General features: G+C 71.5%; 102 protein-coding genes, 1 tRNA gene and 2 pseudogenes (2 of these 105 running past the window's edge). 58 read left to right on the top strand and 47 right to left on the bottom strand.

All coding sequences use genetic code 11. The annotated features are described in order from the left end of the window. Window positions 1-141: the 3' end of a lysine N(6)-hydroxylase/L-ornithine N(5)-oxygenase family protein gene (locus tag AC07DU_RS18285; RefSeq protein WP_360890459.1), read on the top strand. Its footprint begins 1,269 nt before the window's first position; only the last 141 of its 1,410 coding nucleotides appear in the window; its start codon lies off the left edge, out of view; it ends in the stop codon at window positions 139-141. 97 nt (window positions 142-238) lie between these two features. Here the strand turns inward: AC07DU_RS18285 and AC07DU_RS18280 are convergent, their stop codons facing one another. Continuing rightward, window positions 239-2,044: a bifunctional metallophosphatase/5'-nucleotidase gene (locus tag AC07DU_RS18280; protein WP_479112285.1), complete on the bottom strand. Its 1,806-nt coding sequence runs from the start codon at window positions 2,042-2,044 to the stop codon at window positions 239-241. A 141-nt stretch (window positions 2,045-2,185) separates the two neighbouring features. Here AC07DU_RS18280 and AC07DU_RS18275 point away from each other — a divergent pair, with 141 nt between their 5' ends. Both AC07DU_RS18275 and pyk read left to right on the top strand, forming a co-directional pair. Then, complete coding sequence (locus tag AC07DU_RS18275) at window positions 2,186-2,887, top strand: SIMPL domain-containing protein (protein WP_360890453.1); 702 nt, start codon at window positions 2,186-2,188, stop codon at window positions 2,885-2,887. Between the two features lie 146 nt (window positions 2,888-3,033). Beyond that, on the top strand, window positions 3,034-4,461 hold the full coding sequence (gene pyk / locus AC07DU_RS18270; protein WP_360890450.1) for a pyruvate kinase: 1,428 nt from the start codon (window positions 3,034-3,036) through the stop codon (window positions 4,459-4,461). A gap of 58 nt (window positions 4,462-4,519) precedes the next feature. Here pyk and AC07DU_RS18265 read toward each other — a convergent pair whose 3' ends face one another. The 3 genes and pseudogenes from AC07DU_RS18265 to AC07DU_RS18255 form a co-directional block, all read right to left on the bottom strand. Then, the gene (locus AC07DU_RS18265) at window positions 4,520-4,771 is read right to left on the bottom strand and encodes an EF-hand domain-containing protein (protein ID WP_479032817.1); all 252 of its coding nucleotides are present in this window, start codon (window positions 4,769-4,771) and stop codon (window positions 4,520-4,522) included. Between the two features lie 94 nt (window positions 4,772-4,865). Continuing rightward, window positions 4,866-5,655 (bottom strand): annotated as a pseudogene (locus tag AC07DU_RS18260) (helix-turn-helix domain-containing protein). Between the two features lie 86 nt (window positions 5,656-5,741). Beyond that, window positions 5,742-5,824, bottom strand: a tRNA-Leu gene (locus AC07DU_RS18255). A gap of 92 nt (window positions 5,825-5,916) precedes the next feature. Here AC07DU_RS18255 and AC07DU_RS18250 point away from each other — a divergent pair. Further along, the gene (locus AC07DU_RS18250; RefSeq protein WP_360890441.1) at window positions 5,917-6,570 is read left to right on the top strand and encodes an ANTAR domain-containing response regulator; all 654 of its coding nucleotides are present in this window, start codon (window positions 5,917-5,919) and stop codon (window positions 6,568-6,570) included. Window positions 6,571-6,652: 82 nt separating this feature from the next. On the opposite strand, the gene AC07DU_RS18245 is transcribed toward AC07DU_RS18250, so the two are convergent. From AC07DU_RS18245 to AC07DU_RS18220, 6 genes are all read right to left on the bottom strand, one after another. Then, window positions 6,653-7,369: an ABC transporter ATP-binding protein gene (locus tag AC07DU_RS18245; RefSeq protein ID WP_360890438.1), complete on the bottom strand. Its 717-nt coding sequence runs from the start codon at window positions 7,367-7,369 to the stop codon at window positions 6,653-6,655. Further along, window positions 7,366-8,262 (bottom strand): ABC transporter ATP-binding protein, encoded by an 897-nt coding sequence (locus AC07DU_RS18240; RefSeq protein ID WP_479112283.1) that lies wholly within the window; start codon window positions 8,260-8,262, stop codon window positions 7,366-7,368. Before AC07DU_RS18240 ends, AC07DU_RS18245 begins: the two co-directional genes overlap by 4 nt. Before the next feature lie 5 nt (window positions 8,263-8,267). Further along, complete coding sequence (locus tag AC07DU_RS18235) at window positions 8,268-9,989, bottom strand: branched-chain amino acid ABC transporter permease (protein WP_360890691.1); 1,722 nt, start codon at window positions 9,987-9,989, stop codon at window positions 8,268-8,270. 5 nt (window positions 9,990-9,994) lie between these two features. Continuing rightward, entirely contained in the window at window positions 9,995-10,927 is a 933-nt protein-coding gene (locus AC07DU_RS18230; protein ID WP_360890432.1) for a branched-chain amino acid ABC transporter permease, read from the bottom strand. A 107-nt stretch (window positions 10,928-11,034) separates the two neighbouring features. Next, window positions 11,035-12,267, bottom strand: coding sequence for a branched-chain amino acid ABC transporter substrate-binding protein (locus AC07DU_RS18225; protein ID WP_360890429.1), 1,233 nt, complete (start codon window positions 12,265-12,267; stop codon window positions 11,035-11,037). 542 nt (window positions 12,268-12,809) lie between these two features. After that, window positions 12,810-13,025 (bottom strand): hypothetical protein, encoded by a 216-nt coding sequence (locus AC07DU_RS18220; protein ID WP_479032824.1) that lies wholly within the window; start codon window positions 13,023-13,025, stop codon window positions 12,810-12,812. On the opposite strand from AC07DU_RS18220, the gene AC07DU_RS18215 reads away from it, so the two are divergent. Then, on the top strand, window positions 13,024-13,236 hold the full coding sequence (locus tag AC07DU_RS18215; protein ID WP_479112281.1) for a hypothetical protein: 213 nt from the start codon (window positions 13,024-13,026) through the stop codon (window positions 13,234-13,236). The two genes, AC07DU_RS18220 and AC07DU_RS18215, sit on opposite strands and share 2 nt — an antisense overlap. A gap of 169 nt (window positions 13,237-13,405) precedes the next feature. Here AC07DU_RS18215 and AC07DU_RS18210 read toward each other — a convergent pair whose 3' ends face one another. Further along, window positions 13,406-13,885 (bottom strand): hotdog fold thioesterase, encoded by a 480-nt coding sequence (locus AC07DU_RS18210; protein WP_360890424.1) that lies wholly within the window; start codon window positions 13,883-13,885, stop codon window positions 13,406-13,408. A gap of 65 nt (window positions 13,886-13,950) precedes the next feature. Then, entirely contained in the window at window positions 13,951-16,221 is a 2,271-nt protein-coding gene (locus AC07DU_RS18205) for an FdhF/YdeP family oxidoreductase (RefSeq protein WP_479112279.1), read from the bottom strand. A 130-nt stretch (window positions 16,222-16,351) separates the two neighbouring features. Here AC07DU_RS18205 and polA point away from each other — a divergent pair, with 130 nt between their 5' ends. Further along, window positions 16,352-19,072, top strand: coding sequence for a DNA polymerase I (polA, locus tag AC07DU_RS18200; protein ID WP_479112277.1), 2,721 nt, complete (start codon window positions 16,352-16,354; stop codon window positions 19,070-19,072). 33 nt (window positions 19,073-19,105) lie between these two features. On the opposite strand, the gene AC07DU_RS18195 is transcribed toward polA, so the two are convergent. After that, the gene (locus tag AC07DU_RS18195; RefSeq protein WP_479032835.1) at window positions 19,106-19,960 is read right to left on the bottom strand and encodes a DUF4184 family protein; all 855 of its coding nucleotides are present in this window, start codon (window positions 19,958-19,960) and stop codon (window positions 19,106-19,108) included. 184 nt (window positions 19,961-20,144) lie between these two features. On the opposite strand from AC07DU_RS18195, the gene AC07DU_RS18190 reads away from it, so the two are divergent. The 3 genes from AC07DU_RS18190 (at window position 20,145) to pgfA (ending at window position 22,614) form a co-directional block, all read left to right on the top strand. Beyond that, complete coding sequence (locus AC07DU_RS18190; RefSeq protein WP_479112275.1) at window positions 20,145-21,401, top strand: lytic transglycosylase domain-containing protein; 1,257 nt, start codon at window positions 20,145-20,147, stop codon at window positions 21,399-21,401. Window positions 21,402-21,478: 77 nt separating this feature from the next. Then, complete coding sequence (locus AC07DU_RS18185; RefSeq protein WP_360890409.1) at window positions 21,479-21,619, top strand: SPW_0924 family protein; 141 nt, start codon at window positions 21,479-21,481, stop codon at window positions 21,617-21,619. 14 nt (window positions 21,620-21,633) lie between these two features. Then, a complete protein-coding gene (gene pgfA / locus AC07DU_RS18180; RefSeq protein ID WP_479112273.1) occupies window positions 21,634-22,614 on the top strand; it encodes a cell envelope lipid trafficking protein PgfA in 981 nt (326 codons plus the stop codon). Here the strand turns inward: pgfA and AC07DU_RS18175 are convergent. Continuing rightward, entirely contained in the window at window positions 22,604-25,231 is a 2,628-nt protein-coding gene (locus AC07DU_RS18175; protein ID WP_479112271.1) for an ATP-dependent RNA helicase, read from the bottom strand. The two genes, pgfA and AC07DU_RS18175, sit on opposite strands and share 11 nt — an antisense overlap. Before the next feature lie 4 nt (window positions 25,232-25,235). Continuing rightward, window positions 25,236-26,084, bottom strand: coding sequence for a class I SAM-dependent methyltransferase (locus AC07DU_RS18170; RefSeq protein WP_360890400.1), 849 nt, complete (start codon window positions 26,082-26,084; stop codon window positions 25,236-25,238). Between the two features lie 353 nt (window positions 26,085-26,437). Between AC07DU_RS18170 and rpsA the strand changes: the two genes are divergently transcribed. The 4 genes from rpsA (at window position 26,438) to AC07DU_RS18150 (ending at window position 30,286) form a co-directional block, all read left to right on the top strand. Next, complete coding sequence (gene rpsA / locus AC07DU_RS18165; RefSeq protein WP_360890396.1) at window positions 26,438-27,946, top strand: 30S ribosomal protein S1; 1,509 nt, start codon at window positions 26,438-26,440, stop codon at window positions 27,944-27,946. A 195-nt stretch (window positions 27,947-28,141) separates the two neighbouring features. Further along, window positions 28,142-29,080 carry a PAC2 family protein gene (locus AC07DU_RS18160; protein WP_360890393.1) on the top strand — a complete coding sequence of 313 codons (939 nt, stop codon included), beginning with the start codon at window positions 28,142-28,144 and terminating at the stop codon, window positions 29,078-29,080. 120 nt (window positions 29,081-29,200) lie between these two features. After that, window positions 29,201-29,812: a dephospho-CoA kinase gene (gene coaE, locus AC07DU_RS18155; RefSeq protein WP_479112269.1), complete on the top strand. Its 612-nt coding sequence runs from the start codon at window positions 29,201-29,203 to the stop codon at window positions 29,810-29,812. Between the two features lie 66 nt (window positions 29,813-29,878). Continuing rightward, window positions 29,879-30,286, top strand: a complete 408-nt coding sequence (locus AC07DU_RS18150) for a tetratricopeptide repeat protein (protein ID WP_479032853.1) — start codon at window positions 29,879-29,881, stop codon at window positions 30,284-30,286. A gap of 37 nt (window positions 30,287-30,323) precedes the next feature. On the opposite strand, the gene AC07DU_RS18145 is transcribed toward AC07DU_RS18150, so the two are convergent. Beyond that, a complete protein-coding gene (locus AC07DU_RS18145; protein WP_360890384.1) occupies window positions 30,324-30,584 on the bottom strand; it encodes a DUF6343 family protein in 261 nt (86 codons plus the stop codon). A gap of 213 nt (window positions 30,585-30,797) precedes the next feature. Between AC07DU_RS18145 and AC07DU_RS18140 the strand changes: the two genes are divergently transcribed. Both AC07DU_RS18140 and AC07DU_RS18135 read left to right on the top strand, forming a co-directional pair. Beyond that, window positions 30,798-33,638 (top strand): DEAD/DEAH box helicase, encoded by a 2,841-nt coding sequence (locus AC07DU_RS18140; RefSeq protein WP_479112267.1) that lies wholly within the window; start codon window positions 30,798-30,800, stop codon window positions 33,636-33,638. After that, the gene (locus AC07DU_RS18135) at window positions 33,635-34,840 is read left to right on the top strand and encodes an SWIM zinc finger family protein (protein WP_479112265.1); all 1,206 of its coding nucleotides are present in this window, start codon (window positions 33,635-33,637) and stop codon (window positions 34,838-34,840) included. The genes AC07DU_RS18140 and AC07DU_RS18135 overlap by 4 nt, the downstream gene beginning before the upstream one ends. Here AC07DU_RS18135 and AC07DU_RS18130 read toward each other — a convergent pair. After that, window positions 34,821-35,369 (bottom strand): hypothetical protein, encoded by a 549-nt coding sequence (locus AC07DU_RS18130; protein ID WP_479112263.1) that lies wholly within the window; start codon window positions 35,367-35,369, stop codon window positions 34,821-34,823. The two genes, AC07DU_RS18135 and AC07DU_RS18130, sit on opposite strands and share 20 nt — an antisense overlap. A 195-nt stretch (window positions 35,370-35,564) precedes the next feature. On the opposite strand from AC07DU_RS18130, the gene AC07DU_RS18125 reads away from it, so the two are divergent. Beyond that, the gene (locus AC07DU_RS18125) at window positions 35,565-36,158 is read left to right on the top strand and encodes a chaplin (RefSeq protein ID WP_479112261.1); all 594 of its coding nucleotides are present in this window, start codon (window positions 35,565-35,567) and stop codon (window positions 36,156-36,158) included. On the opposite strand, the gene AC07DU_RS18120 is transcribed toward AC07DU_RS18125, so the two are convergent. After that, complete coding sequence (locus AC07DU_RS18120; protein ID WP_360890375.1) at window positions 36,151-36,819, bottom strand: DUF2293 domain-containing protein; 669 nt, start codon at window positions 36,817-36,819, stop codon at window positions 36,151-36,153. The genes AC07DU_RS18125 and AC07DU_RS18120 overlap by 8 nt on opposite strands. A gap of 138 nt (window positions 36,820-36,957) precedes the next feature. Here AC07DU_RS18120 and AC07DU_RS18115 point away from each other — a divergent pair, with 138 nt between their 5' ends. Continuing rightward, window positions 36,958-37,332 carry a cupin domain-containing protein gene (locus AC07DU_RS18115; protein WP_479112259.1) on the top strand — a complete coding sequence of 125 codons (375 nt, stop codon included), beginning with the start codon at window positions 36,958-36,960 and terminating at the stop codon, window positions 37,330-37,332. 17 nt (window positions 37,333-37,349) lie between these two features. On the opposite strand, the gene AC07DU_RS18110 is transcribed toward AC07DU_RS18115, so the two are convergent. Continuing rightward, a complete protein-coding gene (locus AC07DU_RS18110) occupies window positions 37,350-38,795 on the bottom strand; it encodes a WGR domain-containing protein (protein WP_360890369.1) in 1,446 nt (481 codons plus the stop codon). A 93-nt stretch (window positions 38,796-38,888) separates the two neighbouring features. On the opposite strand from AC07DU_RS18110, the gene AC07DU_RS18105 reads away from it, so the two are divergent. After that, a complete protein-coding gene (locus tag AC07DU_RS18105; protein ID WP_479112257.1) occupies window positions 38,889-39,545 on the top strand; it encodes a nucleoside/nucleotide kinase family protein in 657 nt (218 codons plus the stop codon). A gap of 4 nt (window positions 39,546-39,549) precedes the next feature. Here AC07DU_RS18105 and AC07DU_RS18100 read toward each other — a convergent pair whose 3' ends face one another. Together AC07DU_RS18100 and AC07DU_RS18095 are read right to left on the bottom strand one after the other, a co-directional pair. Then, entirely contained in the window at window positions 39,550-40,455 is a 906-nt protein-coding gene (locus AC07DU_RS18100; RefSeq protein ID WP_479112255.1) for a carbohydrate kinase family protein, read from the bottom strand. After that, complete coding sequence (locus AC07DU_RS18095; RefSeq protein WP_479112253.1) at window positions 40,452-41,396, bottom strand: pseudouridine-5'-phosphate glycosidase; 945 nt, start codon at window positions 41,394-41,396, stop codon at window positions 40,452-40,454. Before AC07DU_RS18095 ends, AC07DU_RS18100 begins: the two co-directional genes overlap by 4 nt. Window positions 41,397-41,583: 187 nt before the next feature. On the opposite strand from AC07DU_RS18095, the gene AC07DU_RS18090 reads away from it, so the two are divergent. After that, on the top strand, window positions 41,584-41,952 hold the full coding sequence (locus AC07DU_RS18090) for a cupin domain-containing protein (protein ID WP_360890357.1): 369 nt from the start codon (window positions 41,584-41,586) through the stop codon (window positions 41,950-41,952). Here AC07DU_RS18090 and AC07DU_RS18085 read toward each other — a convergent pair. The 3 genes from AC07DU_RS18085 to AC07DU_RS18075 form a co-directional block, all read right to left on the bottom strand. Then, window positions 41,942-43,186, bottom strand: a complete 1,245-nt coding sequence (locus tag AC07DU_RS18085) for an MFS transporter (protein ID WP_360890682.1) — start codon at window positions 43,184-43,186, stop codon at window positions 41,942-41,944. The genes AC07DU_RS18090 and AC07DU_RS18085 overlap by 11 nt on opposite strands. A 217-nt stretch (window positions 43,187-43,403) precedes the next feature. Continuing rightward, window positions 43,404-43,967, bottom strand: coding sequence for a methylated-DNA--[protein]-cysteine S-methyltransferase (locus AC07DU_RS18080; RefSeq protein ID WP_479032881.1), 564 nt, complete (start codon window positions 43,965-43,967; stop codon window positions 43,404-43,406). A gap of 71 nt (window positions 43,968-44,038) precedes the next feature. Continuing rightward, on the bottom strand, window positions 44,039-44,944 hold the full coding sequence (locus tag AC07DU_RS18075; protein WP_360890351.1) for a glycerophosphodiester phosphodiesterase: 906 nt from the start codon (window positions 44,942-44,944) through the stop codon (window positions 44,039-44,041). A 233-nt stretch (window positions 44,945-45,177) separates the two neighbouring features. On the opposite strand from AC07DU_RS18075, the gene uvrB reads away from it, so the two are divergent. The 4 genes from uvrB (at window position 45,178) to AC07DU_RS18055 (ending at window position 51,159) form a co-directional block, all read left to right on the top strand. Beyond that, window positions 45,178-47,331 (top strand): excinuclease ABC subunit UvrB, encoded by a 2,154-nt coding sequence (uvrB, locus tag AC07DU_RS18070; protein WP_479112251.1) that lies wholly within the window; start codon window positions 45,178-45,180, stop codon window positions 47,329-47,331. A gap of 87 nt (window positions 47,332-47,418) precedes the next feature. Beyond that, entirely contained in the window at window positions 47,419-47,997 is a 579-nt protein-coding gene (locus AC07DU_RS18065; protein WP_351298444.1) for a TerD family protein, read from the top strand. A 43-nt stretch (window positions 47,998-48,040) separates the two neighbouring features. Further along, window positions 48,041-49,933, top strand: a complete 1,893-nt coding sequence (locus tag AC07DU_RS18060; RefSeq protein ID WP_479112249.1) for a TerD family protein — start codon at window positions 48,041-48,043, stop codon at window positions 49,931-49,933. Between the two features lie 242 nt (window positions 49,934-50,175). Continuing rightward, window positions 50,176-51,159, top strand: coding sequence for a TerC family protein (locus AC07DU_RS18055; RefSeq protein WP_360890342.1), 984 nt, complete (start codon window positions 50,176-50,178; stop codon window positions 51,157-51,159). Window positions 51,160-51,214: 55 nt separating this feature from the next. Here the strand turns inward: AC07DU_RS18055 and AC07DU_RS18050 are convergent, their stop codons facing one another. The 3 genes from AC07DU_RS18050 to AC07DU_RS18040 all read right to left on the bottom strand — a co-directional run bounded on the left by AC07DU_RS18050 (window position 51,215) and on the right by AC07DU_RS18040 (window position 54,055). Continuing rightward, a complete protein-coding gene (locus tag AC07DU_RS18050) occupies window positions 51,215-52,525 on the bottom strand; it encodes an MFS transporter (RefSeq protein WP_479033121.1) in 1,311 nt (436 codons plus the stop codon). 174 nt (window positions 52,526-52,699) lie between these two features. Next, window positions 52,700-53,356, bottom strand: coding sequence for an MBL fold metallo-hydrolase (locus tag AC07DU_RS18045; protein WP_360890339.1), 657 nt, complete (start codon window positions 53,354-53,356; stop codon window positions 52,700-52,702). A gap of 9 nt (window positions 53,357-53,365) precedes the next feature. After that, window positions 53,366-54,055, bottom strand: coding sequence for a maleylpyruvate isomerase family mycothiol-dependent enzyme (locus AC07DU_RS18040; protein WP_479112247.1), 690 nt, complete (start codon window positions 54,053-54,055; stop codon window positions 53,366-53,368). A 185-nt stretch (window positions 54,056-54,240) separates the two neighbouring features. Between AC07DU_RS18040 and uvrA the strand changes: the two genes are divergently transcribed. Next, complete coding sequence (gene uvrA / locus AC07DU_RS18035) at window positions 54,241-57,222, top strand: excinuclease ABC subunit UvrA (protein WP_360890333.1); 2,982 nt, start codon at window positions 54,241-54,243, stop codon at window positions 57,220-57,222. Between the two features lie 130 nt (window positions 57,223-57,352). Here the strand turns inward: uvrA and AC07DU_RS18030 are convergent, their stop codons facing one another. Next, window positions 57,353-58,003 carry an NAD(P)-dependent oxidoreductase gene (locus AC07DU_RS18030; protein WP_479112245.1) on the bottom strand — a complete coding sequence of 217 codons (651 nt, stop codon included), beginning with the start codon at window positions 58,001-58,003 and terminating at the stop codon, window positions 57,353-57,355. 79 nt (window positions 58,004-58,082) lie between these two features. On the opposite strand from AC07DU_RS18030, the gene AC07DU_RS18025 reads away from it, so the two are divergent. Then, window positions 58,083-58,700, top strand: coding sequence for a TetR/AcrR family transcriptional regulator (locus AC07DU_RS18025; RefSeq protein ID WP_360890325.1), 618 nt, complete (start codon window positions 58,083-58,085; stop codon window positions 58,698-58,700). Window positions 58,701-58,704: 4 nt separating this feature from the next. Here the strand turns inward: AC07DU_RS18025 and AC07DU_RS18020 are convergent, their stop codons facing one another. Then, window positions 58,705-59,586, bottom strand: coding sequence for a carbohydrate kinase family protein (locus AC07DU_RS18020; RefSeq protein ID WP_360890322.1), 882 nt, complete (start codon window positions 59,584-59,586; stop codon window positions 58,705-58,707). A 79-nt stretch (window positions 59,587-59,665) separates the two neighbouring features. Here AC07DU_RS18020 and AC07DU_RS18015 point away from each other — a divergent pair, with 79 nt between their 5' ends. After that, the gene (locus AC07DU_RS18015) at window positions 59,666-60,097 is read left to right on the top strand and encodes a Rieske (2Fe-2S) protein (protein ID WP_479032900.1); all 432 of its coding nucleotides are present in this window, start codon (window positions 59,666-59,668) and stop codon (window positions 60,095-60,097) included. A gap of 48 nt (window positions 60,098-60,145) precedes the next feature. On the opposite strand, the gene AC07DU_RS18010 is transcribed toward AC07DU_RS18015, so the two are convergent. After that, window positions 60,146-61,087 carry a hypothetical protein gene (locus tag AC07DU_RS18010; protein ID WP_479032902.1) on the bottom strand — a complete coding sequence of 314 codons (942 nt, stop codon included), beginning with the start codon at window positions 61,085-61,087 and terminating at the stop codon, window positions 60,146-60,148. 229 nt (window positions 61,088-61,316) lie between these two features. Between AC07DU_RS18010 and AC07DU_RS18005 the strand changes: the two genes are divergently transcribed. The 13 genes from AC07DU_RS18005 (at window position 61,317) to pgi (ending at window position 77,123) form a co-directional block, all read left to right on the top strand. Further along, the gene (locus AC07DU_RS18005; RefSeq protein WP_360890313.1) at window positions 61,317-61,907 is read left to right on the top strand and encodes a papain-like cysteine protease family protein; all 591 of its coding nucleotides are present in this window, start codon (window positions 61,317-61,319) and stop codon (window positions 61,905-61,907) included. 5 nt (window positions 61,908-61,912) lie between these two features. Next, a complete protein-coding gene (locus tag AC07DU_RS18000; RefSeq protein ID WP_360890676.1) occupies window positions 61,913-62,719 on the top strand; it encodes a hypothetical protein in 807 nt (268 codons plus the stop codon). 209 nt (window positions 62,720-62,928) lie between these two features. Beyond that, window positions 62,929-65,001 (top strand): excinuclease ABC subunit UvrC, encoded by a 2,073-nt coding sequence (gene uvrC, locus AC07DU_RS17995; protein WP_479032908.1) that lies wholly within the window; start codon window positions 62,929-62,931, stop codon window positions 64,999-65,001. After that, window positions 64,998-65,945, top strand: a complete 948-nt coding sequence (gene rapZ, locus AC07DU_RS17990; protein WP_030707027.1) for an RNase adapter RapZ — start codon at window positions 64,998-65,000, stop codon at window positions 65,943-65,945. Before uvrC ends, rapZ begins: the two co-directional genes overlap by 4 nt. Continuing rightward, window positions 65,942-66,997 (top strand): gluconeogenesis factor YvcK family protein, encoded by a 1,056-nt coding sequence (locus tag AC07DU_RS17985; RefSeq protein WP_360890307.1) that lies wholly within the window; start codon window positions 65,942-65,944, stop codon window positions 66,995-66,997. The genes rapZ and AC07DU_RS17985 overlap by 4 nt, the downstream gene beginning before the upstream one ends. After that, entirely contained in the window at window positions 66,988-67,983 is a 996-nt protein-coding gene (gene whiA / locus AC07DU_RS17980) for a DNA-binding protein WhiA (protein ID WP_360890304.1), read from the top strand. Before AC07DU_RS17985 ends, whiA begins: the two co-directional genes overlap by 10 nt. Before the next feature lie 139 nt (window positions 67,984-68,122). Continuing rightward, complete coding sequence (locus AC07DU_RS17975; RefSeq protein WP_479112242.1) at window positions 68,123-71,080, top strand: M14 family metallopeptidase; 2,958 nt, start codon at window positions 68,123-68,125, stop codon at window positions 71,078-71,080. 210 nt (window positions 71,081-71,290) lie between these two features. Then, a complete protein-coding gene (gene gap, locus AC07DU_RS17970; protein WP_360890298.1) occupies window positions 71,291-72,295 on the top strand; it encodes a type I glyceraldehyde-3-phosphate dehydrogenase in 1,005 nt (334 codons plus the stop codon). 132 nt (window positions 72,296-72,427) lie between these two features. Beyond that, entirely contained in the window at window positions 72,428-73,642 is a 1,215-nt protein-coding gene (locus AC07DU_RS17965) for a phosphoglycerate kinase (protein ID WP_360890296.1), read from the top strand. A gap of 6 nt (window positions 73,643-73,648) precedes the next feature. Then, window positions 73,649-74,437, top strand: coding sequence for a triose-phosphate isomerase (tpiA, locus tag AC07DU_RS17960; protein ID WP_360890293.1), 789 nt, complete (start codon window positions 73,649-73,651; stop codon window positions 74,435-74,437). A 130-nt stretch (window positions 74,438-74,567) separates the two neighbouring features. After that, on the top strand, window positions 74,568-74,798 hold the full coding sequence (gene secG / locus AC07DU_RS17955) for a preprotein translocase subunit SecG (RefSeq protein WP_360890673.1): 231 nt from the start codon (window positions 74,568-74,570) through the stop codon (window positions 74,796-74,798). A gap of 182 nt (window positions 74,799-74,980) precedes the next feature. Further along, window positions 74,981-75,316: an RNA polymerase-binding protein RbpA gene (locus tag AC07DU_RS17950; RefSeq protein WP_010352468.1), complete on the top strand. Its 336-nt coding sequence runs from the start codon at window positions 74,981-74,983 to the stop codon at window positions 75,314-75,316. A 151-nt stretch (window positions 75,317-75,467) separates the two neighbouring features. After that, the gene (gene pgi / locus AC07DU_RS17945) at window positions 75,468-77,123 is read left to right on the top strand and encodes a glucose-6-phosphate isomerase (RefSeq protein ID WP_360890671.1); all 1,656 of its coding nucleotides are present in this window, start codon (window positions 75,468-75,470) and stop codon (window positions 77,121-77,123) included. A 65-nt stretch (window positions 77,124-77,188) separates the two neighbouring features. Here the strand turns inward: pgi and pgl are convergent, their stop codons facing one another. The 5 genes from pgl to tkt form a co-directional block, all read right to left on the bottom strand. Further along, a complete protein-coding gene (gene pgl / locus AC07DU_RS17940) occupies window positions 77,189-77,971 on the bottom strand; it encodes a 6-phosphogluconolactonase (protein WP_479032918.1) in 783 nt (260 codons plus the stop codon). Between the two features lie 110 nt (window positions 77,972-78,081). Then, on the bottom strand, window positions 78,082-79,140 hold the full coding sequence (opcA, locus tag AC07DU_RS17935) for a glucose-6-phosphate dehydrogenase assembly protein OpcA (RefSeq protein ID WP_479112240.1): 1,059 nt from the start codon (window positions 79,138-79,140) through the stop codon (window positions 78,082-78,084). Next, window positions 79,137-80,663 carry a glucose-6-phosphate dehydrogenase gene (gene zwf, locus AC07DU_RS17930; RefSeq protein WP_030766695.1) on the bottom strand — a complete coding sequence of 509 codons (1,527 nt, stop codon included), beginning with the start codon at window positions 80,661-80,663 and terminating at the stop codon, window positions 79,137-79,139. The genes opcA and zwf overlap by 4 nt, the downstream gene beginning before the upstream one ends. A 5-nt stretch (window positions 80,664-80,668) precedes the next feature. Continuing rightward, the gene (gene tal, locus AC07DU_RS17925; RefSeq protein WP_479112238.1) at window positions 80,669-81,787 is read right to left on the bottom strand and encodes a transaldolase; all 1,119 of its coding nucleotides are present in this window, start codon (window positions 81,785-81,787) and stop codon (window positions 80,669-80,671) included. A gap of 34 nt (window positions 81,788-81,821) precedes the next feature. Continuing rightward, a complete protein-coding gene (gene tkt, locus AC07DU_RS17920) occupies window positions 81,822-83,909 on the bottom strand; it encodes a transketolase (RefSeq protein ID WP_479112236.1) in 2,088 nt (695 codons plus the stop codon). 327 nt (window positions 83,910-84,236) lie between these two features. Here tkt and AC07DU_RS17915 point away from each other — a divergent pair, with 327 nt between their 5' ends. The 3 genes from AC07DU_RS17915 (at window position 84,237) to AC07DU_RS17905 (ending at window position 86,772) form a co-directional block, all read left to right on the top strand. Further along, window positions 84,237-85,184: a heme o synthase gene (locus tag AC07DU_RS17915; protein WP_360890668.1), complete on the top strand. Its 948-nt coding sequence runs from the start codon at window positions 84,237-84,239 to the stop codon at window positions 85,182-85,184. A 15-nt stretch (window positions 85,185-85,199) separates the two neighbouring features. After that, the gene (locus AC07DU_RS17910) at window positions 85,200-85,577 is read left to right on the top strand and encodes a hypothetical protein (RefSeq protein WP_479032930.1); all 378 of its coding nucleotides are present in this window, start codon (window positions 85,200-85,202) and stop codon (window positions 85,575-85,577) included. A gap of 106 nt (window positions 85,578-85,683) precedes the next feature. Next, on the top strand, window positions 85,684-86,772 hold the full coding sequence (locus AC07DU_RS17905; protein WP_479112234.1) for an amidohydrolase family protein: 1,089 nt from the start codon (window positions 85,684-85,686) through the stop codon (window positions 86,770-86,772). Between the two features lie 16 nt (window positions 86,773-86,788). On the opposite strand, the gene AC07DU_RS17900 is transcribed toward AC07DU_RS17905, so the two are convergent. From AC07DU_RS17900 to AC07DU_RS17885, 4 genes are all read right to left on the bottom strand, one after another. Continuing rightward, window positions 86,789-87,778 (bottom strand): COX15/CtaA family protein, encoded by a 990-nt coding sequence (locus tag AC07DU_RS17900; RefSeq protein WP_479112232.1) that lies wholly within the window; start codon window positions 87,776-87,778, stop codon window positions 86,789-86,791. Window positions 87,779-87,843: 65 nt separating this feature from the next. Then, the gene (locus tag AC07DU_RS17895; RefSeq protein WP_479112230.1) at window positions 87,844-88,962 is read right to left on the bottom strand and encodes a hypothetical protein; all 1,119 of its coding nucleotides are present in this window, start codon (window positions 88,960-88,962) and stop codon (window positions 87,844-87,846) included. Window positions 88,963-89,030: 68 nt separating this feature from the next. Beyond that, the gene (locus AC07DU_RS17890) at window positions 89,031-89,798 is read right to left on the bottom strand and encodes an ABC transporter permease (protein ID WP_392061694.1); all 768 of its coding nucleotides are present in this window, start codon (window positions 89,796-89,798) and stop codon (window positions 89,031-89,033) included. After that, window positions 89,795-90,721: an ABC transporter ATP-binding protein gene (locus AC07DU_RS17885; RefSeq protein WP_360890261.1), complete on the bottom strand. Its 927-nt coding sequence runs from the start codon at window positions 90,719-90,721 to the stop codon at window positions 89,795-89,797. Before AC07DU_RS17885 ends, AC07DU_RS17890 begins: the two co-directional genes overlap by 4 nt. A 423-nt stretch (window positions 90,722-91,144) precedes the next feature. Here AC07DU_RS17885 and AC07DU_RS17880 point away from each other — a divergent pair, with 423 nt between their 5' ends. From AC07DU_RS17880 to AC07DU_RS17835, 10 genes are all read left to right on the top strand, one after another. After that, on the top strand, window positions 91,145-91,906 hold the full coding sequence (locus AC07DU_RS17880; RefSeq protein ID WP_360890258.1) for a helix-turn-helix transcriptional regulator: 762 nt from the start codon (window positions 91,145-91,147) through the stop codon (window positions 91,904-91,906). After that, window positions 91,903-93,318 carry a Fe-S cluster assembly protein SufB gene (gene sufB, locus AC07DU_RS17875; RefSeq protein ID WP_360890255.1) on the top strand — a complete coding sequence of 472 codons (1,416 nt, stop codon included), beginning with the start codon at window positions 91,903-91,905 and terminating at the stop codon, window positions 93,316-93,318. Before AC07DU_RS17880 ends, sufB begins: the two co-directional genes overlap by 4 nt. A 69-nt stretch (window positions 93,319-93,387) precedes the next feature. After that, a complete protein-coding gene (gene sufD / locus AC07DU_RS17870) occupies window positions 93,388-94,566 on the top strand; it encodes a Fe-S cluster assembly protein SufD (protein ID WP_360890252.1) in 1,179 nt (392 codons plus the stop codon). After that, window positions 94,566-94,883, top strand: a complete 318-nt coding sequence (locus AC07DU_RS17865; RefSeq protein WP_030027083.1) for a bifunctional 3-phenylpropionate/cinnamic acid dioxygenase ferredoxin subunit — start codon at window positions 94,566-94,568, stop codon at window positions 94,881-94,883. The genes sufD and AC07DU_RS17865 overlap by 1 nt, the downstream gene beginning before the upstream one ends. Before the next feature lie 7 nt (window positions 94,884-94,890). Then, the gene (gene sufC, locus AC07DU_RS17860) at window positions 94,891-95,658 is read left to right on the top strand and encodes a Fe-S cluster assembly ATPase SufC (protein ID WP_007263436.1); all 768 of its coding nucleotides are present in this window, start codon (window positions 94,891-94,893) and stop codon (window positions 95,656-95,658) included. Beyond that, the gene (locus AC07DU_RS17855; RefSeq protein WP_360890248.1) at window positions 95,655-96,911 is read left to right on the top strand and encodes a cysteine desulfurase; all 1,257 of its coding nucleotides are present in this window, start codon (window positions 95,655-95,657) and stop codon (window positions 96,909-96,911) included. The genes sufC and AC07DU_RS17855 overlap by 4 nt, the downstream gene beginning before the upstream one ends. A 22-nt stretch (window positions 96,912-96,933) precedes the next feature. Beyond that, a complete protein-coding gene (sufU, locus tag AC07DU_RS17850; protein WP_360890245.1) occupies window positions 96,934-97,395 on the top strand; it encodes a Fe-S cluster assembly sulfur transfer protein SufU in 462 nt (153 codons plus the stop codon). Continuing rightward, on the top strand, window positions 97,392-97,736 hold the full coding sequence (locus tag AC07DU_RS17845) for a metal-sulfur cluster assembly factor (RefSeq protein ID WP_215020285.1): 345 nt from the start codon (window positions 97,392-97,394) through the stop codon (window positions 97,734-97,736). Before sufU ends, AC07DU_RS17845 begins: the two co-directional genes overlap by 4 nt. A gap of 89 nt (window positions 97,737-97,825) precedes the next feature. After that, a complete protein-coding gene (locus tag AC07DU_RS17840; protein ID WP_479112228.1) occupies window positions 97,826-98,146 on the top strand; it encodes a DMT family transporter in 321 nt (106 codons plus the stop codon). Then, a complete protein-coding gene (locus tag AC07DU_RS17835; protein WP_479112226.1) occupies window positions 98,146-98,697 on the top strand; it encodes a TetR/AcrR family transcriptional regulator in 552 nt (183 codons plus the stop codon). The genes AC07DU_RS17840 and AC07DU_RS17835 overlap by 1 nt, the downstream gene beginning before the upstream one ends. Before the next feature lie 45 nt (window positions 98,698-98,742). On the opposite strand, the gene AC07DU_RS17830 is transcribed toward AC07DU_RS17835, so the two are convergent. Further along, on the bottom strand, window positions 98,743-99,627 hold the full coding sequence (locus AC07DU_RS17830) for a winged helix-turn-helix transcriptional regulator (protein WP_479112224.1): 885 nt from the start codon (window positions 99,625-99,627) through the stop codon (window positions 98,743-98,745). 93 nt (window positions 99,628-99,720) lie between these two features. On the opposite strand from AC07DU_RS17830, the gene AC07DU_RS17825 reads away from it, so the two are divergent. Next, window positions 99,721-100,992 (top strand): MFS transporter, encoded by a 1,272-nt coding sequence (locus AC07DU_RS17825; protein WP_453374591.1) that lies wholly within the window; start codon window positions 99,721-99,723, stop codon window positions 100,990-100,992. Between the two features lie 9 nt (window positions 100,993-101,001). Then, the gene (gene dapD, locus AC07DU_RS17820; RefSeq protein WP_479032951.1) at window positions 101,002-101,982 is read left to right on the top strand and encodes a 2,3,4,5-tetrahydropyridine-2,6-dicarboxylate N-succinyltransferase; all 981 of its coding nucleotides are present in this window, start codon (window positions 101,002-101,004) and stop codon (window positions 101,980-101,982) included. Between the two features lie 82 nt (window positions 101,983-102,064). Here the strand turns inward: dapD and AC07DU_RS17815 are convergent, their stop codons facing one another. The 3 genes from AC07DU_RS17815 to AC07DU_RS17805 form a co-directional block, all read right to left on the bottom strand. Then, window positions 102,065-102,319, bottom strand: coding sequence for a hypothetical protein (locus tag AC07DU_RS17815; protein ID WP_360890229.1), 255 nt, complete (start codon window positions 102,317-102,319; stop codon window positions 102,065-102,067). Between the two features lie 159 nt (window positions 102,320-102,478). After that, window positions 102,479-102,943, bottom strand: coding sequence for a GNAT family N-acetyltransferase (locus AC07DU_RS17810; RefSeq protein WP_453374577.1), 465 nt, complete (start codon window positions 102,941-102,943; stop codon window positions 102,479-102,481). A 61-nt stretch (window positions 102,944-103,004) separates the two neighbouring features. Continuing rightward, window positions 103,005-104,846: an endonuclease/exonuclease/phosphatase family protein gene (locus AC07DU_RS17805; protein WP_479112221.1), complete on the bottom strand. Its 1,842-nt coding sequence runs from the start codon at window positions 104,844-104,846 to the stop codon at window positions 103,005-103,007. Between the two features lie 425 nt (window positions 104,847-105,271). On the opposite strand from AC07DU_RS17805, the gene AC07DU_RS17800 reads away from it, so the two are divergent. Both AC07DU_RS17800 and AC07DU_RS17795 read left to right on the top strand, forming a co-directional pair. Continuing rightward, window positions 105,272-106,789 carry a hypothetical protein gene (locus tag AC07DU_RS17800; protein ID WP_479112219.1) on the top strand — a complete coding sequence of 506 codons (1,518 nt, stop codon included), beginning with the start codon at window positions 105,272-105,274 and terminating at the stop codon, window positions 106,787-106,789. 276 nt (window positions 106,790-107,065) lie between these two features. Then, window positions 107,066-108,505, top strand: a pseudogene (locus AC07DU_RS17795) (alkaline phosphatase PhoX). A gap of 30 nt (window positions 108,506-108,535) precedes the next feature. Here AC07DU_RS17795 and AC07DU_RS17790 read toward each other — a convergent pair. The 4 genes from AC07DU_RS17790 to AC07DU_RS17775 form a co-directional block, all read right to left on the bottom strand. Beyond that, window positions 108,536-108,715: a hypothetical protein gene (locus tag AC07DU_RS17790; protein WP_392061724.1), complete on the bottom strand. Its 180-nt coding sequence runs from the start codon at window positions 108,713-108,715 to the stop codon at window positions 108,536-108,538. Between the two features lie 102 nt (window positions 108,716-108,817). Next, window positions 108,818-110,077 carry a TerD family protein gene (locus AC07DU_RS17785; RefSeq protein ID WP_479112401.1) on the bottom strand — a complete coding sequence of 420 codons (1,260 nt, stop codon included), beginning with the start codon at window positions 110,075-110,077 and terminating at the stop codon, window positions 108,818-108,820. A 62-nt stretch (window positions 110,078-110,139) separates the two neighbouring features. Next, a complete protein-coding gene (locus tag AC07DU_RS17780) occupies window positions 110,140-110,361 on the bottom strand; it encodes a hypothetical protein (RefSeq protein ID WP_479112217.1) in 222 nt (73 codons plus the stop codon). A 141-nt stretch (window positions 110,362-110,502) separates the two neighbouring features. Beyond that, window positions 110,503-112,026, bottom strand: coding sequence for an aldehyde dehydrogenase (NADP(+)) (locus AC07DU_RS17775; RefSeq protein ID WP_479112215.1), 1,524 nt, complete (start codon window positions 112,024-112,026; stop codon window positions 110,503-110,505). Window positions 112,027-112,152: 126 nt separating this feature from the next. Here AC07DU_RS17775 and AC07DU_RS17770 point away from each other — a divergent pair, with 126 nt between their 5' ends. After that, window positions 112,153-112,935 (top strand): IclR family transcriptional regulator, encoded by a 783-nt coding sequence (locus AC07DU_RS17770; protein ID WP_479112212.1) that lies wholly within the window; start codon window positions 112,153-112,155, stop codon window positions 112,933-112,935. Between the two features lie 122 nt (window positions 112,936-113,057). After that, on the top strand, window positions 113,058-113,355 hold the beginning of the coding sequence (locus AC07DU_RS17765; protein ID WP_479112210.1) for a hypothetical protein. It continues 764 nt past the right edge of the window; 298 of the gene's 1,062 nt are visible here — the first part of the coding sequence; its start codon is at window positions 113,058-113,060; the stop codon falls past the right edge of the window.

The raw sequence follows: 113,355 nt of genomic DNA, 5'->3' as shown, positions 1-113,355 counted from the left end.
GCCATCCTCAACACCCTCACGGGCAAGGACCCCTACCCCCAGCCGGCCCGCACCGCCTTCACCACCTTCGGCCTCGAACAGCGCGAGCACGCCCGCCCCCGGCCCGCGGGCGAACTCCGCCCCCTCGTCGACCACCCCTAAACGGAACGGCCGGAGCCCGGGGTGGTGGTGGCGGCGCCGACGACGCCCGCACACCCTCGCCCCCCGGGCCCGGCCGCACACCGTCGCGTCGAAGGGACTAGAACACCGCCACCCCGGCCCGCGTCAGCCGCCAGTCCACCGACGCGAACTGCGCCGGGTCCACCGTCCCCTTCGTCTTCACCCACTGGATGATCGTGTTCCGGATCTCGTCCGAGTTCGCCCACAGCTGCCTGGCCTGCGGCACGTGCGGGAAGTTCCCGCCACCCGAGGCCCGGTAGTTGTTCACCGCCAGCACGAACTGCCCGGCCGCGTCCACCGGCTTCCCCTGGAACGACAACCCCGTGATCCGCGAACCCACCGGCTGCGCGATGTCGATGTCGTACGTCAGCCCGTACACCGCGTCGTAGTTGTAGTCCGGGACGCCCTCGGCGTTCGTCAGCTTCGCCGGATCCACCACGTCACCCGGCGCCGTCCGCACGAAGTACCGCGCCGAGTACTCCAGGTAGTCCTTCAGCTGCGCCCCGGTCAGCAGACGCGCCTCCAGCGTGTTCTCGAACGGGTACAGACCGGCCGCATCCCGGATCGTCACCTGCCCCGCCGGAATCGCCGCCGTCCGCGAGAAGCACGAGGCCTGCGACAGCACCGGCAGCGCCGCCCACTCCGTGCCCGCCAGCGCCGCCTTCACCGTCTGCGCCTGCACGTGGTTGATCAGGTCGATGATCGCCACGTCCTTGACCGGCCCCTCGGCCGAGGACATCGCCTGCGTCGACGTACCGATCACCTGATTGACGTACGCCACGACCTTGCGGTGCTCGTCCTCCAGCAGCCCGACCACCTTCGGGTCCTCCGCCACCATGTTCGAGTTCAACACCTTCGCCGCGACCTTCACCACCGACCAGCGGCCCCTGCTCCACGTCAGCTCGAAGTCGAACAGCGTCAGCCGCTGCCCCCACTTCAGCGGCTCCGACAGCACGACGTCCTTGCCGGTCGCCTTGTTCTTCACCCGGTACTCGGGAATCTCCGTATGCGCGTGCCCCACCAGGATCGCGTCGATCCCCGGCACCTGCTCCGCCACCAGAGCCGCGGCGTTCTCGATGTACGGCAGCTGGTCCCCGTACGAGGACGTGCCGCTCGAACCGGAATGCGCGGACACGATCACCACATCGGCGCCCATCGACCGCAGCTTCGGCACGTACTTCGCCGCCTGCTCCTCAAGACCCGGGAAGGTCATCTTCCCCTGCACGTTCGCCTTGTCCCACAGCGCGATCCCCGGGTTCGTCAGCCCCAGCACCGCCACCTTCACATCCGGCCCGTGCGGAGTGCGCAACCGGTGCATGCTGTACGGCGCGAACGCCGGCCGCAACGTCTTCGCGTCCAGCGCGTTCGCCCCCAGCAACGGGAAGTCGCACTGCTCCTCGAACTTCCGCAGGACCGGAATGCCGTAATTGAACTCGTGGTTCCCCAACGCCGCCGCGTCGTACCCGATCGCGTTCATCGCCTGCGCCATCGGGTGCACCGGACCACTCTGCGCGGTGATCGGATCCACCTTCGCGTAGTAGTACGACAACTGCGTGCCCTGAATCGTGTCACCGGCATCGATCAGCAGCGTGTTGCACCGCCCCTTCTCCGCCCGCACCTGGTCCACCAGCGTCGAGATCTTCGCCAGACCGACGTCGTTGTGCGCCTTGTCGTCGAACTCCTTGTCCGTGAAGTAGTCCCAGTTGAAGACATTCCCGTGCAAGTCGGTCGTGCCCATCACCGTGAACGCGTACGTCCGCGGCGCCGGCCCCTGCCCCTTCGCGGCCTGCTGGGCCGCGGCCGGAGTGCCCACGGCCCCCGTCAACGCCACAGCCGCCCCCGTCGCAGCCGTGGTCCCCAAAAACGTCCTACGGTCGAACGCCATGCCATCTCCCCTTGTGAAACGCGTACGCAGAAGTGCAGACAACGCGCGTAGATTCTGACCCACCGGTAACAGGCGACAACACCCCGACCAGGTTTCGATCTGATGACCGCCCCGTGCGAGCGACAGTGCGACAGTGAAGCCATGACCCAGGACGCATCGCACCAGCCCTACGGAACCCCCGAAGTACCCCGCGTCGCAGTCCGCGGCGAAGCCCGCATCGAAGTCGACCCCGAGATCGCCCGCATCGGCATCACCGTCAGCGCCCGCGGCACCGACCGGCGCACCGCGCTCGACGACCTCACCCGGCGCAACAACACCGTCCTCGACCTCATCAAGAGCTACGGCGACCCCGTCGAAAAACTCGAAACCGGCTCCTTCTCCATCACCCCCGAACTCACCCGCCACGGCCGCGCCGAACGCGTCCGCGCCTACCACGGCCGCGTCCACATCACCGCCGAACTCAGCGACTTCACCACCCTCGGCGAACTCACCACCCGCCTCGCCGACCTCGAACTCACCCAGGTCGACGGCCCCTGGTGGGCCCTGCGCCCCACCTCACCCGCCCACGGCCAGGCCCGCCGCCAAGCCGTACTCGAAGCCGTCCAGCGCGCCCGCGAATACGCCGAAGCGCTCGGCGCCCGCCTCGCCGCCCTCGTCGAACTCGCCGACCTCGGCGCCGAGAACGCCAACCCCTTCCCCGCCGCACCCGGCGCCGGAATGCGCACCATGGCTTTCAGCGCCGCCGAAGACGCCGGGCCCCCGCCCCTCGACCTCGAACCCCAGCGCCAGACCGTCTACGCCCAGGTGAACGCCCGCTTCACCATGACCCCTCCGCAACTCTGAAGAACCCACAAAATGATGCCCCGGGGGTGCTCATCAGAGCACCCCCATGCACATTCAACAGTTGTCAACAACCTTTTGCTCAAAGGTTGTTGAGTGGACACCCGGAAGCGATTACCTACTCCTAAGTAGGGGAATACGCTCGCCTCATGCGCCGAGCGAAAATCGTATGTACCCTGGGCCCCGCCACCGACTCATACGACCAGATCAAAGCCCTGGTCGAAGCGGGAATGGACATCGCCCGCCTCAACCTCAGCCACGGCACACACGCCGAACACGAGGAGCGCTACCAGCGCGTACGCAAGGCCTCCGACGAGACCGGCCGCAGCGTCGGCATCCTCGCCGACCTTCAAGGCCCGAAGATCCGCCTCGGCCGCTTCCACGAAGGACCCGTACTCCTTGAACGCGGGGACGACTTCACCATCACCGTCGAAGACCACGAAGGCGACCGCCACACCTGCGGCACCACCTACGAAGGACTCGCCGCGGACGTCACCGCCGGCGAACGCATCCTCGTCGACGACGGCCGCGTCACCCTCGAAGTCACCGCGGTCGACGGCCCCCGCGTCCACACCCGCGTCATCGAAGGCGGCATGGTCTCCGACCACAAGGGCCTCAACCTCCCCGGCGTCGCCGTCTCCGTCCCCGCCCTCTCCGCCAAGGACATCGACGACCTGCGCTGGGCCCTGCGCCTGGGCGCCGACATCATCGCCCTCTCCTTCGTACGCAGCGGCCGCGACATCGAAGACGTCCACCGCATCATGGACGAGGAGGCCCGCCGCCTCCCCGTCATCGCCAAGATCGAAAAGCCTCAGGCCGTCGACAACATCGACGACATCGTCGCCGCCTTCGACGGCATCATGGTCGCCCGCGGCGACCTCGGCGTCGAAATGCCCCTGGAGCAAGTCCCCATCGTCCAGAAGCGAGCCGTCAAACTCGCCAAGCGCAACGCCAAGCCCGTCATCGTCGCCACCCAGATGCTCGACTCGATGATCGACAACTCCCGCCCCACCCGCGCCGAAGCCTCCGACGTCGCCAACGCCGTCATCGACGGCACCGACGCCGTCATGCTCTCCGGCGAGACCAGCGTCGGCAAATACGCCGTCGAAACCGTCCGCACCATGTCCCGCATCGTCGAAGCCGCCGAAGAGGACATCCTCGCCAAGGGCCTGCCGCCCCTCACCGAGCGCAACAAGCCCCGCACCCAAGGCGGAGCCGTCGCCCGCGCGGCCGCCGAAATGGGCGACTTCCTCGACGCCAAGTTCCTCGTCGCCTTCACCCAGAGCGGGGACACCGTCCGCCGGCTCTCCCGCTACCGCTCACCCATCCCCCTCCTCGCCTTCACCCCCGACCCCGCCACCCGCTCCCAGCTGAACCTCACCTGGGGCGTCGAAACCTTCCTCGGCCCCCACGTCGAGTCCACCGACGCCATGGTCGCCCAGGTCGAGGAAGAACTCCTGCGGATCGGCCGCTGCGTACCCGGCGACACCGTCGTCATCACCGCCGGCTCACCCCCCGGCGTCACCGGATCCACCAACCTCGTCCGCATCCACCACATCGGCGACGCCGTCCGCTGACACCCGCCACCACCGCGTCGGGCAACACGGCCCGACGCGGTCACCGGCGCCGCCCCGGCTACCAGCCGAACCGGCGGTCGACCACGGCCTCGAACTCCTCGAACGACAACACCGCGTCCCCGTTCGCATCAGCCGCATCGAACAACGCCGACGAAGCATCCGCGTCCCCCACGGCCCACACCGGCAGATCCCCGCGCGCGGCCAACGTCGGCCCCTTGGACCGCAGCGCCGAGATCACCTCCACACGGGTCAGCTCCCCGTCGTGGTTCAGATCCAGCGCGTCGAACAGCTTGCGAGCCTTCTCGCTCATACGGATTCCCCTCATACGTCTGGCCTCGACCTTGACCCCAACCTAACTCCACGCCATACGGTCCCCCAGGCCTCGGCGGCTCCGGCGGCCTCCCCTAGTACTTGGGCCCGATGTGGGCGTCCATGAGCGCGACGGATTCCTTACGGGCGACGGACACGTTGTACGGGGTCGCTGCCGCGCGCCAGGATCGTCCACCGGACGCCCACCTTGGTGAGCGTGTCGGTGCACAGCTTCCGGATGTCATCCGACTTGTTGGTGAAGAGGTACCGCGGGTAGTCGTAGCGCTTCTGCACTCCCGCGACGACACGCGTGGTCCAGTTGGTGATCCGGCATCCATCGGAGTGAATGAGCCCCCGGAGGAACGCCCACGGGTGCGTGTCCACGATCTCCTGCTGCCAGTCTTCGAGGACGATGGGCCGCTCGTGCTTTCGGCCCGCCCCGTGCTGCGGAAACAGGCACTCGAGATGCTTCGAGTAGACCTTGACGTTGTGGCAGCCCACTTTGCGGACCCGACAGACCTGGTTGAACGGGAAAACGCGACCCATCGCCTGTTCGGCGGAATCCATCAGCCCAGGCCAGTTGTCATCGCAGGTGATCATGAGGTTGGGGACGCGGTGAGCTGAGTAGTGACTTATGTGTCCGTCGCCCAGATAGAGCCCGAGTAGATATGCGTACGCCTCGGTGTCCAGAGCACTGCCGTCGCATCGCGGGCAGTCTGGATTGTGGGCTCCGGGACATTCGCCGCGCTTTGCCCGGTCCATGTGCTTCCAGTAGCCGACTGTGCCGAGCGGCACCTTCAGGTGCCGGGCGACCTCCGCGTTCCGCGTGCCGCCGCGCAGCATGGAGAGGGCCGCCTGTCGTGTTTCGAGGCTGTGGAACTGCATGACGCCACTGTCTGTGACGGCGCCTCGCGTTGTGTAGCAAAAAGCGGACATTCACGCGAAGGTGAACCTCCGCTTTTCGAACATCGTGCCGGGTGCGGGACTCGAACCCGCAAGCCCTCACGGGCAGATGTGTTTGAGACATCCGTGTATGCCATTCCACCAACCCGGCAGGGTTGCACGTCGGAGTGTACCGGGTGACCGCGCGGCGGCGCTGCTAGGTAGGCTCATGCAAGCAGCAGCGCCCCGCAAAGAGGAGCCCCCGTGACCGCCGAGCACGAGTCGACGCCCACGCCCGACGCCGACCAGTCGCACGTTCCGCCGCTGACGACCCGCGTCGTCATCGCCGAGGACGAGGCGCTCATCCGCCTGGACCTGAAAGAGATGCTCGAAGAGGAGGGCTACGCCGTCGTCGGCGAGGCCGGGGACGGGCAGACGGCCGTCGAGCTCGCCCGTGAGCACCGGCCCGACCTGGTCATCCTCGATGTGAAGATGCCCGTACTGGACGGGATCTCCGCGGCTGAGAAGATCGCGGAGGAGTCCATCGCCCCCGTGCTCATGCTCACCGCGTTCTCGCAGCGCGACCTCGTCGAGCGCGCCCGGGACGCCGGGGCCATGGCGTACCTCGTGAAGCCGTTCAGCAAGAGCGACGTGGTCCCGGCCATCGAGATGGCGGTGTCCCGCTTCGCGGAGCTGCGCGCGCTGGAGCAGGAGGTCGCGGACCTTTCGCAGCGGCTGGAGACCCGCAAGCTGGTGGACCGGGCGAAGAGCATCCTGCAGACGCAGTACGGGCTCTCGGAGCCGGCCGCGTTCCGGTGGATCCAGAAGTCGTCGATGGACCGCCGGATGTCCATGCAGCAGGTCGCCGAGGTGGTCATCGAGGACGCCGAGGCGAAGAAGAAGGACGGCGCCAAGTAGGACGGCGCCGGGTAGGACCGTGCGCATGCGTGAGGCCCGCCTCCCCCCGAAGGGAGGCGGGCCTCACGCGGTACCGGGAAGGTCAGTCCTCGCCGAGGTAGGCCTTGCGGACGTCCTCGTTGTGGAGGAGGTCCTGGCCGGTGCCGGAGAGCACGATCTTGCCGATCTCCATGACGTGCGCCTGGTCGGCCAGCGAGAGCGCGGCCTGGGCGTTCTGCTCGACGAGCAGGATGGTCATGCCGGTGGACTTGAGCTCGGCGATCGTGGACATGATCTTCTGCATCATCAGCGGGGAGAGGCCCATGGAGGGCTCGTCCAGCATGAGCAGCTTGGGCTGGCACATGAGTGCGCGGCCCATGGCGAGCATCTGCTGTTCGCCGCCGGAGAGGGTGCCGGCGGCCTGCTTGCGACGTTCGCCCAGGATGGGGAAGAGGTCGTAGGCGCGCTGGATGTCCTTCTCGATGCCGTCCTTGTCGGTGCGCAGGAACGCGCCGAGCTGGAGGTTTTCGGCGATCGTCAGCCGGGGGAAGATGTGGCGTCCCTCGGGGGAGTGGGCCAGCTTCATGGCGACGATCTTGTGTGCGGGCACGTTGGCCAGCGGCTGGCCGTCGAAGGTGATGCTGCCGCTCTTGGGCTTGAGGAGCCCGGAGAGGGTGCGCAGGGTGGTCGTCTTGCCGGCGCCGTTGGTGCCGACGAGGCAGACGATCTGGCCTTCGTTGACTTCGAAGGAGATTCCCTTGACGGCTTCGATCTTGCCGTAGGCGACCTTGAGGTCTTCGACCTTGAGGAGCGCGGTCACTTGGTCTCTCCTTCCGTGCTGGTGGTGCCGGTGGTGCCAGTGGTGCTGTCCGCGTCGGCGTGGGCTTCGGCGGCTTCGACTTCGGCGACTTCCTCGTCGCCGGGTGCGCCTTCGAAGGGGGTGCCGAGGTAGGCGGCGATGACGCGCTCGTCGCCCTGGACTTCCGCGGCGCTGCCTTCGACGAGCTTTTCGCCCTGGACGAGGCAGGCGACGCGGTCGCAGAGGTTGAAGATGAACCGCATGTCGTGCTCGATGACGAGGACGGCGATGCCCATGTCGCGGATGGCGAAGATGAGTTCTTCGGCGGCGCGGGTTTCCTGCGGGTTCATGCCGGCGGTGGGCTCGTCCAGGAGGATGAGGCCGGGGTCGCTGGCGAGGGCGCGGGCGATTTCGAGCTTGCGCTGTTCGCCGTAGGGGAGGTTCTTCGCGAGGTGGCCGGCCTTGTGCTGGAGGCCGATGAACTCGAGGAGTTCCATGGCGCGCGCTTCGCTGGCGGCTTCGGCCTTCTTGAAGCCGGGGCCGCGCAGGAGGGCGGACCAGAGGCCTTCCTTGGTGCGGGTGTGGCGTCCGACGAGGACGTTCTCCAGCACGGTCATGTTGTGGAAGAGCCGGATGTTCTGGAAGGTGCGGGCGACGCCGGCTGCGGTGACCTTGTGGGGCGTGGGCGGCAGGACGGTGCCCTTGTAGCTGACGGTGCCCTCGGTGGGGACGTACAGCCCGGTGAGGCAGTTGAAGAAGGTGGTCTTGCCGGCGCCGTTGGGGCCGATGAGGCCGACGATCTCGCCGGCGTTGACCTTGAGGTCGACGCCCTTGACGGCGGTGAGGCCGCCGAAGCGCATGGTGACGCCGCTGGCTTCGAGGACGGTCGTCGTGGTGGTGTCTGTGGTCGTCATGGTGGTTACGCCCCCGCCTTGGCGGTGGCCAGGTCCGTGGGGGCCTGGTCAGCGGTTTCGTCGTGGTACTCGAGCTGCGCGCGCTTGTTGGCGATGAGGCCTTCGGGGCGGAAGCGCATGAGCAGGATGAGGGCGATGCCGAAGGCGAGGAGCTGGTAGTCCTGGAGGAAGGCCAGCTTCGCCGGGATCAGGAAGAGGAGTGCGGCGCCGAGGATGGGGCCGCGGATGGTGCCCATGCCGCCGAGGATGACGGCGGCGAGGAGGAACGCGGAGTTCGGCGGGACGGGCCCGGCGAAGACGTAGTTCTCGGGGACGACCGTGCTGTTGACGTGTGCCTGGACGGTGCCGGCGAGGCCGGCGAGGGTGGCGCCGAGGGCGAAGGCGATGAGCTTGACCTTGAAGCCGTTGATGCCCATGGCTTCGGCGGCGGTCTCGTCCTCGCGGATGGCGACCCAGGCGCGGCCGATGCGGCTGTTGCCCGCCCGGGAGAAGACCAGGACGACCAGGGCCATGACGAGCAGCATCAGGAAGTAGTAGTTGGCGTAGGCGCCGAGGGTGATGCCGCCGACGTCGTGGGACTCCCCGAAGTTCCACCCGAAGATTTCGAGGTGGGGGATGTTGGGGATGCCGTTGGGGCCGTTGGTGATGTCCGGGCCGGAGTCGCCGTCGAGGTTGCCCATGGCGATGCGGAAGATCTCTCCGAAGCCGAGGGTGACGATGGCGAGGTAGTCGCCGCGCAGGCGGAGGGTGGGTGCGCCGATGACCACGCCGAAGATGAGGGAGGCGAGGGCGCCGACGATCATCGCTGCCCAGAAGGGGAGACGGATGTCGAAGGCGGAGGCGGTGCTTCCGGAGACCAGTGCGGCGGTGTAGGCGCCGACGCCGAGGAAGGCGACGTAGCCGAGGTCGAGCAGACCGGCGAGGCCGACGACGACGTTGAGGCCGAGGGCGACGGTCGCGAAGATCAGGATGTTCACCGCGATGAGCGTGTAGGTGTCGCCGCTCTGCTGGATGAACGGGAAGGCGATCGCGGCGGCCGCGGTGCCCATGAGGGTGACCTGGCGGTTGTTCGCGGTGATGGTGCTGAAGCGGTCCAGGAGGCCGGACTTGAGCAGGGCGAAGGCCGCGAAGCCGATGATCAGCAGGTAGGTGACGAAGAGCTGCGGTTCCTTGTCATCGGTGTCGATGCCGAAGGTGACCACGTAGAGGCCGAGGGCGAAGACGCCGGTGATGATGAGGATCTCGGCCCAGGAGGGCAGCCTCTTGGCGGGGGCCGCCTTGTGGCTGTCGTCGGGGAGCTTGTACGCGGCCAGGACCGGGATGAGCGAGCCGACCAGGGCCACGTAGGCGCCGGGCTCCAGGTGGACGACGCCGCCGAGGACCCAGGTGATGGAGATGACGGTGTACCAGGTGCCGGCGAGGGTGCCGAGCGCGAGGATCCACAGGGCCTTGCGGGAGCCGGTGGGGCTGAGCCAGCGGAAGCCCTTGAGGCCGAGCGCGGAGAGCGCGTAGGCGATGGTGAGGAGGGCTGCGATGAGGCTGAGGGACTGGATGGGGGCGGGGCTGCCGTAGTAGGTCAGGTCGCCGGGGAATTCGGCCGTCCAGGTCCACGCGAGGAAGACGCTGACGACGGTGAGGAGGCTGCCGCCGATGACCGTGTACAGGAGCGTGGTGGGCGCGGGGCCCTGCTTCGCGGTGTCGGTCTGCGGGGTGGTGGTGTTGGTCATGGTTCTCACGCCCGATCCGCGACGCGCTCACCGAGCAGGCCTTGTGGCCGCACGAGGAGGACGACGATGAGGAGTACGAACGCCCAGACGTTGGACCAGGCTCCACCGCCGAGCTGCTGCATGCCGGGGATCTCTTCGATGTAGGCGATCGAGAGTGCTTCGGCGAGTCCGAGGACGACGCCGCCGACCATGGCTCCGTAGATGTTGCCGATGCCGCCGAGGACGGCTGCGGTGAAGGCCTTGAGGCCGAGGATGAAGCCCATCTCGAAGTTGATCTGGCCCTTGTCGAGGCCGTAGGCGACGGCGGCGACGGCTGCGAACGCGGCACCGATGGCGAAGGCCATGACGATGATGCGGTCGGTGTTGATGCCCATCAGCTTCGCGGTGTCGGGGTCCTGCGCGGTGGCCTGCATGGCGCGGCCGCTGCGGCTCTTGGAGACGAAGATGCCGAGGGCGAGCATGCACAGGGGGGCGAGGACGAGGACGAAGGCGTCCGCGCGCTGGATCGCGAGGCTGTCGGTGATCTTGAAGGAGGCGCCCTTGAACTCGGGGAAGCTGACGGCCTTCTTGGCGTCCGGGTAGAACTGCCAGACGAGCTGCTGGAGCGCGATCGAGAGGCCGATTGCGGTGATGAGGGGGGCGAGCCTGGGGGCGCTGCGCAGGGGGCGGTAGGCGAAGCGTTCGGCTGCGGTGGCTACGGCGACGGAGGCGAGTGCGCCTCCGACGATCATGATGGGGATCGCGATCAGCAGGGAGGTGCCGGTCGGGAGGGCGGTGTAGGCGGTGAGCGCGCCGAAGCCGCCGATCATGAAGATCTCGCCGTGGGCGAAGTTGATGAGCTGGACGATGCCGTAGACCATGGTGTACCCGATGGCGATGAGGCCATAGAGAGCACCGAGGGCCAGGCCGTTGGCCAGCTGTTGCGGCAGTTCGTGCACCGCAGGGCCTCCGATGAGCGTGTCGGATAAGACTCCGCGCGAGGGCACTGTTTGCGCCCTCGCGCGGCGTGGTTCAGGTGTTACGGGTGTTGCTGGGTGCTACGGGCTTACTGGTTGAAGGTGTCGCTCTTGACGTCGACCCACTTGCCGCCCTCGACCTTGTAGACGGTGAGCTGCTTGTTGGTGGTGTCGCCGTACTGGTCGAAGGCGACCTTGCCGGTCACGCCCTCGAAGGAAACCTTGCCCAGGGCCTCGACGACCTTGGCGCGGGCGTCGCTGGGGAGCTTGCCGTCGTTGGCGGCGGCGACGGCCTTGACGGCCTGGACGATGGCCCAGCCGGCGTCGTAGGAGTAGCCACCGTAGGCGGCGTAGGGGTCCTTGTAGCCGCCGGCCTTGTAGTCCTCGATGAACGTCTTGGCGGTGGGCAGCTTCTCGACCGGGTAACCGATGGAGGTGGAGAGGTCGCCCTCGTTGGCCTCACCGGAGGCGGTGATGAAGGCGGGGTCCTGGATGCCGTCGCCGCCCATGAGCGGGATGTTGGCGCCGGTCTTCTTGATCTGGTCGGCGAGCAGGCCGCCCTCGGGGTACTGGCCGCCGAAGTAGACGGAGTCGGCGCCGGAGGACTTGACCTTGTCGGCGGTGGAGGAGAAGTCGGTCTCCTTCACGGTGACGTGGTCGGTGCCGACGACCTCGCCGCCGAGCTTCTTGAACTCCTCGGAGAAGATCGCGGCCAGGCCGGCGCCGTAGGTCTGCTTGTCGTCGACGACGAAGACCTTCTTCTTGCCGGCGTCCTTGAAGAGGTACTGGGCGGCGAACTTGCCCTGGACCACGTCGGTGGCGGCGGTGCGGAAGTAGGTGTCGAAGGGGCGCTTGAACTCGCCCTTGCCCCAGTTGTCGCCCTGGCTGAGCGAGGGGTTGGTGTTGGCGGGCGAGACCTGGGCCAGCTTGGCGGAGGCGAAGACGCCCTGCATCTGCTGCGCCACGCCGGAGTTCAGCGGGCCGACGACGCCGATGACGTCCTTGTTGCCGACGAGCTTGGTGGCGTTGGCCTGACCGGAGGCGGGGACCGCCTGGTCGTCGAGGGCCTCGACCTTGAACTCGATGCCCGGGACCTCGTTGTTCTTGTTGGCCGTCTTGGCCGCGAGGTCGACGGAGTTCTTGATGCCCTGACCGAGCGCGGAGAGCGAACCGGTGAGCGGGGCGTCCACGCCGATGACGACGACGGTCTTCTTGCCGCCGCCGTTGTCCTTGGATTCTCCGTCGCGCGAGCCGCAAGCGGTGAGGGTCAGTGCTCCCGTGGTGATCACGGTGGTGAGGACGAGCAAAGAACGGTGTCGCACGATTCTTCCTTTCCCTGGCGCGGCGCCCTCTGTCGAGGTGCCGTTTGGTCGCCGGGCCACACTGGGAGGTCCACGGCCGTGCTGATTCGCGCTCTGCGGCGCGGTGACTGGCCGTGACTCTAGGCCCGAGGTGGCGAACACGGGGAGCGGGGATCGGAGGATGTGACGCTCTTGTTATGCCAAGGCCAAGAATGCGTGCTGTGAGTACGGACAGATCGGGCTTTTAGCGACGGTCAAGATTGTCCGCATGGTGAGAAATACCTGGTTCCCTAAGGGGCTTGAGGCCTTCATGCACCTGTCTTAGATCAAATTGAGCCGAATGTGGCAGCGCGTGTCCGAAAGAATCCTCCGGGTGGCCCTTCTCTAGGGAAAAGGCGGATTACGTACGTCATGTGAACTACGGAGAGTGACGTTCGGGGCGGGGGGAGGCCCTTCGGCTGGATCTTGCCCGAAGGGGTGAAGGGCCTGCGACCTGCGGTTCGGCCGTACGGGTCCCTCTGCCCGGAAGGCGGACAGCGCGCGCGGGAATGCGGTGACCCGGGTCACGTCGGGGGCCGCCAGTTCTCCGAACTCCACGTCGCGCCGTTCTGCTCGGCGCAGCGGCGGGCCACGAACCGGTCGATCAGCTCAAGTGCCTTGTCACGTCCGCCAGTTATTTCCTCGGCGCGTCCTGCGGCGACCGCGTCCTCGTGGATCGCGTACTGCTCGTTGGACAGACCCTTCTGCTCCCAGTCCAGACCCGACCACTTGGTGCCCATGAGTGTCTCCTTCGCCCAGTACGAGACGAGGCTCGTGCAGATCTGTGCGGGCGAGGAGGCGCTGGCGGAAGGGCTGGTGGAAGCGCTGGTGGAGCCCTCTGCGGCGGGTGGTGCGGAGGAAGAGCATCCGGTCAGGGCGAGCGCCGCGAGGAGGGCGTGGACGGTGGCGTACCTGGCCGTGCGTGGCGGGGTCCCCATGAGGGGACGGTAGGCGGTCACCATCGGTGACACAACAGCGCGGGCGGGGCGGCGTGCGGACTGGTGAATTCCGGGCGGTTGGGCAGGCGTGGCCCGGTCCGGGAACGGGCGAGGGCCCGGACCCGCCGCTGTGAGCGGCTGGATCCGGGCCCTCGGGTGCCTCGTGCCCTACGGCTGCGGCGTCAGGCCCCGGCAGGGTCCCCGGCCGGGGCGGCGTCGCGCAGCAGGCAGGTCAGGCGGGCCGTGCAGACCCGGCGGTCCTGCTCGTCGCTGATGACGATCTCGTACGTGGCGGTGGAGCGGCCGCGGTGTACGGGGGTGGCGACCCCGGTGACCGTGCCGGAGCGGGCGCCCCGGTGGTGGGTGCAGTTCAGGTCCACGCCGACGGCGATCTTGGTGATGCCGCCGTGCATCATCGCTCCGACGGAGCCGAGGGTCTCGGCCAGGACGGCGGAGGCGCCGCCGTGCAGGAGTCCGTAGGGCTGGGTGTTGCCCTTGACCGGCATGGTCGCCACGACGCGCTCGGCGGAGGCCTCCAGGATGCGGATCTCCATCCGCTCGCCGAGGGCGCCCGCGGAGAACAGCGCGGGCAGGTCGACGCCCATGGCCGTGTACTCGTCGAGTACCTCCTGCGGGAACTTCACAGCGTGCTCCTGACCCATGGGTCTGCTCCGTTCGTCAACGATCGTTAACCTTCTTGTCCTGGGAGTCGTTCTATCAGGCCGGTTCAGGACGGCTCGAAGCGGATGACCACGGACTTGCTGGCGGGGGTGTTGCTGGTGTCCGCGGTGGAGTCGAGCGGGACCAGGACGTTGGTCTCGGGGTAGTAGGCGGCGGCGCAGCCGCGGGCCGTGGGGTAGTGCACGACCCGGAAGCCCGGTGCGCGCCGCTCCACGCCGTCCTTCCACTCGCTGACCAGGTCCGTGTACGAGCCGTCGGCCAGGCCCAGCTCCGCCGCGTCCGCGGGGTTGACCATGACGACGCGGCGGCCGCCGGTGATGCCGCGGTAGCGGTCGTCGAGGCCGTAGATCGTGGTGTTGTACTGGTCGTGGCTGCGCAGGGTCTGCAGGAGCAGCCGGCCCTCGGGGACCTCGGGGTACTCCACGGGCGCGGCCGTGAAATTGGCCTTGCCGGTCTTGGTGGGGAAGCGGCGCTCGTCGCGCGGGGCGTGCGGCAGCCGGAAGCCGCCGGGGCGGGCGACGCGGGCGTTGAAGTCCTCGAAGCCGGGGACCACGCGGGAGATCCGGTCGCGGATCGTCGCGTAGTCCCGCTCGAACTCCTCCCACGGGGTCCTGGAGGTCTCGCCGAGGACGGCGCGGGCCAGGCGGGCCACGATGGCGGGCTCGGAGAGCAGGTGCGGGGAGGCGGGGGCGAGGTTGCCGCGGGAGGCGTGGACCATGCCCATGGAGTCCTCGACGGTCACGAACTGCTTGCCGCCGGCCTGGACGTCCTTGTCGGTGCGGCCGAGGGTGGGCAGGATCAGGGCGCGCCGGCCGGTGACCGCGTGGGAGCGGTTGAGCTTGGTGGACACGTGCACGGTCAGGGAGGCGCGGCGGATCGCGGCCTCGGTGACCTCGGTGTCGGGGGTGGCGCCGACGAAGTTGCCGCCCATGGCGAAGAGGACCTTGGCCTTGCCGTCGCGCAGGGCCTGGATGGAGCGGACCACGTCGAAGCCGTGCTCGCGCGGCGAGGTGATGCCGAATTCGGCGTCGAGGGCGTCGAGGAAGGCGGCCGCGGGCCGTTCGAAGATCCCCATGGTGCGGTCGCCCTGCACGTTGGAGTGGCCGCGGACGGGGCAGACGCCCGCGCCGGGGCGGCCGATGTTTCCGCGCAGCAGCAGGAGGTTGACGACCTCGCGGATGGTGGCGACGGCGTGCTTGTGCTGCGTCAGGCCCATGGCCCAGCAGACGATGGTCCGCTCGGAGGCCAGGACCATGGCCAGCGCGCGCTCGATCTCGGGCCGGGTCAGGCCGGTCGCGGTGAGGGTCTCCTCCCAGTCGGCCTTCGCCGCGGCCGCCGCGAACTCCTCGTAGCCGTGGGTGTGCTCGCGGATGAAGGCCTCGTCGGTGGCCCCGCCCGCCTCGATGACCAGCTTGTTCAGCAGGCGGAAGAGGGCCTGGTCGCCGCCGATGCGGATCTGCAGGAACAGGTCGTTCAGGGCGGTGCCCTTGATCATCCCGAGGGGGGACTGCGGGTTCTTGAAGCGCTCCATCCCGGCCTCGGGCAGAGGATTCACCGAGATGATCTTCGCGCCGGCGGACTTGGCCTGTTCCAGGGCGGAGAGCATGCGCGGGTGGTTGGTGCCCGGGTTCTGCCCGGCGACGATGATCAGGTCGGCCTGGTGGAGGTCTTCGAGGGAGACGCTGCCCTTGCCGATGCCGATGGTCTCGTTCAGCGCGGAGCCCGAGGACTCGTGGCACATGTTGGAGCAGTCGGGCAGGTTGTTCGTGCCGAACTCGCGGGCGAAGAGCTGGAAGAGGAAGGCGGCCTCGTTGCTGGTGCGGCCCGAGGTGTAGAAGAGGGCCTCGTCGGGGGAGGCCAGCGCGGTCAGCTCCTCCGCGATGATCGCGAAGGCGCGCTCCCAGCTGACCGCCTCGTACCGGTCGCCGCCCTCGGGGAGGTACATCGGCTCGGTGATCCGGCCCTGCTGCCCCAGCCAGTACCCGGAGCGCGTGGCCAGGTCGGCGAGGGGGTGCGCGGCGAAGAACTCCGGGGTCACCCGGCGCAGCGTGGCCTCCTCCGCGACGGCCTTGGCGCCGTTCTCGCAGAATTCGGCGGTGTGCCGCTTGTCGCCCTCGGGCCAGGCGCAGCCCGGACAGTCGAAGCCGTCCTTCTGGTTGACCTTGAGCAGGGTGCGGGCGGTGCGGGCCAGGCCCATCTGCTGCTGCGCGATCCTCAGGGTGTGCCCGATCGCGGGCAGCCCCGCGGCCGCGTGTTGCGGGGGCGCGACCTGCGGCGCGTCCTGTACCGGATCACCTGCGGGCGGCTTGGTGGCCATGACGCTCCCCTTTGAACAGTCCTGTCGTCTGCACCGATCCTGTCACGCCCCGCCGACGTCGCCGTCGGCGGATTTGCCCCTGTGTGGGGACCGGCCGGAATTGTCGGTGGGGGCGCCTAGGATCGGGGGCGTGGCACAGACAGCATCGAAGACGACCGACCAGACGACCGCAGCGGACCGCCCCCGCCTGATGCTCATGGACGGGCACTCCCTGGCGTACAGGGCGTTCTTCGCGCTGCCCGCGGAGAACTTCACGACCGCGAGCGGCCAGCCGACCAACGCCATCTACGGCTTCGCGTCGATGCTGGCGAACACGCTGCGCGACGAGGCGCCCACGCACTTCGCGGTGGCGTTCGACGTCTCCCGCAAGACGTGGCGCTCGACGGAGTTCCCCGAGTACAAGGCGAACCGCTCCAAGACCCCCGACGAGTTCAAGGGGCAGGTCGAGCTGATCGGCGAGCTCCTCGACGCGATGCACGTGCCGCGGTTCGCCATCGACGGCTTCGAGGCCGACGACGTGATCGCGACGCTGGCGACGCAGGCGGAGGCCCTGGGCTTCGACGTGCTGATCGTCACCGGCGACCGGGACTCCTTCCAGCTCGTGTCCGAGCACACCACCGTGCTCTACCCGACCAAGGGCGTCTCCGAGCTGACCCGGTTCACCCCGGAGAAGGTCCAGGAGAAGTACGGGCTCAGCCCGCAGCAGTATCCGGACTTCGCCGCGCTGCGCGGCGACCCGTCCGACAACCTGCCGGGCATCCCGGGTGTCGGCGAGAAGACCGCGGCCAAGTGGATCACGCAGTTCGGGTCGTTCGCGCAGCTCGTGGAGCGTGCCGAGGAGGTCAAGGGCAAGGCCGGGCAGAACTTCCGGGACCACCTGGAGGCCGTCAAGCTCAACCGCGTCCTGACCGAGATGGTCAAGGACGTCGAGCTGCCCAAGACCCCGGCCGACCTGGTCCGCGCCCCGTACGACCGGACCGCCATGCTCGGTGTACTGGACGTGCTGGAGATCCGCAACGCCTCGCTGCGCGAGCGGCTGCTCGCCGTGGACCCGGGCGCCGCCGAGGAGGCACCGGCTCCGGTCGCGCCGGGCGTGGAGCTGGACGCGGCCGTCCTGGGCACCGGCGAGCTGGCGCCGTGGCTGGAGAGCCACGCGGGCGGGCCGCTGGGCCTCGCGACCGTCGACAGCTGGGCACTCGGCCAGGGCAACGTCAGCGAGATCGCGCTGGCCGCGGCCGGGGGCGCCGCCGCCTGGTTCACGCCCGCCGAGCTGGACGAGGCGGACGAGCGGGCCTTCGCGGCCTGGGCCGCCGACCCGGCCAAGCCCAAGGTGGTGCACAACGCCAAGGGCCTCATGCGGGTCTTCCCCGAGCACGGCTGGACCCTCGCGGGCGTCGCCATGGACACCGCGCTCGCCGCCTACCTGGTCAAGCCGGGCCGCCGGTCCTTCGCCCTGGACGCCTTGTCCATGGAGTACCTCCACCGTGAGCTGGCGCCCGCCGCCGCCGACGGCCAGCTGGCCTTCGGCGCCGACGACACGGCCGAGGCCGAGGCCCTGATGGCGCAGGCCCGCGCCGTCCTGGACCTCGGTGACGCCTTCACCGACAAGCTCGCCGAGGTGGGCGCGGCCGAGCTGTTGCACGACATGGAGCTGCCGACCTCCGAGCTGCTGGCCCGGATGGAGCGGTCCGGCATCGCCGCCGACCGGGACCACCTGGAGGCCATGGAGCAGCAGTTCGCCGGGGCCGTGCAGCAGGCGGTGAAGGAGGCGCACGCGGCGGTCGGCCACGAGTTCAACCTCGGCTCGCCCAAGCAGCTCCAGGAGGTCTTCTTCGGCGAGCTGGACCTGCCGAAGACCAAGAAGACCAAGACCGGGTACACCACGGACGCGGACGCGCTGGCCTGGCTGGCCACCCAGACCGACCACGACCTGCCCGTGATCATGCTCCGCCACCGGGAGCAGGCCAAGCTGCGCGTCACCGTCGAGGGCCTGGTCAAGACCATCGGCGCCGACGGCCGGGTGCACACCAGCTTCAGCCAGACCGTCGCCGCGACCGGCCGGCTGTCCTCCACCGACCCCAACCTGCAGAACGTGCCGGTGCGCACCGACGAGGGCCGCGCCATCCGCCGTGGCTTCGTCGTCGGCGAGGGCTTCGAGTCGCTCATGACCGCCGACTACAGCCAGATCGAGCTGCGCGTGATGGCCCACCTCTCCGAGGACGAGGGCCTGATCGAGGCGTTCGCGACCGGCGAGGACCTGCACACCACCGTCGCCTCCCAGGTGTTCGCCGTCGAGCGGTCCCAGGTCGACGCCGAGATGCGCCGCAAGATCAAGGCCATGTCGTACGGTCTCGCGTACGGGCTCTCCGCCTTCGGCTTGGCCCAGCAGCTGAACATCGAGCCCGCCGAGGCGCGCGGCCTGATGGAGACGTACTTCGAGCGGTTCGGCGGCGTGCGGGACTACCTGCGCCGCGTCGTGGACGAGGCCCGGGCCACCGGGTACACGGCCACGGTCTTCGGCCGCCGCCGGTACCTGCCCGACCTCAACAGCGACAACCGCCAGCGCCGCGAGGCCGCCGAGCGGATGGCGCTCAACGCGCCGATCCAGGGCACCGCCGCCGACATCGTCAAGGTCGCGATGCTGCGCGTGGACAAGGCGATCACCGCGGCCGGGCTGAGGTCGCGGACGCTCCTCCAGGTCCACGACGAAATCGTGCTGGAGATCGCCCCGGGCGAGCGCGAGCAGGTCGAGGAGCTGGTGCGCCGCGAGATGGGCGCCGCCGTCGAGCTCCGGGCCGCGCTGGAGGTGTCCGTGGGCGTCGGCCCCGACTGGGAGTCCGCCGCGCACTGAGCCCCGTACGGCCAGGGCCGCGCCCGTCCCCGCTCAGGCGGTGGGGACGGGCGTCCGCGTTTCCTCGTCCGTACGGGCGCGGTCGCCGCGGTGCCGGAGCCGTACGAGGACCCCGTACAGCAGCAGGGCCACGGCGAGCCCGCCGCCCGCGCCGAAACAGACCGTCGGGATGATGTCGAGCGGCGAGCGGATCCGGTCGAAGAAGGTGAAGAAGCGGATCACGCGCATCGTGACCCCCGCCGCCACGCACACCACGACCAGGGCGAGGGAGCCCCGGACCTCCGCACGGCCGAGCACCGGCACGGACGCCGGGGCCGGGGAGGCCGGCAGCCGCCGCAGCGCGGTCCCCGTGAACCAGAGCAGGGCGCAGGCCGCGACCGCCGAAGTGCCGTACTGCAGGTACGAGTAGAGGGGCAGGCCGAAGGCGAGCGGCTTGCCGAGGTCCGGCAGCGCGTTCGTCCCCCAGCGGTCCATGTGCGTGAAGCTGTCCCACACCACGTGCGTGAGGGAGCCGGCGACCGCCGAGAGGTAGAACCAGAGGGCGAGCGAGGGCAGTCGGCGGCGCACGCGCCAGTCCTCGCCCCGCACGAAGGCATGGACCCGGCCCCTCCAGCCACGCGGCAGGAGCGCGATCAGCGGCTCGCGCAGCAGCAGCCAGCACCCCACGAGCGCGGCGGTGAGCACGGCGTCCACGGTGAACACCCCTGGCAGCGAGTGCGTGAAGGACCCGTAGGCCATGACGCCCTCGACGACGGCGTCCGTGAAGTAGAAGGTGTCCGGCGCGAACGAGCCGAGGACCAAGGCCGAGGCGACGAGGGGGCCGCGGGCACGCCCGGTCCGACGGATGGCCGGAAGTACGGCCGCCGCATGGCTGAGAGTGAACGGCATGACACCCCTCCTGGACTTTCCCGGGCAGTCCCTTTACTTCGGGCCAATGCGCCCGAAGGGTCCCGACAGTATGCGTGACCTGCCCACGGACGTGGGGATGTGGTGAATTCCGGCCCGCGGTCCGTGCCCTGTGCAGGCAGCTGACGTAGGGTCACGCGCACGTCGAGGCAGAGGGGTTCGGCTCATGTCGGCTCGAATAATCGGACGCAGGCTGCGCAGGGGGGCGACGGCCGCCCTGATCTCCGCACTGGTGGTCGCCGCGGTGACCGCCTCCCAGGGACCGGCCGGTGCGCGCACGGACCGCGTGAGCGCGGCGCAGGACGACGCGACGCCCCTCCCGGCGGACGGGGCCGGCGGCGACACCGCCTACATCACCGAACTCCCGCCCCTGGTCAGCCCTGAGCCTCCCGCCGTGGTGCTGCCGGACGAGGCGGCGGCCACGCAGCCGGAGGCGGCCGCGACGCCGGAAGCCGTGCCGGCGGTGGCCGGCACCGGAGCGGCGCAGGGGGCGCAGGGGATACCGGCGAGCGTGCTCGCGGCGTACCTGCGTGCGGAGCAGACGGTGGGGCGGAGCGACCCCGGGTGCGGGCTGCGCTGGCAACTCCTCGCGGCGATCGGCAAGGTGGAGTCCGGGCAGGCGCGCGGCGGCCAGGTGGACACGGCGGGGACCACGCTGCGGCCCATCCTGGGGCCGGTGCTCGACGGCAACGGCTTCGCGAACATCCCGGACACGGACGGCGGGGCCTACGACGGGGACGCCCGGTACGACCGGGCGGTCGGGCCGATGCAGTTCATCCCCTCGACGTGGGCGGCATGGGGCCAGGACGCGGACGGCGACGGGCGGCGCAACCCGAGCAACGTGCACGACGCGGCCCTCGCGGCCGGGCGGTACCTGTGCGCGGGCGCCCGGGACCTGCGGGTGGACGCGGACCTGGACCGGGCGGTCCTGTCGTACAACCACTCCACGGCGTACCTGCGCACGGTGCGGTCCTGGTTCGCGTACTACCTCAAGGGGGCGCACGAGGTCCCGGACAGCGGGGGTGCCGGCGCGTCGGTGCCGGCGCCATCGGCACCGGTACCGGCACCGAAGCCCACCCCGACGCCGAAGCCCACGCCGAGCCCGACCCCCACGCCGACCCCGACCCCGACCCCGACCCCGACCCCGGCCCCGACGCCGACGCCGACGCCGACACCGGTCCCGAAGCCCACGCCTTCGCCGACTCCCACGCCGACGCCGACACCCACCCCCACGCCGAGCCCCACCCCCACGCCGAGCCCCACGCCGCCGACCCCGGTCCCGACGCCGACCCCCACGCCCACGCCGTCGCCCACCGCGTCCCCGTCGCCCACCGCGTCCCCGTCGCCCACCGCGTCCCCGACGCCCACCCCGCTCCCGAAGGTCACCTCGTCCCCGGCCCCCGCGCCGGGGGAAACCCCGTAGTCGAACCGTTCTCATCTCGCCTTCGGATTGCTACGGTGCCTCCTCCCTGACGCTCCATCAGATTCCGGAGGCCCGGCATGCGCGCATTCATCGCCGCCGCCAGCGGTCTCGCCCTCGCGGTGCTCCTCGTCCTCGCCGTCACGGCGTTCGGGGCGCCCGAAGGCAGGACCTCACCCAAGCCCCTGCTCACCACCGCGCCCCCCGCGCCCGGACAGTAGAGGAGGGCCCGGCCGTGCGACGCAGAGCGAGCCTTGTCCTGCTGGCCCTAGCCGTGTTCTGCGCAGCCCTCGCGCCGCTGCTGCGCTGGTACGCCTACCCCCGCCTCGCCAAGATCCCGGCGAACCAGTACCAGGAGGTGGTCCTGGAGGCGAAGGACGCGACCCTGCTCGACTACACCGGCGGCATGCAGCCGAAGAAGGTCGACAAGGTCACGATCGTCCAGACCCTCAAGGGCAACGTCGAGGCGTCGAAGGAGATCGAGTCGAGCGCGGGCAAGGACGTCGTGGTCTGGGACACGCTCACGCACATCATCGGCCCGGACGGGAAGACGGTCTCCCAGATCCCCGAGCGCTACATCTTCGACGCCCACACCCAGGACCCGGTGCACGCCACCGGCGAGATGGTCGACGGCGACGCCGTCAAGCGCGAGGGCATCGAGTTCAAGTGGCCGTTCTTCACCGAGCCGCGCGACTACCTGTACTTCGACGCGCAGACCCGTACCTCCTCGCCGATCCACTACGTCGGCCCGCGCACCTTCAAGGGCGTGGACGTCTACTACTTCGAGCAGACCGTCCCCTGGACCAAGGTGCCCATGCCGAAGAAGATGCCCATCGAGGGCATCGACCCGACGACGATCGAGGCGGCCACCGGCACCACCCTCTGGTACACGGTCAAGGCCAGGTTCTGGGTCGACCCCGTCACCGGGGCGCCCGTCAACGCAGAGCAGGACATCCAGCAGGAGATGCGCGGCGGCATCGCGGCGGGCGGCCCCGACGGCAAGCTCACCGCCTTCGCCGGGCACGTCACCATGCGCGAGGACTACTCCGACTACACGGTCGACCTGGTCAAGTCGAACCGTACGAAGATCCTCGCGCTGCACACCTACGCGCCGGTCGGCCTCACGGCCGGCGGGCTCGCGCTGCTCGGGGTCGCGCTGTGGCTGGAGGCCCGCGGCCGCCGGGCGCGGGAGGAAGAGGAAGGGGTCAGCGCCTGAGCCGGGCGTTGGTGTGACGGGTCGGCTCGGCGGTGGCCGGGTCCTCGGGCCACGGGTGCTTCGGGTAGCGGCCGCGCAGCTCCGCGCGGACGGCGCGGTAGCCACCCTGCCAGAAGGAGGCGAGGTCGGCGGTGACGGCGGCGGGCCGTCCGGCGGGGGACAGGAGGTGCACCAGCACCGGTACGCCCGCCACCCGCGGGGTCTCGGCCAGGCCGAACAGCTCCTGGAGCTTCACGGCGAGCACCGGCTGCCCGTGCTCCGCCGCGTAGTCCACCCTGATCCGGGATCCGCTGGGCACCTCCAGGCGTTCCGGAGCCAGCTCGTCGAGGCGGGCGGCCTCACCGGAGGCCCACGGCAGCAGCCGGTTCAGCGCCTGCCCGGCATCGATCCGCCCCAGGTCGGCGCGGCGCCGGGCCCGGGACAGCTCCGGCTCCAGCCATGCGTCGGCGCGCTCCAGCAGGGCGTCGTCGTCCGCCACGTCGGGCCAGGCGCCGCCGAGCGTCCGGTGCAGGAAGCCCAGCCGGGCCCGCAGCGTCTGCGCGTCGGGCGACCAGCGCAGCAGGCCGAGGCCCTCGGTGCGCAGGCCCTGGAGCAGGGCGGCCCGCACGAGCGCGGGGTCGGGGTTGCGCAGTGGGCGCGCGGCGAGCTCGATCGCCCCGAGCCGCTGCGCCGCGCGGGCCACGAGGTCCCCGTCCTCCCAGCGGACCTCCTCGCCCTCGGTCAGCAGGTGGGCGGCGGCGGCCCGGGCGGTGTCCTCGTCGATGACGGCGGCGAGCCGGACGCGTGCCGAGGCGGCGTGCGGGGGCCGGTCGGCGACGGCGACCGCCAGCCAGGGGGCGTGGCGCAGCGGTGACCCCTCGGGGAGTTCGGCCGCCGTCCCCGAGGCCATGAGGAAGGCCCCCTGCCCCTTGGCCCTGGCCACCCGCTCGGGGAACGCGAGCGCGGCGACGAGCCCGGCGGCGAGGTCATCGGGCGCGGCTCCGCTGCCGGGGCTCCGCCCCGGACCCCGCGCCTCACACGCCGGCGAGGCTGGATTTCCGGGGGTCCGCGGCGGAGTCCCGGGCTCGGGAAGGGGCGGGGCGGGGGAGAGCCCCTCGGGGTCCTGCGTGGCGGCGCGCTCCAGCCGGCGGGCTTCCGCGCGCCAGCGCGAGGCGTAGGGGTCCGACCCGCGCCGGGCCGCCCGCCAGGCGGCGGCCAGATCGTCCCCGTACTCCCGCGGCGGCTCCTCGCTGAGCAGGGCCACCACCTCCGCCGTACGCCGTGCGCCCAGCGCGTCGGCCCCGTCCAGCAGGGCCCTGGCCAGCCGGGGGTGCAGCCCGAGCCGGGTCATCCGCAGGCCGCGCGGGGTCGGCCGCCCGGCCGGGTCCACGGCGCCGACCGCGACCAGCACCTCCCGCGCCGCGGCCATCGCTCCGGCCGGCGGCGGGTCCGGCAGGGCCAGCCCGGCCGCCTCCGGGTCGCCCCAGCAGGCGGCCTGAAGGGCGAACTGGGCCAGATCGGCCATGCGGATCTCCGGCGAGGGGAACGCGGGCAGCCGGCCGTCCTCCGCTTCGGCCCAGCAGCGGTACACCGCGCCCGGCGCCTCCCGCCCGGCCCGGCCCGCGCGCTGGCGACCGGCCGCGCGGGACGCCCGTACGGTCGCCAGCGCGCCCAGCCCCCGGGCATGGTCCACGCGGGGCTCGCGGGCCAGCCCGGAGTCCACCACCACGCGCACGCCCGGCACGGTCAGGCTGGACTCCGCCACCGCCGTCGCGAGGATCACCCGGCGGTGCTGCGACGCCGTCAGCGCCGCGTCCTGCACCGCCGCCGGAGCCCGGCCGTGGACCTGGAGCACCTCCGCGTCCACGCCGCCGAGCTGCCCGGCGACCCGGGCGATCTCGCCGACGCCGGGCAGGAAGCACAGGACGTCGCCGTCGCGTTCGGCCAGGGCCCGCCGCACCACCGAGGCCACGTGCGCCAGCTGCGCCGGATCCACCCGCATGCCGTGCGGGGGCCGCACCGGCCGGGCCGGGGGAGCCCATACGGTCTCCACGGGGTACGAGACCCCCGCGGCCCGCACCACGGGCGCGTCGCCGGGCCCGCCGTGACCGAGCACCCGGGCCCAGACCGCGGCGTCCGTCGTCGCCGAAGCCGCCACCAGGCGCAGGTCCGGGCGCAGGGTCTCCCGTACGTCGAGCAGGAAGGCGGCGGCCGTGTCGGCGTCCAGGTGGCGCTCGTGGCACTCGTCCAGGACGACCACGTCCACCCCGTCCAGCTCCTGGTCGCGCTGCAGCCGCTGGAGCAGCACGCCGGTGGTGACCACCTCCACCACCGTGCCGGGACCCGCGACCCGCTCGCCGCGCACCGTGAAGCCCACCGAGTCGCCGGTCTTCTCGCCCAGCAGCCAGGCCATGCGCCGCGCGGCGGCCCGGGCGGCGATCCGCCGGGGCTCGGCGACCACGACCCGGCGGCGAGGGCCGCCCCCCACCAGCCCCGCCAGCACCAGGGGCACCAGCGTGGTCTTGCCGGTGCCGGGCGGGGCGCAGAGCACGGCGGTGCCGTGCGCGTCCAGCGCGGAGAGGAGGGCGGGGACGGCCTCCCGGACGGGAAGGGCGTCGAGGGCGGCCTGGCGTATCAAGGGATCAGTCCCTCTCGCACACGAAGATCGCCGTGCCGGGGATCAGGTTGCCGCGCAGCGGGGACCAGCCGCCCCACTCCTGGCTGTTCCATTCGGGCCACTGCGGCTCGACCAGGTCGAGCAGGCGGAAGCCGCCCGCCACCACGTCCCGGACGCGGTCGCCGAGGGTGCGGTGGTGCTCCACGTAGACGGCGTGACCCTGCTCGTCCTGCTCCACGTACGGGGTCCGGTCGAAGTAGGAGGCGGCGACGGTCAGCCCCTCGGGGCCGGGTTCGTCCGGGAAGGCCCAGCGGATGGGGTGGGTGACGGAGAAGACCCAGCGGCCCCCGGGGCGCAGTACGCGGTGCACCTCGCGCATGACGTTGACCGGGTCGGCGACGAAGGGCACGGCCCCGTAGGCGGAGCAGGCGAGGTCGAAGGAGCCGTCGCGGAAGGGGAGCCTGCCCGCGTCGGCCTCGACGAGCGGAACGTCGTCGCCGATGCGCAGGGCGTGCTGGAGCTGGCGGTGGGAGAGGTCCAGGGCCACCGGGCGGGCGCCCTGGGCGGCGAGCCAGCGCGAGCACTGGGCGGCGCCGGCGCCGATCTCCAGGACGTCCTTGTTCTTGAGGAGGGCGGCGGGGCCCAGGAGGGCCGCGTCCGCCTCGTCCAGGCCCTCGGGGCCCCACACGAAGCGGTCGTCGCCGAGGAAGGCGCCGTGCTCGCTCTGGTACTCGTCGGCGTTGCGGTCCCACCACCCGCGGCTGGCCCGGCTGCTCTCCGCTTCCCCCGCGTCACGCCGGGTGGCCTCGGCGTCCTCCACGGAACCCGGATCGGCCTCGTGCGCCGCTTCGGGGGTGTAGTCCTCTTGGTTCATGGGGCCCGTCGTCGTAGTCTGCGAATGTCTTCGGATGTGGCAGGAAGCCTCAGCAAGGCCGCCGCGCCCACGAATTGTGCCGGTTATGCGGCCATCCGCCGGGGGTGTGCGCCTTCGCGCATTGACCCTGTCCGGCTGCCCCCGTATGCTACAAGTTGCGCTGCGAGCCTGTGCTCCTCAGACCTAGCAGGCTGCGCTTGCATCTGTTGATGTCCCCTCGGTTCTCGAGGCCCCACCGCTTCTGCGCGGAAGGGGGTCTCCTTGGCTGTCCGGCTTCTTCGGCAGATGCCGATAAGGGCTCCCGGCGTAGCAGTACCTACGACTTTCTGTCCGTAACCGGAGCCCTTTCCCACATGACGAGCAGCACCGAGACCACCGCCACCACCCCGCAGGTTGCGGTCAACGACATCGGCGACGCGGACGCGTTCCTCGCGGCGATCGACGCGACGATCAAGTACTTCAACGATGGCGACATCGTCGACGGCGTCATCGTCAAGGTTGACCGGGACGAGGTTCTCCTCGACATCGGTTACAAGACCGAAGGTGTCATCCCGAGCCGCGAGCTCTCGATCAAGCACGACGTCGACCCGAACGAGGTCGTCAAGGTCGGCGACGAGATCGAGGCCCTGGTTCTCCAGAAGGAGGACAAGGAAGGCCGCCTGATCCTCTCGAAGAAGCGCGCTCAGTACGAGCGTGCCTGGGGCACCATCGAGAAGATCAAGGAAGAAGACGGCATCGTCACCGGTACCGTCATCGAGGTCGTCAAGGGTGGTCTCATCCTCGACATCGGCCTCCGCGGCTTCCTGCCGGCCTCTCTCGTGGAGATGCGTCGCGTCCGCGACCTCCAGCCCTACGTGGGCAAGGAGCTCGAGGCGAAGATCATCGAGCTGGACAAGAACCGCAACAACGTGGTCCTGTCCCGCCGCGCCTGGCTCGAGCAGACCCAGTCCGAGGTTCGCCAGACGTTCCTCACCACCCTGCAGAAGGGTCAGGTCCGCTCCGGCGTCGTCTCCTCGATCGTCAACTTCGGTGCCTTCGTGGACCTGGGTGGCGTCGACGGTCTCGTCCACGTCTCCGAGCTGTCCTGGAAGCACATCGACCACCCGTCCGAGGTTGTCGAGGTCGGCCAGGAAGTCACCGTCGAGGTCCTCGACGTCGACATGGACCGCGAGCGTGTCTCCCTGTCGCTGAAGGCGACGCAGGAAGACCCGTGGCAGCAGTTCGCCCGGACCCACCAGATCGGTCAGGTCGTCCCGGGTAAGGTCACCAAGCTGGTTCCGTTCGGTGCGTTCGTCCGCGTGGACGAGGGCATCGAGGGTCTGGTCCACATCTCCGAGCTGGCCGAGCGCCACGTGGAGATCCCGGAGCAGGTCGTCCAGGTCAACGACGAGATCTTCGTCAAGGTCATCGACATCGACCTTGAGCGTCGCCGGATCTCGCTGTCGCTGAAGCAGGCCAACGAGTCCTTCGGTGCCGACCCGGCGTCGGTCGAGTTCGACCCGACCCTGTACGGCATGGCCGCGTCTTACGACGACCAGGGCAACTACATCTACCCCGAGGGCTTCGACCCCGAGACCAACGACTGGCTCGAGGGCTTCGACAAGCAGCGCGAGGCCTGGGAGACCCAGTACGCCGAGGCGCAGCAGCGCTTCGAGCAGCACCAGGCTCAGGTCATCAAGAGCCGCGAGGCCGACGAGGCCGCTGCCGCCGAGGGTGCTGCCGCCCCGGCCGCGGGTGCCAGCGCCGGTGCGGGCATCTCGGGTGGTTCGTACTCCTCGGAGTCCGACGAGACCTCTGGCGCCCTGGCGTCCGACGAGGCCCTCGCCGCCCTCCGCGAGAAGCTGGCCGGCGGCCAGAGCTGATCGCAGCGCGCATCACACTCCGGTGTGAGCCGAGCGGGTTGAGTTGACGGTAAGGCCCGTCCCCTCCGGGGGGCGGGCCTTACCGCGTTCCTGGTCGTGTTCGTGATTGCGTTCCTGTGAATGCGGCCAACTGGGGAATGGTGGGGCGTCCTTGGACGTTCTTGGCAGAGAACGCGGCGAGGAGGAGTGGTGGCAGTGCTTGATCCACAGGGTTTGTACGAATGGGATGCCAAGGGTCTGGCGGTGGCCGACCTGGCGGTCGCCCAGGACTCGGCCGGGCTGGTCATGCTGTACCACTTCGAGGGGTACATCGACGCGGGTGAGACCGGTGAGCAGATCGTCGAGCGCCTCCTGGACACCCTGCCCCACCAGGTGGTGGCGCGCTTCGACGCGGACCGGCTGGTGGACTACCGGGCGCGCCGCCCGCTGCTGACCTTCCAGCGCGACCACTGGACGGAGTTCGAGGAGCCCAGGCTGGAGGTCCGGCTCGTCCAGGACGCCACCGGAGCGCCCTTCCTGCTGCTGTCCGGCCCCGAGCCGGACGTGGAGTGGGAGCGTTTCTCCGTCGCCGTCCGGCAGATCGTCGAGCGTCTCGGGGTCCGCCTCTCGGTGAACTTCCACGGGATTCCGATGGGCGTCCCGCACACCCGCCCCGTGGGCATCACCCCGCACGGCAACCGCACCGACCTCATGCCGGGGCACCGCAGCCCCTTCGACGAGGCGCAGGTGCCGGGCAGCGCGGAATCCCTGGTGGAGTTCCGCCTGGCCCAGGCCGGACACGACGTGCTGGGCGTCGCCGCGCACGTACCGCACTACGTCGCGCGCTCCCCGTACCCGGACGCCGCGCTGACGGTGCTGGAGGCGATCACGGCCGCCACCGGGCTGGTGCTGCCGGCCGTGGCGCACGCCCTGCGCACCGAGGCGCACCGGACCCAGACGGAGATCGACCGGCAGATCCGGGAGGGCGACGAGGAGCTGGTCAGCCTGGTGCAGGGGCTGGAGCACCAGTACGACGCGGCCGCCGGAGCGGAGAGCCGCGGCAACATGATCGCGGAACCGGCGGAGCTGCCGTCGGCGGACGAGATCGGCCGCGAGTTCGAGCGGTTCCTGGCGGAGCGCGAGGGCGAGGGCTGAGACGCTGACCTGCCGGCGCTTGCGGCCGAGGGCCGAGGGGCCGGCCTGCCGGCCTGCCGGGGGGCCGCGGGCTTCGGGCTAGTGCTGTGACCCTTCCGGTCGCAGTACTAGGGTGCGAGCATGCTGAAAGTAGGACTGACGGGCGGAATCGGCGCCGGCAAGAGCGAGGTCTCGCGACTGCTGGCGGGGTACGGGGCGATCGTCGTCGACGCCGATCGGATCGCGCGCGAGGTCGTGGAGCCCGGTACGCCGGGCCTCGCGGCCGTCGTGGCGGCGTTCGGCGAGTCGGTGCTGACGCCGGAGGGGGCACTGGACCGCCCGAAGCTGGGGTCCATCGTGTTCGCGGACCCGGCCAGGCTCCAGACGCTCAACGCGATCGTGCACCCGCTGGTCGGGGCCCGCTCGGCCGAGCTGGAGGCCGCCGCGGGGACCGGCGCGATCGTGGTGCACGACGTACCGCTCCTCACGGAGAACGGCCTGGCGCCGCTCTACGACCTGGTGGTCGTGGTGGACGCGGCGCCGCAGACGCAGCTGGCACGGCTGACCGCGCTGCGCGGGATGTCCGAGGCGGAGGCGCGGGCCCGGATGGCCGCGCAGGCCACGCGGGAGCAGCGGCTCGCGGTCGCGACCCTGGTGATCGACAACGACGGGCCGCTGGAGGCGCTGGAGCCGCAGGTGCGCAAGGTGTGGGACGAGCTCAGGGAGCGGGCCGCAGGCGGCGCCACTGCCTGACGTGTGCATGGAATAGCGGAGAGGGCGGGCGCGTTGGACGCGCCCGTAGAGGGAAGGATCTGGACCGTGTCCGAGACCACGCGCCCCACCCCGCCGTCCAGCCCGGAAACCCACGTCATCGACTACCGGGCCGCCGAGCGGCTGCTCGCCGCACGGGACCCGCGCGGCGCGGTGAAGCTGCTCGACTCGGTCGTAGCCGCCCACCCGGAGAACACGGCGGCTCGGCTCCTGCGCGCCCGGGCCTTCTTCGCGGCGGCCCAACTGCGCCCGGCGGAGCTGGAGTTCGAGCTGGTGCTGGAGCGGGAGCCGGACAACGCCTTCGCGCACTTCGCGCTGGCCCGTACCCATGAGCGCGCGGGCCGGCCCGGGCAGGCACGCAAGCACTTCCGCCTGGCCGCGGCCCTGGACCCGCAGCCGGAATACCTGGCCGCGGCCCGTTTCGACGACCAGGACGGCCCGGGAGCCGGATCCTGATTCGGTTCGGGCAGGCGGACCGGGAGGCCGTCCAGCCTCACCGGTTGCCCGGCGGTTCGTACGGAGGGACGTCCGGCCCCGGCTGGTAGTGCGGCCCCTGGCGGATGTGGCGCACGACCATGACCAGGTCCACGGCCACGATCACGGCGAGCACCGCGCAGGCGGCCGCCCACCCGGGACGGCCGGCCAGCGAGAACGCGACCGCCCCGCCGACGGCCCAGATCAGCCCCCAGACGCCCAGCCAGAACCGCAGCCGCAGCGGACTGCGCGCGGTCACGGGCTCGTTTCCAGTACGCATGGTCATCGCCTCTCAGCTCCATGGTCCCACCGGGGTCGCGGTGCGTCAGGGCTGAGCTCGGCCACGGCCGTACGGCTACGCGGTGGAACTGGGCCGCTGGGGCCGCTGATCCGCAGGTCAGAGGCGTTGTCAGTGGCCGCGCCTAGACTCGTCGGCAGAAGACATCCGCCCACACTCCCCGCAGAGGTGGGCACCGACGGGAAGGGGGACACCGTGACACCGCAGCCGCAGCCGCAGCCGCAGGCATCGGTACTGCTGCGCCACGCCGCGGTGTTCCTGCCCGCCGCCGTCCCCCGGGAGGGTCGCGTCGCCTTCTGGGCGCCCCACGGCGGCCCCCTGCCCGAGGCGGGTACCCCGGGGCCGCTCACGGTCGTGCGCCCGCACGGCGACGGGGTCCGCAGCCGGACCGTGCCCGCCGTGACCTTCTCCGTCGCCTCCGCGCTGCCCCTGCTCGCGCAGGCGCCCCGCAGCCCCGCCGCGCATCCCGCCACCCGCGCCTGGGGCACCGCCGCCCACCAGGCGCTCACCCTCGCCGCCCGTGGCCGACTGCTCCCCGGGCTCACCCCGCAGGGCGTCGACGCGTGGCGCGCCGGACCACTGGACGCCGCCGACGTCGGCCACCTCCGGGCGATCGCCGCCGCGCTGCCGCCCGAGGGGTACGCGACCCCCCTCGCCGGCCGCCGGCCGCTCCATCTGCCCGAACCGGAGGCGCTGGTCCGCGCGTTCCTCGACGCCGTCGCCGACAGCCTGCCCCGCACCCCGGCCGCGGCCGTGGCCGCCGGCGGGCCGTTCGCCGCGCGGGAGGCGCAGCGGGTGCCCGGGATGCGGGACTGGGCCGCGCAGGTCGCGGCCGGAGCCGACACCGGCGTCGGGATCTCGCTGCGGCTCGACCTGTCCTCCTTCCGCCTCTTCGACGAGGCGGAGGACGAGGACACCCGGCGCGCCGGCGCCGCCGTCGTGCAGGTGCACAGCCTCGCCGATCCGACCCTGGTCACCGATGCCGGACAGCTGTGGGCGGGCCTGGCAGCGGCCGGGTTCGGTCCCCGCGCCCGGATCGACGCCGTGCTCGCGCTGCGCCGGGCGGCGCGCGTCTGGCCGCCGCTGCTGCGCCTGCTGGACCAGCCCGTGCCCGATTCGCTGGCGCTGTCCGACCCGGAGCTGGAGGACCTGCTGGGGGTGGCCGCGACCCGCCTGGCGGCTGCCGGGGTGCTGGTCCACTGGCCGCGCGAGCTGGCTCGTACGCTGTCCGCGACCGCGGTCGTACGGTCGACCGCGCCCGGGTCCGCGACCGACGGGACCGCCTTCTTCGACGCCGAGCACCTCTTCGCCTTCTCCTGGGAGCTGGCGCTGGGCGGCGACCGGCTCACCCCTGGGGAGATGGACGCGCTGGCGCAGGCCCACCGGCCCGTCGTGCGGCTGCGGGACCAGTGGGTGCGGGTCGACCCGGAGCTGGTGCGCAAGGCGCGCAAGCGGGAGCTCGGCCTGCTGGACCCGGTGGACGCGCTGGCCACCGTACTGTCGGGGGAGGCCGAGGTCGACGGGGAGCCGGTCGAGGCGGTGCCCGTGGGGGCGCTGGCCGCCCTGCGGGAGCGGCTGACGGGCGAGTTGGCCCCGCTGGAGCAGCCCGCCGCCCTCAAGGCCACGCTGCGCGACTATCAGGCGCGCGGCCTGGCCTGGCTGGACCTGATGACCTCGCTCGGTCTCGGCGGCTGCCTGGCGGACGACATGGGCCTGGGGAAGACCGTCACGCTGATCGCGCTGCACCTGCACCGGGACCGCCGTGAGCCGACGCTCGTGGTGTGTCCCGCCTCGCTGCTGGGCAACTGGCAGCGGGAGATCGAGAAGTTCGCCCCCGGTACACCCGTGCGCCGCTTCCACGGCGGCAGCCGCAGCATCGAGGACCTGACCTCCTGCGAGGGGGGCTTCGTCCTCACCACCTACGGGACGATGCGGGCCAGCGCCCCCCTGCTCGCCGAGCAGAGCTGGGGCATGGTCGTCGCCGACGAGGCGCAACACGTGAAGAACCCGCATTCGGCGACCGCGAAGGCGTTGCGGACGGTTCCGGCGCCGGCCCGGGTGGCCCTGACCGGTACCCCCGTGGAGAACAACCTCTCCGAGCTGTGGGCGCTGCTGGACTGGACCACGCCGGGGCTGCTGGGTCCGCTGACCGCGTTCCGGGCCCGCCACGCCCGCCCGGTGGAGCACCAGCAGGAGGAGGACGGCGGCAATGAGGCGGCGGTCGCCCGGCTGTCCGCGCTGGTGCGGCCGTTCCTGCTGCGCCGCAAGAAGTCCGACCCCGGCATCGCGCCCGAGCTGCCGCCGAAGACCGAGACCGACCATCCCGTCTCCCTGACCCGGGAACAGGCCTCGCTCTACCAGGCCGCGGTCGACGAGGCGATGGCGGTGATCGAGTCGAGCGAGGGCATGGAACGGCGCGGCATGATCATGAAGTTGCTGGCCTCGCTCAAGCAGATCTGCAACCACCCGGCCCAGTTCCTGAAGGAGGACCAGCCCCGGATCCCGCACCGCTCGGGGAAGCTGGCGCTGCTGGACGAGCTGCTGGACACGATCCTGGCCGAGGGCGGCTCGGTGCTGGTCTTCACCCAGTACGTGACGATGGCCCGCCTCATCGAACGGCACCTGTCGGCCCGGGGGATCTCTCACCAGCTGTTGCACGGCGGGACCCCGGTGCCGCGGCGCGAGGAGCTGGTGGACCGGTTCCAGGCGGGCGAGGTGCCCGTCTTCCTGCTGTCGCTGAAGGCCGCGGGGACCGGGCTGAACCTCACCCGGGCCGGCCATGTCATCCACTTCGACCGCTGGTGGAACCCGGCCGTCGAGGAGCAGGCCACGGACCGCGCCTACCGGATCGGCCAGACCCAGCCCGTCCAGGTCCACCGGATCATCGCCGAAGGCACCGTGGAGGACCGGATCGCCGAGATGCTGGAGGCCAAGCGGGCCCTGGCCGACGCCGTGCTCGGCTCCGGCGAGTCGGCGCTGACCGAGCTGACCGACCGCGAGCTGGCCGACCTCGTCTCCCTGCGGAGGCCCGCATGATCACCGCGCGGGACGACCGCCGCCGCACCTTCGAGACCGTGCCCGCCGGGGCCGAGGCGGTGAGCTGGTGGGGCCGGGCCTGGGTGTCGGCGCTGGAGGAGGTCTCCGGCGACGCGGCCCGCCTGACCCGCGGCCGTGCGTACGCCGAGGAGGGGCACGTCGACGCGGTGACCGTCACCCCGGGACGGATCGTGGCGTACGTGCGGGGGAGCAGGCCCCGGCCCTACCGCACCGAGCTGATCCTGCCCGCGTTCGCGGACGCGGAGTGGGGCGAGCTCCTGGAGGCGGTCGCGGCCGATCCCACGGCCCTGGCCACCCTGCTGGAGCGCGAGGTTCCGCAGTCGCTCGCGCAGAGCGTCCTGCCCGGTGCGGGCGAGCTCGTCCCGCACTGCTCGTGCCCGGACTTCGGGCGCCCGCCGTGCAAGCACGCGGCCGCCCTCTGCTACCGGGCGGCGCGCCTCCTCGACGAGGACCCCTTCGTCCTGCTGCTCCTGCGCGGCCGGGGCGAGCGGGAGCTCCTCGACGAGCTCACCCGCCGCAACGCCGCCCACGCCGCGCGCGAACAGCCTGACGCGGCGCCGGACTTCCCCGGGGTCCCCGCCCGGGCGGCGCTCGCCCGCACCGTCCTGCCGCCGCTGCCCGCGCCGCTCGCGGCGCCCGCCGCCGTGGGCGCGGCGCCCGCCTACCCGGCCGACCCGGCGGCCCCGGACCCGCTGGCGCTCGACCAGCTCGCCTCGGACGCGGCCGCCCGCGCCCTCGCCGTGCTCACCACCGGCGAGGACCCGATCGCCGGGCTCAGCCTCTGGCAGGACGCGGTCCGGCTGGCCTCGGCGCACCCCACCTCGGGTCTCACGGGCGCGGCCCGCACCCTCTACCGGGACCTGGCCCGCGCCACCGGCCGCAGCACCACCGACCTCGCCCGGGCCGCCGCGGCCTGGCGTCAGGGCGGCCGGGCCGCCCTCGCCGTGCTGGAGGAGTCCTGGGACCCCCCGGCCGGGCCCTTCGACCGGGCCCGCCCGGCGCTCCTGGCCGCCTCCCAGGGCTCCTTCCGCCCGGACCGCAACCGGCTCACGCTCCACACCCGCCAGCTCCGCCTCGGCCGCGACGCCCTCTGGTACGCCTACGAGTCCCGCCCGGACGACGACGACTGGTGGCCCACGGGCCGCCCCTCGCCGGACCCGGTCACCGCTCTGCTGGGCTGAGCCCGGCCGCCCAGCGCTCCAGGGTGGTGAAGTCGCCCTCGCGCAGGCCGTGGCGGGGGAGTACGCGCAGGAGGAGGGCCGGGGCCGGGTGGTGGGCTGCGACCCAGGCCCGGTCGCGCGGGGTGATCATGTCGTCGACCCAGGCGAAGGGCCGGCCGGCCGCCCAGTCGACGAGGTGGCGGGTCTTCCACGAGAGGTCGGCGGGGTCCTTGACGAAGAGTTCCGGCCATTCGACGACAGGAAGATCACCCGGTAGTCCGACGTGCGGCGAGATCATCGTGTTGGCCTGGTGCGTCCAGGCGGTGGCCCAGGTGAGTTCGAACGGCAGGGCGAGCAGCCGGGGGCCGTGGGACGGGTGGAGCCGGACCCGTGCGCCGCGCCGGGCGCTGCGGGAGTCGGGGTCGCGGTACGAGAGCCAGACGTCCGGGTGCATCCGGTGGCTCGTGTAGCCGCGCAGACCGGCGAAGAGGGACCGGAACGGGTTGAGGGGGCCGTCCACGTCGAGGAGGAGCAGCGGGCGATCAGTCATGAAGTAGGCAGTACCCAGTACACGATTGAGTGAAATGCCTACCGGCTCTATAACCCGAACGGGTTCACGGCGTTGTTCCCGGTGCGGGGCAAGACCCGTGAACTCCTCCGGAAGGCAGGGAAACTGATGCGTCACAGTCGTCGGAATGGCTTGATCGCGGCGGTCGTTGCGGGAGGTGGGCTGGCGGTCGCGGGCGTGAGCGGATTCGCCTACGCCGATGCGGACGCGGGTGGTCGGGCCGAAGGATCGCCGGGGCTGCTGTCGGGGAATCTGGTGCAACTGCCCGTGCACGTCCCGGTCAATGTGTGCGGGAACACCGTGAGCGTGGTCGGCGTCCTCAATCCCGCCGCGGGGAACCGCTGTGCCAACGAGGCGCCCACAGGCGGCGGGCATCCCGCGCCGACGCCGTCGCATCCGTCGAAACCCGGAGCCGGAAACGGCTCCGGTGCCGTGGCCGAGGCACGCGGAAAGGATTCTCCCGGGGTGCTCTCCGGAAACGGGCTCCAGCTTCCCGTCGACCTCCCGCTGAACATCAGCGGCAACGCCGTGAGCGTGGTCGGCGTCGGCAACACCTCGCACGGCAACACCTCCGTCAACGGCGAGGTGCCCACCGGCGGCAAGCCCGTCCAGCCGCCCGTCACCGAGCACCCGACGACCCCGCCCGCGCCGCCGAGGCACACCGGCGCACTCGCCCACACCGGCGCCGAAGGCCTGGGCTACCTGCTGCCCGGCGGGGGAGCGCTGCTGCTCGGCGGAGCCCTCCTCTACCGCCGCTTCCGCCTCAATTAGCGTCCGCCGGGGGCGGGATACGCCACCCGTCCAAGACGGCGTCGATCCGGGCGGCCAGCCGGGCGCGGGCCGTGAACCGCGGGACCCCCGCCATCAGCAGGGCGTCGTACTCGGTGTCGGTGTGCCGCACCGCCGCCCGTACCGCGACCGAGACCGCCAGTTCGTCGAGGGCCCGGCCGGCCGCGGTGCGGCCCACCCGGCCGCTGCCGCGCACCGAGGCGTGGGTGGCGATCGCCACGGCCCGATCGGCCGGGCAGCCGGGGAACAGCCGCACTATCTCGGCGGCGAAGGCCGCGGTGAAGCGGACGTCCTCGGCCGCGCGGCGCAGCCGGTCGCGCTCCCGTCGGCGCGCCCGCGCCTCGGAGTCCGCGAGACAGGCACGCTCCGCGCGGGCCAGGGCGGCGTCCTCGACGAGGAGCCCGAGACGCTCGTAGCGGCGGCGGCGCCTGTGGAAGCGGACGACGACGGCTGAAAGTGAACTGCCTTCGCGTGCGCGGCGGGTGAGCGCGGCGTCCCCGCGAGGGAGGTACACCAGGTGCCCGAGGTCCGCGCAGTCCAGGCAGCGCGGCACGCCGGACTCGCGCACGAGGTGCCGCAGCGGGCCCTGCCGGCACTCCGCACAGTGGATCTGCTTCAGAGACTCGAACACCACCAGGCTCATACAGGTGTGATACCGCCGTACGGGCCTCATATCACCTGGTGAGGAGCTGAGGTTGATGTTTCATCAACCCTTCCTGGATGGGGGCGCGTCCTCCTACGGTGGGGCCTCGGACCGAGGCCGGTCCACGGAGGAGGGCACATGGGCGGACGGCAGACGATGAAGGCACGGCGGCCCGGTCGGGCGCGCGTCGTCAGGTCTCCGGTGGGCCGGGAGATCGTCATCCCGCCCGGCGGCTGCACCGGCTGGCACTTCCACCGGGTCCGGCTGGATGCCGTCGTCCTGGCGGGGACCTTGACCCGGGTCCTGCACGACCGCACGACCGTGGTGCACCGGGCCGGGAGCACCTTCGTGGAACCGGCGGGCATCGCGCACATACACCTGGGCCACAACCTCGGCAGCGAACCGGTGGTGCTCTACGTGACCCCCGCGCTCCCCGAGGGGACACCGTTCTCCATACCCACCCCGCCCCCGCCCGGGGCCACGCCCGCGGTCTGCCAGGAGCACACCGCGTGACGGCCCCTGCCCCGGTCTCACACCAGGCGGCGTATCTCCCCACGCACCCGGTAGAAGCCCCCGGAGGCCGGGTGCAGCCCGTCGACCACGTACCGGGCGCCCGCCTCCCGTATGCCGCGCGGGAACTGCACGTTCCACGAGGGGTCGAAGCCGCCTGAGACCACCTGCACCCGCATCCGGCCGCCCTGCTGGACGCACTCCACCACCACACCGCCCGCCGGCGCCGCGGCCATCGTGACGGTCGCCACCGACGCGGCCGACGCGGCCGGGGTGAACACCGGGAGCGCAGCCGCCGACTTCACGTCCACCGGCGCCGGCACCGAACCCCGCTGGGCCGCCGCGATGGCCTGCTCGCTCGCATCCACGCAGACCAGCGAGCCGTCCGTGGTCACGAGATACAGCCGCCCGTCCAGGTACTGCATGGACAGCGCGGCCCCGCTCCCCGTGCCCAGCTTCCACAGCCGCCGCCCCTCGGCGTCGAAGCAGTACACAGAGGAGGCGAGGTCGCCGGCGAAGACGTGCCGGCCGTCCGCGGAGGTCGCGCACGAGTACACCGCGGCGTCGCACCGGTAGGTGGCCTCCACCGCGCCGGTCGCCTTCGACAGCCGCTGCACGGCGTTGTGGCCGGTGCCCGCATACACCGCGTCCTCCTCCTGCCAGCCGAACAGCACCGAGCCGCCGGTCTCCGTGTGCCACAGCTCGCGTCCCCCGTCCGGGGCGTACGCCGTGACGCCCCGGCTGTGCCCGTGGTAGATCCCGTCCGCGTCCGCCCGGACCATCCAGGCGTTGGAACCGGACGACCGCCGCGACCACTGGAACTCGTCCTCGTGGTCGATGACCGTCAGCCCGCCGCTGTGGTCCGAGACGCTCAGCACGCCCTCGTGGATGTCGAGCCAGAAGATGTCGACGTCGGCGGCGATGTCGTACGCGCCGAAGGGGACCTTCGACGACAGGTCGTACACCGTGCCGTCGTCACAGCCCGCGTATATCCAGAACTCGTCCGCGACCAGGCACTTCACCCCGTCCGGCAGCGAATACCGCGCCAGCACCTCCCCGCCGTGGCTCACCGTGTAGACGTCGCCGGCCTGGTTGCCGACCCAGCAGCGGTCCTCGTCCACATGGATGCCGAAAGCCGCGGAGCCGGTACGCAGGCGCCACAGCACCGGGGCCACCGCGCGCGCCGTCGACGGTGCCGAGGTCACCTGACGACGGGTCACCGACCGGGCCGCACGCTGACCCCGCACGGCCGGGGCGTACCCCTTGCGGACCTTCTCCCCGATCTTCTTCGCGGCGGCGGCCCGGGCCTTCTCCACGGTCGGGAAAGAGGAGCTCTGCAGCTGGCCGTCGGCGCCGATGCGTCCGTACCGCACGGACACGGCAGTGCCGTCCACGGTGACCTCGTAGAACTTGTGCGCCCCGCCGCCGTCCTGCGACAGCTCCAGATACGTGGTCTCCCGAGCCATGACGAACCCCTCCCCCAAAGCCTGGCCGCCGACGACCTCTCCGCCGGTGATCCCTCGTGAAAAACGCTACGGCCCACCACTGACAATGGGCCGGTGCAGTGGGAAGCGATCACATGGCAGCGGATGGCCGAGCGGCTCGCCGGTCATCTCGACGACCCCGGGCGTACTGCTGACCAGGCGAGTTGGCAGCAGGCGAGCTGGCAGCGCGTGGGCATCGACGGCGCGCCCGCCGCCGGGACCGGCGGGCTCGCCGGAGAGCTCGCCGACGCGCTGCGCTCCCGCGGACGCCCGGTGCTGGTGGTGGCGGCCGGGGGTTTCCTGCGCCCCGCCTCCCTGCGTTTCGAGTTCGGGCGCCAGGACGTGGACGCGTACCTCAGCGGCTGGTACGACACGGCCGCGCTCTGGCGGGAGGTGTTCGGCCCGACGGACCCCGGCGGCACCGGGCGGGTGCTGCCCGACCTCTGGGACCCGTTGACCGACCGGGCGACCCGCAGCCCCTACGTGGAACTCCCCTCCGGCGGCGTGGTGATCGTGCACGGGCCGCTGCTGCTCGGCCACTGGTTCCCCTTCGACCTGAGCGTCCACATCCGGCTCTCCCCGGGCGCGCTCGCCCGCCGCACCGAGGAGTCCGCGCGCTGGACGCTGCCCGCCTTCGCGCGCTACGAGGCCGACACGGACCCGGCGTCGGCCGCCGACGTGGTGGTGCGGGCCGACGATCCGCGGCACCCCGCGTGGAGCGGCCTCCCGTAGGCGATCAGAGGGAGGGGCGGCCGCCCAGGCGGGTCACCGCCAGCGCGGCGGTGCGGCAGCCCGCGCGGGCCGCCTCCGACGGGTCCGCGCCCCCCAGCCGGGCCGCGAGGAAGCCGCCGGTGAAGGCGTCCCCCGCGCCCGTCGAATCCACCGCCACGGCCGGCTCCGCCTCGACCTCCGCGATGATCCGGCCCCGCTCGGCGACCAGCGCCCCGGCCGCGCCCCGGGTCACCACCACCAGCGGCACCCGCCGGCTCAGCTCCGCCGCCGCCCGGGCCGGCCCCGTCGGCCCCGGCAGCCCGGCCAGCAGCCGGGCCTCGTCCTCGTTGGGCAGCAGGACCGCGGCCCCCGCCACCGCGTCCAGGAAGCGCTGCGGCCCCAGCGCGACCAGGAATCCGGCCGAGGCGGGGTCCACGCTCACCGGCACCCCGCGCGTCCGGGCGGCCCGCAGCGCGACCATGGCCAGGTCCCGGCTGCTGTCGGCGAAGAACAGGTAACCCGACAGGTGGAGATGGGCCGCGCCGTCCAGCAGGGACGGGGCCCAGTCGGCGGGGCACAGCCGCAGCGAGGCCCCGCTGTCGGTCAGGAAGGTCCGCTCCGCGTCCTTGGCGACCAGCGCGACCACCGTCCCCGTCGGCTCGTCGCGGTCGATCACCAGCCGGGGCCGCACGCCCGCGTCCACCAGCGCCCGCTCGTGCCAGCGCGCCGATTCGGCGCCCACCCGCGCCAGGAGGCGTACCTCCGCGGCCCCCGAGACGGCCGCCCAGCACGCCGCGTTGGCCCCGGCGCCACCCGGCAGGGTCCGGATCCGGGCGGCCGTGTCGGTGGCCGGCGCGAGCGGTTCCGGATGTATCGCGATCACGTCCGTCACCACGTCCCCGACGACGAGCAGCGCCCCCGCCGCGGTCATGCCCGCGCCGCCCAGGCCCCCGCGATCCGCGCCCCGAGCCGTACGTTGCCCCGTACCGCCGCCAGGTTCGCCTCCAGGGAGGCCCCGCCCGTGGCCCGTACGAAGTAGCCCAGCAGGAACGGCGTCACCGCCTGCCCCGTGATCCCGCGCTCGCGGCACGCGGCGAGCGCCTCGGCCAGTACGCGGTCGTGCAGTTCCGGATCCAGCTGCTCCGCCTCCGCCACCGGATGGGCCACCAGCAACGCCGACTCCGGGCCGCCCAGGGCGTCCTGTGCGGCCATCACGGCCGCGACCTCCTCCGGCCGGTGCACGGTCCAGTCCACCGGTTCACCCGAATCGGCCAGGTAGAAACCGGGGAAACGGTCCGTCCCGTACCCGAGCACCCCCACCCCCAGCGTCTCCAGCCGCTGGAGCGTGGCCGGCACGTCCAGGATCGACTTCACCCCCGCGCACACCACCGTGATCCGCGTCCGCGCCAGCAGGGAGAGGTCCGCCGACTCGTCCTGCGTCTGCGCCCACTCCCGGTGTACGCCGCCCAGCCCGCCCGTGGCGAAGACCCGCAGGCCCGCCCGCGCGGCCAGGAAGGCCGTCGCCGACACCGTGGTCGCCCCGGTGGCGCCCGAGGCCAGCGCGGGCGCCAGATCCCGGTGGCCGAGCTTGCGCACGCCCTCGCCGCCCGCGATCCGCTCCAGCTGCGCCTTGTCCAGGCCCGCGTGCGCCACCCCGTCCAGGACCGCGATCGTCGCCGGGACGGCGCCCTGCGACCGGACCAGCTCCTCCAGTTCGAGTCCCACCGCCAGATTGCGGGGGCGGGGCAGGCCGTGCGCCAGGATCGTCGACTCCAGGGCCACCACGGGCCTGCCCCGGCCGAGTGCCTCGCGCACCTCTTCGGAGAGGACCGGTGCGCCCGACAGGGATGCAGATGCTGTGTGCTGTGACATGTCCCCATCCATGGCACGGGATCCGCGCCCCCAAACGCGCACCCGCCACACCCGTCACAACCTGTCCGAGTCGCACCTGCCCGCGACAGGCCCGGCGGGCGCTGGACAGGGTGACTCGTCCGGCGGGCCGTTCCTGGACGCTCTGGTCACGGCGGCGTCCGGGCGAGCCGCACTAGGCTGGCGCGCCATGAGCACCAGTGATCACTCCGCAGCCCCCGCCTCCTTCTGCGTGTCCGTCGCGGACCTCGAACTGGAGGCCGAGGACCTCGACCCCCGGCAGATCGTCTCCGGTGACCCGGCGGTGACCGGCAGGGTGCTCTGGGAGTCGCCGGACGGCAAGCAGGTGCGCGGGATCTGGCAGATCACCCCGGGCGTGGTCACCGACATCGAGGCCGATGAGCTGTTCGTGGTGGTCAGCGGCCGCGCCACCGTCGAGGTCGAGGGCGGCGCGACCCTGGAGGTGGGCCCGGGCTCCGCCTGCGTGCTCCGGGAGGGCGACAAGACGACCTGGACCGTGCACGAGACGCTCCGCAAGGCCTACCACATCAGCTACTGACGTCCTTCCCGGGCGCCCTCCCGGGCGCGGGGTGGCGGCGCGCGGTGAACAGCGCGAGCGCCGCCAGCGGCAGCAGCAGCCCGGCGCCGATGGCGTTCAGCCAGCCGTAGCCCGCCTCGGACATGATCAGGCCGGCGGCCGCACCGCCCACGCCCGCCGAGGTGTTCATGGTGAGGTCGCTCAGGCCCTGTACGGCGGCCCGCGCGGGCTGCGGTACCGAGTCGGTCAGCAGGGCCGAGCCCGACACCATCCCGGCGGACCAGCCGAGGCCGAGCAGGAAGAGGCCGGCCGCGGTCTGGCCGTGGCTGGGCCCCGCCGTCCCGGCGAGCAGCGCGGCGAGGAGAAGCAGGCCGGCGGACAAGCCGATGACGGTCAGCCGCCCGAGACGGTCCGCGAGCCACCCCATCACGGGCGAGAAGGCGAACATGCCCGCGATGTGGCCGCTGATCACCAGCCCGATGAGCTCCAGGCCGGCGCCGTGGTGGCTCAGGTCCATCGGGGTCATCACCATGATCGAGACCATGGTGGTGTGTGACACGGCGACGGTGACGAGAGCCAGCCGGGCCCGCGGCGAGGCCTTGACGGCGGCGAATCCGGCGCGCAGCGAGCGGCCCTCACGTGTCTGCTCCTCGGGCGCGGCGAGCGCCCGGGCCGTCAGCAGCGGATCGGGGCGCAGGAGCACGGCGATCAGGGTGCCGGTGAGCAGGAAGACGACGGCGGCCCACACGAAGGGGCCCGCCGTCTCGGGTATGGAGGTCCCGGCGAAACTGCGGCTGGCCGGGGCGGACAGGTTCGGGCCGAGCACCGCGCCGATGGTGGACGCCCATACGACGACGGAGATCGCCCGGGCCCGGTGGTCCGGGGCCGCGAGGTCCGCGGCGGCGAACCGGGCCTGGAGGTTCGCCGAGGAGGCCGCGCCGAAGGCGGCCATGCCGAGCAGCAGCAGCGGGAAGTTCTTGATCGTGGCGGCGAGGACGACGAGTCCCGCGCCGACGGCGCCGATCCCGTACGCCAGGACCAGTCCGGGGCGCCGTCCGCGCGCGGTCATCAGGGCGGCGAGCGGCAGGGAGACCACGGCCGTGCCGATCACCGAGGAGGTGGAGGCGAAACCGGACAGCGCCTCCGTGCCGCTGACCTCGGTGGCGAGCACGGGAGCCAGGGCGATGCTGATGGGCACGCCGAGGCCGCCGAGGATCTGGCCCGCGATGAGCACCCGGGTGGTCCGCCGCTGCAGACGGGCCCGTTCCGTTTCCGTGCGGGCGAGCGGTGGGGCCGGCCGGTCCGTACCGGGTGAGGCGGTCACGCGGCACACCTCCGTCGAAGCTGCGGGGCGCCGGACGAGGTCACGCCGGGTGCGGCGGCAGAAGTAGTCACCGCGGAAGTGTGACACCCCTTACCGTCCGGCGGAACAGGGAAGGACGGGCGCCACCCCGCCCCCGCCCGGCCGTCGGTCAGAACAGCGGCTGCGGGAGCACGCCCTCCAGGGCGAGCAGCAGTCGCTTGGTCTCCACGCCGCCGCCGAAACCCCCGATGCCCCCGTCGTTCTCCACGACCCGGTGGCAGGCCACCACCAGCGGCAGCGGATTGGATCCCATGGCGTTGCCCACGGCCTGGGCGGCGGCCGGCTGCCCGGCGCGGGCGGCCAGCTCCCCGTACCCCACGACCGATCCGTAGGGCACGGAACGGTCCAGCTCCTGGAGCACCTGCCGGTTGAAACCGGAGCTGAGGCGCCAGTCCAGCGGCAGGTCGAAGCGTCGCAGCGAACCGGCGAAGTAGGCGGAGAGCTGCCGTATCGCCTCGGCCAGCAGCACCTCCTCGCCCGGCGCGGGCCGCCGGGCGTCGGCGCCGAGCCGGGAGACGAGTGCGCCGATCATCGCGTCGACCCGGTCCGGCCCGGCATGGAACTCGACCCGGACCAGACCCTGCGGGGTCGCGGCCAGGAGCAGGGGGCCGATGTCGCTGGCGACGACGGTCCATTCGAGGTGCGGCCCGCGGGGCCGCTCGGTGCTGTCCACGCGTCCACGGTACGGCGCCCCACCGACAACGCCGACGGCACCGATGACACCGACGGCACCGACAGCAGTGTTCAGAACCCGGTGACCGCCGCCCGGACCACGTCCGGGGCGTTGGTGATGATCCCGTCCACGCCCATGTCCCGGACCTTCCGCGCGATCGCCGCGTCGTCCACGATCCAGGTGTCCACCTCCATGACCTTGCCGTGGGCGCCGACCAGGTCGTGCACCGCCGCGACCCAGTCGGCCGAGATCGTGGTGTGCCACGGGTTGATCCGGTCGGTGAACTCCGCGTAGCGCGGCAGGTCCGCCACGGCCGGGGTGCCCAGGAAGGCCGTGACCAGGTCCGGGCGAAGTCCGTGCACGATGCGTACGCAGTCGGAGCTGAAGCTCTGCACGACCAGCTTCTGCGCGACGTGCCGCTCGTCGAGCCAGCCGGCCTCGTCCAGCACCTCCAGGGTCTGCTCCTCGATCCCCGGGTAGAGCTCCGGCTTCTTGATCTCCAGGAGCAGCCGCTGCTGATTGCGCTGCACCCGGTCCATGTACTGCCTCAGAGTGGGCACCCGGGCGCCCCTGTACTCCTCCGCGAACCAGCTGCCCGCGTCCAGCCGGGCGATCTCGGCCGCCGTGAAGTCCTTGACCTTCCAGGGCGAGCGGCCCGGGAACACCTGCTCGACGTCCGTGGTCCGGGCCAGGGTGTCGTCGTGGATCACCACGAGGACGCCGTCCTTGGTCCGCTGCACGTCGTTCTCGACCCAGGCGAAGCCCAGCCGCATCGCCAGGTCGATCGCGTCGAGGGTGTTCTCCGGGGCGTACGCCGAAGCCCCCCGGTGGGCGTACACGACGGGGCCCCCCAGGCCCGCGCGCGGGTCGGCGGAGGATCCGGGACCGGCGGCGGCGTACGAGGCCGTCCCGCCCAGCAGGGTGAGGGTGAAGCCCAGGAATGCGGCGGCGGCCGCGGCGGCGGGTCGGACGTACATGTGCGTTCTCCTCGGGTCGTAGCCCTGTTCCAGCGTCAGACGGGTGCGCAGCGGCAGACGTTGTGGCGATGCACTTCACCGCGATCATGGGGTTGAAGATCACCCGCCCGCTACCGAACTACGACAAACGGACCAGAACGAATGACTACCGGCTGGGCCGGGCAGAGGTGCCGAGGGGCGCAGCGGACCCGCGCGGATGCGTGAGTGTCAGTGGGGGGTCGTACCGTTGACTCATGCGGCCCGTATCGAAGATCGAACGCACGGTGGCGCCTTTCGAGGTCGTCAGTTCCTACCAGCCCAGCGGTGACCAGCCGACGGCCATCGCCGAGCTGGAGAAGCGCATCCGTGCAGGTGAGAAGGACGTCGTACTCCTGGGTGCGACCGGCACCGGCAAGTCGGCGACCACCGCCTGGATGATCGAGAGGCTCCAGCGCCCCACTTTGGTGATGGCGCCGAACAAGACGCTCGCCGCCCAGCTGGCGAACGAGTTCCGCGAGCTGCTGCCGAACAACGCCGTCGAGTACTTCGTCTCGTATTACGACTACTACCAGCCCGAGGCGTACGTACCGCAGTCGGACACCTACATCGAGAAGGACTCCTCGATCAACGAGGAGGTGGAGCGGCTGCGCCACTCCGCGACGAACTCGCTGCTGACCCGGCGGGACGTGATCGTCGTCGCCTCCGTGTCCTGCATCTACGGCCTCGGCACCCCGCAGGAGTACGTGGACCGGATGGTCTCCCTCAAGGTCGGCGAGGAGATCGACCGGGACCAGCTGCTGCGCCGCTTCGTCGACATCCAGTACACGCGCAACGACGTGGCCTTCACCCGCGGCACCTTCCGGGTGCGCGGCGACACCATCGAGATCTTCCCGGTCTACGAGGAACTGGCCGTCCGCATCGAGATGTTCGGCGACGAGATCGAGGCCCTGTCCACCCTGCACCCGCTGACCGGCGAGGTCATCAGCGAGGACCGCGAGCTGTACGTCTTCCCAGCCAGCCACTACGTCGCCGGCCCCGAGCGCATGGAGAAGGCGGTGCGCGGCATCGAGGCCGAGCTGGCCCAGCGCCTCGCCGAGCTGGAGAAGCAGGGCAAGATGCTGGAGGCGCAGCGGCTGCGCATGCGCACCACCTACGACCTGGAGATGATGCGGCAGATCGGGTCCTGCTCCGGCATCGAGAACTACTCGCTGCACATGGACGACCGCGAGCCCGGCTCCGCGCCCAACACCCTCATCGACTACTTCCCCGAGGACTTCCTCCTCGTCATCGACGAGTCGCACGTCACCGTGCCGCAGATCGGCGCCATGTACGAGGGCGACGCCTCCCGCAAGCGGACCCTGGTCGACCACGGCTTCCGGCTGCCGTCCGCGCTCGACAACCGGCCGCTGAAGTGGGAGGAGTTCCAGGAGCGCATCGGCCAGACCGTCTACCTGTCGGCGACCCCCGGCAAGTACGAGCTCTCCCGCGGCAAGGGCTTCGTCGAGCAGATTATCCGTCCCACCGGCCTCATCGACCCGGAGGTCGTCGTCAAGCCCACCGAGGGCCAGATCGACGACCTGGTGCACGAGATCCGCCAGCGGGTGGAGAAGGACGAGCGGGTCCTGGTCACGACCCTCACCAAGAAGATGGCCGAGGACCTCACCGACTACTTCCTGGAGCTCGGCATCCAGGTCCGCTACCTGCACAGCGACGTGGACACCCTGCGCCGCATCGAGCTGCTGCGCGAACTGCGCTCCGGCGAGTACGACGTCCTCGTGGGCATCAACCTGCTGCGCGAGGGCCTCGACCTGCCCGAGGTCTCGCTCGTGGCGATCCTGGACGCCGACAAGCAGGGCTTCCTGAGGTCCGGCACCTCGCTGATCCAGACCATCGGCCGCGCCGCGCGCAACGTCTCCGGCCAGGTCCACATGTACGCGGACAGCATCACCCCGGCGATGGCGCAGGCGATCGACGAGACCAACCGGCGCCGCGAGAAGCAGGTCGCCTACAACACGGCCCACGGGATCGACCCGCAGCCGCTGCGCAAGAAGATCAACGACATCGTCGCCACCATCGCCCGCGAGGAGCTCGACACCGAGGAACTCCTCGGCACCGGCTACCGGCAGACGAAGGACGGCAAGGCGCTCAAGGCGCCGGTGCCCGCGCTCGGCGGCAAGGCCACGGCGGGCAAGGCGGCCAAGGGCGGCAAGGGTGCCAAGGGCGCCAAGGCGGCCGAGGTGCTCACCGACCGGCCCGCGGCCGAACTGGCGGCGCTCATCGAGCAGATGACGGAGCGGATGCGCGGCGCGGCCGCGGAGCTGCAGTTCGAGGTCGCGGCCAGGATCCGGGACGAGGTGGGCGAGCTGAAGAAGGAGCTGCGGCAGATGAAGGAAGCGGGCCTCGCCTGAGTCCGGGCCTGTCAGTAGGGTTGGGGCATGGCCGCAGGTGTACTCTGCGCGCTGATCATCGGGGTGGGCAATGGAGAGGGGACACGCGTGACGGTCAACATGACCAAGGGGCAGGCCATCAGTCTGCAGAAGGCGGACGGGGGCACGCTGACCGCGGTCCGGATGGGCCTCGGCTGGCAGGCCGCGAAGCGCCGCGGACTGTTCGGCTCGCGGACGCGGGAGATCGACCTCGACGCCTCGGCGGTGCTCTTCGCCGACAAGCAGCCGGTGGACGTCGTCTTCTTCCGCCACCTGCAGAGCGACGACGGCTCGGTGCGCCACACCGGTGACAACCTCGTCGGCGGCGTCGGCCAGGGCGGGGACGACGAGGCGATCCTCGTCGACCTCCAGCGCGTGCCGGTGCACATCGACCAGATCGTCTTCACGGTGAACTCCTTCACCGGCCAGACGTTCCAGGAGGTGCAGAACGCGTTCTGCCGCATCGTCGACGAGACCAACGGCCAGGAGCTGGCCCGCTACACCCTCGACGGCGGCGGTCAGTACACCGCGCAGATCATGGCGAAGGTGTCCCGTCTGGGCGCCGGCTGGCAGATGACGGCCCTCGGAAACCCGGCCAACGGCCGCACGTTCCAGGACCTGATGCCGGCGATCCTGCCGCACCTGTAGCAGTACCGGACAAGAGAAGAAGGCACGGGGGAGGGGCTGCACGATGACGGCCGAACTGGTCCGGGGGCAGAACCACCCCGTGTCCCACAGCCGGGTGGAGATCAGGGTCTCGGCGGGTACGCCCGTGCTCGCCCTGGCCTCGCTCGCCGACGAACAGGGCCGGTTCTCCGGCGACGGGATACTGGCCCACCCCGGCGCCGGCTCCCTCCCCGGAATCCAGGCGCCCGGGGAGCTCGCCGAACGGCACACCCTCGCCGTGGACCTCGACGCCGTCGCGGCGGACGTCCACCGGCTCGGCGTGCTGCTCGTCCTGCCGCCCGGCGGCCCGGTGCGCTTCGGCGCGGTCCCGGCCTCCTACGTGGCCGTGGCCGACCCGCAGGGCGCGGAGATCGCCGGATACACCCTGACCGGGCTGGACGCCGAGACCGCCGTGATCGCCCTGGAGCTGTACCGGCGTCAGGGCGCTTGGAAGGTACGGGCCGTGGGCCAGGGCTACGCCGAAGGACTCGGCGCCCTGCTGACCGACGGCGGACTGCCCGCCCCGCAGGCCGCCGCGCTGGCCGCCGCCGCGCTGCGCACGGCCTCCCGGGCCGCCGACCCGGTTCCGGTCTCGGGAGCCCCGTACGCGGGCACCCCCGGCCCGGCGCCCGCGGAAGGCCCCGCTCCCGGTGGCGGGGACGGCGCCGCCGCGCCCCCTTCCGGCCCGGCGACCCTCAGCTACGTGCACCCGCGCCGCCGCACCAGCGCCGAGCCGCCCGAGCCCGCCCCGGCGGCCGCCCCGGCTCCGCAGCCCGGCCAGCACCCGGCCCCCGTCGCCGGGGACGCCAGCGGCTGGTCCATGGATGAGCGGCTCTACAACCAGGTGTGGGGCATGTTCGAGGACCTGGCCCGCACGGTCGCCGCCTACCGCAGCGCCGTCGACTTCGCCGACTCCCGCATGGACCGCGAGCTGGACGAGGCGCTGTCCGACCCGCGCCACCGCCTCGGCGGCTCCGGCAACGCCGCCCGCGACACCGCCCGGGCGCGCCGCGACGAGCTCGTCTCCCAGGCCCAGGCCGTGCTCGACCGGGACCTCCTCCAGCTGACCGCCGAGTGCGAGGTGGTCGAGCCCGCGCTGCCCGCCTCGTACGCACGCTGGGACAACCCCGTCTGGCACGGCCACCGGATGCCCGAGGAGGGCCCGCTGGCCCTGCGCCTGGGGGACCTGCACCTGCCCGAGCGGCCCGGCCTGCGCATCCCCATGCTGGTCCGGGTCCCGCTGGAGCGCGGACTGTGGATCGACAACGGCCGCACCGGTTCGGAGGCCGCCATGGCCATGGACACCGACCGGCTGCGCCGGATCGCCATGGACATGGCCGTCGCCTACGCGGTGCGGCTGCTCGCGGTCCACCCCGCCGGCCGCTTCTCCGTCCACGTCATCGACGCCGCCGGCGCCGGGGCCGCCTCCCTGGCGCCCCTCGTACGGGCCGGGGTGCTGGCGGGGCCGCCCGCCGCCGGGGCCGCGGGGGTCACCGAGACCCTGGCGCGGCTGACCCGGCGCGTGGACCTCGTACAGATGGCGCTGCGGGCGGGCGCTCCCGAGGACCTCCCGCCGGACGTGGACACGGCCGAGCAGCTGCTGATCGTGCACGACTTCCCGCACGGCTTCGACGACCGGGCCGTCACGCAGCTGCGCTACCTCGCCGACGAGGGCTCGGCGGTCGGCGTGCACCTGCTGATGGTGGCCGACCGCGACGAGGCCTCGGCCTACGGGCCGCTGCTCGACCCGTTGTGGCGCTCGCTGATGCGGCTGTCCCCCGTGCCGGACGGCTACTTGGCCGACCCCTGGGTGCACCACGCCTGGACCTTCGAGGCGGACCTTCCCCCGCAGGGCAGCAGCGTCCTCGAACAGACACTGGAGCGGGTAGCGGAGGCCCGGCGCACTACCCGGCCGTGACCATTCCTTGGTGATCCCTTTACCTTGACCGCCTCGGGCGGGTAGGCTGTGAAGCGCGGAGGGGAGTATTCCTGCTTTCCTGCTACGGCGTACCCGTCAATACGGACCCTGCGGTGCCACGAGCGCAGCGCAGCCGGTCCCGGGGCGTCGGCCCACGGCCTCCAGGCCGTCCGGGTGGAAGAGACCTCCGGCAGCGATGACGCTGACGAAGTGCTGAGCCATCCGCCGGAGGCGTGTTCACCATGGAAGTTTCCTGGACCCTTTGGGCGCTGACCATTCTCGGTCTGTCGCTCCTCATCGGCGCCGATTTCTTCATCGGCCGCAAACCGCACGACGTTTCGATCAAGGAAGCGGGCACCTGGACGGTCGTCTGGATCGCCCTCGCCGGACTGTTCGGCCTGGGCCTCTGGTTCTTCGGCAACGGCCAGGCCTCCCAGGAGTTCTTCGCGGGCTTCATCACCGAGAAGTCGCTGAGCGTGGACAACCTCTTCGTCTTCGTCCTGATCATGGCGAAGTTCGCGGTGCCCTCCCACCTCCAGCAGCGGGTGCTGCTCGTGGGCGTGCTGATCGCCCTCGTACTGCGCGCCGTCTTCATCGCCGCCGGCGCCGCGATCATCGCGAGCTTCTCGTGGGTCTTCTACCTCTTCGGCGCGTTCCTGATCTACACCGCGTGGAAGCTCATCCAGGAGGCCCGCAAGGACGAGGAGGACGAGGAGTTCGAGGAGAACCGCCTCCTGAAGTCCGTCGAGAAGAGGTTCGGCGTCGCCGACAAGTACCACGGCACCAAGCTCTTCATCGAGAACAACGGTAAGCGCGTCCTGACCCCGCTCATGGTCGTCATGCTCGCCATCGGCACCACCGACGTGCTGTTCGCCCTGGACTCGATCCCCGCGATCTTCGGCCTCACCCAGGACCCGTACATCGTCTTCACGGCCAACGCCTTCGCCCTGATGGGGCTGCGCCAGCTGTACTTCCTCATCGGCGGACTGCTGAAGAAGCTGGTCCACCTCAGCTACGGCCTGTCGGTCATCCTCGGCTTCATCGGCGTCAAGCTGGTGCTGCACGCGCTGCACGAGAGCGGGGTGCACGTCCCCGTGATCTCGATCCCGGTCTCCCTCGGCGTCATCTGCGGTGTCCTGGTCCTCACGACGGTCACCAGCCTGATGGCCTCCAGGAAGCAGGCGGCGGCCGAGGCCGCCGCCCGACAGGAGAGCATCGACGTCTGAGGCGCATCACGTCTGAGGCGTAGCGACGTCTGAGGCGTAGTGAGGCTCCGCGGAACTACGCGGGGGCGGCCGCTTCGGCCGCCCCCGTCTCCGTTCCGCCCGCCGCCCGCGCGCGTACGACCATCGGATTGGTCTCCGGCAGCAGGGCGAAGCAGCCGAGGCTGAGCAGGGCCACCGCGGTCAGGTACACCGCGACGCCCCACGGCGGACCGGAACCGTCCGCCAGCGCCGTCGCCACGATCGGGGTCAGCGCGCCGCCCAGCACGCCGCCCAGGTTGTAGCCGACGGCCGCGCCCGTGCAGCGGATCCGCGGGGCGTACAGCTCCGGCAGGTACGCGCCCACCACCGCGAACATCGTCACCATGCCCAGCAGCGCCCCCAGGAACCCCAGCGTCATCAACAGCGGCTCGGCCGTACGCAACAGGGCCACCAGCGGGAACATCCACAGGGCGCACGCCGTGCACCCCGCCAGGCACAGCGGCCGCCGCCCGTAGCGGTCGCCGAGCACCGCCACCAGCGGGGTCACCAGCCCCTTGAGCGCGACCGCGATCATGATGCAGGCCAGCATCACCGTGCGGCCCACCCCGAGGCGCTCGGTCGCGTAGGCGAGGGACCACGTGGTCACCGCGTAGAAGACGGCGTACCCCACGGCGAGCGCCCCGCCGGTCAGCAGGAGCAGCCGCCAGTGACCGCGGACCACCTCGGCCAGCGGGGCCTCGGCCCGCCGCCCGCTCTCGGCCAGTGCCGTGAACTGCGGGGTCTCCTCCACCGAGCGGCGCAGCCACAGGCCGGTCAGCGCCAGCAACCCGGCCGCCCAGAACGGTACCCGCCACCCCCAGGAGGTGAACTGGGCGTCGGTCAGCGAAGCGGACAGCGCCAGCATCAGGCCGTTGGCCAGCAGGAAGCCCACCGCCGGGCCGATCTGCGGGAAGCTGGACCACAGTCCGCGCCGCCCCTCGGGGGCGTGCTCGGCGGTCAGCAGTACCGCGCCGCCCCATTCGCCGCCGAGCCCGAGGCCCTGGAGGAAGCGGAGCAGGAGCAGCAGGACGGGCGCGGCCACGCCGATCGAGCCGTACACGGGCACGCAGCCGACGGCGACCGTGGCGAGGCCGGTGAGCAGCAGGGAGCCGAGCAGGACCGGGCGGCGGCCGTAGCGGTCACCGATGTGGCCGAAGACCGCGGACCCGAGCGGGCGGGCCAGGAAGCCGACGCCGAAGGTGCCGAAGGCGGCGAGGGTCCCGGCGAGCGGGGAGAAGGAGGGGAAGAAGAGCGGGCCGAGCACCAGGGCGGCGGCCGTTCCGTAGACGAAGAAGTCGTAGAACTCGATGGCGGTGCCGGCGAGCGAGGCCAAGGCGAGCCGCAGCATGCCGGGGCGGCCGGCCGGGGTGGCAGTGGCGGCGGTGGCTTCGAGGGGGGAGCCGGGGGAGGGGTCTTGTTGCATGGTGCAGCAAATACACCCTCCCCCCGCCTCAGGACGTGCGTTCGGGCGTCAACGACCGGAAGGAGTGCGCCGCGTACGCGCGTTGACGCGGTGCGGGGTTCACCAGCCGCGTTCGCGCCATTCGGCGAGGTGCGGCCGCTCGGCTCCGAGCGTGGTGTCGTCGCCGTGCCCGGGGTAGACCCAGGTCTCGTCCGACAGCTGGTCGAAGAGCTTGTGCTGCACGCCGTCGATCAGGCTGGCGAAGGCCTTCGGGTCGCCCCCGGTGTTGCCCACGCCGCCCGGGAAGAGGCAGTCGCCGGTGAACACGTGAGCGTGCCCGTGCGGGTCGTCGTAGACCAGGGCGATCGAGCCCGGGGTGTGCCCGACCAGGTGCCGTGCGGTCAGCTCGACCCGGCCGACGCGCACGGTGTCACCGTCCGCCACCAGGACGTCGGTCGGCACCGGGATGCCCTCGGCGTCGTCGGCGCCCGCGTAGGTGGTGGCGCCGGTCGCCGCGACCACCTCGGCGAGCGCGCCCCAGTGGTCGCCGTGCCGGTGGGTGGTGACCACGGAGGCGATGCCGTCGTCGCCGATCAGGCTCAGCAGGGTGTCCGCCTCGGCGGCCGCGTCGATGAGCAGCTGCTCGTCGGTGGCCCGGCAGCGCAGCAAGTAGGCGTTGTTGTTCATCGGGCCCACCGCGACCTTGGAAATCATCAGGTCCGCGAGCTCGTGCACGTCGGCCGGACCGCCGACCTTGACCTCTCCGGTGTACGTCATGAGGTGATCCTAGAGCGGGGGGAGCTCGGGGAGGGGGCCGCCCGTGGCACTCAGCGACGCGCCCTTGTCCCCGCGGCCCGCGAGCCAGGCCAGCAGCCCGAAGGGCGTGCCGGACACGGTCACGGACGGGTCCCTGGCGGAGCCGGTGCGCCAGCTGCGCCCGTCGGTCGCCACCAGGGCCACCGCCGGGACCTCCGGACGTCCGGACCAGCGGTCGGCGAGGAAGTCGATCTCGCGCCCGGTGAACTCCTCCGGGAGGTCGGAGAGCTCGTAGCCGATGTTCAGGTCGACGTGGTGCAGGTCGACCTCGACCCAGCGGCGGAACGGAACGTTGGCTGCGAGGTCGGTGATGCCGTTGCGCAGCTCGACGGTGCGGGACCAGTCCTGGTCGCGCTCGGTGGTGGCGAGGAAGCGGGCCGCGGAATCACGGAGGTCCGCCAGGTGTTCTTCCAGAGGCCGACCGGCGTCGCGTGCGATGTCCGCGTCGCGCGCGCCGGCGCTCTCGTACATCGGGCGTCCCTCGAAGACGTTGACGAGGGCGTCCGCGTTGCGCGCGAGGTGGGCCAGGACGTGGCCGCGGCTCCAGCCGGGGAGGTGTGACTCCTCGGCGAGCGCGGCGTTGTCCAGCTTCGCGACAGCGGTCAGGAGCCGGTCGGTCGCTTCACGTACAGATCGCAGGTCGTGCACATGATCAGTCATAGGAACGAGCCTAGTGGTTGGGGACCTGCGGCCACCCGATCGGGTGAAGAGGTCTGCGGAGTGCCGTAAATCGAATGTGCGTGCTATACGCTCGAAGTTCAGACTCCAAATCCACCGCAGAGGCGCCCCCCATACCCTGGGACGGGGACCTGTGCCCCGCTCTCTCAAGAAAGGTGCGGACCGGCGTGACCGACCGTCTCATCGTTCGTGGCGCACGCGAGCACAACCTCAAGAACGTCTCGCTCGACCTGCCCCGCGACTCGCTCATCGTCTTCACCGGACTCTCCGGGTCGGGCAAGTCCTCCCTGGCCTTCGACACGATCTTCGCCGAAGGACAGCGCCGCTACGTCGAGTCGCTCTCGTCGTACGCACGCCAGTTCCTCGGGCAGATGGACAAGCCCGACGTGGACTTCATCGAGGGCCTCTCCCCGGCCGTCTCGATCGACCAGAAGTCCACCTCGCGCAACCCGCGCTCGACCGTGGGCACCATCACCGAGGTCTACGACTACCTCCGCCTGCTCTTCGCGCGCATCGGCAAGCCGCACTGCCCCGAGTGCCGGCGCCCCATCTCGCGCCAGTCGCCGCAGGCGATCGTCGACAAGGTGCTCGCGCTTCCCGAGGGCAGCCGCTTCCAGGTGCTCTCGCCGCTGGTGCGCGAGCGCAAGGGCGAGTTCGTCGACCTCTTCTCCGACCTGCAGACCAAGGGCTACAGCCGGGCGCGGGTGGACGGGGTGACGATCCAGCTCTCCGAGCCGCCCACGCTGAAGAAGCAGGAGAAGCACACCATCGAGGTGGTCATCGACCGCCTCACCGTCAAGGACAGCGCCAAGCGGCGGCTCACCGACTCCGTGGAGACGGCCCTCGGCCTCTCCGGCGGCATGGTCATCCTCGACTTCGTCGACCTCGCGGAGGACGACCCCGAGCGTGAGCGGATGTATTCCGAGCACCTCTACTGCCCGTACGACGACCTCTCCTTCGAGGAGCTGGAGCCGCGCTCCTTCTCCTTCAACTCGCCCTTCGGCGCCTGCCCCGAGTGCACCGGCATCGGTACGCGCATGGAGGTGGACCCGGAGCTGATCATTCCGGACGAGGAGAAGTCCCTGGACGAGGGCGCGGTCTCCCCGTGGTCCCTCGGCCACACCAAGGACTACTTCCAGCGGCTGATCGGCGCCCTCGCCGGGGAGCTGGGCTTCCGTACGGACATCCCGTGGGCCGGGCTGCCGCTGCGCGCCAGGAAGGCCCTGCTGTACGGGCACAAGACGCAGATCGAGGTCCGCTACCGCAACCGGTACGGGCGCGAGCGGGCGTACACGACGGCCTTCGAGGGCGCCGTGCCGTTCGTCAAGCGGCGGCACGCCGAGTCGGAGAGCGACGCCAGCCGCGAGCGCTTCGAGGGCTACATGCGCGAAGTGCCCTGCCCGACCTGCGAGGGCACCCGGCTCAAGCCGATCGTGCTCGCGGTGACGGTGATGGAGAAGTCCATCGCCGAGGTCGCCGCCATGTCGATCAGCGAGTGCGCGGACTTCCTGGGCCGGCTGCGGCTCGACGCCCGCGACAAGAAGATCGCCGAGCGCGTCCTGAAGGAGGTCAACGAGCGGCTGCGCTTCCTCGTGGACGTCGGCCTCGACTACCTCTCGCTCAACCGGGCCGCCGGCACCCTCTCGGGCGGCGAGGCCCAGAGGATCCGGCTCGCCACCCAGATCGGCTCCGGCCTGGTGGGCGTGCTCTACGTGCTGGACGAGCCCTCCATCGGCCTGCACCAGCGGGACAACCACCGGCTCATCGAGACGCTGGTGCGGCTGCGGGACATGGGCAACACGCTCATCGTGGTCGAGCACGACGAGGACACCATCAAGGTGGCCGACTGGGTCGTGGACATCGGTCCGGGCGCGGGCGAGCACGGCGGCAAGGTCGTGCACAGCGGCTCCCTGAAGGAGCTGCTGAAGAACCCGGAGTCCATGACCGGCCAGTACCTCTCGGGCAAGCGGTCCATCGCGATCCCGGACGTGCGCCGGCCCGTGAACGGGGAGCGCAGGCTCACCGTCCACGGCGCCAAGGAGAACAACCTCCAGGACATCGACGTGTCCTTCCCGCTGGGGGTGCTCACGGCCGTCACGGGTGTCTCGGGCTCCGGCAAGTCGACGCTGGTCAACGACATCCTCTACACGCACCTGGCGCGCGAGCTGAACGGTGCCCGCTCGGTGCCGGGGCGGCACACCCGGGTGGAGGGCGACGACCTCGTCGACAAGGTCGTGCACGTGGACCAGTCGCCGATCGGCCGGACGCCCCGGTCGAACCCGGCGACGTACACCGGTGTCTTCGACCACGTCCGCAAGCTCTTCGCGGAGACGATGGAGGCGAAGGTGCGCGGCTATCTGCCGGGCCGCTTCTCCTTCAACGTGAAGGGCGGCCGGTGCGAGAACTGCTCCGGCGACGGCACGATCAAGATCGAGATGAACTTCCTGCCGGACGTCTACGTCCCGTGCGAGGTGTGCCACGGCGACCGGTACAACCGGGAGACGCTGGAGGTCCACTACAAGGGCAAGTCCATCGCGGAAGTGCTCAACATGCCGATCGAGGAGGCGCTGGACTTCTTCGAGGCGGTGCCGACGATCTCCCGTCACCTGCGGACGCTGAGCGAGGTCGGCCTGGGCTACGTCCGCCTCGGCCAGTCCGCTCCGACCCTGTCGGGTGGTGAGGCGCAGCGCGTGAAGCTGGCCTCCGAGCTGCAGAAGCGGTCGACGGGCCGGACGGTGTACGTGCTGGACGAGCCCACGACGGGCCTGCACTTCGAGGACATCTCGAAGCTGATCAAGGTGCTGTCGGGGCTGGTGGACAAGGGCAACTCGGTGATCGTCATCGAGCACAACCTGGACGTCATCAAGACCGCGGACTGGGTCATCGACATGGGCCCGGAGGGCGGCTACGGCGGCGGCCTGGTGGTGGCCGAGGGCACGCCGGAGCAGGTCGCCTCGGTGGGAGCGAGCCACACGGGCAAGTTCCTCCGGGACATCCTGGGGGCGGAGCGGGTCTCCGACGGGTCGCCTCCGGCGAAGGCCGCGGCGAAGAAGGCCCCGGCCAAGCGCGTGGCCGCCCCGGCGAAGACGGCTGGCGCGGCGAAGAAGGCGGCTCCGGCGAAGAAGGCGGTGCGGGCCCGCAAGGCGTAGCGCGTGCGGCGCCCGGCCGGGGGTTCTTGCCACGGACCCCCAGCGCCTCAAACGCCGGCGCGGCTGGATCTTTCAGCCCGCCGGCGTTCTTGAGACCGGGGTCCGGGGCGGAGGCCCCGGCAGTGGCGCGCTAGGACGCTACGCCGAGGGCGTGGCCGGCGGTGGTCGGGTCCGTCAGGGTCGTCAGGAGGGCGTCCGCGACGTCCGCGCGGGGGATGCTGCGGCCGCCGCGGACGTTGGCGTCGAGTGCGCGGCGGTAGGTGCCCGTGCGGGGCTTGTTCTGGAGCATCGGCGGCCGGATGACCGTCCATTGGGTGCCGCTCGCGTGCATCACGGCTTCCATGACCGCGAGGTCCGCGTAGAGGTCCCGCAGCAGCCTGCGCAGCAGCGGGTAGACCACGGCGCGGGTGAACAGCCCCTCGCCTTCCGCCAGCGGGCCGACCGGGGCGGCGCTCACGGCGGACAGCCGTCGGACGCCCGCGCGGTCCATGGCCGAGGTGATCGCGTGCAGGGCCGGGCCCGCGATGGGGGCCGCCTTGGCCTGCTTGTTGGACGCCGCGCCCAGTGCGCAGACCACCGCGTCCCGGCCGCTCACCACCGACAGCACCGCCTCCTGGTCGGTCACGTCCTTCACCGTGGCCACGCGGAGCCGCTCGTGGGCGGGAACGGTCAGCCGGGCCGGGTCGCGCACCACCGCCGTCACCTCGTGCCCCGCGTCGAGTGCCTGCCGGACGACCTCGTGGCCGACGCCGCCTGTGGCACCGAACACCGTGATCTTCATGGATACCCCCATGGCCGAAGAAGTGGAGCCAGGGGTGAGTGAGCATTTACTCACCCCGTGCTTCGGCTAGGGTGAGTGAATGCTCACCCCAAAGTCAAGCCGTCCCACCCCGGAGCGTCTGCTCGACGCCGCCGAGAAGCTGATGCGCACCAGCGGCCTGGCCAACGCCACCACCAAGGCCATCGCCCGCGAGGCCGGCTGCTCCGAGGCCGCGCTCTACAAGCACTTCGCGAACAAGGAAGAGCTGTTCGTGCGGGTGCTGATGGAGCGCACTCCCAACGCGGGCCCGCTCATGGCCGCCCTGCAGGCCGATCCGGGCCGGCAGGAAGCCGAGGTGGGCGTCGAGGAAGAGCTCACCGCCATCGCCCGGCACGCCTCGCTCTTCTACGCCGACGCCATCCCCATGGCCGGCGCGCTCTTCGCCGAGCCCGCCCTGCTCTCCCGCCACCGCGAGGGCGTCCAGAAGATCGGCGCCGGGCCCCACGTGGTCCTGGACGCGCTGGCCGGGCGGTTGCGCCGCGAGCTCGACGCGGGACGGCTGCGCGCCGACGCCGACCCGCGGGCCGCCGCGGCCCTGCTGCTCGGCGCCTGCTTCCAGCGGGCCTTCTTCCTGCACTTCTCCGGCGCCCACGTGGTCCAGCCGGTCGAGGAGTTCGCCCCGGCCGTGGCCCGGACCATCTGGGCCGCGCTGCGCTGAGGCGTCAGAGCTCCGCCGCGTACGGAGGCTCCGCGCCCGCCCGGGTGCAGGTCAGCGCGGCCGCGTGCGCGGCGTACGCGAGGACGTCCGGCCAGTCCACCCGCCCGAGGCCGCCGGGCGAGGCGGCGAGCCGGTGCAGCAGGGCGGCGTTGACGGTGTCCCCCGCCCCGATCGTGTCCGCCACCGCGACCGGGCGGGCCGCCGCCGAGTGCTCCGCGCCCTCCCGCGTCCAGACCGTCAGGCCCGCGGCGCCACGGGTCAGCACCACCGCCGACGGCCCCGCCGCCAGCCAGTCGGTGACCCGCCCGCCCAGCCACTCCGCATCCTCCTGCGAGAGCTTGAGGACGGAGGCGTACGGCAGCAGCCGCGTCAGGAAGCGCGCCCGGTACGCCTCCGGGTCCGCGATCAGCGCCGGCCGGATGTTGGGGTCCAGCAGGGTCAGCACCCCGCGCCGGGACTCCCGCCGCAGCAGGGCCTCGTACGCGCTCGCCCCCGGTTCCAGAACCAGCGAGCAGGTGCCGAGCGCGAGGGCCCGTACGGCGTCGGGGAGAGCGGGCGGCAGGGCGAACAGCCGGTCCGCCGTGCCCTCGACGTAGAAGCCGTACGAGGCCGAGCCGTCCGGGGCCAGGGAGGGCACGGCGAGGGTGGTCGGTTCCGGCCCGCGCTGCACCAGCGACAGGTCCACCCCGGCGGCCCGCAGCCCGGCCAGGAGGCTCTCGCCGAAGCCGTCCGTGGAGACCCGCGAGCAGAAGGCCACCTCGGCGCCGAGCCGCCCGAGCGCGAGCGCGGTGTTGTACGGTCCCCCGCCCGGCCGGGGCAGCAGCGCACCCGGCGGCCGCGCCACGGGGACCAGGTCGATGAGGGCTTCTCCGCCGACGACGATCACGCGGGGGAAGCTACCCCATGGGGCGAAGGTATCGTCGGGCGGGCCGGTGCCCGCCGGTCCGACACCTCAGGAGAACCGCATGCCCGCGCCGCAGCCAGCCGCCCGCCGTACCGTCCTCAAGGGCGCCGCCGCGCTCGCCGGGGCCGCGGGCGCGGGAGTGACCCTCGCGGCCTGCTCCACCGCCACGACCAGCGGAGGCAACACCCCCGCCACCCCCACCGCGCCGGTGGAGCTGGGCGCCGCGGCCGAGGTCCCGGTGGGCGGCGCGAAGCTGTACCGGGAGCGGAAGCTGATCGTCAGCTGCCCGGCGGAGGGCCGGTACACGGCGTTCAGCGCGCAGTGCACGCACGCGGGCTGCGTCCTGGACAAGATCGTCGAAGGCGAGGGCAACTGCCCCTGCCACGGCAGCCGCTTCGACGTGGCCACGGGCAAGGTCGTGAAGGGGCCGGCCACCGACCCGCTGCCCGCCGTCCCCGTCAAGGTGGAGAACGGCAAGCTCATCGCGGGCTGAGCCGCACCGGGCAGGCATCGGGCAGGCACCGGGCGGGCACCCGAGCAGTCAGTCCCAGTCCCAGGAGATCCCGAGGATCCCGCGCCGCACCGACTGCTCCACCAGGTGCACCGCCCGGTGCCGGCCGCTCGGCGTCAGGTCCGTGACGCCGGTGCGCGGCGACTCGGGCCCGCCGCGCGCGAAGCGGCGGCACCGCACCGGCAGCGCCGCCTCGTCGAAGCGGACCTGGAGCATGTACTGGCCGCCCGCGTAGCTGAAGCCGCGCACGTATTCGCTGCTGCGCGCGCCCGTACCGTCCTCGATGCCGTAGCCGAACACGTACGTCTCCCCGCGCCGCAGCCGCGCGTCGAAGAGCAGCTCCGCGACCACCACCCCGGCCTGCGGATGGCGCCGCACCCGGCCCGTACGGCAGTTCTCGTACGCCGTCACGCGCATCCCGGACACGTCGCAGCCCGGGTCGCCGTGGTGGACGGCGAGGTAGCGGTCGACCCCGTCGCGGTGCGCCCGGACGATTTGCTGCGACGTGCGCGAGCGCATCTCACCGGCCGGTCCGATGCGCACCCGCTCATGGTGGCCGACCGAGTGCAGCCCTCCGTCCGGCGGGAGCTCCAGGGCTTCCAGCAGCCGTTCCACCGTCTCGCCCACGCTGAACAGGGCCCGGTACGGGCGGGCGGCCGGGCGGGCGGGCCCGGGGCTCTGCTCCGGGGCCAGCAACAGCCGGACCAGAGCTCCCTCCGGCAGCTCCAGGATCTCCTCCAGGGCGCTGACGGCCCGCAGTGACTCCGGATAACGGGGGCGGCGGGCGCCCTGCTGCCAGTAACTGAGGCTGGTGACGCCGACCTTGATGCCGCGTGCCGCCAGCCGGTGCTGTATCCGGTGCAGGGGCAGTCCGCGCGCGGTGACGGCGGCGCGCAGGGCGAGGTGGAAGGGGCCGCCGTGCAGCAGTCGGCTGAATTCCGCCGAACTCGCCGTGTCCTCGGTCGGCCGCATGGTGACCCCTCTGTGAACGTTCACACGCGCCGAGGCGCAGGACCGCGCCGCTGTCTCCGGGAGAGCAGGTGGAACGACAGCAACCGTTCACACCCCAGCCCCACCGTTCACACCGCGATGTCACCGTGCATTGAAGCGTGTTGACCTGATCGCGACAACACCCTGATGCTCCTCCACAGCGTCCGGACGCGCTCCTCCACCCCCCATTCCCCACATTGGGAGGAACGCGATGCGCAACAGAAACCGGCGGCTTTCCCTGGCCGCCTTCGTCACCGCCCTGCTCCTCGCTCTGCCCACCGGCACCGCAACCGCCGCGGACACCGGTACCGACTCCGCCCTCGCCTACAAGCGTCTGGGCATCACCATGCAGGCACAGCAGAAGACCAACTGGTGCTGGGCCGCGAGCGGCAACACCATCGCCACCTGGTTCGGCCGCAGCTACACGCAGAACCAGTTCTGCAACGCGGCCTTCAACCGTCAGCAGGGCTACGACTGCCCCAACAACCAGGCCACGCTCGGCAACGTCCAGACCGGGCTGCGCTGGGCCGGCATCAGCCCCGGCTCGTACGTCAGCGGCTGGCTCCAGTACTCCACCGTCCAGAGCGAGATCAACTCCGACCGCCCGATCGAGACCCGGATCCAGTGGTCGGGCGGCGGTGGCCACATGCACGTCATCTACGGCTACGACACCGCCAGCAGCTGGGTGTACTGGGGCGACCCCTGGCCCTCCAGCGACCGTTACAACTGGGCCTCGCACGCCTGGTACGTGAACAACAACAGCTTCTCCTGGACCCACTCCCTCTACCGGATCGGGGCGTGAGCGCCATGACCCTGCGCGCCACCGCCGCCGCCACCGCCACCGCCGCGGTCCTCGCCGCCACCGCCCTCCTCGGCCTCGCCCCACAGGCGTCCGCGGCCCCCGTGCCGCAGCCCGCGGCCGCCACCGCCGAACACAAGGCCGCCGCGGCGCAGGCGGCCACCGCCCCCGACACCCTGGCCACGCTCTCCCGCTTCTTCGCCCGGGAGGGCAAGGTCTCGCAGGCCGCCGCGCAGCCCCGCATCGAGGGCGAGGCGATACCGGTGAACCACCTCTCCCCGGACTTCGTCGCGGGCAAGGCGGGCGCGTCCGTCGCCCGCCTGGAATTCCTGGCCAGCAAGGCGGTCTCCTCCGACGGGCAGCAGGCCGCACTGTGGACGGCCCGTACGGAGGCGGGGTGGCAGGTGGTGAACATCGCCACCGGCGACGACGAATTCCGCTACGCGCGCCTCGGCGCCGCGAAGCTTCCCGGCGGGACGGTCTTCCGGGAACCGCAGATCGACGCGTGGTACGTGGCCGGGGGCGAACGGGTGCTGCCGCTGGACGAGGACGCCGTACGGGCCGTGGGCCCCGGCGGCACCACCCTCGCCGGATACCGGTCCCGGGTCACCGCGGCGTACGGGGACAAGCTGCCCGGGTCCGTCTATGCCGAGCAAGGCATGGCGGGCGGCTTCACCGAGGCATCGGCGGAGCCCTCCGCGCAGGACGGCGGGAGCGCCGTCACGGCGCTCGCCGGCAGCGCCGGGGCGCTCGCGCTGGGCGGGGCCGGTGTCCTGGTCGCGCTGCGACGCCGACGGGCAGGCGCCGTGGCGTAGCCGTGGCACAGCCCCCCCACCCGCAGGGCCCGGCTCCCGCCAGAAGCCGGGCCCTGCGGTCCGCTGCCGGGGCTCCGCCCCGGACCCCGCGCCTCAAACGCCGGCGGGGCTGGAGGTGCCGGGCCGAGCTGGACGACCGGATCACCGATGCCCCCGCCGGAGGGGACGGGTACGGCCGGTTGTCAGCCCGCGCAAGTAGGGTGGTTGGCATGGCCGACCCTTCCAGTTACCGTCCCGAGCCGGGGCAGATTCCCGACACCCCGGGGGTCTACAGATTCCGCGACGAGCACCGCCGGGTGATCTACGTCGGGAAGGCCAAGAGCCTGCGCCAGCGCCTGGCCAGCTACTTCCAGGACATCGCCGGGCTGCACCCCCGTACCGCCACCATGGTGACCACGGCCGCCTCCGTGGAGTGGACCGTGGTGTCCACCGAGGTCGAGGCGCTCCAGCTGGAGTACTCCTGGATCAAGGAGTTCGACCCCCGGTTCAACGTCAAGTACCGGGACGACAAGAGTTATCCCTCCCTCGCCGTGACGATGAACGAGGAGTATCCGCGGGTCCAGGTCATGCGCGGGCCCAAGAAGAAGGGCGTGCGCTACTTCGGTCCGTACGGGCACGCCTGGGCGATCCGCGAGACCGTCGACCTGATGCTCCGGGTCTTCCCCGTGCGCACCTGCTCCGCCGGCGTCTTCAAGCGGTCGACGCAGATCGGCCGGCCCTGCCTGCTGGGCTACATCGGCAAGTGCTCCGCGCCGTGCGTCGGCCGGGTCACCCCCGAAGAGCACCGCGAACTTGCCGAGGACTTCTGCGACTTCATGGCCGGGCGGACCGGCACCTACCTCTCCCGCCTGGAGCGGGAGATGCACGACGCGGCCGAGGAGATGGAGTACGAGAAGGCCGCCCGGCTGCGCGACGACATCGGGGCGCTGCGCCGGGCCATGGAGAAGAACGCCGTGGTGCTCGCCGACGCCACGGACGCCGACCTGATCGCGGTCGCCGAGGACGAGCTCGAAGCCGCCGTGCAGATCTTCCACGTGCGCGGCGGCCGGGTGCGCGGCCAGCGCGGCTGGGTGACCGACAAGGTCGAGGCCGTCGACACGGCCGGGCTCGTCGAGCACGCCCTCCAGCAGCTGTACGGCGAGGAGAAGGGCGAGGCCGTCCCCAAGGAGGTGCTCGTCCCGGCGCTCCCCGAGGACACGCCGGCGCTCAGCCAGTGGCTCGCCGACCGGCGGGGGTCCCAGGTCAGCCTGCGGATACCGCAGCGCGGCGACAAGAAAGCCCTCATGGAGACCGTCCACCGCAACGCGCAGCAGTCCCTCGCCCTGCACAAGACCAAACGCGCCAGCGACCTCACCACCCGCTCCCGGGCCCTGGAGGAGATCGCCGAGGCCCTGGAGCTGGACGGCGCGCCCCTGCGCATCGAGTGCTTCGACATCTCCCACCTGCAGGGCGACGACGTGGTGGCCTCCATGGTCGTCTTCGAGGACGGGCTGGCCCGCAAGAGCGAGTACCGGCGCTTCCAGATCAAGTCGTTCGAGGGGCAGGACGACGTCCGCTCCATGCACGAGGTGGTCTCCCGGCGTTTTCGCCGCTACCTCCAGGAGAAGCAGAAGACCGGGGAGTGGGAGGGACAGGAGGGCCCGGTCAACGACGGCGAGGCCGCCGGGGCCGCCGGGGCCCTGGGGGCCGCCGAGGACGACGGGCGGCCCCGGCGCTTCGCGTACCCGCCCCAGCTCGTCGTGGTCGACGGCGGACAGCCGCAGGTCGCCGCCGCCAAGCGGGCCCTGGAGGAGCTCGGCGTCGACGATGTCGCGGTGTGCGGCCTGGCCAAGCGCCTGGAGGAGGTCTGGCTGCCCGGCGAGGACGACCCGGTCGTGCTGCCCCGCACCAGCGAGGGCCTCTACCTGCTCCAGCGGGTGCGTGACGAGGCTCACCGCTTCGCCATCCGCTACCAGCGCAACAAGCGCGGGAAGCGCCTGAAGTCCGGGCCGCTGGACGAGGTCGCCGGGCTCGGCGAGAGCCGCAAGCTGGCCCTGATCAAGCACTTCGGTTCGGTGAAGAAGCTGAGACAGGCGACAATCGAGCAGATCTGCGAGGTCCCCGGCATAGGCCGCAAGACGGCCGAGACGGTGGCCGCGGCCCTCGCCCTGGCGGTCCCGGCCGGCCCTGCCGTCAACACGGCCACAGGGGAGATCATTGAGGATGAGGCCCCCGCCCCGCAGGTGGGGGCGCCTCCCGGCGGTAGCCGGGAGTCATCGTCCGAACGGGGGACCGAGCAATGACCGAGCACGAGACCACGCACGACCGAGACGGAGCACAGGTGAGTACGGGCACGACAGTGGAGCCCGGCGAGACCGCCGAGGCGGCCATCCCCGAGCTGGTGATCATCTCCGGCATGTCCGGGGCCGGCCGCAGCACGGCGGCCAAGTGTCTGGAGGACCTCGGCTGGTTCGTCGTCGACAACCTCCCGCCGGCGCTGATCCCCACGATGGTGGAGCTCGGCGCCCGCTCCCAGGGCAACGTGGCGCGCATCGCCGTCGTCGTCGACGTCCGGGGCCGCCAGTTCTTCGACGCCCTGCGCGAGTCCCTCGCCGACCTCGACAGCCGCGGCGTCACCCGGCGCATCGTCTTCCTGGAGTCCTCCGACGACGCCCTGGTGCGCCGCTTCGAGTCGGTCCGCCGCCCGCACCCGCTCCAGGGCGACGGCCGCATCACCGACGGCATCGCCGCCGAGCGCGACCTGCTGCGCGAGCTGCGCGGCGACGCCGACCTGGTGATCGACACCTCCAGCCTGAACGTGCACGAGCTGCGCGCCAAGATGGACGCCCAGTTCGCCGGGGACGAGGAGCCCGAGCTGCGGGCCACCGTCATGTCGTTCGGCTACAAGTACGGCCTCCCGGTCGACGCCGACCTCGTCGTCGACTGCCGCTTCATCCCGAACCCGCACTGGGTGCCGGAGCTGCGCCCCTTCACCGGGCTCAACGAGGAGGTGTCGGGCTACGTCTTCAGCCAGCCCGGCGCCAAGGAGTTCCTCGACCGCTACACCGAGCTGCTCCAGCTCATCGCCACCGGCTACCGCCGCGAGGGCAAGCGGTACGTGACCATCGCGGTCGGGTGCACGGGCGGCAAGCACCGCAGCGTCGCCATGTCCGAGAAGCTCGCCGCCCGCCTCGCCTCCGAGGGAGTCGAGACCGTCGTAGTCCACCGGGACATGGGGCGCGAGTGACCGCACGGACCCCGCGGCTGAGCCGCCTGCGCCGTCTGACCCCCGGACGGGGCGAGGACGGCGCGGGCCGCTCCCGCCGCCGGCGCGGCGCCACGCCCAAGGTCGTCGCCCTCGGCGGCGGCCAGGGCCTGTCGGCCTCCCTCGCCGCGCTGCGCAGGATCACCGGTGACCTCACCGCCGTGGTCACCGTCGCCGACGACGGCGGCTCCAGCGGCCGGCTCCGCGAGGAGCTCGGCGTGCTGCCGCCCGGCGACCTGCGCAAGGCGCTGGCCGCGCTGTGCGGTGACGACGACTGGGGCCAGACCTGGGCCCGCGTCATCCAGCACCGCTTCCAGTCGGAGGGCGACCTGCACGGGCACGCGGTCGGCAATCTGCTGATCGTCGCCCTGTGGGAACAGCTCGGCGACCCCGTCCAGGCCCTCGACCTCGTGGGCCGGCTGCTCGGCGCGCAGGGCCGGGTGCTGCCGATGTCGGCGGTGCCGCTGGAGCTCCAGGCCCTGGTCAGGGGCCACGACCCGGCGCGTCCCGAGGACGTGGACACCGTACGGGGGCAGGCCACGGTGGCCCTGACCCCGGGCGAGGTGCTCTCCGTACAGGTGGTGCCGAGCGACCCGCCGGCCGTGCCGCAGGCCGTCGCGGCCGTCCTGGACGCCGACTGGGTGGTGCTCGGCCCGGGGTCCTGGTTCTCCTCCGTCATTCCGCACCTCCTGGTGCCGGAACTGCTCGACGCGCTGATCGAGACGAAGGCCCGGCGGGTCCTCTCGCTGAACCTCGCGCCGCAGCCCGGAGAAACAGAGGGCTTCTCTCCGCAGCGTCATTTGGAGGTTTTGGCCCGACACGCCCCTAAACTCGCCCTGGACGTGGTGCTGGCCGACGAGGCTGCCGTGCCCGACCGCGAGTCCCTCGCCGATGCCGCGAAACGGTTCGGTGCCGCGGTCGAGCTGGCGCCCGTGGCCAGGCAGGACGGCTCCCCGAAGCACGACCCGGAGCTGCTGGCCGCCGCGTACGACCGTATTTTTCGGATGCATGGAAGGATCGGCCCATGGCGATGACGCCTGCGGTGAAGGATGAGATCTCCCGCCTGCCCGTCACCCGGACCTGCTGCAGGAAAGCGGAAGTCTCGGCGATTCTTCGGTTCGCGGGCGGGTTGCACCTGGTGAGCGGACGGATCGTCATCGAGGCGGAGCTGGACACGGGCATCGCCGCCCGGCGCCTGCGCAAGGACATCCTGGAGATCTTCGGCCACTCCTCGGACCTGGTGGTGATGGCTCCGGGCGGACTGCGCCGCGGCAGCCGCTACGTGGTCCGCGTCGTGGCCGGCGGTGACCAGCTAGCCCGCCAGACGGGCCTCGTGGACGGCCGCGGACGCCCGATCCGCGGCCTTCCGCCGCAGGTGGTCTCCGGGGCCACCTGCGATGCCGAAGCGGCGTGGCGCGGCGCCTTCCTGGCCCACGGCTCGCTCACCGAGCCGGGCCGGTCCTCCTCCCTGGAGGTCACCTGCCCGGGCCCGGAAGCCGCCCTGGCCCTGGTGGGCGCCGCCCGCAGGCTCTCCATCGCCGCCAAGGCGCGCGAGGTGCGCGGAGTGGACCGGGTGGTGGTCCGCGACGGCGACGCGATCGGCGCCCTGCTGACCCGGCTCGGCGCGCACGAGTCGGTGCTGGCCTGGGAGGAGCGGCGGATGCGGCGCGAGGTGCGCGCCACCGCCAACCGTCTCGCCAACTTCGACGACGCCAACCTGCGCCGCTCGGCGCGGGCCGCGGTGGCCGCCGGAGCGCGGGTCCAGCGCGCGCTGGAGATCCTCGGCGAGGAGGTCCCCGAGCACCTCGCCGCGGCCGGCCGGCTGCGCATGGAGCACAAGCAGGCCTCCCTGGAGGAGCTGGGCGCGCTCGCCGACCCGCCGCTGACCAAGGACGCGGTCGCCGGCCGGATCCGCCGCCTGCTGGCGATGGCCGACAAGCGGGCCCAGGACCTGGGCGTCCCGGGCACCGAGTCGAACCTGGACCTCAGCGAGGACATGGCCGACAACATGGTGGGCTGACCGGTCCGCGTACGTACGAAAGGGGCTCGCGCGATCACTCGTGCGGGCCCCCTTTCGGTAGGCCCCATTGACATGAGCACGGGCCGGTCTTGAGGCTGGCGTCCAACGCTTTCGTGGCTGACGACGCCCAGGGGGGCACATGAGGCACCGCGCGAGAACGATCCTCGCCGCAAGCGCACTCGTCTTCGGTTCCACACTCGCCGCGCTACCCGCGGCGGCCCAGGCCCAGCCCGGCTCCGCCGCGGCCGGCGCCGACGAGGTCCGGGTCTACGACGCCGACATCACCCGGGAACAGGTCCCGCTCGTCCTCGCCGCCGGCCAGGACGCCCACGAACTCACCGAGCGCGCCCCGGAGAGCGGGACCGCCCGGGTCGAGCTCTTCCTCACCGAGGCCCAGGCCAAGGAACTCGGCGCCCAGGGCGTCAAGGTCGCCGAGCGCAGGATCCCGGCCCAGGGGCTGGCCCGGGCCGAGGCCGCCGGTGACGGCGTGTTCCGCCCGTACAGCGGCAAGGGCGGCCTCCAGGAGGAGATCCTGCGGACCGCCCAGGAGAACCCGGGGCTCACCAAGGTCGTCTCCATCGGCAAGACCGTCCAGGGCAAGGACATCCTCGCCCTCAAGGTCTCCAAGAACGCCAAGAAGACCAAGGACGGGGCCAAACCGTCGGTCCTCTACATGTCCAACCAGCACGCCCGCGAGTGGATCACCCCCGAGATGACCCGGCGGCTGATGCACCACACGCTCGACAACTACGGCAAGGACCAGCGGATCACCCGCCTGGTGGACTCCAGCGAGCTGTGGTTCCTCCTCTCCGCCAACCCCGACGGCTACGACTACACCCACGCCCCCGACGGCGAGCGGCTGTGGCGCAAGAACCTGCGCGACAACAACGGCGACGGCAGGACCACCCCCGGCGACGGGGTCGACCTGAACCGCAACTTCGCCTTCAAGTGGGGCTACGACAACGAGGGGTCCTCGCCGAACCAGGCCAGCGAGACCTACCGCGGCCCGAGCGCCTCCTCCGAGCCCGAGACCGTCGCCCTGGACGCCTTCGAGAAGCGCATCGGCTTCGAGTACGCCGTCAACTACCACTCCGCGGCCGAGCTGATCCTCTACGGCGTGGGCTGGCAGGTGGCCACCCCCACCCCCGACGACGTCGCCTACAAGGCGCTCGCCGGCACCCCGGAGAACCCTGCCGTCCCGGGCTACTACCCGCAGGTCTCCTCCGAGCTCTACACCACCAACGGCGAGGCCGACGGCCACGCCTCCAACGTCAACGGCGTCATGATGTTCACGCCGGAGATGACCACCTGCCAGACGGCTTCCGCCATCGACCCGAACGACGCGTGGCGGCCGGAGGACTGCGCCTCCGGCTTCAACTTCCCGGACGACGAGAAGCTCATCCAGGCGGAGTTCGCCAAGAACGTGCCCTTCGCCCTCTCGGTCGGTGAGAGCGCCGCGCACCCGGACCGCCCGTCGTCCTCCGTGGGTCTGAGCGCCGCGGACTTCACCCTGGACCCCTTCACCACCTCCTACGCGGCCCGCGGCGAGGACCAGACGGTCTCCGTCACGGCCCGCAAGGCGCTGAAGGACAAGGAGCTCCACTTCAGGATCAACGGCGGCCGCACGCACGACGAGGACCTCGAAGCCTGGGAGGGCGGCGAGGTCTACGGCGGCGACGACAACAACTGGTTCGACGAGTACCGCGCCGAGGTCGACGGCGCCAAGCCCGGGGACAAGGTCGAGGCGTGGTTCACCGGCCGCGGCCGCTCCGGCGAGCGGGTCTCCAGCGAGCACTTCACGTACACGGTCGCCGAGCGGCCGCGCGCGGACGTCCTGGTGATCGCCGAGGAGGGGGCCAAGGCCCAGCACGCCCAGGCGTACGTCGACGCCCTGCGCGCCAACGGCAGGTCCGCGGCGGTCTGGGACGTCGCCGTCCAGGGCGCCCCTCACCACCTCGGGGTGCTCTCCCACTTCGGTACGGCCGTCCACTACACCGGGGCCAAGACCCCCGGCGGCGACACGCAGCTCGCGGTGCGCGACTTCCTCAACGAGGGCGGCAAGCTGATCGAGGCCGGTGAGCTGGCGGGCGGCAACGCCCAGGTCGGCCGCGCCGTGACCAACGACTTCAGCCAGTACTGGCTCGGCGCGTACGGCCGGGCGAGCACCCCCGGCGCCACCGGCTTCACCGGCGCCGGCGCCCTGAACGGGGCCGACGGGAGCCTCGCCGACGCGGCGGGCAACCCGCTGAACGCCCCAGGCGCCTACACCGTCACCTCCGACACCCTGGCGCCCGCGCAGTTCCCGCAGTTCAAGAGCGCCCCCGCGGGCCGGTTCACCGGGGTCGTCAACCCCTACGCCCCCTTCGCCGGCACGCAGATGGCCTCCGCGCTGCACGCCGACAACGACTGGAAGCGCCTCGTGCGCACGATCGACCTGACGGGCGTCTCCGCAGCCGACGCGCCGAAGCTGAAGCTCGCGCTCAACTGGAACACCGAGGAGGGCTACGACCACGCCGTCCTGGAGGCCCGTACCGCCGGCGGCGACGACTGGACCACCCTGCCCGAGGCGAGCGGCCTCACCAGCTCCGTCGTCCCCGAGGAGTGCGCGGCCGGCTTCTTCATGAACGGCCACCCGTTCCTGCGCCGTTACCTCACCCTGGACTCCGGCGGCTGCAGCCCGCAGGGCACCAGCGGCGCGTGGAACAGCTTCACCGGTTCCTCCGGCGGCTGGAAGCAGGTCGCCTTCGACCTGAGCGCCTACGCGGGCAAGAGCGTCGAGGTCTCGCTCTCCTCCATCACCGACCCGGGCTCGGGCGGGCGCGGCGTCTTCGCGGACGAGGCGCGCCTGTCGGTCGGCGGCGCGGACCAGGCCGTGGAGGGCTTCGAAACCTCCCTCGGCGTCTGGGCCGCGCAGGGCGCACCGGCCGGAAGCCCCGAAGTTCCCGGCGACTGGTCCAGGACGGGAGAGCAGTTCAGGTCCTACTCGGCGGTCACTACGCGTGACACGGTCCTGCTGGGCTTCGGCCTGGAACACCTGCCGGCGGCGGCGGACCGAGCGCTACTCGTCGGTAAGTCGCTCCGCGCGCTGAACCGCTGATCAGAGGCCCTTCCGGCGCTCACCCTGAGTGACGGGGGCGAAGGCCCCCGGGGGCCCGTTCCAGCCCGTCCGGTACGGGACCCGGGGGCGTGTCAGGCCCCGACCGATGTCACCCAAAAGCTCACGGAGAGGTAGGGTCGTAAGCGGTCGGGGACATCCCATACAGCTCGCCGGCGCTCTTTACCGGCGCACCAACGAGGAGATCGGTTCGTGACGATCCGCGTAGGCATCAACGGTTTTGGCCGCATTGGCCGTAACTATTTCCGGGCGCTCCTGGAGCAGGGAGCGGACATCGAGATCGTCGGTGTCAACGACCTGACTGACAACGCGACCCTGGTGCACCTTCTCAAGTACGACACCATCCTGGGTCGCCTGAAGCAGAACGTCAGTCACACCGACGACAGCATCACCGTCGGTGGCCAGACCTTCAAGACGTTCGCCGAGCGCGACCCCGCGAACCTCCCCTGGGGTGAGCTGGGCGCCGACATCGTCATCGAGTCGACGGGCATCTTCACCAAGAAGGCCGACGCCGCCAAGCACATCGCCGCCGGCGCGAAGAAGGTCCTCATCTCGGCCCCGGCCAAGGACGAGGACATCACCATCGTGATGGGCGTCAACCAGGACAAGTACGACGCGGCCAACCACCACGTCATCTCCAACGCCTCCTGCACCACCAACTGCGTGGCGCCGATGGCCAAGGTTCTCCTGGAGAACTTCGGCATCGTCAAGGGCATGATGACCACGGTCCACGCGTACACGAACGACCAGCGGATCCTGGACTTCCCGCACTCGGACCTGCGCCGCGCCCGCGCCGCCGCCGAGAACATCATCCCCACCACCACGGGTGCCGCCAAGGCCACCGCCCTGGTCATCCCGGAGCTGGCGGGCAAGCTCGACGGCATCGCGATGCGCGTCCCGGTTCCCACGGGTTCGGTGACCGACCTCGTGATCGAGCTGGAGCGCGAGGTGACCAAGGACGAGGTCAACACCGCCTTCCAGAAGGCGGCCGAGGGCCAGCTGAAGGGCGTCCTGGACTACACCGAGGACGCGATCGTCTCTTCCGACATCGTGAACTGGCCGGCGTCCTGCACCTTCGACTCCTCCCTGACCATGGTCCAGGGCAAGAGCGTTAAGGTCGTCGGCTGGTACGACAACGAGTGGGGCTACTCCAACCGTCTCGTCGACCTGACCGTCTTCGTCGGCGGTCAGCTGTAAGCACGTAGGGCAAGGCACCACGATGTGAGCACAGGGTCCGAGCAGCGCGACGAAGCGCCGCACGGGCCCTGTTGCTTGCCTCGTTCTCCCTTCCTCGCCCTTCGAGTGAAGGTCTCAAAGGAGTAGGAACACATGAAGACGATCGATGAACTGCTCGCCGAAGGCGTCAAGGGCAAGCGGGTCTTCGTCCGCGCGGACCTGAACGTCCCGCTGGCCGAGGGCACCATCACCGACGACGGCCGCATCCGCGCCGTCCAGCCCACGATCGCGAAGCTCGCCGCCGCCGGCGCCCGCGTCATCGTGGCCTCGCACCTGGGACGCCCCAAGGGCACCGGCGTGGAGCCCGCCTTCTCGCTCGCCCCGGCCGCCGCGCGCCTCGGTGAACTGCTCGGCGCGGACGTCGCGTTCGCCACCGACACCGTCGGCGCCTCCGCCAAGGAGACCGTCGCGGCCCTCACCGACGGCCAGGTCGCCGTCATCGAGAACCTGCGCTTCAACGCCGGTGAGACCTCGAAGGACGACGCCGAGCGCGGCGCCTTCGCGGACGAGCTCGCGGAGCTGGCGGACGTCTACGTCGGTGACGGCTTCGGAGCGGTCCACCGCAAGCACGCCTCGGTCTTCGACCTCCCGGCGCGCCTCCCGCACGCCGCCGGCTACCTCATCGCCACCGAGGTCGGCGTCCTGCGGAAGCTGACCGCCGAGGTCGAGCGCCCGTACGTCGTGGTCCTCGGCGGCGCCAAGGTCTCCGACAAGCTGGCCGTCATCGACCAGCTGCTCGGCAAGGCCGACCGCATCCTCATCGGCGGCGGCATGGCCTACACCTTCCTGTACGCCAAGGGCTACGAGGTCGGCATCTCCCTGCTCCAGAAGGACCAGGTGGACGTCGTCAAGGAGTACATGAAGCGCGCCGAGGAGACCGGCGTCGAGCTGGTCCTCCCGGTCGACGTCCTGGTCTCCGAGGAGTTCCCGGACCTCAAGGGCAAGACCCCGGCCACCTTCGAGACCGTGGACGCGGACAAGATCCCCGCGACCAAGGAGGGCCTCGACATCGGTCCCAGGACGCGCGAGCTGTACGCGTCGAAGATCGCCGACGCCAAGACCGTCTTCTGGAACGGCCCGGTCGGCGTCTTCGAGCACCCCGACTACGCCGGCGGTACCAGGGCCATCGCCCAGGGCCTGCTCGACAGCAGCGCCTTCACCGTCGTCGGCGGCGGAGACAGCGCCGCCGCGGTCCGCATTCTCGGCTTCGACGAGAACGCATTCGGCCACATTTCCACCGGTGGCGGCGCCTCCCTCGAATACCTTGAGGGCAAGACGCTCCCCGGCCTCGCCGCCCTGGAGGGCTAGAACCACATGAGTGATCTTGTAAACGGCCGCACCCCGCTGATGGCGGGCAACTGGAAGATGAACCTCAACCACCTCGAGGCCATCGCCCACGTCCAGAAGCTCGCCTTCGCGCTCGCCGACAAGGACTACGACGCCGTCGAGGTCGCGGTCCTGCCGCCCTTCGTCGACCTGCGCTCGGTGCAGACCCTGGTCGACGGCGACAAGCTGAAGATCAAGTACGGTGCCCAGGACCTCTCCGCGCACGACTCCGGCGCCTACACCGGCGAGATCTCCGGCTCGATGCTGGCTAAGCTGAAGTGCACGTACGTGGCCGTCGGCCACAGCGAGCGCCGCCAGTACCACGGCGAGGACGACGAGATCTGCAACGCCAAGGTCAAGGCCGCCCACCGGCACGGGCTCACCCCGATCCTGTGCGTCGGCGAGGGCCTGGACATCCGCAAGGCCGGCCAGCAGGTCCAGTACACGCTGAACCAGCTCGACGGCGGCCTCAAGGACATCCCGGCCGAGCAGGTCGAGTCCATCGTGATCGCGTACGAGCCCGTGTGGGCCATCGGGACCGGCGAGGTCGCCACCCCCGAGGACGCCCAGGAGGTCTGCGGGGCGATCCGCGGCCGTCTCGCGGAGCTGTACTCGCAGGAGGTGGCCGACAAGGTCCGCATCCAGTACGGCGGCTCGGTGAAGTCGGGGAACATCGCTGCGATCATGGCCCAGCCGGACGTCGACGGCGCCCTGATCGGCGGCGCGGCGCTGGACGTGGACGAGTTCGTCAAGATCGTCCGCTTCCGCGACCAGTGAGTATGCGGTAGGGCGGATCCGTCGTACCCTTGCGGGGGCCAGAGGCTGGACTACCAGCCGCTGGCCCCCGCGCACATCCAGCAAAGCCGGTTTGCCTGAGAAAGCCAGAAAGTAGGAATCAGCCGTGATTATGGGGTTCTCGATCGCCCTGATCGTCTTCAGCGCCCTGCTGATGCTGCTCGTGCTGATGCACAAGGGCAAGGGCGGCGGCCTTTCCGACATGTTCGGCGGCGGTATGCAGTCGTCGGTCGGCGGCTCCTCCGTGGCGGAGCGGAACCTGGACCGCATCACCGTGGTCGTCGGTCTGCTGTGGTTCGCGTGCATCGTCGCGCTCGGCCTGGCGATGAAGTCGAGCAGCTGACCGTTCTCGCCATTCCGGCAGTCCGGTCGGCACTGCCCGGCCTATCATGTGGGTCGGCGTCCATGACGTGGAATCAGTAACTCCGCTCACTGGACGTGCGTTGGGCCTTACGTAGACTTGGGCGCTCCGCGGCGGAATTTCCACTCACACTCCGCGGCACCATCACGCAGGGAGTTACGACCGTGGCAAGTGGCAACGCGATCCGTGGTAGCCGGGTCGGAGCGGGGCCGATGGGTGAGGCAGAGCGCGGCGAGTCCGCACCCCGCCTGCGCATCTCCTTCTGGTGCTCGAACGGGCACGAGACGCAGCCGAGCTTCGCCAGCGACGCGCAGGTGCCGGACACATGGGACTGCCCGCGCTGCGGGTTCCCGGCCGGTCAGGACCGGGACAACCCGCCCGCGCCGCCGCGCACCGAACCGTACAAGACGCACCTGGCGTACGTACGCGAACGGCGCTCGGACGCCGACGGCGAGGCGATCCTCGCCGAGGCGCTCGCCAAGCTGCGCGGCGAGATCTGACACCGCCCGACATGTGTGACGTGAGGCCCGGCCCCGCAGGAAGCATCTCCTGCGGGGCCGGGCCTCTTTGTGTGCGTTGCGCCGCTTGTGATCCCTTAAGTTGGAGAACGGCGGGGCACGACAGGACGGAAGAAGTGGGTTGATGTCCGAGATGAATGCGGAGATCCGTACGAAGCTCAACCGGACGCCGGAGTGGCTGGCACTCGGCAAGCACCGGGAGGAGTTCGGGCGGACGCATCTGCGAGAGCTGTTCGAGGAGAATCCGGGCCGCGGCACCGGTTACACCCTGCAGGCGGGCGACCTGCACATCGACTACTCGAAGCACCTCGTGACCGACGAGACGCTGACGCTGCTGCGCGAACTGGCGGCGGCCACGGGCGTGGCCGAGCTGCGCGACGCCATGTTCCGCGGCGAGAAGATCAACACGACCGAGGACCGGGCGGTCCTGCACACCGCCCTGCGCGCCCCGGGGAACGCCGTGATCGAGGTGGACGGCGAGGACGTCGTCCCCGGCGTCCACGCCGTCCTCGACAAGATGGCGGCCTTCTCCGACCGGATCCGGTCGGGGGAGTGGACCGGCTTCACCGGCAAGCCCATCAAGAACGTCGTCAACATCGGCATCGGCGGCTCCGACCTGGGCCCGGCCATGGCGTACGAGGCCCTGCGCGCCTTCACCGACCGCGGCCTGACCGTGCGGTTCGTGTCCAACGTGGACGGCGCGGACCTGCACGAGGCCGTGCGGGACCTCGACGCGGCAGAGACGCTGTTCATCATCGCCTCCAAGACCTTCACCACCATCGAGACCATCACCAACGCCACGTCGGCGCGCGGATGGCTGCTCGCGGCGCTCGGCGGTGACCAGGCGGCCGTGGCACGGCACTTCGTGGCGCTGTCGACCAACGCCGAGAAGGTCACCGACTTCGGCATCGATCCGGCCAACATGTTCGAGTTCTGGGACTGGGTCGGCGGACGCTACTCCTTCGACTCGGCCATCGGGCTCTCCCTGATGATCGCGATCGGCCCGGACGCCTTCCGGGAGCTGCTCGACGGCTTCCACACCATGGACGAGCACTTCCGCACGGCGCCGGCGCACGAGAACGCGCCGCTGCTGCTCGGCCTGTTGGGGATCTGGTACGGCGCCTTCTTCGACGCGCAGGCGCACGCGGTGCTCCCGTACAGCCACTACCTCTCGCGCTTCACCGCGTACTTGCAGCAGCTGGACATGGAGTCCAACGGCAAGTCCGTGGACCGGGACGGCAATCCGGTCGAGTGGCAGACGGGCCCGGTGGTCTGGGGCACGCCCGGCACCAACGGGCAGCACGCCTACTACCAGCTGCTCCACCAGGGGACGAAGCTGATCCCCGCGGACTTCATCGGCTTCGCCCGGCCGGTCGCGGACCTGCCGGCGGCGCCCGCCGCGCAGCACGACCTGCTGATGGCGAACTTCTTCGCGCAGAGCCAGGCGCTGGCCTTCGGCAAGACGCCGCAGGAGGTACGGGCCGAGGGCGTCCCGGAGGCGCTGGTCCCGCACAAGACCTTCCAGGGCAACCACCCCACGACCACCATCCTGGCGGGCGAGCTCACTCCGTCCGTGCTGGGCCAGCTCATCGCCCTCTACGAGCACAAGGTGTTCGTCCAGGGCGCGGTGTGGAACATCGACTCCTTCGACCAGTGGGGCGTGGAGCTCGGCAAGGTGCTCGCCAAGCGGATCGAGCCCGCGCTGACGCAGGGCGCGGACGTGCCGGGGCTCGACGCCTCGACGAAGGCGCTCGTGGCGACGTACCGGCGACTGCGCGGCCGGAGCTGAGCCAGGGGTCGGGTACGCGCAAGGGCCCGCTCTCCCCGGGAGAGCGGGCCCTTCGCGTGGCCGGGTCAGGCAGAGGCCGGGGGGTACATCCCGGTGGGGAGTTTGGCCGCCGCCGCCCGGTCCAGGAGCCACAGGGTGCGGGAGCGGCCGTAGGCCGCCGCGGCCGGGGCCTGGAGGGCGCCCGCGCCGCCGAGGGCGATGGACACCGCTCCCGCCTTGTCCTCGCCCGCCGCCAGCAGCCAGACCTCACGGGCCGCCCGGATCGCCGGGAGGGTCAGGGAGACCCGGGTGGGCGGGGGCTTCGGGGCGCCGTGGACGCCGACCACCGTGCGCTCGGTCTCGCGGACCGCCGGGTGCTCCGGGAAGAGGGAGGCCACGTGCGTGTCCGGGCCGACGCCCAGCATCAGCACGTCGAAGCGGGGGACCGGGCCGTGGTCCTCCGGACCGGCCGCCTTCGCCAGCTCGGCCGCGTAGGCGGCCGCCGCCGCGTCCACGTCGGGCCCGTACGGGCCGTCCGAGGCCGGCATGACGTGGACCCGCGCGGGGTCGACCGGGACGGAGTCCAGGAGGGCCTCGCGGGCCTGGGTGTGGTTGCGCTCGGGGTCGTCGGCGGGGACGTAGCGCTCGTCGCCCCACCACAGGTCCAGGCGGGGCCAGTCGATCGCGTCCCGCGCGGGGGCGGCAGCCAGCGCTGCGAGCAGGCCGTTGCCGTTGCGTCCGCCGGTGAGGACCACGGACGCCGATCCGCGGGCCGTCTGCGCATCCACGATCTTGGTGATGAGCCGGGCCGCGGCGGCCTGCGCCATCAGTTCCTTGTCCCGGTGGACGACGACTTGGGGAGTCGTCATACCCATGTGCTGCCGCCTTCGCTCGGGTGCGGGGCGGGGCCTGCGGGGGGCTGAACCCCCACAGGCCCCGTACTAGTGAGCCGTACTGCTGGCCGTACTGCTGGGCCGTCCTACTGAGCCGCAGCCTTCTTCGCCGGCTTGGCCGCCGGCTTCGGGGCCTCGGCCGGAGCATCGGCCGGGCTTCCGGCCGGGGTGTCGGCCTTGGCCCGGGCCTTGGCCGGAGCCGCGGTCCTGGCCGTCGCAGCGGCCCTCAGCTTCGCCACGCCGAACTTCAGCGAGGCCTCGTACGTGTTGTCCGGGTCCAGCCGCCGCAGTTCCTCGGCCAGGAGCTCGGCCGTTTCGCGGCGCTTGAGCGCCACCGCGCGGTCGGGCTGCCCCGGCATGCACAGCGTGGCCAGCGACCCGTCCGCACGGTCCAGGACGATCGCGCCCTCCGTGGTCTCCATGCGGACGGCGGTGAGGCCCGGACCGCCCGACAGGGTCCGCTCGACGGGGACGCCGAGGCGGTCCGCCAGCCACATGGCCAGCAGCTCGCAGCTCGGGTTGTCGTTCTCGCCCTCGACGGTCGCCGAGAGGACCGACAGGTTCTGCTGGTCCAGCGCGGCCGCCAGCATCGAGCGCCACGGCGTGATGCGGGTCCAGGACAGGTCCGTGTCGCCGGGGGCGTAGGCCGCCGCCCGGTTGCCGAGGGCCGTGACCGGGTCCTCGCACGAGTACGTGTCCGTGATCCGGCGCTGCCCCAGCGCACCCAGCGGGTCGCCCGCCAGGTCCGACGGAGCACCTTCCGGCCACCAGACGACCACCGGGGCGTCCGGCAGCAGCAGGGGGAGAACCACCGACTGGGCGTGGTCGACCAGTTCGCCGTGAAGACGGAGCACGACCGTCTCACCGCTGCCGGAGTCCGCCCCGACGCGGACTTCCGCGTCGAGACGGGCCTCGCGGCGACTGCGCGGCGAACGGCTGACCCGCTTGATGACGACGACGATCCGCGAGGGGTGTTCGTGGGACGCGTCGTTCGCCGACTTGAGCGCGTCGTACGCGTTCTCCTCGTCGGTCACGATCACCAGCGTGAGGACCATGCCGATGGCCGGCGTGCCGATGTCCCGGCGCGCCTGCACCATCGCGGCATTGATCTTGCTGGAGTTGGTCTCCGTCAGGTCGATCTTCATGGCCGGCGCCAGCTCCGTCCGTCTCGTGCGAGCATCTCGTCCGCCTCGACCGGCCCCCAGGTGCCCGCCGGGTACTGCGCGGGCTTGCCGTGCTTGTCCCAGTACTCCTCGATCGGGTCGAGGATGTTCCAGGACAGTTCGACTTCCTGGTGGCGCGGGAAGAGGTTCGCGTCGCCGAGGAGCACGTCGAGGATGAGCCGCTCGTACGCCTCGGGGCTCGACTCCGTGAAGGACTCGCCGTACGCGAAGTCCATCGTGACGTCCCGGACCTCCATGGAGGTGCCCGGAACCTTGGAGCCGAAGCGGACCGTCACGCCCTCGTCCGGCTGGACCCGGATGACCAGGGCGTTCTGCCCCAGCTCCTCGGTCGCACCCGACTCGAACGGCAGGTACGGGGCCCGCTTGAAGACCACCGCGATCTCCGTCACCCGGCGGCCCAGGCGCTTGCCCGTCCGCAGGTAGAAGGGGACGCCCGCCCAGCGGCGGTTGTTGATCTCCAGGCGGATGGCCGCGTAGGTGTCGGTCTTCGACTTGGGGTCGATGCCGTCCTCTTCGAGGTACCCGACGACCTTCTCGCCACCCTGCCACGCGGCCGCGTACTGGCCGCGCACGGTGTGCTTGCCCAGGTCCTCCGGCAGCTGCACCGCCGTCAGGACCTTCAGCTTCTCGGCCACCAGCGCCTTGGGGTGGAAGGAGCCGGGCTCCTCCATCGCCGTGAGCGCGAGCAGCTGGAGCAGGTGGTTCTGGATGACGTCCCGGGCCGCGCCGATGCCGTCGTAGTAGCCGGCCCGGCCGCCGATGCCGATGTCCTCGGCCATGGTGATCTGCACGTGGTCGACGTACGACCGGTTCCAGATCGGCTCGAACATCGTGTTGGCGAAGCGGAGCGCCAGGATGTTCTGGACGGTCTCCTTGCCGAGGTAGTGGTCGATCCGGAAGACCTCGTCCCGCGGGAAGACCTCGTGGACGACCTTGTTGAGCTCCTCGGCGCTCTTCAGGTCGTGGCCGAAGGGCTTCTCGATGACGGCGCGCCGCCAGGAGCCCTCCTTCTGGGCCAGCCCGTGGTCCTTGAGCTGCTGGACCACCTTGGGGAAGAACTTCGGCGGGACCGACAGGTAGAAGGCGAAGTTGCCGCCCGTGCCCTGCGCCTTGTCGAGCTCGTCGATCGTCGCCTTCAGGGTCTCGAAGGCCGCGTCGTCGTCGAAGTCGCCCTGCACGAACCGGCAGCCCTGCACCAGCTGCTGCCAGACCTCCTCCCGGAACGGCGTGCGCGAGTGCTCCTTGACAGCCTCGTACACCTCCTGGGCGAAGTCCTCGTGCTCCCACTCACGGCGGGCGAAGCCGATCAGCGAGAAGCCCGGCGGGAGCAGGCCGCGGTTGGCCAGGTCGTAGACGGCAGGCATCAGCTTCTTGCGCGACAGGTCACCCGTAACGCCGAAAATGACCAGGCCGGACGGCCCCGCGATGCGCGGGAGCCGCCGGTCCTGTGCGTCACGAAGCGGGTTCGCTCCGTTTACAGACAAGGTGTTCAGGCCTCCGTGGGGGCGAGGCGCTCAAGCTCCGCCTCGGTCGACTTCAGCAGGTCGTTCCAGGACGCCTCGAACTTCTCGACGCCCTCGTCCTCGAGCAGCTGCACCACATCGTCGTACGAGATGCCCAGCTTCGCGACCGCGTCGAGCTCGGCACGCGCCTGCTCGTAGGTGCCGCGCACGGTGTCACCCGTGATCTGCCCGTGGTCGGCGGTGGCCTCCAGGGTGGCCTCCGGCATGGTGTTGACCGTGTTCGGGGCGACCAGGTCGTCCACGTACAGGGTGTCCTTGTACGCCGGGTCCTTGACGCCCGTCGAGGCCCACAGTGCGCGCTGCTTGTTGGCGCCGACGCGCTCCAGGGCGTTCCAGCGGTCCGAGGAGAAGACCTCCTCGTAGGCCTGGTAGGCCAGACGGGCGTTGGCGAGCGCCGCCTTGCCCTTGAGGGACTTGGCCTCGTCGGTGCCGATCGCGTCCAGGCGCTTGTCGATCTCGCTGTCCACGCGGGAGACGAAGAAGGAGGCGACCGAGTGGATCAGGGAGAGGTCCAGGCCGGCGGCCTTGGCCTTCTCCAGACCCGCCACGTACGCGTCCATGACCTCGCGGTAGCGCTCCAGCGAGAAGATCAGCGTGACGTTGACGCTGATGCCCTTGCCGATGACCTCGGTGATCGCCGGCAGGCCGGCCTTGGTCGCCGGGATCTTGATGAGCGTGTTCGGGCGGTCCACCAGCCAGGCGAGCTGCTTGGCCTCGGCGACGGTCGCCGTGGTGTGGTGCGCCAGGCGCGGGTCGACCTCGATCGACACGCGGCCGTCCTGGCCGTCGGTGCGGTCGTAGACCGGGCGCAGGATGTCGGCGGCGTCACGGACGTCCGCCGTCGTGATCATGCGGATGGCCTCTTCCACGGTGACCTTGCGGACGGCGAGGTCGGTGAGCTGCTGCTCGTAGCCGTCACCGCTGCTGATGGCCTTCTGGAAGATCGACGGGTTGGTCGTGACACCGACCACGTGCGACTGGTCGATGAGCTCGGCCAGGTTGCCGGACGTGATGCGCTTGCGGGACAGGTCGTCCAGCCAGATCGCCACGCCCTCGTCGGAGAGGCGCTTGAGTGCGTCTGTCATGGGAATTGCATCTCCTACTGGTGTAGTGCGGGCGTCAGCGCGCGGCGGCGGACAGGGAGGCCTTGGCGGCGGCGGTCACGGCCTCGGCGGTGAAGCCGAACTCGCGGAACAGCACCTTCGCGTCGGCGGAGGCGCCGAAGTGCTCCAGCGACACGATCCGGCCGGCGTCGCCGACGTACCGGTGCCAGGTCAGGCCGATGCCGGCCTCGACCGCGACGCGGGCCTTCACCGAGGAGGGCAGGACGCTGTCCTTGTACTCCTGGTCCTGCTCCTCGAACCACTCGACGCACGGCATCGAGACGACCCGGGTGGGGATGCCCGCGGCCTGGAGCTGCTCGCGGGCCTCGACGGCCAGGTGCACCTCGGAGCCGGTGCCGATGAGGACGACCTGGGCGTCGCCGCCGGTGGCCTCGAACATCACGTAACCGCCCTTGGCGGCGTTCTCGTTGCGCTCGTAGGTCGGCACGCCCTGGCGGGTGAGCGCCAGTCCGTGCGGGGCGCCCTTGCCGAACACCTTGGTGTGGCGCGCCAGGATCTGGCGCCAGGCGATGGCGGTCTCGTTCGCGTCGGCCGGGCGGACCAGGTTCAGGCCCGGGATGGCGCGCAGCGAGGCGAGGTGCTCGACCGGCTGGTGCGTCGGGCCGTCCTCGCCGAGACCGATGGAGTCGTGCGTCCACACGTACGTCACCGGCAGGTGCATCAGCGCGGACAGGCGGACGGCGTTGCGCATGTAGTCGGAGAACACCAGGAAGGTGCCGCCGTAGATGCGGGTGTGGCCGTGCAGGGCGATGCCGTTCATGGCCGCGGCCATGGCGTGCTCGCGGATGCCGAAGTGGATGGTGCGGCCGTACGGGTCGGCCTCCGGCAGCGGGTTGCCCTTCGGCAGGAACGAGGAGGTCTTGTCGATGGTGGTGTTGTTGGAGCCGGCCAGGTCGGCCGAGCCGCCCCACAGCTCCGGGATGACCGCGCCGAGCGCTTCGAGCACCTTGCCGGAGGCGGCGCGGGTGGCGACGCCCTTGCCGGCCTCGAAGACGGGGAGCTGGTCCTGCCAGCCCGCGGGCAGCTCGTTCGCGTTGATGCGGTCGAACTCGGCGGCGCGCTCCGGGTTGGCGGTGCGCCAGGCGGAGAACTCCTTGTCCCACGCGGCCTTCGCCTCGCGGCCGCGGTCGCCGAGGGCGCGGGTGTGCGCGATGACCTCGTCGGAGACCTCGAAGGTCTGCTCCGGGTCGAAGCCGAGGACGCGCTTGGTGGCCGCCACCTCGTCGTCGCCGAGTGCGGAGCCGTGCGAGGCCTCAGTGCCCTGGGCGTGCGGGGCGGGCCAGGCGATGATCGAGCGCATCGCGATGAAGGACGGGCGCTCCGTCTCGGCCTTGGCGGCCTGGAGGGCGGCGAACAGGGCCTTCGGGTCGAGGTCGCCGTTCTCCTGCTGCTCGACGCGCTGGACGTGCCAGCCGTACGCCTCGTAGCGCTTCATGGTGTCCTCGGAGACGGCCGTCTCCGTGTCACCCTCGATGGAGATGTGGTTGTCGTCCCACAGCAGCACCAGGTTGCCGAGCTTCTGGTGGCCGGCCAGCGCGGACGCCTCGTGGGAGATGCCCTCCTGAAGGCAGCCGTCGCCCGCGATCGCGTAGACCATGTGGTCGAACGGGGAGGTGCCGGCAGCGGCCTGCGGGTCGAACAGGCCGCGCTCGTAGCGGGCGGCCATGGCCATGCCCACGGCGTTGGCCACACCCTGGCCGAGCGGGCCGGTGGTGGTCTCCACGCCGGCCGTGTGGCCGTACTCGGGGTGACCGGGGGTCTTGGAGCCCCAGGTGCGGAACGCCTTCAGGTCGTCCAGCGCGAGCCCGAACCCGCCGAGGTACAGCTGGGTGTAGAGGGTCAGGGACGAGTGCCCCGCGGAGAGCACGAAGCGGTCGCGGCCCACCCACTCGGGGTCCGCCGGGTCATGCCGCATCACCTTCTGGAAGAGGGTGTACGCGGCGGGGGCCAGGCTCATCGCCGTACCGGGGTGGCCGTTTCCGACCTTCTGGACCGCGTCAGCGGCCAGGATGCGGGCGGTGTCGACGGCCCGCTGGTCCAGTTCGGTCCACTCGAGCTCTGTGGTGGTCGGCTTGGTGCTCACCGTGGGTCAGGGCTCCTCTCCACATGTATGAATCCCGGTGACGAACGGTGCACCGGGGCGATTCCGAGCCTACCCCCGCAACGGCGTGCAGCTATTCGAGTGCAGGCAGTCCGTCATCGCGGCGCCGACCCGCGTTCACCTCCGCGCGGGTGCCCGCACCGGGGTGTCCCCCGTATGTATGCACGGTCCGATCGGCCCAACACGAAGCGACCCCCGCGCAGGGCCACGTAAGTGCAACGTCTACAGTGGCGTGGTACGCGCAAGCCTTAACCGGGCCTTCATGTTCTGGGCGGTCCGAGTCGGAGCTTGCTGGATTCTCTCTCAGGGGTGTGCGTGACGGCCGTCGAATCCCGTCCAGCGGCGGTGCTCGGGACGAGCCCCGGTCACCGGCCGTTCGGGGCCCGCGTCATGGCTTTCGTGGCATTGACCAAGCCGCGGATCATCGAACTTCTGCTGATCACCACAGTGCCGGTGATGTTCCTTGCCGAGCAGGGCGTTCCGTCGCTGTGGCTGGTCCTCGTGACCTGCTTCGGCGGCTACTTGTCCGCGGGCGGCGCCAACGCGCTGAACATGTACATCGACCGCGACATCGACGCGCTCATGGACCGCACCTCGCAGCGGCCCCTGGTGACCGGCATGGTCAGCCCCCGGGAGTGCCTGGCCTTCGGCCTCACTCTCGCGGTGGTCTCCACCGTGTTCTTCGGCCTGCTGGTCAACTGGCTGTCGGCGGCGCTCTCGCTCGGCGCGCTCCTCTTCTACGTCGTGGTCTACACGATGCTGCTGAAGCGGCGCACCGCGCAGAACATCGTCTGGGGCGGCATCGCGGGCTGCATGCCGGTGCTCATCGGCTGGTCGGCGGTCACGAACGAGGTCTCCTGGGCCGCGGTCATCCTCTTCCTCGTCATCTTCTTCTGGACGCCGCCGCACTACTGGCCGCTGTCGATGAAGGTGAAGGACGACTACGCGCGCGCCGGCGTCCCGATGCTCCCGGTCGTGGCCGGGAACAGGGTCGTGGCGCGCCAGATCGTCCTCTACAGCTGGGTGATGGTGGCGGTCTCGCTGCTGCTCACCCCGATGGGCTACACCGGCTGGTTCTACACCGCGGTGGCGCTGGTGGCGGGCGGCTGGTGGCTATGGGAGGCGCACACCCTGCACGCACGGGCCAAGGCCGGCGTGACCGGTCCGAAGCTCAAGGAGATGCGACTGTTCCACTGGTCCATCACCTATGTGTCGCTGCTCTTCGTGGCGGTGGCCGTGGATCCCTTCCTCCGCTGATTACTCACCGGTAGCATGCCTTCCATGGCAGACACCGCAGAGACCGCAGACGCAGCGAACGCCGCAGGCGCCTCGGACAAGAAGCAGGACCGTACGGCTGCGAAGCTGGCCAGGCAGATCGGCGCGTTCGCCAAGCAGCACGGCGGCGCCGAGGGCCAGCTCGCCCACATCGGCCAGGCCGGCACCCGGATCGTGCTCGTGGGCACGGACGGCGGCTGGGGCGACCTGGTGGCCCCCACCTTCGCCGTGGCGCAGCTGGCCGCAGAGAAGGCCGGGCTGACCCTCCACGAGGAGTTCGACGGAGAGTTCGCCGCGCGCGTGAAGACGGGCCCGTACGAGTGGACGCGGATGGCGGGCATCCAGCTCGGCGGACCCTCGAACACGGCGGCCTGACCCTCCTGGTGGGGTCTCGGTCAACAGCCCGAGCAACACCTCACACCCCGCTCACCCGTTAGGACGTGTGGAAGCGCCTTCCCCACGTCCGCAACGGGATGCCCGGATGATCGAAACGCCGCCCCTGGTGGACCAGTACTGCAACGGATTCCTCCGTACGGAGCTGGGCCTGGGCACCTTCGAGGCCCAGCTGATCCGCTCGGCCGGCCCGCCCGCCGCGGGCACCACCTTCTTCGACACCCAGAGCGGCTTCGCCGTGCGCCGCTGGTGCCCGCCGCTGCTCGGGCTGGAGCCGCACGCCACGCCCGCCCGCTATCTGGCCCGCCGCCGGGAGCTGGGCGCGGCGGAGTCCGCCCGGCGGCTGCTCAGGGGCTCCGGGGTCGCCGCCTACGTGCTCGACACCGGCGCGGCCGCGGACCTCAGCGGGCCCAAGGAGCTGGCGCTCGCCGCGGACGCGGAGGCCTTCGAGGCCGTCCGGCTGGAATCCCTGGCCGAGCAGGTCGCCGACACCTCCGGGACGGTGGCCGCCTTCCTCGCCAATCTCGCCGAGGCCGTCCACCACGCCGCCACCGGAGCGGCCGCCTTCACCTGCGCCGCGGCCTTCGACGGCGCCGCCGCGGCCCTGGAGCCCGCGCCGCCCGGTCCCGGCGAGGTGCGCGGGGCGGCGGGGCGGTGGCTGGCCCGGCGGCCCCGGGGCGGAGCCGTACGGGACCCCGTACTCCTGCGGCACCTGCTGTGGAGCGCGGTGGCGACCGGGCTGCCGCTCCAGCTGCACACGGGCGCGGCCGACCCGGCCCCGCTGACGGAGTTCGTACGGGCGACCGCGCGCCACGGCGTACGGCTGGTCCTGCTCGGCGGATACCCGTACCACCGGCACACGGCGCAGCTCGCCGCGGCCTTCCCGCACGTCCACGCCGACGTCGGCGCGGCCCTCGGGCAGACCGGGGCCCGGGCCGCGGCGGTGCTGGGCGAGCTGATGGAGCTCGCACCGTTCGGGAAGCTGCTGTTCTCCAGCGGGGGGCGGCACCTGCCCGAACTGCACGCGGTGGGCGCCCTGGTGTTCCGCGAGGCGCTGGGCCGGGTGCTGTGCGGCTGGGTCGGCGAGGGTTCCTGGTCCTGGCGGGACGCGGAACGGGTCGCCGCGATGGTCGCGGCGGGCAACGCCCGCCGCGTCTACCGGCTCGACGCCCCCTGAGGAGTGTCCCCGCGGCTCAGACCGTGGAGAGCTGCGGGTCGCCCTGGGCCGGGACCTGCGCCTGCCCGGCCGGCCGCTCGCGCAGGCTCAGCGTGACCCGCAGCACGCAGATCCACACCAGGCACGAGCCCAGCATGTGGGCGGCGACGAGGACCTCGGGCACCTGGGTGAAGAACTGCACGTAGCCGATCCCGCCCTGGGCGAGCAGCACGATCAGCAGGTCGCGGGCGCGGGCCCGGGTGTCGGTGGGGGCGTCGACCACGCGCAGCACCAGCCACATCGCGACGGCCAGCGCGCACACCAGCCAGGCGGCGACGGCGTGCACGTGGGCGGTGGTCGTCCAGTCGAACGGCATCCGCGCGATCTCGCTGCTGTCGCCTGCGTGCGGTCCTGAGCCGGTGACCACGGTGCCCGCCGCGACCAGCACGAGGGTGGTGGCGATCAGCGCCCACGACAGCTTACGGACCGGGCCCGGCACGCGGGGGCGGGGAGCGGTGTCGCCCTCGCCGGTGCGCTGCCAGCTGACGGTCGTCACGGCGATCAGCGCGGTGGCGAGCAGGAAGTGCCCCGCCACGCTGTACGGGTTGAGACCCGTCATGACGGTGATGCCGCCGAGCACGGCGTTGCCCATCACGATGACGAACTGGAGCCAGCCCAGCTTCGTCAGCGCGCGGCGCCGGGGCTCGGCCGAGCGGGCCGCGAGGATGAACCAGCCGACGGCCGCGCTGAGCACGTACGTCAGCATCCGGTTGCCGAACTCGATGGCGCCGTGGAAGCCCTGGGCCTGCGTCGCGATCAGGCTCTCGTCGGTGCACTTGGGCCAGGTGTCGCAGCCGAGCCCTGATCCGGTCAGCCGCACCGCGCCGCCGGTGACGACGATGGCCACGCTCATGACGAGCGCGGCGAGCGCGGCCCGCCGGACGATCCGGGGTGACGGGGTCCAGCGGCTGGCGATGTAAGCGAGGGGGTTCAACACGGCTCCTATCGTAGGCGGAGCCTTGTGCAAACTTTCACGAGGGGTGGCCGCGCGGGGTGTCCGCGCCGGGGCCGTGGAGGCCCGCCGGACGACGCCTACGCCTCCGCGCCGCTGACGTACCGGAACCTCGCCCCGGCGGGATCGCCCTCCTCGTGCCACCACAGGCGGATCCGCCACGGGGCGCCGGCAGCCGGGCAGTCCGCCGAGGCCGTGAAGGCGCGCAGCACCTCACCGCCCACCTCCGCGGCCGTCCGGTTCCTCACCTCTGTTCCGCTGTGCCAGGGATGACCGAGTACGTTCCACAGCCCGTCGGGGCCGCGCACCTCCACGCGCCACACCGCCAGCCAGGGCGTGACCTCCAGCATCGTGCGCACCTGCTCGGCGCCGAGGTGCAGCCGGGCGGCGATCTCGGCCTCCGCCACCCCCTGGATACGGGCGGCCACCACGGCCCGGGGCAGCAGCCGTTCGGGCAGCAGCCCCCGCGCGCGCAGGCTGACCAGGGAGTCGAAGGCCAGGTAGCGCAGGCGCAGCTCCAGCTGGCGGCCGATGTGGTCGAGGGCCTCCTCGGCCTCCTGGGACTCCTCGGCGGCGGGGTCCGCGAGCAGCAGGTGCCGGAAGTCGGACTCCGCGTCCACGGCCCAGGCCACCGCCTCCTCGGCGGACCCGAGCTCGGCGAGGCGGTCCCCGAGGAACACCTTGGCCTGGGCGAGGCCGCGCCGGTTGACCGGATCCCGCTGGTCCAGCCCCGCCCACACCTCGACCGCGGTGCGGGTCAGATCGCGGGCGCGCTCGCCGGCCGCCCGTTCCATGACGCCGGGGCCCTCACTGGCGGCGGGCCCCAGCGGGTGCTTCGGCAGCCGGGTGGCGTCGCTCAGCGGCCAGGCCAGCCACACTCCGTGGTTGATCAGCCCGCGGGCGTACCAGCGGGCGAACTCGGGGGAGTGCCGGGCCGCGCGCTCGGAGCTGCGCAGGCCCTCCTCGATCCTGGCGAGGGCGCCCGCACGGTCCCCGGCGGCGAACCGCACGGCGGCCCGGTCGGCGAGGCGCAGCCCGAGCAGCGCGCCGCACCGGGGATCGTCGTCGTCAAGGGCGCGCAGGGCCCCGATCAGCTCGTCGAGGAGCCGCTCGCGCTCCGCCGGCTCCGCGTGCGCCGCCCCCGACCGCACCCTCGCCCACTGCTCGTCCAGCCGAAGTACGGCCTCCCGCTGCACCATGTCCGCCCCCCGGCTTCATGTGTGGAGGCGCCCATCCTCGCGGCAAGGGAGCCGTGAGGGGAAGGATTTCATTCCCAGCGGAAGAACCGTCCGGCCGCGCCCAGACCGAGTACGGCCCAGCCGGCGAGTACGGCCGCGTCGCCCCACGGCAGCGCGGCTCCGTGCTGGAGGACCTCGCGCAGGCCGCCGGACAGGGCGGAGATGGGCAGCAGCTCCAGTACGGAGCGCACCGCGTCCGGGAACTTGTCCAGCGGCACGATCACCCCGCCGCCGACCAGCAGCAGCAGGAACACCAGATTGGCGGCGGCCAGGGTCATCTCGGCCTTGAGCGTGCCGGCCATCAGCAGTCCCAGCCCGGAGAAGGCGGCGGTGCCGAGCAGGATCAGTGCGGCGACCGACAGCGGGTCGCCGTGCGGGGACCAGCCCAGCGCGAAGGCGATCGCGGTCAGCAGGGCGACCTGGAGCACCTCGGTGACCAGCACCGACAGCGTCTTGGCCGCCATCAGCGCCCAGCGCGGCAGCGGGGAGGCCCCGAGCCGCTTGAGGACGCCGTAGCGGCGGTCGAAGCCGGTGGCGATGGCCTGGCCGGTGAAGGCGGTGGACATGACGGCGAGGGCCAGGACACCGGGCGCGAGGAAGTCCACCGGCTCCCCGGCCCCCGTGTCGACGATGTCGACGGCGGAGAAGAGGGCCAGCAGCAGCGCCGGGATGATCACGGTCAGCAGCAGCTGCTCCCCGTTGCGCAGCAGCATCCGGGTCTCCAGTGCCGTCTGCGCGAGGATCATGCGGGAGACGGGGGCCGCGCCCGGGCGGGGGGTGAACGTGCCGGCGCTCATCGGCGCAGCTCCTTACCGGTCAGTTCCAAGAACACGTCCTCCAGGGTGTGCCGCTCCACCGAGAGGCTGTCCGGCATCACGCCGTGCTGCGCGCACCAGGAGGCGACGGTGGCCAGCAGCTGCGGGTGGACGTCGCCGGTGACCCGGTAGACGCCCGGGGTGAGCTCGGCGGCCTGGGTGCCGTCGGGCAGCGCCTTCAGGAGCGAGGCGAGGTCGAGGGAGGGCCGGCCGGTGAAGCGCAGGGTGTTCTCGGCGCCGCCCCGGCACAGCTCCTCGGGGCTGCCGTGGACGATGACCCTGCCGGCGTCCACGATGGCGACCTCGTCCGCGAGCTGCTCGGCCTCGTCCATGTGGTGGGTGGTGAGGACGACGGTGACCCCGTCGGTGCGCAGCTCCCGTACGAGGTCCCAGGTCGCGCGGCGGGCCTGGGGGTCCAGGCCGGCGGTGGGCTCGTCCAGGAAGACCAGCTCGGGGCGGCCCACCACGGCCATGGCCAGGGCCAGGCGCTGCTGCTGGCCGCCGGAGAGCCGGCGGTAGGGCGTGCGGCCGCAGCCGCCGAGGCCGAGGCGTTCCACGAGGGGGCCGACGTCGAGCGGGTCGGCGTAGAGCTTGGCCATGTGGCGCAGCATCTCGACGGCGCGGGCTCCGGAGTAGACGCCTCCGGACTGGAGCATCACGCCGATCCGGGGGCGCAGCGCCTCGGCCCGGGCGACCGGGTCGAGGCCGAGGACGCGGACGGTGCCGGCGTCGGGGCGGTGGTAGCCCTCGCAGGTCTCCACGGTGGTCGTCTTGCCCGCGCCGTTGGGGCCGAGGACCGCGGTGACGGAGGCCTTGCGGACGATGAGGTCCAGGCCGTCCACCGCCGTCTTGGGGCCGAACCGCTTCACCAGTCCGCGGATCTCCACCGCGGGGTCGTTACTCATGACGGGTGAGTCTACGGAGCCGGGTGAGAGGGCGTGGCTCCCGGCCCGCGGGGGCCGCCGGGTGGCCGCCGGGGCGCGCCGAGGGGCCCGCCGAAGGGTTTCCGGGGGCCGTCCGCCCGCCTCGGATCCGAACATCGCGCCGCGCCCGCAGATCTTTTCAGCCGGGTGGTCCAGGCCGGTTCATCCGGTTTCCGTGATCCTTTCAGCGGCCCGGGGCCGGCCGGGCCGGACCCGCTCCGGGGTGAAGGCGCGCTGGTGGGAGTGGGTCTGGTGGGTCGAGGGAGGTGCCCGGAGCGGTAGCGGAATAATGCCCTCCGAATAACTCTGCGTCGACAAATTAGGTAACCCTTAGTGATGGAGGACACCAGGCGTGGCGTCCGTCACGGCTTGTCGGGGCTCCGGTAATTACGCAACAATGGCGTTGTGAAATACGGCGAACGGCAGATCGAGACCCCCCAGGGGGAGCTCGCCACCGGGGAGCGGTCAACCCGCAACCGAGTGGCGCGCTCGATCCTGGACCACGGTCCGTCCACCGTCGCCGACCTCGCCCAGCGCCTCGGCCTCACCCAGGCCGCCGTCCGCCGCCACCTCGACACGCTCGTCGCCGACGACGTGGTCGAAGCCCGTGAGCAGCGCGTGTACGGGGCGCGCGGCCGGGGCCGGCCCGCCAAGGTCTTCGCGCTCACCGACTGCGGCCGCGACGCCTTCGACCAGTCCTACGACACGCTCGCCGCGGACGCCCTGCGCTGGATCGCGCAGTCCGTCGGCGGTGGCGAGAAGGGCGAGGCGGCCGTCGCCGCCTTCGCCCGGGCACGGATGGAAGCGCAGGCGCGGACCTACCGGGAAGCCGTCGAGGCGGCCGCCCCCGAAGGCCGCGCAGAGGCCCTGGCCAAGGCGTTGACCGCCGACGGGTACGCTGCTACGGCGAAGAGCGCTCCCGGTCCGCAACGCGGTGAACAGCTCTGTCAGCACCACTGCCCGGTCGCCCACGTGGCCGAGCAGTTCCCGCAGCTCTGCGAGGCGGAGACCGAGGTCTTCTCCCGCCTGCTCGGGACGCATGTGCAGCGCCTCGCCACGATCGCCCACGGCGACGGGGTGTGCACGACCTTCATTCCGCGAAGCGCGAGCACCACACAGACCGACACATCAGTATCTGCAAGTACGGCCGGGAGGAACCCCGCATGACCACGGAGACTGCTCACCCTGAGCTCGATGGCCTGGGCACCTACGAATACGGCTGGGCCGACTCCGACGCGGCCGGCGCCGCTGCCAAGCGGGGTCTGTCCGAAGAGGTCGTCCGCGACATCTCGGCGAAGAAGTCCGAGCCGGAGTGGATGCTGAAGCTCCGCCTCAAGGGCCTGAAGCTGTTCGACAAGAAGCCCATGCCCAACTGGGGCTCCGACCTCTCGGGCATCGACTTCGACAACATCAAGTACTTCGTGCGTTCCACCGAGAAGCAGGCCGCTTCCTGGGAGGACCTGCCGGAGGACATCAAGAACACGTACGACAAGCTCGGCATCCCCGAGGCGGAGAAGCAGCGCCTCGTCGCCGGTGTCGCGGCCCAGTATGAGTCCGAGGTCGTCTACCACCAGATCCGCGAGGACCTGGAGGAGCAGGGCGTCATCTTCCTCGACACGGACACCGCGCTCAAGGAGCACCCGGAGCTCTTCCAGGAGTACTTCGGCACGGTCATCCCGGTCGGCGACAACAAGTTCGCCTCGCTGAACACCGCCGTGTGGTCGGGCGGCTCGTTCATCTACGTCCCCAAGGGCGTCAAGGTCGACATCCCGCTCCAGGCCTACTTCCGCATCAACACGGAGAACATGGGCCAGTTCGAGCGGACGCTGATCATCGTCGACGAGGACGCCTACGTCCACTACGTCGAGGGCTGCACCGCCCCGATCTACTCCTCGGACTCGCTGCACAGCGCCGTGGTCGAGATCATCGTCAAGAAGGGCGGCCGCTGCCGCTACACGACGATCCAGAACTGGTCGAACAACGTCTACAACCTGGTCACCAAGCGCGCCGTGGCGTACGAGGGCGCGACCATGGAGTGGATCGACGGCAACATCGGTTCCAAGGTCACCATGAAGTACCCGGCCGTCTACCTGATGGGCGAGCACGCCAAGGGCGAGACCCTCTCCATCGCCTTCGCGGGCGAGGGCCAGCACCAGGACGCCGGCTCCAAGATGGTCCACATGGCGCCGAACACCTCCTCGAACATCGTCTCCAAGTCGGTGGCCCGGGGCGGCGGCCGCACCTCGTACCGAGGCCTGGTCGAGATCGGCGAAGGTGCCCACGGCTCGAAGTCCAACGTGCTGTGTGACGCGCTCCTGGTCGACACCATCTCCCGCTCGGACACGTACCCCTACGTGGACGTCCGCGAGGACGACGTCTCCATGGGCCACGAGGCCACCGTCTCCAAGGTCTCCGACGACCAGCTCTTCTACCTGATGAGCCGTGGTCTGACGGAGTTCGAGGCGATGGCCATGATCGTGCGCGGCTTCGTCGAGCCCATCGCGCGTGAGTTGCCCATGGAGTACGCCCTGGAGCTGAACCGGCTGATCGAGCTGCAGATGGAGGGGTCGGTCGGTTAGTCCCGGCCGCATCCCGCACATCCTTTGACGCAGGCAGCGCTTTAAAAGAGAGTGAGCAAGACGACAGCCATGGCTGAGGCTCAGAACATTCCGGCGGGTTCGACCACCGCCGGCGCGATCGCGGTGGCCGCCGAGTCCACCGTCGCCACCCGGATGAGTGCCCCCCCGTCCTTCGACGTGGCGGACTTCCCCGTGCCCCACGGCCGCGAGGAGGAGTGGCGCTTCACCCCGCTGGCGCGTCTGCGTGGTCTCCACGACGGCACCGCGGTCGCCAACGGCTCCATGAAGGCCCAGATCGACGCGCCCGAGGGCGTCACGGTCGAGTCGGTGGAGCGCGGCGACGCGCGCCTCGGCAAGGCCGGCGCCCCGGTGGACCGGGTCGCCGCGCAGGCGTTCTCGTCCTTCACCAAGGCCACGGTCGTGACCGTGCCCAAGGAGGCGGTCCTGACCGAGCCGGTGCGCGTCTCGCTGCACGGCGAGGGCGGCACCACCTTCGGGCACACGGTCTTCGACGTCCAGGCCTTCGCCGAGGCCGTCATCGTCATCGACCACACGGGTGACGGCGTGCGCGCCGCCAACGTCGACTTCCTCGTCGGCGACGGCGCCAAGCTCACCGTCGTGTCGGTGCAGGACTGGGACGACACCGCCGTCCACGTCTCCCAGCACAACGCCCTGGTCGGCCGCGACGCGACCTTCAAGTCGATCGTGGTCACCTTCGGCGGCGACCTCGTACGCCTGCACCCGCGGGTCAGCTACGCGGGCCCCGGCGGCGAGGCCGAGCTCTTCGGCCTGTACTTCACGGACGCCGGCCAGCACCAGGAGCACCGCCTCCTGGTCACGCACGACGCCCCGCACTGCAAGTCCAACGTGGTCTACAAGGGTGCGCTCCAGGGCCAGGACGCCCACGCGGTCTGGATCGGCGACGTCCTCATCGAGAAGACCGCCGAGGGCACCGACACCTACGAGATGAACCGCAACCTCGTCCTCACGGACGGCGCGCGGGTCGACTCGGTGCCGAACCTGGAGATCGAGACCGGCGAGATCGTCGGCGCCGGTCACGCCTCCGCGACCGGCCGCTTCGACGACGAGCAGCTCTTCTACCTGCAGTCCCGCGGCATCACGGCCGACGACGCCCGCCGCCTGGTCGTGCGCGGCTTCTTCGCCGAGCTCGTCCAGCAGATCGGTGTCGACGACATCGAGGAGCGCCTGCTCGCCAAGATCGAGACCGAGCTCCAGGGTTCCGTCTGATGAATTACGTCAAGGCCTGTGCGCTGAGCGAGCTGGAGGAGAACACCCCCAAGCGGGTGGAACTCGACGGCACGCCGGTGTCCATCGTCTCCACCGACGGGGAGGTGTTCGCGATCAACGACATCTGCTCGCACGCGAACGTCTCGCTCTCGGAGGGCGAGGTCGAGGACTGCATGATCGAGTGCTGGCTGCACGGGTCGGCATTCGACCTGCGCACCGGAAAGCCCTCCGGTCTGCCCGCGACGCGCCCCGTACCCGTATACCCCGTAAAGATCGAAGGGGACGACGTGCTCGTCTCCCTCACCCAGGAGTCCTGAGGTATCCATGGCAACGCTTGAAATCCACGACCTGCACGTCTCCGTCGAGGCCGAGAACGGCGCCCGCGAGATCCTCAAGGGCGTCGACCTCACCGTCAAGCAGGGTGAGACGCACGCCATCATGGGTCCGAACGGCTCCGGCAAGTCCACCCTGGCGTACTCCCTCGCCGGTCACCCGAAGTACACCATCACCGGTGGCACCGTGACCCTCGACGGCGAGGACGTCCTGGAGATGTCCGTCGACGAGCGCGCCCGCGCCGGCGTCTTCCTCGCCATGCAGTACCCGGTCGAGGTCCCCGGCGTCTCGGTCTCCAACTTCCTGCGCACCTCGGCCACCGCCATCCGCGGCGAGGCGCCGAAGCTGCGTACCTGGGTGAAGGAGGTCAAGTCCGCGATGGAGCAGCTCCAGATGGACCCGGCCTTCGCCGAGCGCAACGTCAACGAGGGCTTCTCCGGCGGTGAGAAGAAGCGCCACGAGATCCTGCAGCTGGAGCTTCTGAAGCCGAAGATCGCGATCCTCGACGAGACCGACTCCGGCCTGGACGTCGACGCCCTGCGCCAGGTCTCCGAGGGCGTCAACCGCGTCCGCGCGACCGGCGAGGTCGGCACCCTGCTGATCACGCACTACACGCGGATCCTGCGCTACATCAAGCCCGACTTCGTCCACGTCTTCTCCGAGGGCCGCATCGTGGAGTCCGGCGGCGCCGAGCTCGCCGACAAGCTGGAGGCGGAAGGCTACGAGTCGTACAGCACGAAGGGTGGCGCGACCGCGTGACACAGCTGCCCGGCCTCCTCGACATCGAGGCGATCCGCAAGGACTTCCCCCTGCTGGATCGTGTGGTCCACGACGGGAAGAAGATCGTTTACCTGGACAACGCGGCGACCTCCCAGAAGCCGCGCCAGGTGCTCGACGCGCTGAACGAGTACTACGAGCAGCACAACGCCAACGTCCACCGTGGCGTGCACGTGCTCGCCGAGGAGGCCACGGCGCTGTACGAGGGTGCCCGCGACAAGGTCGCCACCTTCATCAACGCTCCGAGCCGCGACGAGGTGATCTTCACCAAGAACGCCTCGGAGTCGCTCAACCTGGTCGCGAACATGCTCGGCTGGGCGGACGAGCCCTACCGGGTCGACCGCGACACCGAGATCGCCATCACGGAGATGGAGCACCACTCCAACATCGTGCCGTGGCAGCTGCTCGCGCAGCGCACCGGCGCGAAGCTGAAGTGGTTCGGCCTCACCGACGACGGCCGGCTCGACCTGTCCAACATCGAAGAGGTCATCACGGAGAAGACGAAGATCGTCTCCTTCACGCTGGTCTCCAACATCATGGGCACGGTCAACCCGGTCGAGGCGATCGTCCGGCGCGCCCAGGACGTCGGCGCCCTGGTGCTGATCGACGCCTCGCAGGCCGCTCCGCACATGCCGATGGACGTACAGGCGCTCGGCGCCGACTTCGTGGCCTTCACCGGCCACAAGATGTGCGGCCCGACCGGCATCGGCGTCCTCTGGGGCCGCCAGGAGCTCCTGGAGGACCTGCCTCCGTTCCTCGGCGGCGGCGAGATGATCGAGACCGTGTCGATGCACGCCTCGACCTACGCCCCGGCGCCCCACAAGTTCGAGGCGGGGACGCCCCCGATCGCCCAGGCCGTCGGCCTCGGCGCGGCCGTGGACTACCTCACCGCGATCGGCATGGACAAGATCGCCGCTCACGAGCACGCGATCACCGAGTACGCGATCAAGCGCCTCGCGGAGGTGCCCGACCTGCGGATCATCGGCCCCACCACGGCCGAGGACCGCGGCGCCGCGATCTCCTTCGTGCTCGGCGACATCCACCCGCACGACGTCGGCCAGGTGCTGGACGAGCAGGGCATCGCGGTCCGTGTGGGACACCACTGCGCGCGCCCGGTCTGCCTGCGCTACGGAATTCCGGCGACCACGCGAGCGTCTTTCTACCTGTACTCCTCTCCGGCCGAGGTCGACGCGTTGGTCGACGGGCTGGAGCACGTACGGAACTTCTTCGGCTGACGGACGAGGCGACGGGGACGCTGTGAAGCTGGATTCGATGTACCAGGAACTGATCCTGGACCACTACAAGCACCCGCACGGGCGTGGCCTGCGCGACGGCGACGCCGAGGTGCACCACGTCAATCCGACGTGCGGTGACGAGATCACGCTGCGCGTGAAGTACGACGGCGAGACGCTCACCGACGTCTCCTACGAGGGCCAGGGCTGCTCCATCAGCCAGGCCAGCGCGTCCGTGCTGAACGAGCTGCTCGTGGGCAAGGAACTGTCCGAGGCGCAGAGGATCCAGGCTGTCTTCCTGGAGATGATGCAGTCCAAGGGCAAGATCGAGCCCGACGAGGCCATGGAGGAGGTGCTGGAGGACGCGGTCGCGTTCGTCGGCGTCTCCAAGTACCCGGCTCGCGTGAAGTGTGCTCTGCTGAGTTGGATGGCGTGGAAGGACGCGACGGCCCAGGCTCTGGGCGACGCGGAGAGGAAGACGGCATGACCGAGAACGCGACGCCCGAGGCGTCGATCAAGCCGGCCACCGAGGAAGAGGTCCGCGAGGCCCTCTACGACGTGGTCGACCCCGAGCTGGGCATCGACGTCGTCAACCTGGGCCTGATCTACGGCATCCACGTCGACGACGCGAACATCGCCACCCTCGACATGACGCTGACCTCGGCGGCCTGTCCGCTGACGGACGTCATCGAGGACCAGGCGAAGTCGGCGACGGACGGCATCGTCAACGAACTCCGGATCAACTGGGTCTGGATGCCCCCGTGGGGCCCGGACAAGATCACGGACGACGGCCGCGAGCAGCTCCGCGCCCTCGGCTTCAACGTCTGATCACCGCCTGCATGTGAGGGCCCCCGGCACATCGTGCCGGGGGCCCTCCGTGCGTACAGGTGTACATATCGATGTGTACAGTCGTACGCATGCCCTACGTCATGCTTGCCGCGGCCATCGCGGCCGAGGTCGCCGGAACCACCGCCATGAAGTACAGCGACGGCTTCACGAAGCTGTGGCCCTCGCTGGGCACCCTGCTGGGGTACGTGATCGCCTTCAGCCTGCTCGCGCAGACGCTGAAGTCGATGTCGATGGGAACGTCGTACGCGATATGGGCCGGCGTCGGCACCGCCTCCATCGCCGCGATCGGCATGGTGTTCATGGGGGAGGCGGCCACCGCCGCGAAGATCGCCGGGGTCGTCCTGGTGATCGGCGGAGTGGTGCTGCTGAACCTCGGCGGGGCGCACTGATGCCCCCCGGCGCACGGCGGTACGACCCGCAGCGGCGGCAGCGGATCATCGACGCGGCGATCCGGGTGGTGGGCGCCAAGGGCATCGCGGGGCTGAGCCACCGCAGCGTGGCCGCGGAGGCCGACGTACCGCTGGGGTCGACGACCTACCACTTCACGACGCTGAACGACCTGCTGGTCGCGGCGCTGCGGCAGGCCAACGAGGGCTTCGCGCAGGCGGTGGCGGATTCGCCGGCCCTGGCCGATCCGGACGCCGACCTCGCGGCGGCCCTGGCCGGCCTGTTGGGGGAGTTCCTGGCGGCGGACCGGGGCCGGGCGGAGCTGGAGTACGAGCTCTACCTCGCCGCCCTGCGCCGCCCGGCGCTGCGGCCGGTGGCGGCGCAGTGGTGCGAGACCGTGTCCGCGGCCCTGGCGCCGAGGACCGACCCGGTGACGGCGCGGGCGCTGGTGGCGGTCATGGACGGCATCAGCCTCCAGGTCCTGCTGACGGACGCGCCGTACGACGAGTCGTACGCCAGGGAGGTGCTGGCCCGGGTCCTGCGGTCCCCGTGACCCGCCCGGGAGCCGGGGCCGGGGCCGGGGTCCGGGCGGACGGGTCTACGGCGCCCCGGCCGCGGAGCGCACGGCGTCCAGGGCCGCCCGCACGCTCGCCTCGACGTCCTGGATCGGGTAGAACACCTCGCGCACCGTGCGGTCGCGGTCCAGGACCAGCGTCAGGCGCTTGATCCGGCTCACGCCCGCCGCGCGGAACGTCGGCAGGCGCAGGGCCGTCACCAGATCCAGCCCCGCGTCCGACAGGAGCGGGAAGCGCAGCCGCTCCTGCTCCGCGAACTCCCGCTGTTCGTCGGGCCGCTGGGTCGACACCCCGTGCACGGTGGCGCCGGCGGCGGTGAACTCCGCCAGCTGGTCCCGGTACGTGCACGACTCGAACGTGCAGCCCCTGGCGCTCGGGATCCCGGCCCAGTCGGGCGGGTAGGACTCGGCCCGGGCGTACGCGCCCGGGAAGCAGTACAGGACCGTGAACGGGGTGTCCGCCACCGGGTCGCGGAGCTCGCCGAAACGGTCCGGCAGCAGCAGCTCCGGCAGCCGCGTGCCGCGCAGCGCGTGGACCCGTACCGCTTCCTTCGAGGATTCCTCGGTGGTCGCCGTCATCTCTCCCTCTCCCAGGACCCAGGTGTCGCCCCAGTCCTGGAGGGCCACCAGGACCGGCAGCAGCCCCCGCCCGCGCGGAGTCAGCCGGTACTCGTGCCGCACCGGGCGTTCCTGGTACGGCTCGCGCGTCAGCACCCCGGCCTCCACCAGCAGTTTCAGCCGCTCCGCCAGCACCTTGCGGGACATTCCCAGCTCGCGCTGGAGCTCGTCGAAGCGGTACAGGCCGCGGGCGATGTCGCGCACGATGAGCAGCGTCCACCAGTCGCCGACGACTTCGAGGGCCTGGGCGATGGAGCAGTCCGCATCGCCGAGGTGCGTGCGCTGGGCCATGGGAGCTCCTTTGTCCGTTGACCCAAGGCTGTCATGCTGACATAGTCAGTTCCCAAAAGGAACTGACTCGCTGAACTGCTGAATACGGGGGACATCGGTGTGCTGCAGGGGTTCAAGGACGTACCGAGGGTCGTGTGGCTGCTGGCTGCGGGGGTGTTCGTCAACGCCGTCGTCAGCTGCACCTTCGTCTTCGTCTTCGTCTACCTGACCGGGCCGCGCGGCCTCGGCACCGCCCAGGCCGGGCTGATCGTCGGCATCGGTGGCGTCGGCCTCGTGGCGGGGAACTTCACCGGCGGCTGGTACGGGGACCGCTTCGGTCACCGCAGGGTGCTGCTCACCGCCTCCGCGCTCGGCGGGGCCGTGCTCGTCACCCTGCCGGCGCTTTCCACCGGCCTCCTGACCCTCGCCCTGCCCCTCGCCCAGTACGCCGCAGGGGTGGTCCGCGCGGCCCAGTCCGCGCTGGTCGCCGTCACCGTGCCGGAAGGATCACGACGGCAGGCCTTCGCCGTCACCCGCTGCCTGTCCAACGGCGGCTTCACCATCGGTACGCCGCTCGGCGCCCTGGTCGCGACCGCACTCTCGTACGACTGGCTCTTCGTGGCGGAGGGGCTCGGCACCCTCTTCTTCGCCCTGTGGACCGCCCGGGCCGTTCCGCCCGCGGCCGCACCCCTCACCCGCCGCCCTCCGGGCGCGCGAGGTGCCCCCACCCCCGCGGCCCCGGACGGGGGTCTGGGCCGCGGGGGGTTGTGGCGGGAGCTGCGCGCGCGGCCCGCCGTGCTCGCCCTGCTCGGGGCGATCGTGGTCGCCGACGTCGTCTACCGCCAGCACTACACGACCTTCCCCGTCTTCCTCGCCGAGCACGGCCTGGACACCCGGGCCTACGGCTACCTCATCGCCGTCAACGGCGGCGTCATCCTGCTCCTGGAGATCCCCGCCGCCCTCGCCCTGCGCAAGCGCTCCCCCCTGCACATCGTCGGCACCGGACTGGTCCTGGTCGGCGGCGGCTACGCGATGCTGGCGCTCGGCGCGGGCCTGGCCCCCGCCATCGCCATGATGCTGCTCCTGACCCTCGGCGAGATCCTCTACAAGACCACCGCCACCGCCTACGTCGCCGACGAGTCGCCCGCGCACATGGTGGGCCGCTTCCAGAGCCTGTACGCGGGGGTCTCCGTCAGCGGCGTGGTCCTCGCCGCTCCGCTCGGCGGGGCCCTGTACGCCGTCGCCCCCGACCTGCTGTGGCCGCTGTGCGCGGTGCTCGGCGCCGGCGCCGGCGCGGCCGTGCTGGTCGCGGGGGCGCGGGTGGCCCGGCGACCCGCGCGACCGGCACATGAGACCGGTTCGCCCGCGGCGGCCGTCGCCGGTTAGGTTTCTGGCATGACTGCTACGCGTACCACCGGCGCCGTCGCCGCCGGACTTGCCACCTTCACCGCCGACGGCACCGTCCTCGACACCTGGTTCCCCGCCCCCGAGCTGGTCGCCGAGCCCGGCCCGGCCGGCACCGAGCGCCTCACGGCCGAGCAGGCCGTGGAGCTCCTCGGCGCCGCCGCGGCCAAGGCGATCCGCCAGGACGCGGTCCGCGGCGTCGAGGTCGTAGCCGTCCGCACGGTCATCGCCTCCCTGGAGGACAAGCCACTGGACGCGCACGACGCGTACCTGCGCCTGCACCTGCTCAGCCACCGCCTGGTCAAGCCGCACGGCCAGAACCTCGACGGGGTCTTCGGCCTGCTGACCAACGTCGCCTGGACCTCGCTGGGCCCGGTCGCGGTCGACCAGGTCGAGACCGTCCGCCTCAACGCGCGCGCCGAGGGCCTGCACCTCCAGGTCACCTCGATTGACAAGTTCCCGCGCATGACGGACTACGTCGCCCCCAAGGGCGTGCGCATCGCCGACGCGGACCGCGTCCGCCTCGGCGCGCACCTCGCCGAGGGCACCACCGTCATGCACGAGGGCTTCGTCAACTTCAACGCCGGCACGCTCGGCACCTCCATGGTCGAGGGCCGCATCTCCGCGGGCGTCGTGGTCGGCGACGGCTCCGACATCGGCGGCGGTGCCTCCACCATGGGCACCCTCTCGGGCGGCGGCAAGCAGATCATCTCGATCGGCGAGCGCACCCTGATCGGCGCCGAGGCGGGCATCGGCATCGCGCTCGGCGACGAGTGCGTGGTCGAGGCCGGGCTGTACGTCACCGCGGGCACCCGCGTCACCCTCCCGGACGGCCAGATCGTCAAGGCCCTGGAGCTCTCCGGCGCCAACAACATCCTCTTCCGCCGCAACTCGGTCACCGGCGCCGTCGAGGCCCGCCCGTACAAGGCGGCCTGGGGCGGCCTGAACGAGGTCCTGCACAGCCACAACTGACCCTCAGGGGCCGCTACGCACGATGCCCCTCGTCCCGCGCCGGGGATGAGGGGCATCGTGCGTATGTACGTGCGGACTTCCGTCAGTGTCCCGGGAGGGTGCGGATGAGGCCCGCGAAGGCCTGCCGTTCCGCCTCGGTCAGTTCCACCGACTCCATCGGGTGCGCGGCCGCGGTCCGCTGGGCCGGGATCACCGGCAGGCTCACGGCGGCGGCCGGCTCGGGCTGGTCCGGGCGACTGCCCCACCGCGTACGACCGAGGCCGACGGCCCACACGAGCGCGGCGCCGAGCAGCACGGCGAGGCCGATGCCGTGGGGAAGGGAGATGGAGGGGAACACGCGGATCCTCCAGGGGTGCGGGCGGTACGGGCCAGTACGGGATCGCAGGCGCCAGAGCAGCGTGGGAGACACTCAAACACCCCATCCGGCCGATTCGGCCAAGATGTGTCGAGCGTCACGCCAGGGCCGAAAGTCCCCATCTCTGCCGAGAAGGCCGCTTTACGGCTCCAGCCGCAGCTTGAAGCCCTCGTGACTGCGCGCGAAGCCCAGCCGCTCGTAGAAGCGGTGGGCCGCCGTGCGCCGCTTGTCGCTGGTCAGCTGGACCAGGCCGCAGCCGCGCTCGCGGGCCCGCTCGACGGCCAGCCGCACCAGCTCCGCGCCGAGTCCCGCACCCCGCCGGTCCGCGCGGACCCGTACGGCTTCCACCAGGGCCCGCTCCCGCCCGTGCTGCCCCAGGCCCGGGACATACGTCAGTTGGAGGCAGCCGAGGACGGCCTCTTCACCGGCGGCCGCCCCGTCGGTGAGGACCAGCATCTCGTTGCGGGCGTCCGACGCGATGGCGGCGAACGCCCGCTCGTGCGCCTCGCCGACCACGATCGAGGCCGGGTCCACCACCTGCTCCTCGTCGGCCAGCAGGGCGAGTACCGCGGGCAGGTCCGCGCGCGTGGCAGTACGGAAGATCATGGCCAGGAGTGTGGCAGAAGGCCCGGCCGGGACGGCGGCCGGGCCTTCTGCGGTCCGGGGACTACGGGCGGAAGCGCAGCACCTGCGGGTCGTGGTCGCTGTTCTGGTCCGCGAACTCGGCGTTGATGTGCACGCTGTCGTAGGTGAACTTCTTGATCGCCGGGCTGGTCAGGATCTGGTCCAGCACCTGGGCGTTGCCCTGGAAGACGTACGAGTAGCGCTCCGACTTCGGCAGGGACTTGACCGCCGGGTACAGCGCCCCGCCGTCCGTCAGCGCGTCGGTCGTCGCCGAGAACTCGAAGTCGTTGATGTCACCGAGGACCAGGACGTTGGCGTTCTTCTCCGCCGCCAGGACCTCCTTCACGAAGCCGTTCACGGCCTGCGCCTGGAGCAGTCGCTTCTCCTCCGACTTGCGCAGCGGCGGCTGGTGGTGGGACGTCAGGGCCTCGTCGCCGCCCTTGGAACCGAAGTGGTTGGCGATCACGAAGACGGTCTTGCCGCGGAAGACGAACTCGCCGGCCAGCGGCTTGCGGCTGTCCGCCCACGCCGGGTTCGCGGGGTCGATCCGGCCGGGGGAGTGGGTCAGGGCGGCCTTGCCGTTCTCCTTGACCACGCCGGTCGCCGTCACCGCGTCGCCCGGGGCGCGCTCGGTGAAGGAGACCCGCGCCGGGTTGAAGAGGAACACCTGGCGGATGTTGCCGCCGGGCTCGCCGCCGTCCTTCTTGTCCTCCGGGTTGACGGTCCGCCACTGGTAGGCCGGGCCGCCCGCCGCCGCGATCGCCGCGGTGAACTTCGTCAGCGTCTGCTCGGCCGAGACCGTGCCGTCGTTCTTGGCGCCGTTGTCGTCCTGGATCTCCTCCAGGGCGAGGATGTCCGGGGAGGCCAGGTTCTCGACGACCGCCTTCGCCAGCGCGTCGAACTTCTCCTGCGGGTCGGTCGGGTCGAGGTTCTCGACGTTGTACGTGGCCACCGCCAGCTCGTGCTCGCCCTGCGGCTTGGTCTTCTCGGGGGCGAGGGTGCCCGCCGTGACGGTGCCGAGCGTGCGGGCCACCAGCGTGTAGCCGCCGAACTGGTTGAAGTCCAGGGGGCCCTCGGTGGTGCCGGTCAGCTTGTCACCGACGTTGGCCACCGGGAAGGGCTGCTGCGCGAGGGGCGCGAGCTGCTGGATCTGGAGGCGGCCGGTGTTCTGGGACTCGTAGGAGCCGTAGACGGTGCCACCGCGCTTGGCGGCGTTCTCCCAGCCCTTGACCGTGACCCACAGCTCCGCGTGCGGGTCGGTGGCGCCGACCACGCGCGAGGTGCCGATCGCCACGCTCATGCCCTCGAGGGACTCGTAGAAGTCCAGGGCGTAGCGCGAGGGGTCCAGGGCCAGGCCGTTGACGCTGCCTCCGGCGGCCGGGTCGCCGGCCGGGGCGTACTCGGCGGGAACCGTGTACTCGTTGATCGCGGCGGCCGCGGGCAGGGCGTTGCCCGAGGAGACCACGGTCACCGTCGGCTTGGAGACCTGGGTCACCGACTGGTTGCCGGAGTTCACGCCGCCGGGGATGTACTCGCCCACCGTGCCGGACACCTTGACCGCGTCGCCCACGGCGACGGTCGGGACCGAGTTGGTGAAGACGAACACGCCCTCGCTGGTGGCCGCGTCGTCATCGGCGTCCGGGTCCTGGATCCAGAAGCCGCGCGAGCCGTAGGTGCGCACGCCCGTCACGATGCCGGCGACGTCGGCGACCTGCTTGCCGTTGAGGGGGGATATCCGGGTGGTGCCCTGAATGTCGTGGATGCGTATCGGATCGGCGGACACGGCGCCTTCGGCCGCGTCGGCGGAGCCCGCGAGCAGGCCGGTGGCCAGCGCGGAGGCGACGAGGGCCGCGACGGCGGCGGAACGGGGATGCGAGGAGCGCATGGGCAGGAACTCCGGTGTGGGAGAGGGGAAAGGAGGGTGCGGCAGCGAGATCTGCGGGAGGCGTGCCGCCCCCGATACATCTACGCGCGTCAATTTCCTGGGTGGTCAGCAAAGTTGTCAAGCCCTCCAGGCAAGACGGCAGCTGACTGTGGGATGAACCAAAGGTGTTGGCCCGCCAGGCGCGCCCGAAATGCGTCTACGCTGGGTCGCCGTACGGCGCCGGGTCTGTCGTGTTCGCCACATCCGCCGCCCCCGGCTTGTCCCGCCATGTCTTCCATGTCGGCGATATCCGGGCGGCGATGACGGACCGTCCGGTCGGTCACGCACCCGCCCCGCTCCACCTGTTCCACGCGCGTCATCTGTTCCATGTGTTTCATCCCGCTCCGCCCCGACCGACCCACCGCGCTGCCAAGGAGAACCGCCCCATGTCCGCTGAGTCGCACCCCACGCTGCCGCCGGTACGGCTGCACTCCGATGCGGAGCTGGCCCGCGACGCCCTCGGCGCCCCGCTGTTCGCGCGGGCCGTACGGCTCGCCCGCTGGGCCGGACCCGCCACCCGCGTCGGGGTCGGCGGTGAACTCGTCGCCGACCAGCTGCCCGAGGCGGCCGCGGTGCTCGGGCTCGACGCCGGCGACCCCGACTCCGCGATGCGCGCGAGCCAGGCCTGGCGGGTGGCCCTGGACACGGGCCTGGTCGACGCGACCGAGCCGGAGGAGGACGACGGGGCGGGTGCCGGGCGGGCCGGCGCGGACGGGGGCGAGGAGCGCTTCGGCACAGCCGCGCCCGGCGAGGACCTGGCGCTGGTGACGTCCGGCGCGCCCGGGGACGTACTGGACCTCTGGCTGGCCGCCCTGGACACGGTGCTCGCCGACGCGGCGGTGCCCGACCTCGACGAGCTCGTCGACGCGCTGGACGGGGGCGGCGAGATCGACTTCGACCGGCTGGACTGGAACCCGGGCCGCGAAGCGGACTTCCTCGACGGGGTCCTCGCCAACCTCTACCTGCTCACCGTCTCGGAGGGCGGGGCGGCGGACCGACCGGTTCCGCTGCCGGTGCTCGCCGCGTCGATGGTCGTGCCCCACGACATGGGCGAACCGACCGACGCCGTGCTGGAACAGGTCTCGGACGCGATGATGCGCCTCGACGACCAGTTCAGGCAGCTGGAGCCGATCGGGCTGGTCGAGTTCCGGCCCGTCGACCAGGAGCTGATGGCGGAGGCCGGTGACGAGGACCCCGCCCGAGGTGCGCGGACGGGCGCGGGCGGCGCGGGGGACGATGAGGACGTGTCCCGCTACGGCATGGTCCGCCTGACCCCGCTCGGCGTGTACGGGGTCCGCGCCCGGATGCTGGAAGCCGGTGTCGAGGCCCCCGCCGTCGGTGAGCTGGCCGACAAGGGCGCCGACGCACTGCTCGACGCGGTCTCCTCCTACTCGGAGAACGCCGCCCAGGCCGAGATCGAACAGTGGCTGGCCGGCCGCGACCTGGCCGCCGCCGTCGCCGAACTGCTCGCCGCCGCGCGCGGGGACGACGAGGGCGGTCCGCTGCGCCGGCTGCGCTGCCAGCAGGCCCTGGCACCCGCCGGTCCGGAGGCCGAGCCGGCGGTCCGCGCGGTGCTGGACGACCCGGAGCTCGGCGGGCTCGCCCGCGTGTGGCTGGCGGAGCGCGGGGCGGTCGGCGTACCGGCGCCCGACCCGGCGATGGTGTTCTGGCTGACGGTCGACACGATCGCGGCGCAGCTCGCCGCCGACGGCGAGACGGAGGAGCTCGCGCTCCTGATGGAGACCCTGACCGCCCATCACGGGGGCTTCTTCGAGCAGGTGTGGAGGGTGGAGCACCCCTCGACGGCGTACGTCCTGGAGGCGATGGGCCGGCTGCACCCCGACAAGAAGGCGGCGAAGGAGGCCCGCAGGGCCGCGTTCAAGGCGCGCTCGCGGCAGGCCTGAGCGGGTCCGGGCCGGGCTCGGCGGGACGGGGCCTGAGCGGTACGTGCCGGGCTCGGCGGACCGGCCTGCCCCAGCAGGTCGGGCGCAGTGGGCCGGCCGGGTTCGCGGGCGTCGACAATGCGCCGTTCCTAGGGCCGGAGTTGGCCATTCCGCGCGGTGGCAAGGGGCCGCCTGCCCTTCGCGGGTAGTTCAGCCGCCGTTCACGTGCGGGCGACAGCGTGTGCGCCGACGACCGCACGACAGGCGCACCACCACCTCCCGACCCCTGGAGCCCCGATGCCGCTCAGCCGCAGAGACTTCACCGCCCGTACCGTCCTCGCCGGCGCGGGAGTGGCGCTCACCGGGACGGTCGGCGCCCTCGCCACCGCGCCGGGGGCGCTCGCGGCCGACGACGGCACGCGCCGCGACGAGCACGGGCGGCCCTGCGAGCCCGGCTACGGCCCGCTCGTCCCCGACCCGGCCGGGATCCTCGCCCTCCCCGCCGGATTCACGTACCGCGTGATCACCCACAGCGGGGTCACCAAGCTGGAGTCCGGCGAGATCACCCCGTCCCACCACGACGGCACCGCCGCCTTCGCGGGCCACCGCGGGGTCACCCTCCTCGTCAACAACCACGAGCTCAAGGGCAAGCGACAGAACTGGGAGTACCCCGTTCCGCTCACCGAGGGCCTCGTCTACGACCCGGCCGCGGCCGGCGGCTGCACGGTCGTCGAGGTCCGGCGCGGCGGCGAGGTCGCCGAATGGGTGGGCATCGCCGGTACGTCGACCAACTGCGCGGGCGGGGCCACCCCTTGGGACACCTGGCTGACCTGCGAGGAGAACTCGGACCTCGCCGGCAAGAACGGCATGACCAAGGACCACGGCTACGTCTTCGAGGTCGACCCGCACGACCGCCGCGCCAACCGCGAGCCGCGGCCCGTCAAGGCCTTCGGACGCTACGACCACGAGGCCGTGGTCATCGACCCGCACCACGGACACGCCTACCTGACCGAGGACGCCTCCGGCCCCAACGGACTGTTCTACCGCTGGACCCCGCCCAGCGGCTTCCGGCACGGGCGCGGCAAGCTCCGTACGCTCGCCGACGACGCCGGTGTGCTCCAGGCGGCCAAGTGCATCGACAGCTCGGGCCGTCTCGTCGACGACTTCTCGCGCGCGACGGCCATCGGCACCGTCTACGGGGTCGACTGGGTGGACGTGCCGGACCGTGACGCCCGCACCGTACCGGTGCGCAAGCAGTTCGCCGACGGCGCCGTGACGCGCGGGCGCAAGCTGGAGGGCATGTGGTGGGCGGACGGCGGCGCCTACTTCGTCTCCTCCTTCGCCCGCGCGGAAAGCCCGGGGACGGCGCACGACGGCCAGGTCTGGTTCTACGACCCCAAGCGGCGCACGGTCCGGCTGACCGTTCTCATCGGGATCAACCCGGACCCGTCGGTGGAGGGCGGCTATGACGGGCCCGACAACATCACGGTGTCCCCGTAGGGAGGCCTGGTCCTCGCGGAGGACGGCACCGGGCTGCAGCACCTGTTCGGCGCGACGGACTCGGGCCGCACCTACCCGCTGGCGCGCAACGAGCTGAACATCGGGACGGCCGAGGAGCCGGAGTACTCCGAATTCACCGGCGTCTGCTTCTCCCCGGACGGCCGCACGCTGTACGTCAACATCCAGGACCCGGGCGTCATGCTGGCCGTGACGGGGCCGTGGCGGCGCGCACACTGACGCCGGCCCGTGTGCGCGGGGCGCCCGGCCTCACTGGGCCGCGGAAACCTCCGCGCGCGAGGCCTCGGCCCACTCGGCGAGCAGGAACTCATACGCCTCGGAGGGCCAGGCCTCGCCGTCCACCCGGGTTTCGACAAGGTGCCGGATCGCCTCGTTCGCCTCGGTGGCGGACGGGCGGGCGGGCCCTGCGGGTGTACGCGACTCCTTCATGCCTTCAAGGCTACGGGCGGGCACTGACAGCCACCGACGGATAACGCGTGGCATCCATCACCCACGACGGACGCCGGTGGCTCCAGGTGCCCGCCCACCTGCTCAGAGTGCCTGGGCGGCCGGTTTGACCATGCCCCGCACTGTGCGCGACTTCACAAACTCGCCCATGGCCGTCATATCCCACTCGCCCGAGAACTGCTTGATCAGCTTCGCCATCATGACGCCCGTCTGCGGCTCGGCGCCGGTGAGGTCGAAGCGGACCAGCTCCTCCCCGGTCGCCGCGTCGATCAGCCGGCAGTAGGCCTTGGCCACCTCGGTGAACTTCTGACCGGAGAAGGAGTTGACCGTGAACACCAGTCCGGTCGCCTCCGCGGGCAGGCGGCCGAGGTCCACGACGATCACCTCGTCGTCGCCCGCGCCCTCACCGGTGAGGTTGTCACCCGAGTGCTTGACGGAGCCGTTCAGGATGGACAGCTTGCCGAAGTAGCAGCTGTCGATGTGGTTGCGCTGCGGGCCGTACGCGATCACCGAGGCGTCGAGGTCGATGTCCCGGCCGCCGAACGCGGGCTCCCAGCCGAGGCCCATCTTGACCTGGCTGAGCAGCGGGCGGCCGCCCTTGACGAGGGAGACGGTCTGGTTCTTCTGGAGGCTGACCCGGCCCTTGTCCAGATTGATCTTCCCGGCGCCGGGCGCGGGAGCCGGGGGCGCGGCGGGCGCCGCCGCGACTGGGGCGGGCGCCGGGGCCGCCGGGGTGGGGGTCGTGGCGCCGCCCAGCCAGGGGGAGGCCGGGTAGGAGACCGGCGGCGCGGGCGGGGCCGGGGGAACGGGCGGGGCCATGGGGGCGGGCGCGGCGGCCGCCGGAGCGGGCTCCTCGTCCACGGAGACCCCGAAGTCGGTGGCGATGCCGGCGAGGCCGTTCGCGTACCCCTGGCCGACCGCCCGCACCTTCCACACGCCGCCGCGCTGGTAGATCTCGACGACGACGAGCGCGGTCTCGGCGCCCAGCCGCGGCGGGGTGAAGGTGGAGATCACCGCGCCGCCGTCGGCGTTGCGCACGGTGGCGGTGGGTTCGATGCCCTGGAAGCTCTGCCCGGCGGCGTCGGGGCTGGCTGTGACCACGATCCGCTCGATGCCCGGCGGCAGCCCGGCGGTGTCCACGCTGATGGAGTCCGGCGACGCACCCCCGCCGGACCGGTAGGCGACGCCCGGCCCGGAGGGCTGGTTGAAGAAGATGAAGTCGGCGTCGGAGCGCACCTTGCCGTCCGCCGTCAGGAGCAGGGCCGATACGTCGAGGCGTACCGGCGCGGCCACGTCCACCGTCACACGGACGGCATGGAGCGGCAGGTTCGATCCAGGGGTCATAGCGGTCATGCCCGGAGAACGACCGGAGGGGCTTTGCCGTTCCCTTACCCTCCCGCGAGATTTCAGCGCCGGTTGCGGGGGTGGTCGCGCGCCGTGCGCTCGTTGCCGAACTTGTACGCGCCGGTCCAGCGGGCCATCACGAGCTGCGCGTCGCCGGACTCCACCTCGGCCAGGAACTTCTCGGCCCGGCCGCCCCGCAAGGTGGCCGCGGCCCGCCCCCGGTGGGTGATGGCGACGTACTGGTCGCCCACTTTCTCGTACGTGAATCCCCGCGGCCTCGGCATGGGCCGCAGCCTGCCCGGCCGGGGGCCGGGCGGGCAACGGATTTTGGGCGGGCCACGGAGGGTGGTCGGCCACGGAGGGTGGTCGGTGGCCGGGGGGCCGGCCGTTCAGCGGCGGTGTCCGGCGGGCCGGCCCGAAGTGCTTCAGCCGCCCGTCACCCGGCGCGGCAGCCCCAGCGGGTTGGCCTCGCGCAGCTCCGCCGGGAGGAGCGCGTCCGGCACCGACTGGTACGCCACCGGCCGCAGCCAGCGCTCGATGGCGGTCCCGCCCACCGAGGTGGAGTGCGAGGTCGCCGCCGGGTACGGGCCGCCGTGGTGCTGGGCCGGGGCCACCGCGACCCCGGTCGGCCAGCCGTTGACCACGATCCGGCCCGCCAGCTGTGTGACCTGCCCGATCAGCTCGGTGGCCGGGCCCGGCGCGCCGTCCGCCTCGGCGGCCGACAGCTGGAGGGTGGCGCTCAGGTTCCCGCCGAGTCGCCCGAGGACCGCGCTCGCCTCGCCCTGGTCCGCGTACCGGACGACGACGGTGACCGGGCCGAAGCACTCCTCCAGGAGGACGTCGTGTCCCTCGCCCGCGAGGAGGTCCTCGGCCCGCACGCTCAGATAGCCCGCCCCCACCGTGTGGTCGCCGCCCGATCCGGGTGTGACGGGTGCCTCGACCCCGGGCAGCGAGGCCCGCTCGCGCACCCCGGAGATGAAGTTCTCCCGCATCCGGTGGTCGAGCAGGACGCCCGGCTCGGTCTCCCCGAGCGCCTTGGTGAGCTCGCCCGTGATCCGGTCGCCGTCCGGGCCCTGGGGCACCAGTACCAGGCCGGGCTTCACGCAGAACTGGCCCACGCCGAGGGTGACCGCGCCCGCGAGCCCGCTGCCGATCTCCTCAGCGCGCTCGGCGGCCGCGGCCGGGGTGACCACGACGGGGTTGAGGGAGCCCAGTTCGCCGTGGAAGGGGATCGGTACGGGCCGGGCGGCCGCCGCGTCGAACAGCGCCCGCCCGCCCCGGATGGAACCGGTGAATCCGGCGGCCGCCACCAGCGGGTGGCGGATCAGCTCCAGGCCGGCGTCGAAACCGTGGACCACGCTCACCACCTCGGCCGGGAGCCCGGTGGCGACCGCCGCGCGGCGCAGCAGCGAGGCGCACAGCTCGGACGTGGCGGGGTGGTCGGGGTGCGCCTTGACGACCACCGGGCAGCCGGCGGCCAGCGCGCTGGCGGTGTCGCCGCCGGGGACGGAGAAGGCGAGCGGGAAGTTGGAGGCGGCGTAGACCGCGACCACGCCCAGCGGCACCTTGTAGCGGCGCAGCTCGGGCCGTGGCGGCGTGAGGGAGGGGTCGGCGCGGTCGATCCGGATGTCGAGGTAGGCGCCCTCGTCCACGGCGTCGGCGAAGGCGCGCAGCTGGCCGGTGGTGCGCGCCAGTTCACCGGTGAGCCGGCCCGGCCCGAGCGCGGTCTCGGCGTCGGCGGCCTCGATGACGTGGGCGGCGGCCTCGTCGAGCAGTGCGGCGGCGGCGCGCAGGAAGGCGGCGCGGGTGGGGGCGTCGGCGAGCGGGCCACGGGTGGCGTGAGCGGCCCGTACGGCTTCGTCCACCTCCCGGGATGTGGCTTCCACCGCAACCTGCTCGCGCTGCTTCCCGGTGCGGGGGTCCACACTCCAGACTGGTGTCGTTGTCATGGCCCGCTGCCTCCTGGATCGTTCAGTATTCTGAACGCGGTTCCGGTGGATGAATGATCACATCTGCTGCGGACTCTATTTCCGCGTCCTGCGCGTGACAAGAGGCGACCAGAGGGGAACAGGCCTATGACGACGGCCGAGCCGGAGATCCCGGCCCAGGCGGCGCCGGTCAAGTCGGCGGTGCGGACCGTCCTGTTGCTGGAGCACTTCGCGGCGCGGCCGGGGCTGCACAGCCTGGCCGACATCCAGCACGACCTCTCGCTGCCCAAGTCCAGCCTCTACATGCTGCTGCGGACCCTGGTGAACCTGGGGTGGGTGGAGACCGACGCGACGGGCACGCGGTACGGCATCGGCGTACGGGCGCTGCTCGTGGGCAGCTCGTACATCGACGGCGACGAGGTGGTCGCCGCCGCCCGGCCCACGCTGGACCGGCTCTCCGACGACACGACGGAGACCATCCACCTGGCCCGGATGGACGGGACGAGCGTGGTGTACCTCGCCACCCGGCAGTCCCAGCACTACCTGCGGCCCTTCACCCGGGTCGGGCGGCGGCTGCCCGTGCACTCGACGGCGCTCGGCAAGGCGCTGCTCGCCACCCACACGGACGTGGAGGTGCGGGGTCTGCTGCCGCGGCGGCTGGAGGCGGTCACCGAGCACACCGTCACCGACCGGGAGCAGCTCATCGAGGAGCTGGCACTGGTGCGGGAGCAGGGGTACGCCGTGGACCGGGAGGAGAACACGCTCGGGCTGTGCTGCTTCGGGGTGGCCGTGCCGTACCGGACTCCGGCGCGGGACGCGGTGAGCTGCTCGGTGCCGGTGGCCCGGCTGACGGCGGGGCACGAACAGGTCATCAAGGCGGCGCTGTTCGAGGCGCGGGACCGGCTGTCGGTGGTGACGCGGCGTATGTGAGGGGCGGGCGCGGGTGCAGGTACGGGTGGGGCGGGGGAGGGTGTGGTTCCTCCCCCGCGCGGGGGAGGCGGTTCACCTTCGTGGGGGAGGTGACGGGGCGGCGGACACGGGACCGTTGAGTCATGACCACACCAGCAGCTCACTCGACGAACGCGACGCGACCGCCACAGGCGCCGCGGCAGCGGCGGCACCAGGAGCGGCGGACGCCGGCCCCCGGGCCGGGGACCGTCCGGAACGTCCTGCGGGTGGCCGCCCTGGCCGCCACCGTGCCGTACCTCGCGCTCAAGACCGCCTGGCTGGCGGGGAGCCGGATCGGGATACCGGACGGCAGCGTGCTGCTGGATCCCGAGCCGTTCCTCATAGCGGCGAACGCCGTCACGGTGGCCATGGACGCATGCGTGATCCTGCTCGTCCTGGTGC

The sequence above is a fragment of the Streptomyces sp. NPDC045695 genome (genome assembly GCF_056432025.1).
The sequence above is the reverse complement of the archived record's forward strand: the minus strand, read 5'-3'. Positions and strand labels throughout refer to the sequence as shown.

Coding starts and splice junctions, on each gene's coding strand:
- AC07DU_RS17770 (WP_479112212.1), top strand. CDS start 112,153: ATGACGACGGCCGAGCCGGAGATCCCGGCCCAGGCGGCGCCGGTCAAG.
- AC07DU_RS18130 (WP_479112263.1), bottom strand. CDS start 35,369: ATGACTGATCGCCCGCTGCTCCTCCTCGACGTGGACGGCCCCCTCAAC.
- AC07DU_RS18000 (WP_360890676.1), top strand. CDS start 61,913: ATGACCCTGCGCGCCACCGCCGCCGCCACCGCCACCGCCGCGGTCCTC.
- AC07DU_RS17975 (WP_479112242.1), top strand. CDS start 68,123: ATGAGGCACCGCGCGAGAACGATCCTCGCCGCAAGCGCACTCGTCTTC.
- uvrC (WP_479032908.1), top strand. CDS start 62,929: ATGGCCGACCCTTCCAGTTACCGTCCCGAGCCGGGGCAGATTCCCGAC.
- AC07DU_RS18075 (WP_360890351.1), bottom strand. CDS start 44,944: ATGTACGTCCGACCCGCCGCCGCGGCCGCCGCCGCATTCCTGGGCTTC.
- AC07DU_RS18115 (WP_479112259.1), top strand. CDS start 36,958: ATGGGCGGACGGCAGACGATGAAGGCACGGCGGCCCGGTCGGGCGCGC.
- rpsA (WP_360890396.1), top strand. CDS start 26,438: ATGACGAGCAGCACCGAGACCACCGCCACCACCCCGCAGGTTGCGGTC.
- pyk (WP_360890450.1), top strand. CDS start 3,034: ATGCGCCGAGCGAAAATCGTATGTACCCTGGGCCCCGCCACCGACTCA.
- tal (WP_479112238.1), bottom strand. CDS start 81,787: ATGACAGACGCACTCAAGCGCCTCTCCGACGAGGGCGTGGCGATCTGG.
- AC07DU_RS18015 (WP_479032900.1), top strand. CDS start 59,666: ATGCCCGCGCCGCAGCCAGCCGCCCGCCGTACCGTCCTCAAGGGCGCC.
- sufC (WP_007263436.1), top strand. CDS start 94,891: ATGGCAACGCTTGAAATCCACGACCTGCACGTCTCCGTCGAGGCCGAG.
- AC07DU_RS18275 (WP_360890453.1), top strand. CDS start 2,186: ATGACCCAGGACGCATCGCACCAGCCCTACGGAACCCCCGAAGTACCC.
- AC07DU_RS17895 (WP_479112230.1), bottom strand. CDS start 88,962: ATGGTGCAGCGGGAGGCCGTACTTCGGCTGGACGAGCAGTGGGCGAGG.
- whiA (WP_360890304.1), top strand. CDS start 66,988: ATGGCGATGACGCCTGCGGTGAAGGATGAGATCTCCCGCCTGCCCGTC.
- AC07DU_RS18005 (WP_360890313.1), top strand. CDS start 61,317: ATGCGCAACAGAAACCGGCGGCTTTCCCTGGCCGCCTTCGTCACCGCC.
- AC07DU_RS18010 (WP_479032902.1), bottom strand. CDS start 61,087: ATGCGGCCGACCGAGGACACGGCGAGTTCGGCGGAATTCAGCCGACTG.
- AC07DU_RS17845 (WP_215020285.1), top strand. CDS start 97,392: ATGACCGAGAACGCGACGCCCGAGGCGTCGATCAAGCCGGCCACCGAG.
- AC07DU_RS18050 (WP_479033121.1), bottom strand. CDS start 52,525: ATGCTGCGGCTCGCCTTGGCCTCGCTCGCCGGCACCGCCATCGAGTTC.
- AC07DU_RS18190 (WP_479112275.1), top strand. CDS start 20,145: ATGTCGGCTCGAATAATCGGACGCAGGCTGCGCAGGGGGGCGACGGCC.
- sufB (WP_360890255.1), top strand. CDS start 91,903: ATGACCACGGAGACTGCTCACCCTGAGCTCGATGGCCTGGGCACCTAC.
- rapZ (WP_030707027.1), top strand. CDS start 64,998: ATGACCGAGCACGAGACCACGCACGACCGAGACGGAGCACAGGTGAGT.
- AC07DU_RS17885 (WP_360890261.1), bottom strand. CDS start 90,721: ATGAGTAACGACCCCGCGGTGGAGATCCGCGGACTGGTGAAGCGGTTC.
- AC07DU_RS18185 (WP_360890409.1), top strand. CDS start 21,479: ATGCGCGCATTCATCGCCGCCGCCAGCGGTCTCGCCCTCGCGGTGCTC.
- uvrB (WP_479112251.1), top strand. CDS start 45,178: ATGCGGCCCGTATCGAAGATCGAACGCACGGTGGCGCCTTTCGAGGTC.
- AC07DU_RS17810 (WP_453374577.1), bottom strand. CDS start 102,943: ATGATCTTCCGTACTGCCACGCGCGCGGACCTGCCCGCGGTACTCGCC.
- AC07DU_RS18110 (WP_360890369.1), bottom strand. CDS start 38,795: ATGGCTCGGGAGACCACGTATCTGGAGCTGTCGCAGGACGGCGGCGGG.
- sufD (WP_360890252.1), top strand. CDS start 93,388: ATGGCTGAGGCTCAGAACATTCCGGCGGGTTCGACCACCGCCGGCGCG.
- coaE (WP_479112269.1), top strand. CDS start 29,201: ATGCTGAAAGTAGGACTGACGGGCGGAATCGGCGCCGGCAAGAGCGAG.
- AC07DU_RS18045 (WP_360890339.1), bottom strand. CDS start 53,356: ATGACGTACACCGGAGAGGTCAAGGTCGGCGGTCCGGCCGACGTGCAC.
- AC07DU_RS17805 (WP_479112221.1), bottom strand. CDS start 104,846: ATGCGCTCCTCGCATCCCCGTTCCGCCGCCGTCGCGGCCCTCGTCGCC.
- opcA (WP_479112240.1), bottom strand. CDS start 79,140: ATGAAGATCGACCTGACGGAGACCAACTCCAGCAAGATCAATGCCGCG.
- AC07DU_RS17905 (WP_479112234.1), top strand. CDS start 85,684: ATGATCGAAACGCCGCCCCTGGTGGACCAGTACTGCAACGGATTCCTC.
- AC07DU_RS18280 (WP_479112285.1), bottom strand. CDS start 2,044: ATGGCGTTCGACCGTAGGACGTTTTTGGGGACCACGGCTGCGACGGGG.
- AC07DU_RS17910 (WP_479032930.1), top strand. CDS start 85,200: ATGCCTTCCATGGCAGACACCGCAGAGACCGCAGACGCAGCGAACGCC.
- AC07DU_RS18060 (WP_479112249.1), top strand. CDS start 48,041: ATGACGGCCGAACTGGTCCGGGGGCAGAACCACCCCGTGTCCCACAGC.
- secG (WP_360890673.1), top strand. CDS start 74,568: ATGGGGTTCTCGATCGCCCTGATCGTCTTCAGCGCCCTGCTGATGCTG.
- AC07DU_RS17790 (WP_392061724.1), bottom strand. CDS start 108,715: ATGAAGGAGTCGCGTACACCCGCAGGGCCCGCCCGCCCGTCCGCCACC.
- AC07DU_RS18265 (WP_479032817.1), bottom strand. CDS start 4,771: ATGAGCGAGAAGGCTCGCAAGCTGTTCGACGCGCTGGATCTGAACCAC.
- AC07DU_RS18205 (WP_479112279.1), bottom strand. CDS start 16,221: ATGGCCACCAAGCCGCCCGCAGGTGATCCGGTACAGGACGCGCCGCAG.
- AC07DU_RS18220 (WP_479032824.1), bottom strand. CDS start 13,025: ATGGGCACCAAGTGGTCGGGTCTGGACTGGGAGCAGAAGGGTCTGTCC.
- AC07DU_RS17775 (WP_479112215.1), bottom strand. CDS start 112,026: ATGACAACGACACCAGTCTGGAGTGTGGACCCCCGCACCGGGAAGCAG.
- AC07DU_RS18030 (WP_479112245.1), bottom strand. CDS start 58,003: ATGAAGATCACGGTGTTCGGTGCCACAGGCGGCGTCGGCCACGAGGTC.
- AC07DU_RS18170 (WP_360890400.1), bottom strand. CDS start 26,084: ATGAACCAAGAGGACTACACCCCCGAAGCGGCGCACGAGGCCGATCCG.
- AC07DU_RS17835 (WP_479112226.1), top strand. CDS start 98,146: ATGCCCCCCGGCGCACGGCGGTACGACCCGCAGCGGCGGCAGCGGATC.
- AC07DU_RS18095 (WP_479112253.1), bottom strand. CDS start 41,396: ATGTCACAGCACACAGCATCTGCATCCCTGTCGGGCGCACCGGTCCTC.
- AC07DU_RS18090 (WP_360890357.1), top strand. CDS start 41,584: ATGAGCACCAGTGATCACTCCGCAGCCCCCGCCTCCTTCTGCGTGTCC.
- AC07DU_RS18215 (WP_479112281.1), top strand. CDS start 13,024: ATGAGTGTCTCCTTCGCCCAGTACGAGACGAGGCTCGTGCAGATCTGT.
- AC07DU_RS18025 (WP_360890325.1), top strand. CDS start 58,083: ATGCTCACCCCAAAGTCAAGCCGTCCCACCCCGGAGCGTCTGCTCGAC.
- AC07DU_RS18120 (WP_360890375.1), bottom strand. CDS start 36,819: ATGAGCCTGGTGGTGTTCGAGTCTCTGAAGCAGATCCACTGTGCGGAG.
- AC07DU_RS18235 (WP_360890691.1), bottom strand. CDS start 9,989: ATGACCAACACCACCACCCCGCAGACCGACACCGCGAAGCAGGGCCCC.
- AC07DU_RS17890 (WP_392061694.1), bottom strand. CDS start 89,798: ATGAGCGCCGGCACGTTCACCCCCCGCCCGGGCGCGGCCCCCGTCTCC.
- AC07DU_RS18240 (WP_479112283.1), bottom strand. CDS start 8,262: ATGACGACCACAGACACCACCACGACGACCGTCCTCGAAGCCAGCGGC.
- AC07DU_RS17800 (WP_479112219.1), top strand. CDS start 105,272: ATGTCCGCTGAGTCGCACCCCACGCTGCCGCCGGTACGGCTGCACTCC.
- AC07DU_RS17865 (WP_030027083.1), top strand. CDS start 94,566: ATGAATTACGTCAAGGCCTGTGCGCTGAGCGAGCTGGAGGAGAACACC.
- AC07DU_RS17785 (WP_479112401.1), bottom strand. CDS start 110,077: ATGACCCCTGGATCGAACCTGCCGCTCCATGCCGTCCGTGTGACGGTG.
- dapD (WP_479032951.1), top strand. CDS start 101,002: ATGACTGCTACGCGTACCACCGGCGCCGTCGCCGCCGGACTTGCCACC.
- AC07DU_RS17780 (WP_479112217.1), bottom strand. CDS start 110,361: ATGCCGAGGCCGCGGGGATTCACGTACGAGAAAGTGGGCGACCAGTAC.
- AC07DU_RS18040 (WP_479112247.1), bottom strand. CDS start 54,055: ATGACTGATCATGTGCACGACCTGCGATCTGTACGTGAAGCGACCGAC.
- tpiA (WP_360890293.1), top strand. CDS start 73,649: ATGAGTGATCTTGTAAACGGCCGCACCCCGCTGATGGCGGGCAACTGG.
- AC07DU_RS18195 (WP_479032835.1), bottom strand. CDS start 19,960: ATGCCGTTCACTCTCAGCCATGCGGCGGCCGTACTTCCGGCCATCCGT.
- AC07DU_RS17965 (WP_360890296.1), top strand. CDS start 72,428: ATGAAGACGATCGATGAACTGCTCGCCGAAGGCGTCAAGGGCAAGCGG.
- AC07DU_RS17830 (WP_479112224.1), bottom strand. CDS start 99,627: ATGGCCCAGCGCACGCACCTCGGCGATGCGGACTGCTCCATCGCCCAG.
- pgl (WP_479032918.1), bottom strand. CDS start 77,971: ATGACGACTCCCCAAGTCGTCGTCCACCGGGACAAGGAACTGATGGCG.
- AC07DU_RS18210 (WP_360890424.1), bottom strand. CDS start 13,885: ATGGGTCAGGAGCACGCTGTGAAGTTCCCGCAGGAGGTACTCGACGAG.
- pgi (WP_360890671.1), top strand. CDS start 75,468: ATGAATGCGGAGATCCGTACGAAGCTCAACCGGACGCCGGAGTGGCTG.
- AC07DU_RS18145 (WP_360890384.1), bottom strand. CDS start 30,584: ATGCGTACTGGAAACGAGCCCGTGACCGCGCGCAGTCCGCTGCGGCTG.
- AC07DU_RS18100 (WP_479112255.1), bottom strand. CDS start 40,455: ATGACCGCGGCGGGGGCGCTGCTCGTCGTCGGGGACGTGGTGACGGAC.
- AC07DU_RS18055 (WP_360890342.1), top strand. CDS start 50,176: ATGGAAGTTTCCTGGACCCTTTGGGCGCTGACCATTCTCGGTCTGTCG.
- AC07DU_RS17840 (WP_479112228.1), top strand. CDS start 97,826: ATGCCCTACGTCATGCTTGCCGCGGCCATCGCGGCCGAGGTCGCCGGA.
- AC07DU_RS18135 (WP_479112265.1), top strand. CDS start 33,635: ATGATCACCGCGCGGGACGACCGCCGCCGCACCTTCGAGACCGTGCCC.